The sequence below is a fragment of the Bacillus seohaeanensis genome, assembly GCF_042684945.1.
Classification (GTDB): Bacteria; Bacillota; Bacilli; order Bacillales; family Bacillaceae_B; genus Rossellomorea; species Rossellomorea seohaeanensis.
In genome coordinates, this window is the sequence record NZ_JBHUMF010000031.1 from 576,717 (window position 1) to 692,059 (window position 115,343).

105 protein-coding genes, 1 pseudogene and 1 other annotated feature (2 of these 107 cut by a window edge) are annotated in these 115,343 nt (G+C 36.7%); of the genes and pseudogenes, 38 read left to right on the forward strand and 68 right to left on the reverse strand.

Annotation, left to right across the window (positions count from 1 at the left end):
- The 3 genes from gltB to ACFSUL_RS16190 form a co-directional block, all read left to right on the forward strand.
- Positions 1-1,236, forward strand: the 3' portion of a protein-coding gene (gltB, locus tag ACFSUL_RS16180; RefSeq protein ID WP_377936974.1) for a glutamate synthase large subunit. The gene continues 3,324 nt to the left of window position 1, outside the view; the window shows 1,236 of its 4,560 coding nt (coding positions 3,325-4,560); its start codon lies beyond the left edge, outside the window; the stop codon is at positions 1,234-1,236.
- Positions 1,237-1,252: 16 nt separating this feature from the next.
- On the forward strand, positions 1,253-2,737 hold the full coding sequence (gene gltD / locus ACFSUL_RS16185) for a glutamate synthase small subunit (protein ID WP_377936975.1): 1,485 nt from the start codon (positions 1,253-1,255) through the stop codon (positions 2,735-2,737).
- Between the two features lie 253 nt (positions 2,738-2,990).
- On the forward strand, positions 2,991-3,785 hold the full coding sequence (locus ACFSUL_RS16190; RefSeq protein WP_377936976.1) for a putative hydro-lyase: 795 nt from the start codon (positions 2,991-2,993) through the stop codon (positions 3,783-3,785).
- A 75-nt stretch (positions 3,786-3,860) separates the two neighbouring features.
- Here ACFSUL_RS16190 and ACFSUL_RS16195 read toward each other — a convergent pair whose 3' ends face one another.
- A complete protein-coding gene (locus ACFSUL_RS16195) occupies positions 3,861-4,223 on the reverse strand; it encodes an FAD-dependent oxidoreductase (RefSeq protein ID WP_377937732.1) in 363 nt (120 codons plus the stop codon).
- Positions 4,224-4,402: 179 nt separating this feature from the next.
- On the opposite strand from ACFSUL_RS16195, the gene ACFSUL_RS16200 reads away from it, so the two are divergent.
- From ACFSUL_RS16200 to ACFSUL_RS16225, 6 genes are all read left to right on the forward strand, one after another.
- Positions 4,403-5,569 carry a M24 family metallopeptidase gene (locus ACFSUL_RS16200; protein WP_377936977.1) on the forward strand — a complete coding sequence of 389 codons (1,167 nt, stop codon included), beginning with the start codon at positions 4,403-4,405 and terminating at the stop codon, positions 5,567-5,569.
- 590 nt (positions 5,570-6,159) lie between these two features.
- On the forward strand, positions 6,160-7,764 hold the full coding sequence (locus ACFSUL_RS16205) for an ABC transporter substrate-binding protein (protein ID WP_377936978.1): 1,605 nt from the start codon (positions 6,160-6,162) through the stop codon (positions 7,762-7,764).
- 98 nt (positions 7,765-7,862) lie between these two features.
- Positions 7,863-9,029, forward strand: a complete 1,167-nt coding sequence (locus tag ACFSUL_RS16210; RefSeq protein WP_377936979.1) for a M20 family metallopeptidase — start codon at positions 7,863-7,865, stop codon at positions 9,027-9,029.
- A gap of 114 nt (positions 9,030-9,143) precedes the next feature.
- Positions 9,144-9,704: a GbsR/MarR family transcriptional regulator gene (locus ACFSUL_RS16215; protein WP_377936980.1), complete on the forward strand. Its 561-nt coding sequence runs from the start codon at positions 9,144-9,146 to the stop codon at positions 9,702-9,704.
- Positions 9,705-9,857: 153 nt separating this feature from the next.
- Positions 9,858-10,757, forward strand: coding sequence for a D-2-hydroxyacid dehydrogenase (locus ACFSUL_RS16220; RefSeq protein ID WP_377936981.1), 900 nt, complete (start codon positions 9,858-9,860; stop codon positions 10,755-10,757).
- Positions 10,758-11,110: 353 nt separating this feature from the next.
- Positions 11,111-11,917 carry a helix-turn-helix transcriptional regulator gene (locus tag ACFSUL_RS16225; RefSeq protein WP_377936982.1) on the forward strand — a complete coding sequence of 269 codons (807 nt, stop codon included), beginning with the start codon at positions 11,111-11,113 and terminating at the stop codon, positions 11,915-11,917.
- 282 nt (positions 11,918-12,199) lie between these two features.
- Here the strand turns inward: ACFSUL_RS16225 and ACFSUL_RS16230 are convergent, their stop codons facing one another.
- The 3 genes from ACFSUL_RS16230 to ACFSUL_RS16240 form a co-directional block, all read right to left on the reverse strand.
- Entirely contained in the window at positions 12,200-13,009 is an 810-nt protein-coding gene (locus ACFSUL_RS16230; RefSeq protein WP_377936983.1) for an alpha/beta fold hydrolase, read from the reverse strand.
- Positions 13,010-13,061: 52 nt separating this feature from the next.
- Positions 13,062-14,180 (reverse strand): tyrosine-type recombinase/integrase, encoded by a 1,119-nt coding sequence (locus tag ACFSUL_RS16235; RefSeq protein ID WP_377936984.1) that lies wholly within the window; start codon positions 14,178-14,180, stop codon positions 13,062-13,064.
- A gap of 487 nt (positions 14,181-14,667) precedes the next feature.
- Positions 14,668-14,889, reverse strand: a complete 222-nt coding sequence (locus ACFSUL_RS16240) for a hypothetical protein (protein WP_377936985.1) — start codon at positions 14,887-14,889, stop codon at positions 14,668-14,670.
- Positions 14,890-15,456: 567 nt separating this feature from the next.
- Between ACFSUL_RS16240 and ACFSUL_RS16245 the strand changes: the two genes are divergently transcribed.
- The 6 genes from ACFSUL_RS16245 to ACFSUL_RS16270 all read left to right on the forward strand — a co-directional run bounded on the left by ACFSUL_RS16245 (position 15,457) and on the right by ACFSUL_RS16270 (position 20,122).
- On the forward strand, positions 15,457-15,987 hold the full coding sequence (locus ACFSUL_RS16245) for a GNAT family N-acetyltransferase (RefSeq protein ID WP_377936986.1): 531 nt from the start codon (positions 15,457-15,459) through the stop codon (positions 15,985-15,987).
- Positions 15,988-16,050: 63 nt separating this feature from the next.
- Positions 16,051-16,734 (forward strand): HAD family hydrolase, encoded by a 684-nt coding sequence (locus ACFSUL_RS16250; protein WP_377937734.1) that lies wholly within the window; start codon positions 16,051-16,053, stop codon positions 16,732-16,734.
- A 120-nt stretch (positions 16,735-16,854) separates the two neighbouring features.
- On the forward strand, positions 16,855-17,340 hold the full coding sequence (locus ACFSUL_RS16255; RefSeq protein ID WP_377936987.1) for a GNAT family N-acetyltransferase: 486 nt from the start codon (positions 16,855-16,857) through the stop codon (positions 17,338-17,340).
- A 178-nt stretch (positions 17,341-17,518) separates the two neighbouring features.
- Positions 17,519-18,310 carry a nucleotidyltransferase domain-containing protein gene (locus tag ACFSUL_RS16260; protein ID WP_377936988.1) on the forward strand — a complete coding sequence of 264 codons (792 nt, stop codon included), beginning with the start codon at positions 17,519-17,521 and terminating at the stop codon, positions 18,308-18,310.
- Positions 18,311-18,934: 624 nt separating this feature from the next.
- Positions 18,935-19,723 (forward strand): LAGLIDADG family homing endonuclease, encoded by a 789-nt coding sequence (locus ACFSUL_RS16265; RefSeq protein ID WP_377936989.1) that lies wholly within the window; start codon positions 18,935-18,937, stop codon positions 19,721-19,723.
- Positions 19,724-19,750: 27 nt separating this feature from the next.
- Positions 19,751-20,122 carry an rRNA methyltransferase gene (locus tag ACFSUL_RS16270; RefSeq protein WP_071412377.1) on the forward strand — a complete coding sequence of 124 codons (372 nt, stop codon included), beginning with the start codon at positions 19,751-19,753 and terminating at the stop codon, positions 20,120-20,122.
- Positions 20,123-20,494: 372 nt separating this feature from the next.
- On the opposite strand, the gene ACFSUL_RS16275 is transcribed toward ACFSUL_RS16270, so the two are convergent.
- From ACFSUL_RS16275 to ACFSUL_RS16320, 10 genes are all read right to left on the reverse strand, one after another.
- Positions 20,495-21,001 carry a PH domain-containing protein gene (locus ACFSUL_RS16275; protein WP_377936990.1) on the reverse strand — a complete coding sequence of 169 codons (507 nt, stop codon included), beginning with the start codon at positions 20,999-21,001 and terminating at the stop codon, positions 20,495-20,497.
- A 292-nt stretch (positions 21,002-21,293) separates the two neighbouring features.
- Positions 21,294-22,088, reverse strand: a complete 795-nt coding sequence (locus ACFSUL_RS16280) for a hypothetical protein (RefSeq protein WP_377936991.1) — start codon at positions 22,086-22,088, stop codon at positions 21,294-21,296.
- Positions 22,089-22,160: 72 nt separating this feature from the next.
- Positions 22,161-22,598, reverse strand: coding sequence for an SWIM zinc finger family protein (locus tag ACFSUL_RS16285; protein ID WP_377936992.1), 438 nt, complete (start codon positions 22,596-22,598; stop codon positions 22,161-22,163).
- A 128-nt stretch (positions 22,599-22,726) separates the two neighbouring features.
- Positions 22,727-24,151: an alanine/glycine:cation symporter family protein gene (locus tag ACFSUL_RS16290; RefSeq protein ID WP_377937736.1), complete on the reverse strand. Its 1,425-nt coding sequence runs from the start codon at positions 24,149-24,151 to the stop codon at positions 22,727-22,729.
- A gap of 251 nt (positions 24,152-24,402) precedes the next feature.
- Entirely contained in the window at positions 24,403-25,011 is a 609-nt protein-coding gene (locus ACFSUL_RS16295; RefSeq protein ID WP_377936993.1) for a protein kinase family protein, read from the reverse strand.
- Positions 25,012-25,470: 459 nt separating this feature from the next.
- Complete coding sequence (locus ACFSUL_RS16300; RefSeq protein ID WP_071412382.1) at positions 25,471-25,629, reverse strand: DUF1540 domain-containing protein; 159 nt, start codon at positions 25,627-25,629, stop codon at positions 25,471-25,473.
- A 150-nt stretch (positions 25,630-25,779) separates the two neighbouring features.
- The gene (gene parC / locus ACFSUL_RS16305) at positions 25,780-28,215 is read right to left on the reverse strand and encodes a DNA topoisomerase IV subunit A (RefSeq protein WP_377936994.1); all 2,436 of its coding nucleotides are present in this window, start codon (positions 28,213-28,215) and stop codon (positions 25,780-25,782) included.
- 3 nt (positions 28,216-28,218) lie between these two features.
- Positions 28,219-30,189 (reverse strand): DNA topoisomerase IV subunit B, encoded by a 1,971-nt coding sequence (parE, locus tag ACFSUL_RS16310; protein ID WP_377936995.1) that lies wholly within the window; start codon positions 30,187-30,189, stop codon positions 28,219-28,221.
- A 343-nt stretch (positions 30,190-30,532) separates the two neighbouring features.
- Positions 30,533-30,940, reverse strand: coding sequence for a CoA-binding protein (locus ACFSUL_RS16315; protein WP_377936996.1), 408 nt, complete (start codon positions 30,938-30,940; stop codon positions 30,533-30,535).
- 147 nt (positions 30,941-31,087) lie between these two features.
- Entirely contained in the window at positions 31,088-32,383 is a 1,296-nt protein-coding gene (locus ACFSUL_RS16320; protein WP_377936997.1) for a purine/pyrimidine permease, read from the reverse strand.
- A 421-nt stretch (positions 32,384-32,804) separates the two neighbouring features.
- Here ACFSUL_RS16320 and plsY point away from each other — a divergent pair, with 421 nt between their 5' ends.
- From plsY to ACFSUL_RS16335, 3 genes are all read left to right on the forward strand, one after another.
- Positions 32,805-33,386 carry a glycerol-3-phosphate 1-O-acyltransferase PlsY gene (gene plsY / locus ACFSUL_RS16325; RefSeq protein WP_071412387.1) on the forward strand — a complete coding sequence of 194 codons (582 nt, stop codon included), beginning with the start codon at positions 32,805-32,807 and terminating at the stop codon, positions 33,384-33,386.
- A gap of 424 nt (positions 33,387-33,810) precedes the next feature.
- Positions 33,811-34,974, forward strand: a complete 1,164-nt coding sequence (locus ACFSUL_RS16330) for a CapA family protein (protein ID WP_377936998.1) — start codon at positions 33,811-33,813, stop codon at positions 34,972-34,974.
- Between the two features lie 180 nt (positions 34,975-35,154).
- Positions 35,155-35,445, forward strand: coding sequence for a HesB/YadR/YfhF family protein (locus ACFSUL_RS16335; RefSeq protein ID WP_377936999.1), 291 nt, complete (start codon positions 35,155-35,157; stop codon positions 35,443-35,445).
- Between the two features lie 64 nt (positions 35,446-35,509).
- Here the strand turns inward: ACFSUL_RS16335 and ACFSUL_RS16340 are convergent, their stop codons facing one another.
- The 7 genes from ACFSUL_RS16340 to acnA form a co-directional block, all read right to left on the reverse strand.
- Positions 35,510-35,812, reverse strand: coding sequence for a hypothetical protein (locus ACFSUL_RS16340; RefSeq protein ID WP_071412390.1), 303 nt, complete (start codon positions 35,810-35,812; stop codon positions 35,510-35,512).
- A 57-nt stretch (positions 35,813-35,869) separates the two neighbouring features.
- Positions 35,870-36,286, reverse strand: coding sequence for an acyl-CoA thioesterase (locus ACFSUL_RS16345; protein WP_377937000.1), 417 nt, complete (start codon positions 36,284-36,286; stop codon positions 35,870-35,872).
- Positions 36,287-36,419: 133 nt separating this feature from the next.
- Positions 36,420-36,647 carry a small acid-soluble spore protein Tlp gene (gene tlp, locus ACFSUL_RS16350; RefSeq protein WP_071412392.1) on the reverse strand — a complete coding sequence of 76 codons (228 nt, stop codon included), beginning with the start codon at positions 36,645-36,647 and terminating at the stop codon, positions 36,420-36,422.
- Positions 36,648-36,726: 79 nt separating this feature from the next.
- Positions 36,727-36,870, reverse strand: a complete 144-nt coding sequence (locus ACFSUL_RS16355) for an acid-soluble spore protein N (RefSeq protein ID WP_071412393.1) — start codon at positions 36,868-36,870, stop codon at positions 36,727-36,729.
- A 240-nt stretch (positions 36,871-37,110) separates the two neighbouring features.
- On the reverse strand, positions 37,111-37,254 hold the full coding sequence (locus ACFSUL_RS16360) for an FbpB family small basic protein (RefSeq protein ID WP_084778361.1): 144 nt from the start codon (positions 37,252-37,254) through the stop codon (positions 37,111-37,113).
- A gap of 115 nt (positions 37,255-37,369) precedes the next feature.
- The gene (locus ACFSUL_RS16365) at positions 37,370-37,966 is read right to left on the reverse strand and encodes a peroxiredoxin family protein (RefSeq protein ID WP_377937001.1); all 597 of its coding nucleotides are present in this window, start codon (positions 37,964-37,966) and stop codon (positions 37,370-37,372) included.
- A gap of 208 nt (positions 37,967-38,174) precedes the next feature.
- The gene (gene acnA, locus ACFSUL_RS16370) at positions 38,175-40,886 is read right to left on the reverse strand and encodes an aconitate hydratase AcnA (RefSeq protein WP_377937002.1); all 2,712 of its coding nucleotides are present in this window, start codon (positions 40,884-40,886) and stop codon (positions 38,175-38,177) included.
- Positions 40,887-41,277: 391 nt separating this feature from the next.
- Here acnA and sspO point away from each other — a divergent pair, with 391 nt between their 5' ends.
- The gene (gene sspO / locus ACFSUL_RS16375; protein ID WP_071412396.1) at positions 41,278-41,427 is read left to right on the forward strand and encodes a small acid-soluble spore protein O; all 150 of its coding nucleotides are present in this window, start codon (positions 41,278-41,280) and stop codon (positions 41,425-41,427) included.
- Between the two features lie 57 nt (positions 41,428-41,484).
- Here sspO and ACFSUL_RS16380 read toward each other — a convergent pair whose 3' ends face one another.
- The gene (locus ACFSUL_RS16380; protein ID WP_377937003.1) at positions 41,485-42,882 is read right to left on the reverse strand and encodes a vWA domain-containing protein; all 1,398 of its coding nucleotides are present in this window, start codon (positions 42,880-42,882) and stop codon (positions 41,485-41,487) included.
- Positions 42,883-43,046: 164 nt separating this feature from the next.
- On the reverse strand, positions 43,047-43,307 hold the full coding sequence (locus ACFSUL_RS16385; protein WP_377937004.1) for a hypothetical protein: 261 nt from the start codon (positions 43,305-43,307) through the stop codon (positions 43,047-43,049).
- 192 nt (positions 43,308-43,499) lie between these two features.
- Here ACFSUL_RS16385 and ACFSUL_RS16390 point away from each other — a divergent pair, with 192 nt between their 5' ends.
- Both ACFSUL_RS16390 and ACFSUL_RS16395 read left to right on the forward strand, forming a co-directional pair.
- Positions 43,500-43,640: a small acid-soluble spore protein P gene (locus tag ACFSUL_RS16390; RefSeq protein ID WP_071412398.1), complete on the forward strand. Its 141-nt coding sequence runs from the start codon at positions 43,500-43,502 to the stop codon at positions 43,638-43,640.
- Between the two features lie 138 nt (positions 43,641-43,778).
- Positions 43,779-44,183 (forward strand): Hsp20/alpha crystallin family protein, encoded by a 405-nt coding sequence (locus ACFSUL_RS16395; protein WP_377937005.1) that lies wholly within the window; start codon positions 43,779-43,781, stop codon positions 44,181-44,183.
- Between the two features lie 345 nt (positions 44,184-44,528).
- Here the strand turns inward: ACFSUL_RS16395 and ACFSUL_RS16400 are convergent, their stop codons facing one another.
- Entirely contained in the window at positions 44,529-46,775 is a 2,247-nt protein-coding gene (locus ACFSUL_RS16400) for an AAA domain-containing protein (protein ID WP_377937006.1), read from the reverse strand.
- Positions 46,776-47,033: 258 nt separating this feature from the next.
- On the opposite strand from ACFSUL_RS16400, the gene ACFSUL_RS16405 reads away from it, so the two are divergent.
- Positions 47,034-47,993, forward strand: a complete 960-nt coding sequence (locus tag ACFSUL_RS16405) for an alpha/beta hydrolase (protein ID WP_377937007.1) — start codon at positions 47,034-47,036, stop codon at positions 47,991-47,993.
- A gap of 68 nt (positions 47,994-48,061) precedes the next feature.
- On the opposite strand, the gene ACFSUL_RS16410 is transcribed toward ACFSUL_RS16405, so the two are convergent.
- The 5 genes and pseudogenes from ACFSUL_RS16410 to ACFSUL_RS16430 form a co-directional block, all read right to left on the reverse strand.
- On the reverse strand, positions 48,062-48,697 hold the full coding sequence (locus ACFSUL_RS16410; protein WP_377937738.1) for a methyl-accepting chemotaxis protein: 636 nt from the start codon (positions 48,695-48,697) through the stop codon (positions 48,062-48,064).
- A gap of 123 nt (positions 48,698-48,820) precedes the next feature.
- Positions 48,821-49,351: pseudogene (locus ACFSUL_RS16415) on the reverse strand (protoglobin domain-containing protein); the annotation flags it as partial.
- A 30-nt stretch (positions 49,352-49,381) separates the two neighbouring features.
- Positions 49,382-50,029: a lytic transglycosylase domain-containing protein gene (locus tag ACFSUL_RS16420; protein ID WP_377937008.1), complete on the reverse strand. Its 648-nt coding sequence runs from the start codon at positions 50,027-50,029 to the stop codon at positions 49,382-49,384.
- 300 nt (positions 50,030-50,329) lie between these two features.
- Positions 50,330-50,452 (reverse strand): YjcZ family sporulation protein, encoded by a 123-nt coding sequence (locus ACFSUL_RS16425; protein ID WP_377937009.1) that lies wholly within the window; start codon positions 50,450-50,452, stop codon positions 50,330-50,332.
- A 122-nt stretch (positions 50,453-50,574) separates the two neighbouring features.
- Positions 50,575-52,116: a glycine betaine uptake BCCT transporter gene (locus ACFSUL_RS16430; protein WP_377937010.1), complete on the reverse strand. Its 1,542-nt coding sequence runs from the start codon at positions 52,114-52,116 to the stop codon at positions 50,575-50,577.
- 799 nt (positions 52,117-52,915) lie between these two features.
- On the opposite strand from ACFSUL_RS16430, the gene ACFSUL_RS16435 reads away from it, so the two are divergent.
- Positions 52,916-53,044: a hypothetical protein gene (locus ACFSUL_RS16435; protein WP_377937011.1), complete on the forward strand. Its 129-nt coding sequence runs from the start codon at positions 52,916-52,918 to the stop codon at positions 53,042-53,044.
- Between the two features lie 80 nt (positions 53,045-53,124).
- On the opposite strand, the gene ACFSUL_RS16440 is transcribed toward ACFSUL_RS16435, so the two are convergent.
- From ACFSUL_RS16440 to ACFSUL_RS16465, 6 genes are all read right to left on the reverse strand, one after another.
- Entirely contained in the window at positions 53,125-53,703 is a 579-nt protein-coding gene (locus ACFSUL_RS16440; protein ID WP_377937012.1) for a 3D domain-containing protein, read from the reverse strand.
- Positions 53,704-54,734: 1,031 nt separating this feature from the next.
- Positions 54,735-55,541, reverse strand: coding sequence for a 3D domain-containing protein (locus tag ACFSUL_RS16445; protein ID WP_377937013.1), 807 nt, complete (start codon positions 55,539-55,541; stop codon positions 54,735-54,737).
- Positions 55,542-55,798: 257 nt separating this feature from the next.
- Positions 55,799-56,542, reverse strand: coding sequence for a type I methionyl aminopeptidase (gene map, locus ACFSUL_RS16450; protein ID WP_377937014.1), 744 nt, complete (start codon positions 56,540-56,542; stop codon positions 55,799-55,801).
- A 192-nt stretch (positions 56,543-56,734) separates the two neighbouring features.
- Complete coding sequence (locus ACFSUL_RS16455) at positions 56,735-57,421, reverse strand: LrgB family protein (RefSeq protein WP_377937015.1); 687 nt, start codon at positions 57,419-57,421, stop codon at positions 56,735-56,737.
- The gene (locus tag ACFSUL_RS16460) at positions 57,405-57,788 is read right to left on the reverse strand and encodes a CidA/LrgA family protein (RefSeq protein ID WP_377937016.1); all 384 of its coding nucleotides are present in this window, start codon (positions 57,786-57,788) and stop codon (positions 57,405-57,407) included. The genes ACFSUL_RS16455 and ACFSUL_RS16460 overlap by 17 nt, the downstream gene beginning before the upstream one ends.
- Before the next feature lie 283 nt (positions 57,789-58,071).
- A complete protein-coding gene (locus ACFSUL_RS16465) occupies positions 58,072-60,234 on the reverse strand; it encodes a type IA DNA topoisomerase (RefSeq protein ID WP_377937017.1) in 2,163 nt (720 codons plus the stop codon).
- Positions 60,235-60,799: 565 nt separating this feature from the next.
- Here ACFSUL_RS16465 and ACFSUL_RS16470 point away from each other — a divergent pair.
- Positions 60,800-61,147, forward strand: coding sequence for a DUF4260 domain-containing protein (locus tag ACFSUL_RS16470; RefSeq protein WP_377937018.1), 348 nt, complete (start codon positions 60,800-60,802; stop codon positions 61,145-61,147).
- Positions 61,148-61,371: 224 nt separating this feature from the next.
- Here the strand turns inward: ACFSUL_RS16470 and ACFSUL_RS16475 are convergent, their stop codons facing one another.
- The 3 genes from ACFSUL_RS16475 to ACFSUL_RS16485 all read right to left on the reverse strand — a co-directional run bounded on the left by ACFSUL_RS16475 (position 61,372) and on the right by ACFSUL_RS16485 (position 63,329).
- The gene (locus ACFSUL_RS16475; protein ID WP_377937019.1) at positions 61,372-61,809 is read right to left on the reverse strand and encodes a DUF6376 family protein; all 438 of its coding nucleotides are present in this window, start codon (positions 61,807-61,809) and stop codon (positions 61,372-61,374) included.
- A 128-nt stretch (positions 61,810-61,937) separates the two neighbouring features.
- A complete protein-coding gene (locus tag ACFSUL_RS16480) occupies positions 61,938-62,126 on the reverse strand; it encodes an H-type small acid-soluble spore protein (RefSeq protein WP_377937020.1) in 189 nt (62 codons plus the stop codon).
- Positions 62,127-62,228: 102 nt separating this feature from the next.
- Complete coding sequence (locus ACFSUL_RS16485; RefSeq protein ID WP_377937740.1) at positions 62,229-63,329, reverse strand: M24 family metallopeptidase; 1,101 nt, start codon at positions 63,327-63,329, stop codon at positions 62,229-62,231.
- Between the two features lie 253 nt (positions 63,330-63,582).
- Here ACFSUL_RS16485 and ACFSUL_RS16490 point away from each other — a divergent pair, with 253 nt between their 5' ends.
- Positions 63,583-64,599 carry a TIGR00341 family protein gene (locus ACFSUL_RS16490; protein WP_377937021.1) on the forward strand — a complete coding sequence of 339 codons (1,017 nt, stop codon included), beginning with the start codon at positions 63,583-63,585 and terminating at the stop codon, positions 64,597-64,599.
- A 636-nt stretch (positions 64,600-65,235) separates the two neighbouring features.
- Here the strand turns inward: ACFSUL_RS16490 and ACFSUL_RS16495 are convergent.
- The gene (locus ACFSUL_RS16495; protein ID WP_377937022.1) at positions 65,236-65,655 is read right to left on the reverse strand and encodes a DUF4064 domain-containing protein; all 420 of its coding nucleotides are present in this window, start codon (positions 65,653-65,655) and stop codon (positions 65,236-65,238) included.
- 561 nt (positions 65,656-66,216) lie between these two features.
- Here ACFSUL_RS16495 and ACFSUL_RS16500 point away from each other — a divergent pair.
- Complete coding sequence (locus ACFSUL_RS16500; protein ID WP_377937023.1) at positions 66,217-66,870, forward strand: GTP pyrophosphokinase; 654 nt, start codon at positions 66,217-66,219, stop codon at positions 66,868-66,870.
- A 186-nt stretch (positions 66,871-67,056) separates the two neighbouring features.
- Here ACFSUL_RS16500 and ACFSUL_RS16505 read toward each other — a convergent pair whose 3' ends face one another.
- The 7 genes from ACFSUL_RS16505 to ACFSUL_RS16535 all read right to left on the reverse strand — a co-directional run bounded on the left by ACFSUL_RS16505 (position 67,057) and on the right by ACFSUL_RS16535 (position 72,089).
- Entirely contained in the window at positions 67,057-67,236 is a 180-nt protein-coding gene (locus tag ACFSUL_RS16505; protein WP_377937024.1) for a hypothetical protein, read from the reverse strand.
- 97 nt (positions 67,237-67,333) lie between these two features.
- Complete coding sequence (cls, locus tag ACFSUL_RS16510; RefSeq protein WP_377937025.1) at positions 67,334-68,554, reverse strand: cardiolipin synthase; 1,221 nt, start codon at positions 68,552-68,554, stop codon at positions 67,334-67,336.
- Positions 68,555-68,673: 119 nt separating this feature from the next.
- The gene (locus ACFSUL_RS16515; RefSeq protein ID WP_377937026.1) at positions 68,674-69,237 is read right to left on the reverse strand and encodes a VanZ family protein; all 564 of its coding nucleotides are present in this window, start codon (positions 69,235-69,237) and stop codon (positions 68,674-68,676) included.
- 188 nt (positions 69,238-69,425) lie between these two features.
- Positions 69,426-69,605: a hypothetical protein gene (locus ACFSUL_RS16520; RefSeq protein ID WP_377937027.1), complete on the reverse strand. Its 180-nt coding sequence runs from the start codon at positions 69,603-69,605 to the stop codon at positions 69,426-69,428.
- A gap of 318 nt (positions 69,606-69,923) precedes the next feature.
- Positions 69,924-70,520 carry an SCO family protein gene (locus ACFSUL_RS16525; protein WP_377937028.1) on the reverse strand — a complete coding sequence of 199 codons (597 nt, stop codon included), beginning with the start codon at positions 70,518-70,520 and terminating at the stop codon, positions 69,924-69,926.
- Between the two features lie 464 nt (positions 70,521-70,984).
- Positions 70,985-71,794, reverse strand: a complete 810-nt coding sequence (locus ACFSUL_RS16530; protein ID WP_377937029.1) for a type II pantothenate kinase — start codon at positions 71,792-71,794, stop codon at positions 70,985-70,987.
- A 1-nt stretch (position 71,795) separates the two neighbouring features.
- Complete coding sequence (locus tag ACFSUL_RS16535) at positions 71,796-72,089, reverse strand: hypothetical protein (RefSeq protein ID WP_377937030.1); 294 nt, start codon at positions 72,087-72,089, stop codon at positions 71,796-71,798.
- Positions 72,090-72,291: 202 nt separating this feature from the next.
- Between ACFSUL_RS16535 and ACFSUL_RS16540 the strand changes: the two genes are divergently transcribed.
- On the forward strand, positions 72,292-73,158 hold the full coding sequence (locus ACFSUL_RS16540; RefSeq protein WP_377937031.1) for a YitT family protein: 867 nt from the start codon (positions 72,292-72,294) through the stop codon (positions 73,156-73,158).
- Positions 73,159-73,269: 111 nt separating this feature from the next.
- Here ACFSUL_RS16540 and ACFSUL_RS16545 read toward each other — a convergent pair whose 3' ends face one another.
- The 7 genes from ACFSUL_RS16545 to ACFSUL_RS16575 all read right to left on the reverse strand — a co-directional run bounded on the left by ACFSUL_RS16545 (position 73,270) and on the right by ACFSUL_RS16575 (position 84,589).
- The gene (locus ACFSUL_RS16545) at positions 73,270-74,727 is read right to left on the reverse strand and encodes a CoA-acylating methylmalonate-semialdehyde dehydrogenase (protein WP_377937032.1); all 1,458 of its coding nucleotides are present in this window, start codon (positions 74,725-74,727) and stop codon (positions 73,270-73,272) included.
- Between the two features lie 36 nt (positions 74,728-74,763).
- Entirely contained in the window at positions 74,764-76,116 is a 1,353-nt protein-coding gene (locus ACFSUL_RS16550) for a GntP family permease (RefSeq protein WP_377937033.1), read from the reverse strand.
- A 25-nt stretch (positions 76,117-76,141) separates the two neighbouring features.
- Positions 76,142-77,338 carry an iron-containing alcohol dehydrogenase gene (locus tag ACFSUL_RS16555; protein WP_377937034.1) on the reverse strand — a complete coding sequence of 399 codons (1,197 nt, stop codon included), beginning with the start codon at positions 77,336-77,338 and terminating at the stop codon, positions 76,142-76,144.
- A gap of 152 nt (positions 77,339-77,490) precedes the next feature.
- Positions 77,491-79,305 carry a sigma 54-interacting transcriptional regulator gene (locus tag ACFSUL_RS16560; RefSeq protein WP_377937035.1) on the reverse strand — a complete coding sequence of 605 codons (1,815 nt, stop codon included), beginning with the start codon at positions 79,303-79,305 and terminating at the stop codon, positions 77,491-77,493.
- A 282-nt stretch (positions 79,306-79,587) separates the two neighbouring features.
- The gene (locus ACFSUL_RS16565; RefSeq protein ID WP_377937036.1) at positions 79,588-82,722 is read right to left on the reverse strand and encodes an AAA family ATPase; all 3,135 of its coding nucleotides are present in this window, start codon (positions 82,720-82,722) and stop codon (positions 79,588-79,590) included.
- Entirely contained in the window at positions 82,719-83,864 is a 1,146-nt protein-coding gene (locus ACFSUL_RS16570; protein ID WP_377937037.1) for an exonuclease SbcCD subunit D, read from the reverse strand. Before ACFSUL_RS16570 ends, ACFSUL_RS16565 begins: the two co-directional genes overlap by 4 nt.
- Positions 83,865-84,055: 191 nt before the next feature.
- On the reverse strand, positions 84,056-84,589 hold the full coding sequence (locus ACFSUL_RS16575; protein ID WP_377937038.1) for a hypothetical protein: 534 nt from the start codon (positions 84,587-84,589) through the stop codon (positions 84,056-84,058).
- Positions 84,590-85,333: 744 nt separating this feature from the next.
- Here ACFSUL_RS16575 and qoxA point away from each other — a divergent pair.
- The 4 genes from qoxA to qoxD are packed head-to-tail and all read left to right on the forward strand — an operon-like array spanning position 85,334 to position 89,145.
- Positions 85,334-86,272: a cytochrome aa3 quinol oxidase subunit II gene (gene qoxA, locus ACFSUL_RS16580; RefSeq protein ID WP_377937039.1), complete on the forward strand. Its 939-nt coding sequence runs from the start codon at positions 85,334-85,336 to the stop codon at positions 86,270-86,272.
- 43 nt (positions 86,273-86,315) lie between these two features.
- The gene (gene qoxB / locus ACFSUL_RS16585) at positions 86,316-88,265 is read left to right on the forward strand and encodes a cytochrome aa3 quinol oxidase subunit I (protein WP_377937040.1); all 1,950 of its coding nucleotides are present in this window, start codon (positions 86,316-86,318) and stop codon (positions 88,263-88,265) included.
- Entirely contained in the window at positions 88,262-88,858 is a 597-nt protein-coding gene (gene qoxC, locus ACFSUL_RS16590) for a cytochrome aa3 quinol oxidase subunit III (protein ID WP_377937041.1), read from the forward strand. Before qoxB ends, qoxC begins: the two co-directional genes overlap by 4 nt.
- A 2-nt stretch (positions 88,859-88,860) precedes the next feature.
- Positions 88,861-89,145, forward strand: a complete 285-nt coding sequence (gene qoxD / locus ACFSUL_RS16595) for a cytochrome aa3 quinol oxidase subunit IV (protein ID WP_071412433.1) — start codon at positions 88,861-88,863, stop codon at positions 89,143-89,145.
- Positions 89,146-89,182: 37 nt separating this feature from the next.
- On the opposite strand, the gene ACFSUL_RS16600 is transcribed toward qoxD, so the two are convergent.
- From ACFSUL_RS16600 to ACFSUL_RS16610, 3 genes are all read right to left on the reverse strand, one after another.
- Positions 89,183-89,428: a hypothetical protein gene (locus tag ACFSUL_RS16600; protein ID WP_071412434.1), complete on the reverse strand. Its 246-nt coding sequence runs from the start codon at positions 89,426-89,428 to the stop codon at positions 89,183-89,185.
- Between the two features lie 212 nt (positions 89,429-89,640).
- Complete coding sequence (locus ACFSUL_RS16605) at positions 89,641-90,192, reverse strand: histidine phosphatase family protein (protein ID WP_377937042.1); 552 nt, start codon at positions 90,190-90,192, stop codon at positions 89,641-89,643.
- Between the two features lie 25 nt (positions 90,193-90,217).
- Positions 90,218-90,655 (reverse strand): NUDIX hydrolase, encoded by a 438-nt coding sequence (locus ACFSUL_RS16610; protein ID WP_377937043.1) that lies wholly within the window; start codon positions 90,653-90,655, stop codon positions 90,218-90,220.
- Between the two features lie 531 nt (positions 90,656-91,186).
- On the opposite strand from ACFSUL_RS16610, the gene ACFSUL_RS16615 reads away from it, so the two are divergent.
- A complete protein-coding gene (locus tag ACFSUL_RS16615) occupies positions 91,187-91,345 on the forward strand; it encodes a hypothetical protein (RefSeq protein ID WP_377937044.1) in 159 nt (52 codons plus the stop codon).
- A gap of 323 nt (positions 91,346-91,668) precedes the next feature.
- Here the strand turns inward: ACFSUL_RS16615 and ACFSUL_RS16620 are convergent, their stop codons facing one another.
- Positions 91,669-93,384, reverse strand: coding sequence for an NAD-dependent malic enzyme (locus ACFSUL_RS16620; protein ID WP_377937045.1), 1,716 nt, complete (start codon positions 93,382-93,384; stop codon positions 91,669-91,671).
- Between the two features lie 663 nt (positions 93,385-94,047).
- Between ACFSUL_RS16620 and xylE the strand changes: the two genes are divergently transcribed.
- Positions 94,048-95,463 carry a D-xylose transporter XylE gene (xylE, locus tag ACFSUL_RS16625; protein WP_071412438.1) on the forward strand — a complete coding sequence of 472 codons (1,416 nt, stop codon included), beginning with the start codon at positions 94,048-94,050 and terminating at the stop codon, positions 95,461-95,463.
- Positions 95,464-95,609: 146 nt separating this feature from the next.
- Positions 95,610-96,647 carry an aldose epimerase family protein gene (locus ACFSUL_RS16630; RefSeq protein WP_377937046.1) on the forward strand — a complete coding sequence of 346 codons (1,038 nt, stop codon included), beginning with the start codon at positions 95,610-95,612 and terminating at the stop codon, positions 96,645-96,647.
- A gap of 199 nt (positions 96,648-96,846) precedes the next feature.
- On the opposite strand, the gene ACFSUL_RS16635 is transcribed toward ACFSUL_RS16630, so the two are convergent.
- From ACFSUL_RS16635 to xylA, 3 genes are all read right to left on the reverse strand, one after another.
- Positions 96,847-97,830 carry an aldo/keto reductase gene (locus tag ACFSUL_RS16635; RefSeq protein WP_377937047.1) on the reverse strand — a complete coding sequence of 328 codons (984 nt, stop codon included), beginning with the start codon at positions 97,828-97,830 and terminating at the stop codon, positions 96,847-96,849.
- 97 nt (positions 97,831-97,927) lie between these two features.
- Complete coding sequence (gene xylB, locus ACFSUL_RS16640; RefSeq protein WP_377937048.1) at positions 97,928-99,427, reverse strand: xylulokinase; 1,500 nt, start codon at positions 99,425-99,427, stop codon at positions 97,928-97,930.
- Between the two features lie 27 nt (positions 99,428-99,454).
- A complete protein-coding gene (xylA, locus tag ACFSUL_RS16645) occupies positions 99,455-100,780 on the reverse strand; it encodes a xylose isomerase (protein ID WP_071412442.1) in 1,326 nt (441 codons plus the stop codon).
- A gap of 352 nt (positions 100,781-101,132) precedes the next feature.
- Here xylA and ACFSUL_RS16650 point away from each other — a divergent pair, with 352 nt between their 5' ends.
- Positions 101,133-101,750 carry a YesL family protein gene (locus tag ACFSUL_RS16650; RefSeq protein WP_377937049.1) on the forward strand — a complete coding sequence of 206 codons (618 nt, stop codon included), beginning with the start codon at positions 101,133-101,135 and terminating at the stop codon, positions 101,748-101,750.
- A gap of 161 nt (positions 101,751-101,911) precedes the next feature.
- Here ACFSUL_RS16650 and ACFSUL_RS16655 read toward each other — a convergent pair whose 3' ends face one another.
- The 3 genes from ACFSUL_RS16655 to ACFSUL_RS16665 all read right to left on the reverse strand — a co-directional run bounded on the left by ACFSUL_RS16655 (position 101,912) and on the right by ACFSUL_RS16665 (position 105,023).
- Positions 101,912-102,733: a carbohydrate ABC transporter permease gene (locus ACFSUL_RS16655; RefSeq protein WP_071412444.1), complete on the reverse strand. Its 822-nt coding sequence runs from the start codon at positions 102,731-102,733 to the stop codon at positions 101,912-101,914.
- A gap of 15 nt (positions 102,734-102,748) precedes the next feature.
- On the reverse strand, positions 102,749-103,627 hold the full coding sequence (locus ACFSUL_RS16660) for a carbohydrate ABC transporter permease (protein ID WP_377937050.1): 879 nt from the start codon (positions 103,625-103,627) through the stop codon (positions 102,749-102,751).
- Between the two features lie 97 nt (positions 103,628-103,724).
- Entirely contained in the window at positions 103,725-105,023 is a 1,299-nt protein-coding gene (locus ACFSUL_RS16665) for an extracellular solute-binding protein (protein WP_377937051.1), read from the reverse strand.
- Between the two features lie 149 nt (positions 105,024-105,172).
- Between ACFSUL_RS16665 and ACFSUL_RS16670 the strand changes: the two genes are divergently transcribed.
- Both ACFSUL_RS16670 and ACFSUL_RS16675 read left to right on the forward strand, forming a co-directional pair.
- Positions 105,173-106,357 carry an ROK family transcriptional regulator gene (locus ACFSUL_RS16670; RefSeq protein WP_377937052.1) on the forward strand — a complete coding sequence of 395 codons (1,185 nt, stop codon included), beginning with the start codon at positions 105,173-105,175 and terminating at the stop codon, positions 106,355-106,357.
- A 79-nt stretch (positions 106,358-106,436) separates the two neighbouring features.
- Positions 106,437-108,047 (forward strand): glycoside hydrolase family 43 protein, encoded by a 1,611-nt coding sequence (locus ACFSUL_RS16675; RefSeq protein ID WP_377937053.1) that lies wholly within the window; start codon positions 106,437-106,439, stop codon positions 108,045-108,047.
- 147 nt (positions 108,048-108,194) lie between these two features.
- Here ACFSUL_RS16675 and ACFSUL_RS16680 read toward each other — a convergent pair whose 3' ends face one another.
- The 3 genes from ACFSUL_RS16680 to ACFSUL_RS16690 all read right to left on the reverse strand — a co-directional run bounded on the left by ACFSUL_RS16680 (position 108,195) and on the right by ACFSUL_RS16690 (position 112,253).
- Positions 108,195-109,586, reverse strand: a complete 1,392-nt coding sequence (locus tag ACFSUL_RS16680; protein WP_377937054.1) for a VWA domain-containing protein — start codon at positions 109,584-109,586, stop codon at positions 108,195-108,197.
- A 241-nt stretch (positions 109,587-109,827) separates the two neighbouring features.
- Positions 109,828-110,853 carry a serine hydrolase domain-containing protein gene (locus ACFSUL_RS16685; RefSeq protein ID WP_377937055.1) on the reverse strand — a complete coding sequence of 342 codons (1,026 nt, stop codon included), beginning with the start codon at positions 110,851-110,853 and terminating at the stop codon, positions 109,828-109,830.
- 149 nt (positions 110,854-111,002) lie between these two features.
- A complete protein-coding gene (locus ACFSUL_RS16690) occupies positions 111,003-112,253 on the reverse strand; it encodes an MFS transporter (protein WP_377937056.1) in 1,251 nt (416 codons plus the stop codon).
- Between the two features lie 88 nt (positions 112,254-112,341).
- Positions 112,342-112,598 (reverse strand) — a binding site (T-box leader).
- Positions 112,599-112,938: 340 nt separating this feature from the next.
- On the opposite strand from ACFSUL_RS16690, the gene ACFSUL_RS16695 reads away from it, so the two are divergent.
- Complete coding sequence (locus ACFSUL_RS16695) at positions 112,939-113,322, forward strand: SLAP domain-containing protein (protein ID WP_377937057.1); 384 nt, start codon at positions 112,939-112,941, stop codon at positions 113,320-113,322.
- 592 nt (positions 113,323-113,914) lie between these two features.
- On the opposite strand, the gene ACFSUL_RS16700 is transcribed toward ACFSUL_RS16695, so the two are convergent.
- Positions 113,915-115,258, reverse strand: a complete 1,344-nt coding sequence (locus tag ACFSUL_RS16700) for a sodium-dependent transporter (protein WP_377937058.1) — start codon at positions 115,256-115,258, stop codon at positions 113,915-113,917.
- A 21-nt stretch (positions 115,259-115,279) separates the two neighbouring features.
- Positions 115,280-115,343: the final stretch of a tryptophan 2,3-dioxygenase gene (gene kynA, locus ACFSUL_RS16705; protein ID WP_377937059.1), read on the reverse strand. 782 nt of this gene lie beyond the right edge of the window; only the last 64 of its 846 coding nucleotides appear in the window; the start codon falls outside the window, past its right edge; the stop codon is at positions 115,280-115,282.

Sequence of the window (115,343 nt, forward strand, 5' to 3'; positions counted from 1 at the left end):
GTTGTTTTAGGTTGTGTGATGATGCGTGCGTGTCATTTAGATACTTGTCCAGTTGGAATCGCAACGCAAAACCCTGAGCTGCGTGAAAAATTCATGGGTAACCCTGATCATATTGTTAACTATATGCGCTTTGTTGCACAAGAAGTACGTGAATTAATGGCAGAGCTTGGGTTTAAAACGTTGGATGAAATGGTTGGTCGTACCGATGTTCTGAAAGTGAGCGAGCGTGCGAAAGCGCATTGGAAAGCAAAACAGTTAGATTTATCAACATTACTCTATCAACCTGAAGGGGCTCGCACATTCCAAAGACCGCAAAACCATAAACTTGATCAATCACTTGATATGCTTGAGATACTACCAGCAGTGCAAACGGCTTTAACCAATCAAACCCCGGTAGATGCTACATTCCCAATAAAGAATATCAATCGTGTCGTTGGAACGATTGTTGGAAGTGAAGTATCCAAACGTTTCGGAGAAGAAGGATTACCAGAAGATACGATTACGCTTCGTTTTACAGGTTCCGCTGGACAAAGTTTTGGTGCATTTGTACCGAAGGGAATGACGATGATAGTCACGGGTGACGTGAACGACTACATCGGAAAAGGTTTATCTGGTGGAAAGTTGATTGTAAAAGCACCTATTGGTTCAAAACTTGAGGCAGGAGAAAATGTCATTGCCGGTAATGTTTCATTCTATGGTGCTACTAGTGGGGAAGCATATATTAACGGGCAAGCAGGAGAACGCTTTGCTGTCCGTAATAGTGGTGCACATGTAGTTGTTGAAGGAATTGGCGACCATGGCTGTGAATACATGACTGGTGGACGCGTCGTTATTCTTGGAGATGTCGGAAAAAACTTTGCAGCAGGAATGTCAGGCGGGATTGTATACGCCCTAGTTGAAAATCGTAAAGAGTTTGAGGAATATTGTAATAAAGAAATGATTGAAATGGAAACCCTCGTCGATAACGATGATATTAACGAATTAAAACAACTAATTCTAAACCATTTTCATTACACGGATAGTATTAAAGCAGCTCGTGTACTTGAGAATTGGGAGACGATGTTAAGGAAATTTGTAAAAATTATACCAAAAGACTATAAACGTATGATGGAAAGTATCCAGGAACAAAAAGAAGCGGGATTAAAGGAAGATCACGCTGTTATGAATGCATTCCAGATTAATGCAAAGAAACAAAAACCATCATTAAAACCACCATTAGCTAAAGTAATACAGTAAGAAAGGAGAGAGGTAGATGGGAAAAGCAACAGGATTTATGGAATATAAACGGGAGAAGGCAAAGGAACGGGACCCTCTCACACGTTTAAATGACTGGAAAGAATATTCAACTCCTTTCTCCGATAAAACATTAAGCAAACAAGGGGCACGCTGCATGGACTGCGGCACCCCTTTCTGCCATATGGGGATGGAGATTGACAGGGTGACAACAGGTTGCCCTATTAATAACTTAATACCAGAGTGGAATGATTTGGTATATCAAGGGAAATGGAAAGAGGCACTTGACCGTTTATTAAAAACAAACAATTTCCCTGAATTCACAGGTCGAGTTTGTCCAGCTCCTTGTGAAGGGGCTTGTACATTAGCTATATCAGACCCTGCTGTTACGATTAAAAATATTGAACGAACTATTATCGATAAAGGATTTGAAAATGGTTGGATTACTCCTCGCATTCCAGAAAAGCGTACAGGCAAAAAGGTTGCAATTATCGGTTCTGGTCCTGCAGGTTTAGCGAGTGCTGACCAATTAAACCAAGCCGGGCACTCTGTAACAGTATATGAGAAATCAGATCGCCCTGGTGGCTTACTTATGTATGGAATCCCAAATATGAAGCTTGAAAAAAACGTAGTGGAACGTCGCATTAAACTATTAAACCAAGAAGGTATTGATTTTATAACTAACGTAGAGGTTGGAAAAGATATAACAGCCAAAGAACTGCAATCTCAATATGATGGAGTAATACTTTGTACAGGTGCTCAAAAACAACGTGATTTAATAATGGAAGGTCGGGACTCCAAAGGGGTTCACTTTGCAATGGATTATTTGACTACAACGACAAAGAGCTTGCTTGATTCCAACTTTAAGGATCGTCAGTTCATCAATACCAAAGGAAAAAATGTCATCGTTATTGGTGGAGGAGATACAGGTGCTGACTGTGTAGCAACAGCCCTTAGACAAAAAGCTAATAGTGTTGTTCAATTTGGTAAACATCCTAAGTTACCAACTACTCGTTCTTCCGAAAATATGTGGCCGGCATATCCTAATGTTTTCACATTAGATTACGCCTATGAAGAAGCAGAGGCAAAGTATGGAAAAGACCCGCGCCAGTATTCCATTCAAACGAAAAAAATTGTTGCTGATGAAAAGGGAAAAGTAAAAGAACTTCATACAATCCAAATGGAAAAAGTAAGAGATAAGAATGGAAATTATACTTTTACTGAAATACCAGGAACGGAAAAAGTATGGCCAGCAGATTATGTGTTTATTGCTATCGGCTTCGAAGGAACTGAACAACCACTATTACAACAATTTGGTGTAGAATCTACTAACCAAAAAATAAATGCAACCTATGGCGAATATACAACAAATGTTGAAGGTGTCTTCGCTGCAGGAGATGCACGAAGAGGGCAAAGTTTAATTGTTTGGGCAATCAATGAAGGACGTGAAGTGGCATACGAAGTGGATCGTTACCTAATGGGAAGCTCTGTATTGCCAAAATAAACAGAACAAAAAGTTAAAAACTTGCGAACTATCTACCTAGTATAATAGGTATTGTAGAAAATGTTAAATAGGTATATAGAAAAGAAGGCTGTAGTGCTGCAGCCTTCTTTCATTATGAATAAAACAATGCTTTACACCTATGATCGGTTTTGAGATGATAGTTTTAACGTTTACATGTTCGTTTACTACTCGCCTTTATTATCAAAGTAATTGTAAAATTTAATGGAAATTATGCAAATAAATTTGGAGGTAGATGCATTTGTCTTATTCAACAATACACCCATCTGAAGCCCGAGAAATGATCCGTAGAAACGAATGGATCAAACCTACTTCAGGCGTTTCGAACGGTTTTATCCAAGCAAATTTGGCTGTATTACCGAAAGAATTAGCTTTCGACTTTCTTCTCTTTTGTCAGCGTAATCCAAAGCCATGTCCAATTATTGACGTAACGGAGGCGGGGTCTGGAACCCCTGCTTTAGCAGCACCAAGCGGGGATATAAAAACGGACATACCCAAATATCGCATATACCGAAATGGTGAATTCGTGGAAGAAAGAACGGATGTTACGGATCTTTGGGATGAAAACATGGTTGGTTTTCTAATTGGCTGCAGCTTCACTTTTGAAGAAGCTCTTTTAACCAATGGAGTGCCAATCAGACATATTGAGGAAAAGTGTAATGTTCCTATGTATAAAACGAATATGCCATGTGTAAAGGCTGGCGTATTCGAAGGACCCATGGTCGTTAGCATGCGTCCAATGTCGGAAAAAGATGCGATTAGAGCGGTTCAAGTAACAAGCCGTTTTCCTTCCGTCCATGGAGCACCTGTTCATATTGGAAATCCAAGTGCAATTGGGATCAAAGATATTACCAAACCAGACTTCGGTGATAACGTCACGATTAAAGATGGAGAAGTTCCTGTATTCTGGGCCTGTGGTGTTACACCTCAAGCCGTCGCAATGCAAGTGAAACCTGAAATCATGATTACCCATGCACCAGGACATATGTTTATTACGGATTTAAAAAATGAGGAGTTTGCCATTTTATAAGAGGAAAAGAATTGTAAAGGAGTTCCCTCTTATTAGGGGAACTCCTTTACTGTAACTATTAAAAGTAAATTTTTTCTATACTTTTAACCTATCGTGATCAACATAACGTTCACCGTTGATTTCACTAATTATATTCATAACAGCAGCACTATTTCCAGCTGTAACGATAGTGTGTACACTTCCACCTGCCACTGTACCAGTAGCCCAGATTCCATTTTTATTTGTACGCCCTTCTTTATCTACTTCAATACTATTTTTTATCCTAGACCCCGTCCCTTGAGTTAACGTTAGCCTGATTTTTTCAGCAAGATTAGTTAATGCCCCTGTTGCAAATAAGGTATGACTCGCCTGAAATTCTTGATTATTCGTTTTAATTTTAAATCCATCACCTTCAAAAGCAATGTTCTCTACCTCATCTTCTACAAATCCAGCGCCAATTTACTTGCCTGCTTTAAAATAGATATTAGTGTCAAATTATTAATACCGCTATTTTGGAAATGGAAAAACAATCATTTACACCGGATAATGACTCTCTTATAATCTACTTAAATATATTAAATAATTTAAAAATTCAAATGCCTTATCTGAATTTTTATAGTTAAGCGGGAGGGGTTCATATGGTGGTTGAAAAGACTGAATACCGAGATCGTGTAAACAAAACGAAAGTAGAGATGCAAAACAGGGGCATGGATATTCTTATTAGTACGAACCCCGCAAACATGAATTATCTTTCGGGTTATGATGGTTACTCGTTTTATGTCATTCAAGGATTGATTATTTTGCTAGACGCAGATGAACCTATTTGGATTGGCAGAGAAATGGACACTCCCGGAGCAAAGTTTACTACTTGGTTAACTAATGAAAATATAATAGGATATGGTGACGATTACGTTCAGTCTGAAACGAAACATCCCATGCATTTTTTTGCTGATACTCTCAAAGAAAAAGGAATAACAAACAAGAAAATTGGCCTTGAATGGGGGCAGGACTCCTTCAATGCAACTTCATATTTTGAAATTAAAAAGAAACTCCCCAACTGTGAATGGATAGATGGATCATTTTTAGTAAATAAAGTGAGAATGATTAAATCGGAAACAGAAGTTCATTATTTGAAACTTGCAGGAGAGCTAACGGTCAATGCAATGAAGGTTGCAAAGGATTCTGTAGCAGAGGGAGTAAAGGAATCAGATGTAGCCGCTGATATATATAAGACCTTAATTGAGGGAACAAATGAATATGCTGGAGATTATCCTGCTATTATCCCTCTTATCTCTTCTGGAGAGAAAATAGCAGCTCCTCATTTGTCATGGACAAACCGTTCCTATAAAAAAGAGGAAATTGTTTCGCTCGAGTTATCGGGTTGTTTCCATCGCTACCATACACCTTTAGCAAGAACGATATATATAGGTACTCCTTCACAAGAATATATAGACACCGTCAATATTGTTCTAGAGGGTTTAAATGAAATGCTGAATTTTATTAGAGTGGGGGTCACTTGCAATGAGGTTGCCCAAAAGTGGAATAACGTATTATCGAAGTCTAGTATCACAAAGGATTCACGTGTTGGTTATCCGATTGGGATAGGGTATCCTCCAGATTGGGGTGAACAGACGCTAAGTATTCGACCTGGAGATCATCATATTTTGCAAAAAAACATGACTTTTCATATTTTACCTGCTCTTTTTCAAGAGGACAAAGGGTTTGTTATCAGTGAATCTATAAGAGTGACAGAAAATGGGTGTGAACGACTTGCTAAATTCCCACATGAGTTAGTTCTAAAATAAGTAACATGCACACCGTTGCTCGTATAGAAACAAGCTATCTGTCATAGAGGTCGGGCTACTAACAAAATATGCTCTGTGTTTTTAAGGGAGATTTCCTATGTGAAATCTCCTTTTTCAAATTATTATTTTCAACAGTATAACAAAAATTCAGAAAATTCATTTACAAATCAAAATGCGTGTTTTATAATGGGATTACGTTTTAAACGTTTAAAATATATTAAACAAAGTAAATCCAAATAGCAAAAAGAAATAGACCACTTTTTTATAAGATTACAACATAAAGATAGCTCCTATTACATCGTAACAACAACTACTCCTTCAAAGTGAATAAAACTTCCAGAAATGAGGATAAACAAAATAAGTACATAATAAAAGTTCTAGTAATCAGGTGTACGTACCTGTTGCGAATGAAGATATGAATAAAGTGGTTCAAAAAACACGATCAAGAATCCTTTTCATATAAGATAACCCTCACTTATGAAATTACACCCTATGTTTCAAGTAATTAAACTAGTTTATTAAGTTGTTTGTCATCTATACAAAGGTGACAAACAGTTATAATAAAAAAAATTAGGGAGTTGATTTATTAGATGAGAAAAGGCCGTTTTCTTTTAACACTTTTCACCCTGTTACTTTCGTTTGTATTAATAGCATGTTCTAATAACGAAACGGATGGAATCGCTGAACAATCTGGTTCAAAAAAGCAAGACGTTTTCGTTTTTGCTCGTGGTGGCGATGCCGTTTCATTAGATCCATCCGAAGTTACAGATAGTGAGTCAGAAAATGTTTCTCAAAGTATTCTCGAAACATTAGTTGCTTTCACAGAAGGGAAAACAACAGTTGAACCTCTACTAGCAACAGAGTGGAATATATCAGATGATGGTTTGACTTACACATTTACACTTCGTGAAGGTGTTAAGTTCCACGATGGAACTGATTTTAACGCAGAAGCTGTTGTATACAACTTTGACCGTTGGATGAATGCAAAAGATCAAGAAAGATTCTACATGTATGGGTCTGTTTTTGGTGGATTCAAGGGAGATGAAAATCATGTCCTTCAATCAGTAGAAGCTGTCGATGAATATATGGTTCAATTTACATTTACAAATCCAAAACCTACCTTTTTAAAAGACTTGGCGCTGACACCTTTCTCCATTTCAAGTCCTGCCGCGATAGAAAAATATGGCGAAGAATATGGAGATCATCCTGTAGGTACTGGTCCATTCACTTTTGAAGAATGGAGACGTAATGATCGTGTTACTTTAAGCAAGAATGAAAATTACTGGTTAGATGGTTATCCGAAGGTAAATCAAGTCATTTTCCGTACAATTCCAGAAAACTCTGCTCGCTTAAATGCTTTATTAAGCGGGGAAGTCGATATGATTGATGGACTCGACCCCAGAAATATTCCACAAATAGAAGAAAGTGAAGACTTCAAAATTCTATCAAGACCTCCTCTGAATATAGGGTATTTAGGATTAAATGTCACTAGAGAACCGCTAAACAATAAATTGGTCCGTCAAGCGTTAAATCACGCTGTAGATAAAGAAGCAATGATTGAGGCATTTTTCGCTGGACAAGGTACACCTGCTAAAAATCCAATTCCACCGACTGTAGATGGTTATAATGATGAAATCGAAGCTTATCCATATAATCCAGAAAAAGCAAAAACATTACTAGCAGAAGCTGGATTTGAAGATGGTTTCGAAATGGAATTATGGGCAATGCCGGTCCCTCGCCCCTATATGCCTGATGGACAAAAAGTGGCAGAATTCCTTCAGTCAAGCTTTGCAGAAATTGGTGTTAAAGCAGAGATTGTCACATATGAATGGGCTACGTATTTAGAAAAAACCAAAAAAGGAGAAGCAGATTCATTTCTGCTTGGTTGGACAGGTACAAATGGAGATGCTGATGACTTCATTAATACGTTATGGCATGGAGACAATATTGGGAGTATGAATTCCACTTACTATTCAAATGAAGAGCTAAATAAAATTTTAACGGAAGCAAGAACGATTTCAGATCAAGAAAAGCGTAAGGAACTTTACAAACATGCACAAGAAATTATGCATGAGGATGCTCCAATTATCCCTTTGGCTCACTCAACACCTATATTAGCTGCAAGAGCCGATATTACAGGATTTGATCCACATCCTACTGGAAGAGTTATCACTACTAAACTATCATTTGAGTAATAACCATTTCCCTAGGCGACTAATCACTCGCCTAGTTTTATCAATAGAAATTGGAAGAAAATCACCTATTTATTCAAATAAAGAAAGGGGTTTTTATTTTGTTACAAAAAGCTTTTGATCACCTAGAAAGTATTTATTCTGAAATGGTTGATATTAGGAGAGATTTACACATGAATCCGGAACTTTCTTTTCAAGAGAAAAGAACTCCTAAGTTCATCGCGAATTACTTAAAGGATTTAGGGTTAGAGGTAAAAACAAATGTTGGTGGCAATGGGGTGGTTGGATATTTAAAGGGAGGGAAGCCTGGTAAGACGATTGCTCTTCGTGCTGATTTCGATGCACTACCAATTGAGGACGAAAAAGATGTTCCATATAAATCGCAAGTTCCAGGTGTCATGCATGCATGTGGGCATGATATTCATACTGCTGCACTACTCGGAGTAGCGAAAGTTTTGAGTCCATTAAAAGAGGAACTTGCAGGAACGATTGTCTTTATACATCAACATGCGGAAGAACTGGCTCCCGGTGGTGCTATAGGAATGATTGAAGATGGATGTTTAGAAGGGGTGGATTTCGTTTACGGTGCTCATGTGGAAGTGAATTTTCCGATAGGTCAAGTAGCGGTTAATGACGGCTATGTTCAGGCAGCATCTGATTCATTTGATATTACGATAAATGGAAAAGGTGGGCATGGTGCAGAACCGCATCGTTCGATTGATCCTCTTGTTATTGGAAGTCACCTCGTTATCGATTTACAAAACATTGTAAGTAGACGGATTGATCCACTTCAGCCAGCAGTTGTGACAGTAGGCGCATTTAATAGTGGAGATGCTCATAATGTCATTCCTGATAAAGCTTATATAAAAGGAACGGTAAGGACGTATGATGCTAATGTAAGAGATCAGGTGGAAGAAGAACTAAATGTAATTGCGAAAAAAACAGCAGAAAAACACGGTGCTAGCATTGATGTTGACTATTCAAGAGGGTATATATCATTATATAACCACCCGAAAGAAACAGAATTTATTAAGAAACTTTCTACTGAGATTGTCGGAGACGAAAATGTAGCAATTAAACCAGCGGATATGGGTGGAGAAGATTTTGCCTATTATGTAGACAGAGTGCCAGGTACATTTTTCTGGGTAGGAGGAGGAAATCCTGAACTCAATGCGGTATACCCGCACCACCATCCAAAATTTGATGTAGACGAAAATTCGATGATTCTTATAGGTAAAGTCTTTATTTCGGCCGTTTTTAATAGCTAATATTCTATCATTAAAATAATGGAAACTTATTCCTCTCCACCCCTAAATATATTACAATTAAGAGCAGATAAGAGTGTCGCAAAAGACTTGAACTTCAACAAAGGGGGGATTCGCTTGAATGATACATTTAAAAAAATAAGGGATCAAATCATTGAATATAATTCAGAGAATCAAACATTATTTGCGATGCAGCCTACCGTTATGCGATTAATGTCTGTCATGTATTATTATGAAAAGCCCATGACATTAGATGATATGAAAGAACTCCTAGGGATGAGTAAAGCAAGCATGAGTAATGCTGTCAGAGAACTAGCTGAAATTGGTTTGGTGAAAAAGGTTTGGCGAAAAGGGGAACGAAAAGATGTATACAAAGTGGAAGAGGACAATTATGAAAGTTTCATCAAATACTTTTCTCATCACTGGAGCAAACGCTTAACCCCAAAGTCAACCTCGATGAAAAAAACAATTGATGAATTAATGGAGTTAAAGGATGAGGAAGACATTGATAAAGAAACCTTACTCCTAATAGAGAAAGACTTAGATAAGTTATATGCAGGGTTGGAATATATTGATTGGCTCAGTCGCGTTGTTGAATTATTTGCATCACATGAGATATTTGATTATGTTCCAATTAAAGAGATTAAAAGAGAGTATAAAAAAGAGAGTATAAACTAAATTTGACGTTGTATACTAGCAAAGCAAATAGCTCTTGAATCCAATACGATTTCAAGGGCTATTTTTTGCTAATGAATGATCGACGTGATTAAATACATATAAAATACGAGGTGAGAAAAAATGAACATAGAAAATATAGTGGTGGTAAGCCCCATGTACAAAGAAATACAAACGATTATCGAAACGAAAGTAATACAGAAGAATTTTCGTTACTTACCTGAAGAAGATGTGAAGCAAGCTGATTTAGTATGGGCTGATGCTTTTGTTTCTTTTAATACGAAAGCACATTATGATTATAGTCATGTAAAATGGGTCCATTCTCTTGGTGCAGGCGTCGATAGTTTTTTATTTAAGAAAGACTGGAATGAAGATGTATTGTTAACAAGAACCATCTGTTCCTTTGGACAAAGAATTGCGGAGTATTGCTTGAGTTATATACTAAAAGATTTACAGTTTCATGACCAATTCCAAACGTCCAAGTTACAAAAAAGGTGGCATCCCATAACCCCAGGATTATTGAATGAAAAAAAAGTAATGATCTATGGAACAGGCGAGATTGGACAAAAAACTGCGGAAATATTCTCTTCCTTAGGTGTCGACGTGTATGGCGTGTCACTGAGCGGGAAAGAGAAAGAATTTTTTAAAGCGGTATTTCCAGTTGATTCTCATTTTTCCCAATTGAGTAAGATGGATTACATTATTAATACCTTGCCGTTAACAGAGAAAACAGAGAATCTATTTGATGACAATATCTTTCAACAATTATCCCATGTAGGGTTTATTAATGTAGGGAGAGGCGCATCACTAGATGAAAAAGCTTTATTACATGCATTAAATACAAACCACGTAAGATTTGCTGTACTCGATGTATTTTCAAAAGAGCCCCTGCCGGAAGATAACCAATTATGGGACCATCCAAATGTATGGATCACACCGCATATATCAGCTGTAACCACACCAGACGAGGGAGTAGACCGTTTTATTGAAACACTAAAAAACATCGAAAATAAGAATCCACTTCATAATAAAGTAGATGTGAAAAGAGGCTTTTAAAGACTATTACCTAAAGCAATAGAAGGAGAGGACAAGGATTGGGTGAGAGCTAGTGGGTTAAATCAGATTTTATTTTCGTTAACGATAGTTTTATTATGTTAACAATCGGTAAGTTAAGTTGTAAAGAAACGTTTCTTGTGGAGTTTCTATTATTTATTATGTAGAAATAGTGCAGCTGAAAAAGAATTTTGAGAAAGAGGCAATTCGAGAAACAATGAAGAGGGCTTCTACCGGGATACGTACTATAGTTCAAAGATTCCACAAATTCAGATACCTATTTGTTATAATGGAAAAAAAGAATCCGTTTCAAACTGGAGTAACTGATTCCTAATAAAGAGAGGAGGAGTTATTAAATGAGTGATAAAACGAACGAGTCCTACGGATTATCACAAAAAGACTTTTTTACCTTTATCGTACTTAATAGTCTAGAGCATAAAGAATTACATGGTGCCGACCTTTATCGATTGGTTTTGGAATATGTTCCAAACAAACAACCAAGTCGCTCTAATTTTTACAACACACTTAAAAAATTAGAACGAGAAGGTTTGCTATCAACAAGAGTCGATGGCAAGAAAATTTATTATGCCATCACAGCAAAAGGAAAAGAAACTAAAAGTAACTTCTATGAGGAACATTACAGCAAGTTTAAAGCGATTAAACGCGTACTGGATATCTTTTATGCAGATGTAAAAGGAGAAAAAAAAGGCCCTATTAAACCTTTGAAGGACGAATATCGTGTCTTTTTCTCCAAATTAGTAAGTGTCCGTGATCTTATTAAATACGCCATTTTAAAAGAATTACTAAGCGGTTCATACGGAACGAAAAAACCTCGTTTCTACGTAAAAGACATGAGAGATACTATCAAACAAAAATACGGGTGGGATTCGTCGGTTAGCTACATATATGACATTGCTCATTTAATAGAAGAAGAGGATGGGTATCTAGTTGGAAAATGGGTGGATAAGGATGGCTTTGAAAGTAGCCGTCGGTTTAAACGTATCTACCAACTAACAGATGAAGGGGCAAAAGAGGCGGTTTTTAGGAGGATTTCGTCAGATGTAGCCAGTCGTATCGAGGAAGTTCGTAAAGTTATTACCTCTATTTTGGAAGTGTTTGATTCTCTGGAAAAAGCGTCCGCTAATAAAGAAAAGTTTCAATAGGAATATTACAACGTGTATTTAGTTCTCCTGCTTTACGCTAAAGAAAAGTAGCTGTAATGTTGTGCAAATTTCCGTCTACTCTACGCACTTTCATTCCAACTACTTTTCTTTTTTCATCCTGTATGTTCGATGGAATACTTGGCTGATTGCTACCATTTATTACTCGGGATAGAACTAACACTTCATTACTATTCTAAAATAGTAATCAAAAAGTATTAACCCGTTATTTTTTTCATTTTACCTGAAATAAGTTATTCTAAAATAATAAAAGCCTTCCTCCGTCTATGAACCAACCGTTTTTATAGAATCTACCTGAATGGGGTGTTTTTGTAAAAATGAAAGAATAGCTTGATTAAACGCTTCCCGTTTTTCTATTTTCCCTACATGACCTGCCTTTTTAATAAGTACATAATTAGAATTCGGTATTTTCTTATACATTTGCTTTTGGTTAAACACTCTACAAATTTTGTCTTTTTGATTAGCGATAATCAATGTTGGCGTATCTATTTCTGGTAATAGTTTTCGATAATCTATATTAGCGCATGCTTGCCATGCTGGGAGAAGCCCTTCGTGACTGTTTGACCAGATTTGCATTGTTTCATTAATAATGGCTTCGTCTTTAGAGTAAAGGCATGCCTTAGTAGCACGCAGTTTATACTCTTGATAACTTAAGTTTTCCATATCTTTTTTACGTTGCTTAAGAATCCAATTCCCTAACCATTTAGGTACATAAGAAAGCGAGTTAGCCAATACTAAAGATTGCACCTTATCCCGATTTATCCTATACAATTCCTGAGCAATAATCCCACCCATGGACAAACCACATATATGAGCCTTTTGAATATTTAGATGATCTAATAAGGCTAAAATATCACGAGCGTAAATTTCTATAGAAGGATTTTTATCATCACCTAATTCTGTCTTCCCAAACCCACGTAAATCTGGAATGATTAGATCATACTGGTCAGCAAGGTCATATTGACACCTCCAACCTTCCTTATGTTCGCCTATGCCATGAATAAGCACAAGCGGTTCACCACTACCAAACTTGTCGTAAAAAAGATTTACCCCATTAACAATTACATTTTTCACATTATTTCCCCTTTCTAGTAAAATACCATGTTTTGTATAAAAAAAGGAACGATTAACTAAATAAATTCACTTTATGTAAATGAACATGCATGTTATCTTGATTGACGCGTTCTAAGTAGAGATTCGTAGTCGAGATATCCGAATGACCGGCCCAATCCTTTACTACCGCGAGCGGGACATCATTTTCTAGCAGCATAGTAACAAAGGTGTGTCGAAACCAGTGCGGAGAAACTTTCCAATGCTTTCCAGCCAAATGAACAGCTTCCTTCACAATCTTATAAAGACTTGGATAGGTTAACCGCTTTTTATGTTCACACGGTTCTTTTTTATTGTATAGGGCGAAGAAAAGTGGACTAGTATCTTCAGGATTTATGTCAACGGACTCCCTAAGACTCCTGCGATAATCAAATAGCAGCTTTACCGTCTCTTCTTTGATAGGAATGGTTCGTGGCTTTTTCCCTTTACCAATTACATCCGCGTATAAATGACCTTGGCGATTATAACGAAAACTTCCCCAATTTAAACTTAAAAGCTCACTAGCACGAAGACCGGTCGTATAGAGAAGGTAGGCTATCAATAAATTACGTTTTTCCAACTGTTCACGATTTTGGTTTGCCTTTACAATCTTAGGAAAGAAGGAGATCAAATATTCCGCGTCCTTTTGATTTAATTCTCGGACTTGGACACGAGTTTGTGCCTCTTCTGGACGAGTTCCTTCCATTATATAGTGTCCTTTTTTCGACGTTGGTTTCGAAATCCAAGTAGAAAGGTGAGTTTTGTAAAATTGCGTTTCATATCCAAAGTCTAGTAACCTTCGAAAAAACTCTAATTTCCTTATCGCAGATTTAGCAGCATATTTTTCTTTAATATATTTATTGTAGGCTTTTACTTCTGGAAAACCGATGTCCTGGAAAGAAAGAGAATGATCCGTTAAAAAGATAAGCAGCGTTTTGGCATCTGAACGATACGCTTTGATCGTGTGAGGAGAAAGCCGCTTATCTGGAGTAAAGATTTTTTCTAGAAAAAACAATTCCAAAAAATCTTGCTCCGAACTATCCGCGAGGGAGAGGTTTCTATGTTCATCGAGCAAATGGTGCTGTTCTAATCTATTTTGCAATTGGGTTAAATATTGTTCACTTGTCAAATGACTCAGAAAGGTTAACTCATTCATTACTTAGTCTCCTAGATTTAATTTATTATAATCTTATTATGTATAGTAAAGATAATACTTACTTATCTTTACTTACATCTTATCATAGAATATAAGTTCTATATAAGGAATTCCCTCATAAAAATAGCTATTTTTCTAATGTCTGAGATTCGCTCTCAGACGAAATTAGTTTTGTTTTCTAATACCATTGGTCATTCGTTTCGCTACAGAGCTCATCAGAAGAATTAGGGGTTTTTGTTGAACTATTGTTGTATTAAAAACAGGAAATGAATTATTAAAAGGAACCAATACTCTTACTAGGAACTAATTTGGCAAGAACAAACAACTAAAAGAAGAGATAATGGTGGGTGTATAAATGCGTTATCACTGTTCCTATAAAAATGATAAGGTGATTGTTTAATACTTAGTTAACATGGAACTACCTCGATATAGTTCCATGCAAGAAGAAGAGCTGTTTAGCAAAACTTACATGAGGTAAAATGAAAAGTTACCTCTTTTTCTTTTTACTATCTTCTTGTGCAAGTAATTTCTTTTTAGTAGCTTGCTCCAACAGTACATGTACATGAAATTTATTTTCTCCCATTTGCTCCACACTTACAACTTTTCCTTTTCGACCTTTAATTTTTATATTCTCATCTACAGAAGGAATATGATTTAGCAGCTGACTTAATACAATGAATTTATTTTCAAAAAAATGAATGGTGACCATTTCAATCTCTCCTTATGATTCCAATTTATTCACAAAAAAGAGATGGGGTATTTATGTAGAAGGGTTTTTACCATCTCTTTATAAAATATTGCATATAACGTGGATTTAGACCAAAGTCTATACGGAATTCTTTCAAACTACTTCTAAAACAAGTACATGTAATCGTTCTTACTGCAGCACGAGCACAAACAGCAAAACATAATAAATACAGTACGTTAAACTTTCAATGAAAAAGGGACCACTTCTTACATTCATCTTTTAAGTAAGAAACCTTTCGGCGTGAAAAATTGGACAGATTTTTAACTTCGTAGAGACTTCCTAAACTGAGTTAAATTCAGCATAGTTGTATTACACTGCCCTTGTACAACATTATAAAGTTAAGCGAAAAAAAGGGTTATAAAACAAAAGAAAGAAATAATAGAATTAAAAGCAAAAGGAAACGTGTTAGGATTACTAGTCAAAATCACAAGAACAAACGGCAGGAGGAAATGATTCACTACTGTAAAATAGCGGCGTAAAAATAAAAAACAATAAACGTACGCTTTAAAACGGGGAGGAAGGATTATTATGTTGTTTCAAAATGGAAATCTAAAGGTTCGAAAATTAGAAGAAAAGGATCGTTACTTGTTAGCAAAATGGCTTTCGAACCCATTGGTTCTTGCGTTTTATGAAGGGAGGGATAACGCTTTTGACTTAGACAAAGTAAAGAAAGTTTTTTATTCTTCCAAAGATGATGAAGGTAAATGTATGGTAGAATTTGGTGGTAACGAAATAGGATATATTCAATTCTATCCATTAGATGATGCTAGGAAAAGAGAATATGGATATTTCAACGAAAACATTTATGGTATAGACCAATTTATAGGTGAAGTAGAGTATTGGAATAAAGGGATTGGAACATTACTTGTTACATCTATGGTTAAATATTTGATGGATCATAAAAAAGCAGTCAGAGTAGTGATGGATCCTCAAACAAGAAATACGAGAGCGATAAAATGTTACGAGAAATGTGGGTTTAAAAAGGTTCGAATACTTCCGAATCATGAACTTCACGAAGGAAAATATCACGATTGTTGGTTGATTGAATATCACAAATGAAATACCTCTTCAACAGGAGTAGTCACTTTGTTATTACACTTTAAATGGGGGCTGGAACTACCAATGATCAAAGCAGTTATATTTGATTTAGATGGAACATTATTGAATAGAGATGAGTCTGTAAAACTGTTTATTGAAAGACAATATAATAGATTCAATAAGATAATAGGCCACATTCCAAAAGAGAAGTATGTGACAAGATTTATAGAATTGGATAAGCGTGGGTATGTTTGGAAAGATAAAGTCTATCAACAATTAGTCGATGCGTTTGCTATTACTGAAATAACTTGGGAAGAACTGCTTCAAGATTATATTAGAGAATTTAAGGATAGTTGCATCCCTTTTCCAAATCTTACTAAAATGTTACAAGAACTAAAAAGGAAGGATTTGCTTTTAGGAATCATTACAAACGGTTACGGACAGTTTCAGATGGAGAATATTAAGGGATTAGGCATAGAAAAGTATTTTGATGTTATTTTAGTATCCGAATGGGAAGGAATGAAAAAGCCGGACCCTCGGATATTTAACAAAGCATTAACAAAACTTAATGTCTCGCCTGATGAAAGTATATTTATGGGTGACCACCCAGAAAAGGATGTTCATGGTGCAAAGAAAGTTGGGATTAAAGGGGTTTGGAAGAAAGACTCTCAATGGAAGCATGTCAAAGCAGACTATATAGTTGATGATTTATTAGAATTACCTTTGATGATCGGAAAGTTAAACAGACAGTACAGTGAACCTTGTTAAACTAAGAGGAGAAGCATTCAAGAGCTGGAGTTGTTATTTAGCATATTGCTTATTTCGTTAAAGCGGTTAGGATTATTACATAAGGGAAGTTGAATTTTTCATAGAGATAGGGGGATATAAATGGAGTTCACTATTCGTAAGATGCAGAAAAATGATATACAACAGGTTCAACAGGTAGCTAAAAAGAGTTGGAATACCACTTACAAAGGAATCATTCCGCTTGCAATTCAAGAAAATTTTCTATCATCGGCTTACAATGATGACATGATGCAAAAGCGATTAAAAGTTTCTTTTTTATATGTTTCAGAAGTTGAAGGGAAAATTATTGGGTTTGCTAACTTCTCTCCTGTAAAAGAAGGGGGAGAGGCGGAACTTGGAGCTATCTATTTATATCCAGAGTATCAAAGGAAGGGGATTGGAACAGCTTTATTACAAGAAGGGATAAATAACTTAAAAGATGTAAAGAAAGTTTTTATAAACGTAGAAAAAGATAATACAATTGGAACAAAGTTTTATGAGGCCAAAGGATTTGGCATTGTTTCGGAATTTGATGATAATCTTAACGGACATATCACGAAAATGTTAAGAATGGTCTTAGAAGTGTAATTTAGTCTTTTTGCTTTTATTTCATTAAAGTAGATGCAGCGCATTAGTACAACCAGTGGTCTTCTTTTACTATAGGGGTAGAAAAACATTAATAAAGTAATAGGAACGATGGATTGATTGATGCAAGTGAATGGAATATAATGGCGTAATATTTATTTTTAGGACGGGAGGATACATGATGAAGCAAAAAGATGCTGTTAGAGCCATTTCACAGAGTTTGATGAAGGATAAGCGGGTGAAGGCAATCTTTTTAAAAGGTTCCATGGGCAGAGGAGAATATGATGAATATTCAGATGTAGACCTTTACTGTCTTGTAGAGGAAAAAGATGAAGAGACATTTTTGACTCAACGAATACAACATTTAGAGTCTTATAGAAAAATATTGTTTTATGAAGACTTCTTTATCATCGCGCCGCAAATAATAGCAGTTTATGATAATCTTCTTCATGTTGATTTATTTACTGTCACGGAAAAGAGCTTCAAAGAAAAGGATTTTTTTCATGTGTTGTATGATCCAGAAGAGCGGCTATCTAAATTTCAACCCTCTCAAAATTTGCTCCTTTCCTCAGAAGAGTTTAGTGGTTGCGCCTATGATGTAGCTTGGTATCTATTTCAATATAATAAGGCAAATCAAAGAGGCAATGACTTATGGGCTGTGGAAATGTTGCAACATGTTATGGTCAACCTGTCTAAAGTGTTGCTACATAGATATAAACCAGAAAGAGCTCAATTGGGATTAAAAAGTCTTGAATCGCTTTTGCCGTCTATTCAACTTGATAAAGTAAAAACAATTTTCACGTATATAACACCTAATTCTCATCAAAAGTCGGTGCATTACGTAATTAACTTATTGAGTGATGAAATCGATTGGATAGAATCCAATGTGGAAAAGGATGCCCAAGCTGGCCCGTTTATAAGGATGATGATAAACCTGCTAAATCAGTCAAAAGAGGCAATCAACAAGGGATAAAAATCACCTAGCTGTTTGTCGGCACCTTGATAAATTGGTGAATATAATTCCTTTTGTTCTGAATAAAATCATTACTACAAATTATCATTTACGATAGGAACACCATTTTATTATCCTAAAATAATATTTTGGAAGTATTACCCCGTTATTTTTTTCATTTTATCTATAATAAACTATTCTAAAATAATATTAATCCTTAAAATCTATTTTCACTAAATAGAGAGGACGTCACTTTTATTTGTGGCGTCTTATTTTAATAGGAATACTTCCATTCACTCATTCATGAGCATTTTTTCTTATAATAATTCACTTTCTCCGCCACAAAGAACATACGTTTGGTATAATAGGAGTAATAAGGGAAAGGAGATGAAGCCTATGAGTACAAAACGAAGAGACCCTTAGTTCTTATAAGTCAGGAGTATGTACAGAGCGGATTGCGAAAAAAGCCAATAGTGCAGACAGGATATAAGTTCTATATTATAAGGGGCTACTTTCATAAAGATAGCTATTTTTACAATGTCTGAGATTTGCGCTCAGTTAAAATTAGTTTTTTTTACTATCCACTCTATCATTCATTTTAACAGGTGTAGAACAGTTTAAAGTATAAGAATAGGAGAGATGTATATGCCAAGAAATCCTGGCATGGATGACGAAGCGATTATTAAAATGTATAAAAGCGGGATGCCCTTTAAAGAGATGGTACCAATCATTGGAATTTCTGAACGTGCAATTCGGAATATAATGTACAAGCATGGAGTAGAAATGAACCGCAAGCAATTTTCAGGTCAGCCTCGTAAGCACAAAGTGAATGAAGATTTCTTTAAAATATGGACAAATGAGATGGCGTGGGTATTAGGGATTTTTGTGACAGATGGACATGTTAATAATACTATTCATAGCATTGCATTCTCTCAAAAAGATGAAACTATTCTTCGTTTAATAGCAAATCTTATGGAAGCAGATTATGTGTTAGCACCCACCGGTCCTACAAAGACCACTCCAACATTACTTATTAACTCGAAAGAAATTAAAAAAGATCTTGCAAATTTAGGGATATTAGCAAATAAATCATTAACAGTTCCATTTCCAGATGTACCTGAAGAGTTTTTGCCGTCATTTGTGAGAGGTGTTATTGATGGAGATGGGTGGGTCCAAAAAACAGGATATGTTATGAATGTCACTTCAGGTAGCAGAATTTTTGCTGAAGGTCTTTTATCTGTATTTCAATCATGGAAGTTGCGCTCTGAAATTACTTCTGTAATCAGTCAAACAGGAAATTCCATTTATCGTATTTGGGTTAAAGGAAAATATGACCTTCCTAAGCTTGCAAAGATTATATATAATGATGCTACTGATAATTATATTTCATATAAAAAAGATTACATGACGCAACGTGCACAGAAGAATAATTAGGATTATAGCGAAAAGGAGAAGTTTATTATGTGGAAATTAGTTAATGGAAGATTAATTCAAACAACAGATGTTTCAAGGGTCAAATTTAGAACTAATATTAGTAAATCCTTACTTGATCAATTAAATACTATCGCAGTTGAAAATGACACTCACGTTAACTATCTGCTTGAAAGTGGATTACAGACTGTTTTGTCCCAAGGAGTTATTACTTTTAACAAAGATTCCAGACCAAAGGATAGAATTCAATATAAAACAACGTATGATAAAGAATTGTTAAATGAAGTTAAGGCGTTTGCAAAAAATCATCATTTATATATAAATGATGTGATTGAATATAGTGTTCAATTTATTGATTTTGATAATATCAAAAATATTAGTTACAAACACAGGGTAGAGTAATGTAGACTTTATTACTTTATCCAACATTATCAAAACGCCCCGACCATAATATATATTACAGGAAGATAATAAAATCATTTTAATTCTGTCTCATACCAAAAGTATACTACTTATATTGAGACAGAATTAAAAAATCAACTTTTATACATTAATCACTTTTGTAGATTAACTTTAGACTTTCCCGTCGATGATTTTCCAGTGATCATGAACTATTAATAACTTTCATCGGAAAATCTTAAGCAAATAAATTTGATGATTTAATTCACTTATATTTTTATTAATAAACCCTTCTTTTTTCACTCAGCTAGTTCGTCTAGCAGGCAAATTCCCTTTAATCTCCCACTAATCCACCAATTAGTTAACATAATAAGGTTATATTATACTTTTCTCCATTACATCAATATCGGGGTTGACTTTTAATAATTCTTCAATGAACTTTTGTTTATCTTTTGGTGAGATTAATGCCATTCCGGAAGACCATACAGATTTATTACTTTGGAGTCCTCCTTTTTTATTAGTTTTGTTGTATTGGATTTCTAAGCGGTCTATAGAAAGCGCTGGGCTAGATAATGGATTATTTGTTGGCTTAACGGATTGAATAGAATGAATATTTATAGTGTATCGTATCGGCCCTGAAACAATTTTTAAATATTCCCCTTGTATTTCATAATAAGTTGCAAATACTACCCAAATAATAAATATCGTTAATGGGATTGTGATAACTGCTGTTGGCCAAGGAGATTCTTCTACATTAAAGTCAACAAACCGCTGTGCAATCTCTACATCAACAAATAGCATAATGGTCGTAAAAATCATCAATATACATACCGCTAGTAGAATTGGAAATAAAATAACCCCTTTTTTTGAGTGAAATTTCATTTGAGTTCCTCCCTTTTTTCATTATTTAATTACAACACCCTTTGATTCAAGATTGCACCTTATCATGAAAACTCCCCTTGATTACTTTGTTTTATTTCCTTTTTTCTATGTTCTCTATCGTATTCTATTCTGATGTACATGGAGGATCTGAAGAATAAAAGAAGGTGCATCATTTATTGTGAGGCTAGGTGAAATGGATTGCCTATAAGGAGACTACATCAATTTTACCCTATATAAAAAAGTTTGAGGAGTATAGTTACTCCTCAAACTCAAATACATTGTGCAAAGTAGGCTAGTTGTTGTTTTTATTTCCTCCATTTTGCTCTTTTAATTCTTTCCATTCAATCTTCATTAGGTTCCATTTGTTATTTTCGTAATACCAATAAGAAAAAACATCTCCAATGGCATCTGCATGATAAGCACCGCTAATTCTTTGAGTCGCTTTAAGTCCCTTCCCTTTCTTATCCGCTATTTTAACAGGTTCAAAAAAGGCGTAAGGGAGAACCATTAATTCTGTAGGTTCATTTAACTTTCCATCAATGTATAAGCCTAAGCGGTCATAATCCTTTTTTCTATCTTTTAAGTCTACTGTGTAGGATTGATTCGTATCCGTAAACTTGATGACCGCTTTATAATCGTCTTGAAATTGAGCTTGTATCGTTAATTCATCTGGTAGCCCGATATCTACTAGTTTATCGTCAACAAGTGTATGTAGTGATGTATTGTAAAGCCCTCCACTTCCACCTGTTGCAGATGATTCAAGAAGATCCTTCACACCATCGTGATTCAAATCGACAAATTGAATTTTTGGTTCGTATCCTCCTTCATAATCTATCCGAAACTGTTTTCCTTCCGATGTTTTAATTTCTGCCCAAATCTCTTTTAGAAATTTTGTATCACTCGAGTAAGGGATTCCTTTTAGTTCAATGACATCTTTTTTGCCGTCTCCGGTTACATCCACATTATAGGTATGAATGACCATTTCCTTTCCTTCTTCGATTTTCTGTTCCTCTGCAAAACTTCCCGCTATCGCATGCAAAGACATATAGAAGAAAGCTGCAAAAGCAAAGAGCATTTCTTTCCGCATATACTTTCTCTCCTTTAGTATGGTGATTATTCATATGTTCACCAAAGAAGGAAATATTATGTAGAAAGTGAATCATTTGTTATTTCTATGTAATTTCTGCAGTAATTGTAGCTTTTGGTCATCATTTTTCACTAACTCATAAATAAGTTGAATTAAATATTCTTTGTCTTGAGTTAAAAGTAATTCTTCTAACTCTACTTGCTCTATACTTGCTTCGCTATCCATTTCTTTTTCTACTTGCGGATAGTTTTGGACAGTATAAATAACAGCAATTATATGTTTGCAATAATCGTCATAGGGACAGCTACAAATACTGTTAGTAAAATCCTCGACATCGATAACTACCTTATAATCGGATGCATAACTGCCACTAACGTTAGCATGAATATAATGACCTGAAAACTCCACTTTTCTAACAGTTTGTTTATTAAAATACTCTATTCCTCTTCCAATGATATGTTCTTTACAGTAAATTTCTACATCGATAAGCAAACTACTATAATCATTCACGGTCTAACATCCTCCTTTTTTTATAAATTGAACAGTGGCAGCCTGTCCATTGGCTTCTATCTGATTTTTTCTCTTAGCTGCAAAATCAAGCTAAAAGGACCAGTTTCCACTGATCCTTTTTTGAAATGTTACTTATTTGACTTTTCCAATCCAGGATTTTCATCCCAGCATTCAATTCCTTCTAACCCTTCAATAGAATTAGAGTAGAACACAGGGTTTTTTCCTTGTTTTTTCTGTTTACGATAATCTTTTAATGTAGCGAGTGCTATTTTTGCTAGTAACGTAATCGCTATCAAGTTTATAATCGCCATGATACCCATAAATAAGTCCGCAAGACTCCAAACGACGGATAACTCAACTGTTGCACCGAAAATAACCATGCCGACCACTGCTACACGGTAAATAAAGAGAGCCGTTGGACTATATTTGATAAACTCGATGTTCGTTTCCCCGTAATAGTAGTTTCCAATAATAGAACTGAAAGCAAATAAGAAAATCGCTACGGCAACGAACATATTTGCCCATTCTCCAACGTGAAAGCTAAGTGCTGCTTGTGTCAATTGAATTCCGTTCAGGCCACCTGTGTATTGATCAGAAAGAATAATCATAAATGCTGTACAAGTACAGATAATTAATGTGTCTACAAATACACCTAATGTTTGAATAAACCCTTGTTTAGCTGGGTGGGAGACAGATGCTGTCGCAGCAGCATTAGGTGCACTACCCATACCTGCTTCATTGGAAAACAGCCCACGTTTAATTCCCATCATAATTGCGGCACCGACACCACCACTAACTACTTCCCTAATTCCGAAAGCACTTTCAAAAATCAATACAAACATATCTGGTAATAGACCGATGTTTGTGATTAGGATAAATAACGATAGGAGAATATAAAGTATTGCCATAATTGGCACAACAAGTTGTGTGAAATTTGCAATTCGCTTTATACCACCGAAAATAATAACCGCTGTTAATATCGCTAACACAATTCCAATCGTTAAGCGATCCACTTCATACGATTCTGCAATAGCTAAAGAAATCGTGTTCGACTGAACAGAATTAAACACTAACCCAAAACAGAAAGTAATAATAATGGCAAACAAAATTCCCATCCATCTAGCATTTAACCCTTTTTCCATGTAATAGGCAGGTCCCCCGCGGAAACCATCTTTATCTTTTACCTTGTAAATTTGTGCAAGTGTACTTTCGATAAAGCTTGTCGCTCCTCCAAGTAAAGCAATTAGCCACATCCAAAAAACCGCTCCTGGTCCTCCAGATGCAATAGCAGTGGCTACCCCTGCAAGATTACCAGTACCTACACGAGATGCTGCACTAATAGTAAATGCTTGGAATGACGATATTCCACGCTTCCCATCTGCCGAAACGGTAGACTTGTCTGTTAGTACTCGAAGCATCTCTCCTAAGTATCGAAATTGAGCAAACCTAGTTCGAAAAGTAAAGTACAAGCCAAGCCCGATTAAAGCAACAATTAATATGTAAGACCACATATAATCATTTAAAACTCCGATAAGCCAGGTAAAATAATCCATAAATGTTTTTTCCTTTTCCATGTACGCGCCTCCCTGATGCAAAAATAACTATTACTTTGTTCTAGTATTTACTGTGTACACAAATGTCCACTTTACTAATCTATCAAAAATAAAAATTCCTATCAACATAAAGCGGAACTTTCCACAGTGAGAATTCTTCCGCTAGCTGTTAATTTTGTACATGTAAAAGAGAAGGCAGCTATTGAAAAATGCAGAATAACTATTAAATGGATGATAATTTTAAGCACTAGCTATAGTATATTTGTAGGTAAAAGTTGTTTTTTATATAAATAGGCAACCCCATTTATGATGGCTGAAGGTATTTTTTTAGGAAACCATTTTTTTGAATAAACTTTTTCATGTGCTTTTTTTAAGTCATCCCATTGTTTGCATTGCTTTGTTTGCCGGAAGCGTGCTACATCAATCAATTTAATTAATCCGTCCACCGTTATAATAATATTACGCAAATGGATATCGGATGGATTAAGCCCCTTGCTTCTTGCAAACGTTAACGCTCTTTCTACTTCTTCTATGTGATAAGTAGAGATCTCCACTCCGCTTTCAAGACATTCATAGAAAGTGCGCCCTTCCAATAAATCAATCAAAATATAGCCAGGTCCATTCTCATGTAATTTCGGGAAGTACGGATTGTCCCCTAATACCTTGTATATTTCTGCTTCTATATCAGCAGTAGGCAACTGCAACGGATAAAACACCTTTAAAGCCAAATTTGTATTGCGTGGTTGAAATACAGCTGCACTCCTACCAATTCCTATCAACTGTAGTTCTGGCGAGAAAGACTCTATTTCATTTTTCGATGTGAATTTAACACTTTTGACTAATTCATTTACAGTTTTCAAAGGAATGTTCCTTTCTGAAAGGGTCTTTTATGCCTGTTACTTCATAATTCAGAAAACAAAGTAGTTTATAAAAAAAGACCATACCGCTTATTTGGCAAGGATCTTATATAGTCGTTTAGTTTTGTATATATTAATCTGTTACAGCTTTATCGTCAAATACTTTGCTTTCTTCTAGAATGTATTTGTCACTATTCATTACGTTCATTATTTACACACAACAGTGACAATTAACTGAAGCAATAGTCATGTTTAAACACTTTATACCTTGTCCGTTTTTTCTTAGTAAAAGATGCATTTATAAGATTTTATTAAAAAAAGAAAAATTTAGAATATCCCTGAATAATAACGATAATTATTTTCAATAATAATAACAAAGAAGGGTTCAAAGAAATCCATCTACGCTCTTGATAGAGATCTTTTGAACCCTTCGAAAAAAGAATGTTATCTATGTTTGTTTAGTTAAAAGTCGGATGGTTCGAATGTTTTACAGTCTGTTTCCTTACTATTATGAGCTTCGTCTCCTTTATGGCTGACAACATATATTTCTGAGGCACCACATTTGTTTCCTTTTTTATAATATACGCAGTTGCTTACTTCGCATAATACATCTTGAGCCAATGTTAAACACCTCCTCGTACTTGTTAGATTTCTCATCTCGTCCCCTATTCATACACATATAAAATAAGCTTATTTAGGAATAATAGGAAGCTTATTTATATTTTTACAATAAAAAGCGATTACTATGGGTACCCACAGTAATCGCTTTTTTTACTTCGTATCTTCTTCGACTTCTTCCTTCCACGAACTTATAACAGTACCGCTATCGGCTTCGTCGATTACAAACGAACCATTTGAATAACGGTCATTAGGCCGTAGGTTAGAAGATGGAATCGTTTCAATAATTCCTTTTTTCGTTAGTATGGATACACGTTCCTCATTATGGACAATTTCCATTCCGGCTAATCGATGCGGGTTTGATTTTAATTCACGAAGCATCACGACACCTCGTTTTGCTCTTGAAGTAATCTCAAACTCGGAAAACTTCATTTTCTTTACCGCCCCCCGCTGTGTAACAACGAAAATCGATTGCTTATTGGAATCACTGACAACTTTCCCACCAATAACAAAGTCTCCATCTTTTAGGTTAATCCCTTTCACACCTGCTGCTCTTGGCCCAACAATATTTACTTCTTCTTCTGGGAACCATAACCCATAACTTAAATGAGTAGCAATAAACAGTTGTTTTGAACCGTCTGTTAAGTGGACGTCTACTAACTCGTCATCCCCTTTTAAATTAATAGCAACAAGTGGACGTGAATGGCGTTGCGCCTTGTATTGACTTAGCTCTGACTTTTTCGCCATTCCATTTTTCGTGATGAATAGTAAATAGTTCGATGAAGAAAATTCTTTAACTGGTATTGCTTTTAAAATTTCTTCATCGCGATCAATTGGAACGATATTACCTATATGCTGACCAAGGTCTTTCCAGCGAATATCTGGTAATTCGTGAACAGGGCAGTATAAATAATTTCCTTTTGTTGTGAAGAGTAGCAGCACATCGGTCGTATTCATTTCAAATTGACTTAATAATCTGTCTGTCTCTTTCATCGCCAGATCTTTCCCATTTGATGCAGCAAACGATCGTAGGCTTGTACGTTTAATGTAACCATCACGAGTAACTGTCACCATTACATCCTCACTTGCAATAAGGACTTCTAAATTAATTTTGATTTCCTCTATTTTCTCTTCAATTTTTGTTCTCCGTGGTTCATGAAACCGCTTTTTGATTTGCTTTAATTCTTTTTTAATAACACTTACTAGCTTTTTTTCGCTTTCTAAAATAGCAGATAGTTCTGCAACCTTTTCTGCAAGCTCTTTTGCCTCTGCTTGAAGAGCGGTTATATCTGTATTCGTTAATCGATACAGCTGTAAAGAGACAATTGCTTCTGCTTGAGCTTCAGTGAACGCAAATTTGGTTATTAAATTATCCTTTGCATTACGTTTATCCTTTGATGCACGGATTGTTGCAATAACTTCATCGAGAATGGAGAGTGCTTTTATTAGCCCTTCAACAATATGCTGCCTTTCCTGCGCTTTATTTAATTCATATTTTGTTCTATTTGTAACAACTTCCTTTTGATGTTCAATATAAGCATCAAGCAGCTGTCGTAAGCCCATTAGCTTTGGCCTACGATTATGAATGGCAACCATATTGAAGTTATAGGTTACTTGCAGATCACTATTTTTATATAAATAATTTAGGACACCTGTTGCATCCGCATCCTTTTTTAATTCAATAACAATTCGGAGGCCTTCACGATCTGTTTCATCTCGAACTTCTGAAATGCCCTCTACTTTTCGATCTACACGAAATTCATCCATTTTCTTTACGAGGTTTGCTTTATTTACTTCAAACGGAATCTCTGTAATGACAATTTGTTGTTTGCCTCCGCGTATGTCTTCAATTTCCGCGTTACCTCTAATGACAATTTTTCCTTTTCCTGTCTCGTACGCTTTTTTTATTCCTTCTACGCCTTGAATAATTCCGCCTGTAGGAAAGTCAGGACCTTTCATGACTGTCATCAGTTCATCAACAGTCGTTTCTGGATTGTCCATTCTCATAATCGCTGCATCAATTACTTCTCCTAAATGGTGAGGCGGAATATCTGTAGCATAACCAGCAGAAATTCCTGTCGAACCATTAACTAACAGATTCGGGAACCTAGCAGGTAAAACGGTAGGCTCTTCCGATGTGTCATCAAAGTTTGGTACAAAGTCGACCGTCTTTTTGTCGATATCACGAAGAAGTTCCATCGAAATCGCAGACAGTCTTGCTTCTGTATAACGCATCGCAGCAGGAGGGTCTCCATCAATACTTCCGTTATTCCCATGCATCTCTACAAGCATATTTCGAACTTTCCACGTTTGGCTCATACGAACCATTGCTTCATATACGGAACTGTCCCCATGCGGGTGATAATTACCAATAACATTACCAACCGTTTTAGCTGATTTACGAAACCCTTTTTCTTGCGTATTACCGTCCACATACATCGCATATAAAATGCGTCGTTGCACCGGCTTTAGTCCATCTCGTGCATCAGGTAATGCACGTTCTTGAATAATATATTTACTATAACGTCCAAATCGGTCGCCTAATACCTCTTCTAAAGGCAAATCTTGATAGCGTTCAACAGTTGTCATGTATTATACCTCCTCTGCGACCGTAATATTTTCATTTTCTAAAATGCTTCCATCTTCTTCAAGACCGAAGGCAACATTGCTTTCAATCCATTTTCGGCGTGGCTCTACCTTGTCCCCCATTAACGTTGTAACGCGTCGTTCTGCCCTTGCAGCATCATCTATACGTACACGAATAAGAGCTCTTGTAGAAGGATCCATCGTTGTCTCCCATAACTGATCAGCATTCATTTCCCCAAGACCTTTATAGCGCTGAATCATATAGCCTTTACCGACTTTCTTTATAACATCTTGAAGTTCGTCATCTGTCCAAGCATATTCTACAACCGCTTTCTTTCCGCTTCCTTTACTCACTTTATATAACGGAGGAAGAGCGATATATACTTTGCCCGCTTCTATTAATGGCTTCATATAGCGATAAAAGAAGGTTAACAGAAGTACTTGTATATGAGCACCGTCTGTATCGGCATCTGTCATAATCACGATTTTATCATAATTAATATCTTCCACATTAAATTCAGGTCCAACCCCAGCACCAATGGCATGGATAATCGTATTGATTTCTTCATTTTTAAAAATATCCTGCAACTTCGCTTTCTCGGTATTTATTACTTTTCCTCGTAAAGGGAGAATGGCCTGGAATTTTCGGTCTCGCCCTTGTTTTGCAGACCCGCCTGCAGAGTCACCCTCTACAAGATATAATTCATTTCTTTGTGGATTCCGAGATTGCGCAGGAGTTAATTTTCCTGATAGCACGGTTTCAGCACGTTTACGCTTTTTGCCACTCCGTGCGTCTTCCCTTGCTTTCCTAGCAGCTTCCCTAGCTTGAGCCGCTTTGATTGCTTTCTTAATTAATAAGGAAGATGTATCGGGATTTTCCTCTAAAAAGTATAAAAGATGCTCAGAAACGACAGCATCAACACCAGAACGTGCTTCACTTGTTCCAAGCTTCCCTTTCGTCTGTCCTTCAAACTGCAGAAGCGCTTCCGGAATGCGAACAGACACAATCGCTGCTAATCCCTCGCGAATATCTGTTCCTTCCAGGTTTTTATCTCGCTCTTTTAAAATACCTACTTTTCGAGCATATTCATTAAACACTCGGGTCATGGCAGATTTAGCACCTGCTTCATGTGTACCGCCATCTTTCGTCCGAACATTGTTAACAAAAGACAAGATGTTTTCAGAAAATCCGTCATTAAATTGAAATGCGAATTCTACTTCAATACTGTTTTGCTCTCCTTCAAAAAAAGCAACAGGATGAAGCGCATCTTTCTCTTCGTTTATATATTGAACGAATGCTTCAATTCCGCTTTCATAATAAAAAACCTCTTTCTGGTCATGGCGTTCATCTCTAATAGTGATTTTTAGACCTTTTAGAAGAAATGCGGATTCCCGTAATCTTTCACATAGCGTATCGTAGTTATACGTAGTTGTATTAAAGATAGTATTATCTGGTTTAAATTGAATAGTTGTTCCAGACTTTTTCGTTTTTCCAATTCTTTCTAACGTTGTTTTAGGCTTACCACCGTTTTCAAATCGCTGCTCATAAATCATACCGTCACGGTGAATCGTTACAACGAGCCATTCAGACAAAGCATTAACTACAGAAGCCCCAACACCATGCAAGCCTCCACTTGTTTTATATCCACCTTGACCGAACTTACCACCAGCATGAAGAACAGTTAAAATGACTTCTGGCGTCGGTTTGCCAAGCTTATGCATTCCCGTAGGCATCCCGCGACCGTTATCTTGAACACTAATACTATTATCTTTATGTATTGTGACGGTAATTTCGTCTCCAAATCCTGCTAATGCTTCATCAACAGAGTTATCTACAATTTCATATACAAGATGATGTAACCCTTTTGTGTCGGTTGATCCAATATACATACCAGGTCTTTTTCTAACTGCCTCAAGACCTTCGAGTACTTGAATCGCATCATCGTTATAATCCATGGACTTTTTTTGTTTGGCCACGAACATTCCCCTTTCAAAACTACTTTCTCATCCAATAGTGTCTGATGAGTATTATTGATTATATGTATTAAATATAACACAAGAACATTTGTTCGTTCACCTTTTTTGAAAAAATCGTGGTAAACGTCTATTGCTTATTTTACTGCTTTATTTTATTTTCGCAAAGGTAAATTCCATAAAGAACAGGAAAATCTCCTTATCTACACCTGATTTGTTCGCCTATCTAGTATACATCTAACGGGAAATTTAGAGGGAGATTATAATCATTAAAAGCAAGTTAGTTAAGACAGTGCTTGTAGAAAATAAAAAAACAAGCGGGCATGTTCCCGCTTATTCCAATAAATTATTTGGTGAGAGCGTGTTCTACTTTAATGCAGCGATCCATAATAACTGTATATCCACGTTCTTTTAAAAAGCGATATGCCTCTTCATTTGTAAGTCCTAACTGTGCCCAAAAAACCTTACCGTCCATTTCATCAAACTCTTTTGCCACTTGTAATAAATGTTCCGACCTTCTGAATACATTCACAATATCAACAGGTCCTTCAATATCCTTTAATGACGAAACTGCTTTTACACCAAGAGCTGAGTCAATGGTAGGATTCACTGGAATAATTTCATATCCATTGTCCTGCATTGCTTTTGACACCATATAAGAAGTACGGTTTTCATTATCGCTAAGTCCAACAACCGCTATTCGTTTTGACTCTTTTAGGATTTTTCCCATTTCTTCCCGTGATGGGTTCTCCATAATTGTTTCACTCCTTAAAATTAATCACTGTCAACTAGCTAGTCTTGTTTGTTATTTACCTATTATACAGAAGATAGAATGTGTATCCAACGTTGATAACTTTTAAAAATTATCTATTTAATCAATAAAAAAACGGACAGCAAGGATTTATCCATTGCTGCCAGTAAATTTAGCTTCTTTTCTAATAAGGTACTGCTCTGCAACAATTGCTACAATCGTACCTAGTATAAGTCCATTGTTTAATATCGATGCCACTACAACTGGAACACCTGTAAAAGCGGAGGCTGGAACAAACATCGCTCCCACACCTGCAATAAAAGAAATCCCTGCTACAAAGTGGCTTCTTTCTTTATTTTGTTCTTTTCTATACTCCCCTAAAGCCATTCCGACCATATTAATGAAAATAACAAATGTGACCGCATACCCGACTGGTGCCGGGAGAGTTGCTAGCAAATTCATTAAAAATGGGACTAAACTAACGAGAAGTACCATTGAAGAACCGATAATAAACGGAATAATCGATAATATGCCCGTCGCAGATACAAATCCTGCCGAACCAGAAATCGGTACCGAACCAATCGCAGAAAATATCCCACCAAATAGCTGGTTTATTCCTGAGGCGAACCCGCTCTTTGTATACCTGCTATAAACAGGTTGATTAGTTGATTTCATGACTTCCTCCATTACCCGAATAGAAGCAATCATGTTCGTTGTTAACAGAAATGTAATAAAGATAGACGTGACAACAATACCTGTGTCAAAAACAGGTGCTCCAAAGGCAAAAACTTCTGGAAGAGAAATAAGTTCGTTGGAAGTAGCACCTTCTTCTGTAAGTCCCATAAGAATAAAAAGCAACCATCCACTAATTAATGCAAGGATTATGGAATATTGTTTTATCCATTTCTTTTTATGACTAGAGAAATATAAAGCTAATAAGAAAGTAACAAGACTTCCTACCAAAACCCAAACATCTAATTCTTTATGCTCTCCACTAATTCCTAACATGCCGGTAATGAAAGATCCGCTTAGTTGAAGGATGAGAAGCATTAAGTAAATGAATGTAATAGTTGGAGTAAAAAGTGCGGTCAATCTCTTCAGAATTCCTGTAGCAGCTAGAATAAAAAAGATAATACCGCTTACAATCATCCCACCTTGTAGCACTTGTAAAACTTCTTCACTAGAATCATATAAAGTACCACTAAACCCCGCATAGATGGCAAATACTCCCCACCATAAACCCGCTGGACCTTCGTTTATAGGAAGTTTATGACCAAAAAAAGCCTGAATAAGACTTGCCGCTCCCAAAACAAAAATCGTCCTTTGGATAAAATCTGCTGTTTCAACGGGAGATAACTGAAATAAATCAGCTATTGCAATCGGTGCAGCAATAGATCCTGCAACCATGAATGCAACCCATTGTAAAGCAGCAAAAAACAATTGCATAGTAACACCTTCATTTCTTCTATGTATCTCTTACTCAATTATTCTAACATATGGAAAAAGAAGTCACACTATAATTTGACACGCCATGATTATGGAAAACCCATGTTTATTTTCTCTACGACCTATTCATAAAACGCTATATTTTTAGCTAATCATGAACGATAACTAACTAAAGTGGATAACATCCAGAAGGGAAAAAAGTCTGTGTTTTTAAGGTTTATCTATTCTCTATTCTCGTTGATTACCTTTAACAAATAGCTTTGTTTTCAAGCACTAACAAAGTAATAGATAGTTAGCTCTTTTTCACTTGTATTATCAACCTTTATGAACAGGTAATAATTTTTTCTGCATAAACTCCCTTCTCATCTCAAAACATGGTAAAATAAAAGTTACTAGGTATTTTTACAAAGGAGCAGTGTCTATGATTTATGCTATTATTATACTTCTCGCTTATCTTTTAGGCTCCATTCCTTCCGGGTTAATCATCGGAAAGTCTTTTTATGGAATCGATATTCGTGAACATGGGAGCGGAAATTTAGGCGGAACCAATACATTTCGAACGCTTGGGATTAAAGCAGGCTTAATTGTAACCATTATGGATATTTTAAAAGGAACCTTAGCTACTTTACTTCCGTTATTGTTTGCTAGCGATATACATATGTTGTTGGCAGGGATTATTGCAGTTGTTGGTCATATGTTTCCTATTTTTGCAGGCTTTCGGGGCGGGAAAGCTGTTGCAACGTCTGGTGGTGTGTTGTTAGGGTATGCACCGCTTCTTTTTATCCTCCTTTTGATCGTCTTTTTTATTGGGTTATATATAAGCAAATATGTCTCTCTTTCGTCTATGTTGGCGGGTCTTTTCGCTTTCATCTATACCCTTTTTACAGGAGATATTCCTTTAATTATTGTAGTAGGACTTCTTACTAGTTTTGTGATATACAGACACCGAACAAACATTGGGCGGATTAAAAACAAAACAGAACCAAAAATTAAATGGTTGTAACAAAAGCGGATGCGGTTTAATTAGCTCGCGAAAAAAAGATAAATTCTCCCATAAAAGTTCTTTTGGCCTCTTTCGGAGAATTTATCTTTTTCACAGTGGGCTAGTCGCTTTCGCTCGATGAGAACCAAAACATAAGCTGCTTTATCAGAGAGGACAAGCAAATGGCATCTTTACTAGTGGACTCTTTTAACCTTCTAGTGCGAACTCTCTCCGATAGCCGATAGAACTAGAAAAAACAGAATCTTCTATAGGGTTCTGTTTTTTCTTCGTTTGCCAACAAATTACTGCTTGTTAAATGAAATTAGCATAAACCCTTTTATAACAGTAAATCCTATACCCAAAAGATATTCCATCATTTTTCCCCAAAAACCTACTTATTTTGTGTACAATAGTTCTAAAAGCACTTATTAAAGGATGGTTACTAGTGAAAAAGAAGTCTTTATACGTAGGTATTATCACCTCCACTATATTTATTTTATCAATTGTTGTGCTCTTATCGATTCAATACAGTGAATGGAATGCAACAGAACAAAGTCCTGATCCAAAAACGATGGAGACTCATGCAACGAGAGAAATCAATACGCTTAGTAAAAATACGAAAACAAGGGCCACAATTGGAGCAATTGGGGATATTCTTCTGCACCATACGGTTTATAATGATGCCAAAACAAATGGTACATATGACTTTTCAGCAATGTTTAGTCCAATCAAAAGTATGCTAGAAACACCTAATTTTCTCATCGCCAACCAAGAATCAATGCCAGGTGGTACCCAACTAGGATTATCAAGTTACCCGCTATTTAACAGTCCACATGAAATTGTAAAGACTCTCCAAAACGTTGGAGTTGATGCGGTTACAAATGCCAATAACCACTCCCTTGACCAAGGGGAAGAAGGAATCTTAAGCTCAATTGCTTACTATGAAAAAATAAACATGCCCTATACGGGAGCTTTTAAAAATAAACAGGACCAACAAACTATCCGTACATTTAATGTGAATGGAATCTCCTTTGCTTTACTTTCCTACACGTATGGTACAAATGGCATACCTGTACCAACTGGGAAAGAACATTTAGTGAACCTTCTTGATGAACAAAAGATTAGTACGGATATAAAAGAAGCAAGAAAACAAGGGGTTGACTTAGTCGTCTTAAGTTTACATTGGGGGAACGAATATCAACGGTTTCCTACAGACGAACAAGTGAGATTAGCAAAGAGTTTAACAAATAGTGGTGCAGATATTATATTTGGTCACCACCCTCATGTACTGCAGCCGATGGAAACCTATAAGACGAAGGATGGGCGTGAAGCAGTTGTTATTTATTCTTTAGGGAATTTCCTTTCTGGACAGAAGGACGATTACAAAGATATTGGCGGAATGGTCACCGTCGAAATAGAAAAATCAATAAGTAGTGATGGAGTCAAAATTAGCTACCCATCTGTTCAATTTAACCCCACTTTTGTAGCCGAAGCTAACTATCAAAACTATCGAATATACCCACTAGCAGATGCGCATCAAAAAGGGTTAATCGCAAATTCGGAAGAAGAACTTGTCTCACATATGTCGGATGGAATTCATAAGGAATAAAAAGTGAAGCGAGAAAAACAGGGGCTGACCAAAAATACACAAATTCTTTCATTCAATCAAAAGCTGAATATTAGATGATAAGGATATTATGTGTGTATAATAAGAAAATGAATCAATGCTTGCCTAGGACACCCTATTCAAGAAAAAACTGTCCGCCACAGTGTGGAAAGGAGACGAACCATGAAAATACACCTATCTGATCGTGCAAAACAATGGTTTAAAGAGGAAATGGACGTTGAAAAAGGAGATTATATTAAGTTTTACGTTCGCTATGGAGGCTCTAGTCCTCTTCACGATAGCTTTTCTTTAGGGGTCACTAAAGAAGAACCTATTACTGTAGGAGAAGAAGTAGAAGTCGATGGCATCACCTACTTTGTTGAGGAAAAAGACCTCTGGTTTTTTGATGGCCATGATTTGCACGTAGAATTTGATGAAACATTAGACGAACCAAAATATGAGTATAAAAAGTAATGTGTAGAGTAAAAGCAGGCCTCCTTTTGAGACCTGCTTTTGCCTATTATAAAAAATTTTTCTTTTACTCCCTTTTAAAACGTTCAAGTTGAGCGGAAAGTCCTTCTTTACTTAGTATCTCTTTTTGTGTGTCACCTAATAAGTCAAAATGCGGATAACCTTTCCGATGATGAATCCATTCTTTTTTCAAACCGTATTTTTGTCCCCATAAGGATAGCTTGTCTATATTGTTGCAACCTACTTTAGTAACCGTCGTACAGCCCGGAAATCGATCATCTAACCAATAATGCGTTAAAAACGAAATATTTCCTTCTTCTATGTTCTTTTTCCACTGTAGTAATTCTGTTTTTTTTATACCAAAAGCCATTATTATTAGTCTTTCCTTTCATCTAGGCATAAATCGATTCCTTACGTGGCGTAATTATCACTTTTTCGCCTGTTCATATGCATGATGCCAATCAGGAAATGTTCTTCGAAGCGAAATAGGTCGAAAGCTTCCTTTCTTTACACAAACATGCTGCGAATTGGCTGTGACAGATAAATCTCCATTTTCATTATAAATTTCGTAACCATACGTGACACGCAATCCATCGTATAACTCAATCCATGTTTTTACCATTGCTTTTTCTCCGTATCTTACTGGGCTTTTATAGCTTATGTTTAAATCAATTACAGGAGAAATAATCCCATCCGCTTCCATTTCGGCATATCGAAATCCTAAATCCTCCAGTAACTTTGTTCTTCCTAACTCTAGCCAAACTAAGTAATTTGCATGGTATACTACACCCATTTGATCCGTTTCCGCATAACGTACTTCAATTGTTTTTTCAGCTATGTGCACGATACTCACCCTTTGTTAGATTATGTATATTAATTCATTTTAACATATTAAGATAAAAAGTACTTTTCATACGCTCGTAGAAGTCATCTTAAAAAGGACTGCCTGAGATAGGCAGCCCTTTTCTTTCGTCCAATTATTGCTTGTGTTGTGCTTCGTCTTTTATCTCACTACGGAAAGAATCGATACTTTCTCGACGGCGTTCGTTTTTCGCTTGAATAGACTGAAGCTGTTCTTCGCTATCCGTATACGCCATCGACTCTTCCGCTCTCTCCATGTTCTCTATTGTATGGTGAACCATACTCTGAAGCTTTTCTACATTATCACTACGATCATCTGGATTTGGAGTATTATTTTTTGCCATTGTAAAAAACCCCCTTCAAAATATAAGTTAAAACCATACTTTTTCATTCTTTACTATGCCAAAGACAAAGGTAAATGATTTACTCACCTTTTGTTTGAATTACTTGTGCATGCTTACCTGATTTGTCTTGCATTTGTTTTCCTTTATTTCCCCCAGCTGCACGCGGCTGAGTTCCAATGTGGTTAGGTGTATAAGGTTTACTATGTCTTTTTGGATTACCCATTGATATCCCTCCCCTACTAAGTATCATTTCCAAAATCGAGGGAAGTTTAAGGCGTAATAATTGGCAAATAAAAAGAAAAAATTACAAGTTATCCTATAAGTACTGACATCTGTTTTAGCTTTTTTGCACACTAGGATTCATTTTCTTATTTAGTACATTCCTAAGTGCCTGGAGGAACTCTCTCCTGCATGCAAAATGACGCCCATTTTCTAACGAGAACGACCAAAGCCGAGTAGCAATCTACTCGGCTTTGTCAATTCGTTTTATTTCTAATCGTGCATCAATTCTTTCCTCAATAGCATCTAATGCCTCTTTATCCATCATTAACTGGCGTTTATTTTCCTTCACTAAGTCAGAAAAGGACTTTTTTCTTGGTCTGCGCATAATACATTCCTCTCTTTCTGTAATAGCCTTGTGGTATGTATTATGGACAAATTTCTGACTTTTTATAACATTTAGGAATATTTTGTGTGGTCCCACTTTTTTATAGGTCCGTCCCTCAGTCTATTAGTGTGGTAAAGGATTCTTCAGTGAGGGCCCCGATGTGTTTTTTGGTTATTTTTCCGTTTTCATCAATAACGATGGTGGTTGGGATTGCAATAATTCCATATTGGTTGTTTACCTTTTCATTGCTGTCTAAAAGTATCGGGAATGTTAATCCCATTTCTTGTTTGTATTTTTTTACATTATTTTCAGGATCAATATTGATAGCTAGTATTTCTACCTTTCCTTGATTTTTATCGTAAAACTTTTGCATCGCAGGTAGTTCCTCTTTACATGGTGGACACCAAGTCGCCCAGAAGTTCAATATAACGGTTTTTCCTTCATATTGTGATAAGGTAACGGTTTCTCCTGATAATGTTTTTAATGTGAAGTCAGGTGCTTTGTCGCCTTCTTCTATAAAAGGGTAGTCATTCGACGCAGCAGCACTGCTCACGTATCCTTCATCCACATCAATAAGCTGGTCAAATTCCGCTTCTGCTTGTTCATTATGTTGAAAAGGAGCTAGCGGATTTAAGGTAGGGTCAGATTTGTTTTCTACATAAACAATAACGATCATTCCAACGATTAATAAAACTCCAAAAATTTTTTTCAAAACAAGGCCTCTCCTTTTTGTTTCTTATTCTTAAATGTATATGAGAGGTTGTCTATATTTAGAATAGCCGGAAAGTATGTCTCCGTATGCTAAAAAACTTTAATCGCTGGAGCTCACCGTAGATAATCCCAACGGAGAATCCATTTTATCATATGCAAAAAAACCCCCAGCTGATAGTAATCAGCTGAGGGTTTTCAATTAGTTATTATTATGCTTTCAATTTGTCGCGAAGTACCATTTGTAGGATACCGCCATGACGATAATAATCTACTTCTACATCAGAGTCGAAACGAACAAGTGCTTCGAATTCTGTAGTCGTACCATCTTCAGCAACTGCAGTTACTTTAACGATGTCACGTGGTTTTACGCCTTCACTAATTTCTACAGAAATGCTTTCTTTACCGGATAGCCCTAGTGTTTCAGCGCTTTCGCCTTGTTTGAATTGAAGTGGAAGTACACCCATCATAACAAGGTTAGAACGGTGAATACGCTCATAACTTTCCGCGATAACTGTTTTAATGCCAAGTAGGTTCGTACCTTTTGCAGCCCAGTCACGAGAAGAGCCCATACCGTAATCTTTACCAGCAAGAACAGCTAAGCCTGTTCCTTCTTCTTGATACTTCATACAAGCATCGTACATTGCCATAACATCGTCTTCAGGCCAGAATGTTGTAAATCCACCTTCTGTACCAGGAGCAACTTGGTTACGGATACGAATGTTTGCAAATGTACCACGCATCATTACTTCATGGTTACCACGACGAGAACCATAAGAGTTAAAGTCACGAGGCTCTACTCCGTTAGCACGCAAGTATTTACCAGCTGGTGTATCTTTACCGATCGCACCAGCAGGAGAAATATGGTCTGTTGTTACAGAATCGCCGAACTTCCCAACTACACGTAAGCCGTCAAGCGGTTTAATATCCTCTGGAGTTGGTGCTAATCCAACAAAGAATGGAGGATTTTGAATGTACGTGGATTTATCATCAAAGCTGTAAAGTGGTTCATTACTTGTTTTGATTTCATTCCAACGTTCGTTTTCACTAAATACATTTTCATATTCTCTACGGAACAATTCAGGAGTAACTGTTTTCTTCACAGCATCTTTCACTTCATCTTGTGAAGGCCAAATGTCCTTGAAGAATACATCTTTTCCATCCTTATCTTTTCCGATTGGATCCACTTGTAAGTCGATATCCACCGTACCAGCTAATGCATATGCGACAACTAATGGAGGTGAAGCAAGATAGTTCGCTTTTACTAACGGATGGATACGTCCTTCAAAGTTACGGTTACCAGATAAGACAGAAGTTAATAGAAGATCTGCTTCCGATACAGCCGTTTCGATTTCTGGACGAAGAGGACCAGAGTTACCGATACATGTTGTACAACCATAACCAACTAGGTTGAAACCAATTTTTTCAAGATAAGAAAGAAGTCCAGAATCTTTTAGGTAACCTGTAACAACTTTTGAACCAGGTGCTAAAGATGTTTTTACATAATCCGGAACATCCATTCCTAATTCTACCGCTTTCTTCGCAACCAAACCTGCTCCTAACATTACATAAGGGTTAGAAGTATTTGTACAAGATGTAATCGCCGCAATACCGATTGCACCTGTAGGCATTGTTACTTCTTTTCCATCTTCTGTAACATATTTAGCTGTTTTATCGATTTCTGTTTTATCAAGGCCAAAACCTTGAACGCCTTCTTTAGCTGTGATGGCATTGTGGAATGATTCTTTCATATTAGAAAGTGGAATTAAATCTTGCGGACGTTTTGGTCCAGAAAGATTTGGTTCTACTACTGAAAGATCAATTTCTACAACATCTGTATAAACAGGCTCTTCTTTTTCAGGTGTAAAGAACATATCATTTGCTGTTAAGTATTCTTCAACAACGCGGATTTGTTCTTCAGAACGACCTGTTAAACGCATATAATCAAGAGATTCAGCGTCAACTGGGAAGAATCCACATGTCGCACCATATTCCGGTGCCATGTTTGCGATTGTTGCACGGTCTGCTAGTGGAAGTGTTGCTACTCCAGGTCCAAAGTACTCAACAAATTTTCCAACTACACCTTTTTGACGAAGTACTTGTGTAACTTTTAATGCTAAGTCAGTAGCAGTTGCTCCATTTGGAAGCTCTCCAGTAAACTTAACACCAACTACTTCTGGAATTGGGAAGTATGAAGGCTGACCAAGCATTCCTGCTTCTGCTTCAATTCCACCTACACCCCAACCTAAAACTCCGATACCGTTAATCATTGTAGTATGAGAGTCAGTACCTACTAGTGTATCTGGATATGTTTCAAATTCGCCGTCTTCGTTTTCCACAGCATGAACGACATTTGCTAAATATTCTAAGTTAACTTGGTGAACAATACCTGTTGCAGGTGGCACAGCACGATAGTTTTCAAATGCTTTTTGTGCCCAGCTAAGGAATTGATAACGTTCTGCATTACGTTCAAATTCAAGATCCATATTTGCTTTTAATGCATCATTTGTTCCATATTTATCTACTTGTACAGAGTGGTCGATTACAAGATCAACTGGAATTTCAGGGTTGATTTTGTCTGGGTCTCCACCCATATCAGCCATTGCTTTACGAAGGGATGCCAAATCAACTACTGCTGGCACACCAGTAAAGTCTTGTAAAATAACACGTGAAGGTTTGAAAGGAACTTCTGCGTCCTTAACCTCCTTAGATCCCCATTTTGCTAAATTTTCAACATGATCTTTGTTAATTACACGTCCATCAAATTGACGAAGTACAGATTCAAGCAATACCTTAACGGAATAAGGTAAGCGTGAAACCTTTGCTACGCCTGCTTCTTCAAGAGCTTTTAAACGATAAAAGTTATAGCGTTTTCCTTCCAATTCAAAAGAAGATCGCGCGTTAAAAACATCGTTTTTTGCCATCTCGATTCCCCCTCTAACTTGAGATAATGCAAATATTATTTTTTGTCGAAAAGTTTAAATTATCTGTTAAACTAACTCTTCACACATTCTTATCTTAATACAAGCGATTACATAAGTAAATAACAATAAAGTTATTGTTTTTGATAAGTTTTTCTTATGAAAAATAATGAACAACTTCAACTTTACAACAAAACCCTATTATAACAACGTTTTCCTAATTGTCGCATCCTGTCATATACATATCTTTATTATTGTAAAAAAGCAAAAAAATAAAATTTCTCCCTGTTTCTTTATTTCGACATCTCTTCTATTTACAAGATAGTATTTATCACTTTTTCCCATTAATAGTCTGTTTTTAATGTGGGATTCTAGTAATACGGAGGTGTTAGGAATGGGTAAGCGTAAAGCAAATCATGTTCGTTTAGGGATGAATGCAGCGAAGGCACAAGGACAGGGTGCAGGATATAACGAAGAATTCTCGAATGAACCGTTAACAGAAGCACAAAAACAAAACAATAAAAAACGAAAAACAAACCAATAACCTTCATTAAAGGTCCGTCCCCCATTGCTTTAACGTAATGAGGGACGGACCTTTCCTCTATTCGTATTTTGCTTTCCATTCTTCTACTTCTTGTTTGATTTCGTCTCCACGCATTTTTATATGATCGATGACTTTTTGTCGTTGCTCGGAAGTAGCATCCATTTTCATACTGTAAGCGTCCGATTGTATATTTTCCAATTCAGTTAGTATTTCATCTTTAACTAGTTCTTCTTGACGCAGATAGCGAATAGCTGTGTTTACACGATTTGACTCTCGTTTGACCGCTGTTTTAAATTTATTTCCTATTTCAGCATCATACCGGTCATATTCTCTGATAAAATCCCAACCAATTGGTGCTTCCATATGAATCCATGCTAATGTTCCTAAACTTGGTTTCCACTCTTTTTCTATCGTATTATACAGTTCTTCTTTGGTTTTTACTGTCGTATAGGTGCCTTCTCCTGCTTCTGATACTGCTTTCAATTGTTTTTGCCCTTTGTCATCTACATCAAACCCAATAATATTTACCTCCGCTTTAATATTACTATCAGAAAGTCTTTTTGCGGCTGCAACAGGATCGCCATCACAGGTTTCGATTCCATCACTGACGATATAAACTGTATTTTGATTATTTTCGCTTGAATAATTTTTTAACATTTCGTTCGCTTTGTCTATTCCAGCAGCTAAAGGTGTCCATCCACTTGCCTCAAAGGACTGAAGTGCTTGTTGAAAATCACCCTCTTTATAATCGCCTAGTGTATACATTGTTTCAATCTCACGGCATGACTTCACTTTATCAACGTCGCTACCAGTTCCAATATGTCCATAAACGATTAGTGCTGTTTTTGCTTTCTCTCCTAATTGGCTTGCAAATTTCTTTACCGCATCTTTTGCTAATTCCATTTTCACACCACCTGGAACTTTCGCCTTCATACTTCCGCTAGCATCGATAAGAATGACTGCATTTTGTTCCCTTGGTCCCCCGTTACTATTTGCAGAGTCCCCACTAGGACCACTTGGCAAATTTGGCTCTTCAAAGTTTGGCTCAAAATTACTTCCTTCTTCTATTACTGTTGAATATTTTCCGCTTCCTACTTGTGAAATAATAAAATTATATATTTCTTGTGGATCGTCCTGCTTTGTCTTTTTTATGTATTGTGTCAAGTTAGACTGAAGCTCTTTTGTAAAATCCCCCTCTAGTTTCGTCTGATATGTATCTTTCTCCGCTAGTTCTGCATCTTTTAAATATTCCTCCACCAGTTGACCTATCTTTTGTTTTGGGAGATCTTCTTTTTTACTAGGTGCAATGGGAATTTCACTAAAAGCTTCTGCAGATTCCTTTTCCTTGTCTTGCGCTGTTTTTTGAGTTTCTGTTTCCTCCGTTTTTGTTTCCTGCCCGCAGCCGCTTAACAAAAGTAGAAAAACAAGAAATAAACCCCCGTATATTTTTTTCAATGTAAGCATCCTTTCCCGATAATCGTTCTTTTTCTGTGCTGTTTCCTAGAATAAAAAAGAAACTCTGCTCAATAGATACGGGCAGAGTTTCCATTATGTTTCATGAATAGATTTATTTAAGTAAAAGTACCTAGGTACTTATTCTAAAAGTCCTAGAATAAAAACTATGGTTGTTGATTAACTTCAGAAACAATCGAAGATAAATCGTCTCTGAATCGTTCAAGTTGCTGTCGTTGATGTTCAGATGCCACTTCTAAAGCATTTTCAATTTGTTGATACGCTTCATTTACTTCATTTTTTAAATGAGCCAACTGCGACCCGTAGCTTCCACCATCAAGAACAAGTTCATTATAACTATCTCTCACCTCTTCAAACCCTTGCTGTGCAGCTTGAAAAGCTTGTTGCTTATTTTTATGATAAGGCATACTTGTCATCTCTCCTTCTAAAATAAAACTGTTAGGAAATTATTGATGAGATACATGGGAATTAGTCTACATTCCCCAATCCCTTTTCAAACAGAACAATGTGCATTTTTATTTTAGGCAAAAGTTTTTCATTTTATACCTGTGTATATTCAGGCTACAACGAAACATTCTAATGATAAGGAGGGATGGAAATTGACAAATAAAAATAACGGAAAAGATATGCGAAAAAATGCGCCAAAACAATCAGGGCAACCAGAACCATTAAGCGGTTCACACAAAGTTAAAAACCGAAACCACACTCGCCAAAAACATAATCAAGGTCATGACATGTAACGAATACGTCACGTAAAGGTCCGTCCCTCCTCACTGTAAAGCGGCAAAGCAGTGAGGGACGGACCTTTGGTTTTAGAGTACCCACACGTTTACAAATAGAAAGAATATAATGAGAAAAAGAAAGCGTGGGGGCTCGTCATGTCAAAGTCAAGCGAGGACTTTCAGCTTGAACGTTGGGAGGAATGGATGAAAGAGTGGCTTTTAGATCCTTCGATATCCATTTTGGACGAATCAGAATTTCATATGGATTTATATGATACAACCGAATCACTCATTGTTGAGGTTGATACAGAACTGTTTTTACCAGAAGAAATGATATTAAAAAGAGAAGAAAACGAGCTGACGATTGAACTAAATGGGAAAGATGAGGAGAGAATGAGAAAGCGAAAAATTAAATTTCCTTTTTCCCTTCTCGAACGTCCAATTACCTTTAAATTCCTTCATCATTCCATTGAAATATCCATTCCTAAAAAAACGTCACCTTGTACAACTCCAGCTGTCATGAGAGTACAGGGGCAATGTCAAGAGGATCGTTATAAATAAAAAGATAGAAGGCTTCCCTTAAGATAGCCTTCTCTTTTACGTAAGCAGTCCTTCTTGAGCAATCCTTCCTGTTACCTACCTTTTTTATTTTGCCACTTAAATTATGTCCTCTATCGAATTATATCTTAATGGATATAAAACAAAAGGCATGGTTCATTATCTAGAAGCAGACTACATCAATTTTACTTTCTGTAAAAAGGCAGGAAAGTTAGAGAAGTACACTTACTCCTTAAAGGTTAGTTCGGGAGGAACTATGCTGAAGTTGCTTGTTTCACTGCTAGCTTCACAATGGCAGTTATCAATAAAAACTATTTATTACTAAAAAACAAGTCAATAGAAAAATCACTATCGACTTGCTTCTTTTTCTAGTATCATTTTATAAAATTGATTGTACAATTTTTTTGAAAATAGCCTAATTAAGAAAGGGAATTTTTCTTGTAACACAGCCTCGCCGAAGCCAAACCATAGTACTTTTTCATCAAGTCCAATAAAAGGGACACTAGAAGATGTTAACTGGACTTTTATTCCTAAAAATTCTCTCGTCTTTACTTGTTTACATAATATTATTATATTAACCTTGTTTTTCACTTCTTCCAATACAGCAATAATCGAATCTGGAATATCTTCTATGCTGTTAACAGCTACTACTATCTTTTCCTTACTTGCATGTAGGTCTTTGCTTAATCTTGAATAGTCATTTTCTCGATACCATCGTAATCGCTTATTTATCAATACTGGTAAGTGGCTCCCTGCGGTTTCATTATGTCCGTTTTCCTTTAAATAGTGCAGTAGGTGATTAATTGGTTTGGATGGAGATAGACGTTTTTGAAAAAAGCGTTCCTCTCCAACACAAATGAATTTCCCTCGTGCCCTTGTCACTGCAACATTTATTAATCTATCGCTTTCCCTCTTCGTAAAAAGTGTCCCAGGTTTATCCGCAAACGCTCCATCAACTAGATCGAAAAGGACAATATCTTTTTCCGAACCTTGAAAGCGATGAACAGTTGATGCATAAATGTCTACTTTTTTCCCTATCTCTTTTTCATGGAAAAACACCTCGATTAGTGCTGTTATCCAGGAAGCCTGCTCCCGGTATGGCGTAACAATACCTAAAGAGGTAGATCCAGCTGCTACCGCTTCTAATGCCAGCTGAATAGTTAATAGGCTTGAAAGCAGGTTCCATTTAGAACCATGAATACGTCCTCCCCAATTTTTTGTTGATTGGATGTTAAGAAGTACGGCTGCTTTGTTTGGAAACGGCGGATTATTGCTGATATTTTCTCGATGACCCCATACATCTGGATGATCCGTAACATAGTTATGATAAATAAACCTGTTTGTAAAGCCAGAAATAACTGGGTGCATTCTTCTTTGTTCAGGCAGAAGCATTAATTGTGGATGATATCGTTTTTGTTCAACTGCTGACACAACTTGTGAAATATGAAAAATATCTTCCTTCAACCATTTTTTTGCTAAATGATGATAAGAAAGACTAATGGGTGGAAGTTGTTTGAAATCACCACAAACGACAACTCTTTTCGCAAGTGATGCTGCAAATGCTACTTGAGGAACATACGCCATGCTTGCTTCATCAATAACAACTAAATCAAAGTCTTCTTCATAAATCGAAGCATCTATTGCCGCTTTTGATAAAGTCGTTGCTATTACTCGTGCATTTTTCACAACAGCAGACTCTTCTCTTTTTAACTTGTCTTTCATTTTGTGATAATGAAGCTCTGACTTTGTTAAGCGCCTTGAATCCTCATTGGAGAAGTTTTTTTGCAATCTATTTTTTAAAATTCTTCTGTACTTTTCTAACTTCTGCATTTTTTCTGCATCATCAGGATTTTCTGACTGAATAATTTGCATAACATTAATATCAGCAATTTCTGCCATCGAAGGTTTCGCACTGTTCCCGTACCGTACGACCTCCCCCTTTTTCCACTTGCCGTTTTCTTGTAAAAAGTGATGCATCTCTTCTACTAATACATCTACCGCAGCATTGCTATGGGAAAGCAGCAATATTTTTTTCCCTTCTGTGTAATGATACGCTGTCACTCTTGCTAATGTATAGGTCTTTCCAGTGCCAGGTGGTCCCCAAATAAATGTTGTATCATTATATTTACTTCGAAGATACGCTTCATGCAGTAAGTTTTTCACAAGATGCTCGGGGTGCTTTATTTTATTGGATGGCTTTACCAACTGTTTGATTCTGTTAACTTTCTTCTCTTCTTCTATCAATTCTTCTAGTCTTTTAGACAACTGTTCTAAAAGGTCCCACGGCTCATTGACGAGTAGCCCTTTTGAAAATTCACTCCCTAAAAAGGTATCCAGTTTCACAATACAATCTCTTTGGTCAGAACTAAGCACAATACCAGCTATTTGTTCTTTCCCTTTATGAATGGACACCGAACCGCCTTCCATTAATGCTAACGGATACTTCGTCGTCACCCAATAGACAAACATATTTTCTTCTTTTCTTAAACAGCGTGCATGTTCAATCGTTACGCCTCTATTGTCATTGTTCTGTAATTCTTTAATTTCTGACCATAACGCTTTTTTCCATTGATCTATTCCATCGATAATATCCATTTTCTCACCTTATCTTTTTGATGCTCGATAACTATTTTCTTCCGCTTTTATTTTTTGGACAAAACCACTCTTCAAGTTTAAGAAACCGCGAGAATTATTCACAAAATTTTATCATAGCAGTAATTTCTAAAGTTGTGAAGAAACATGTCACCTTTACTATTTTCTCTTTTCCGGTAAAAAGGACTTTATTTCGGCTTATTATACTCGTTTTTGAACAAAATACATATAAGTAATTGGATTGGATAAGGAGATTTCACAATGAGCAAAATAAAAGAAATACATGACGTTTTAGAGCGTCTGTCACACTGGGAAAAACCATTGCGTTTCCATACACCAGTAGAAAAAACCTCTGACATTAAAGCATACCTTGATTACTATGGCTTTACCCTAGAAGATATTGATTTTCATTTTGGAAAAGTAGACATCGACGGCATCAAAATAATCGTACAAATTTTTTCGCCAAAAGAAAGTATTGGAACGGTGTTTTTATTGCATGGTTATTTGGATCATGTCGGCAGTTTACAAAACATGATTCACTACTTAACAAAACACAACTATAGTGTGATTAGTTATGATTTACAGGGACATGGACTTTCCGGTGGGAAAGCTGCTTCAGTAGATGACTTTTCCGATTATGTTTTAACGCTAGAAAAATTGATGCAACGAGCAAGGAACGAGAGGTCTGATCCATTTTATGTTATCGGCCACAGTACAGGAGGAGCCATAGCAATTAATTATGTACTAAAACACCGTGACCATCATTTCCGAAAATTAGTATTGGTTGCACCACTTATAAGATCAAATTATTGGTATTTGACGAAATTAGGCTATTATCTTGCGAAGCCATTTCCGTTTATTGATGATATCGCTAGAAAATTTCGGAAGAACTCTTCTGACCAAAAATATCTCGCTTTTACAAAAAAAGATCCTTTACAACCAAAAGTGCTCCCACTAAATTGGGTCGGCGCCCTGTTAAATTGGAACAAAGAAATTCATGCATACAATCCGACGAACACCGATACTTGTATCATTCAAGGAAACAAAGATAAAACGGTAGATTGGGAATATAATCTTACATTTGTCCAAAAAAAGTTTCGCTCTTTACAAGTATTTCATATTAGCAACGGAAGGCATGCATTATTTAATGAGAAAGAACAAATACACGAAGAAGTCTTTGCTAGTATTCATCAATTTCTAAAAGAGGGTGAATCTCACTGAAAAAATTTTTGATTGTATTTTTCACCTAAATTAAAAGACTACTCCACCGGGGAATAGTCTTTTAATTCTTATATTTCGTTTGTTAAATGGCTTAAATCATCTGCGGACACAGCTAGTTGTGACACAGCAGCAGAGATTTCTTTAATAACACCAGAGATTTCATTCATTTCAATTTCTACTTTTTCACTTTGTTGTTTTGAATGTAAGATCGATTGTACAATTCCTTCGAAAACTTCATTTGCTTCATTTGTTGATGTCATACCATTTTCTGCAAGTTTTTCAACGGATTCAATGTAAGTAGAAATTTTATCTACTTGATCCTTTGTTCCTTCGATTAATTGCGAAACATTACTAACAGAATTCTTCGTCTCATCGGATAGCTTTCTTACTTCCTCGGCAACGATGGCGAAACCTTTTCCATGCTCTCCTGCACGCGCAGCTTCAATACTTGCATTCAAGGACAGAAGATTCGTTTGTTCCGCAATTGTTTGAACGATTGTAACAATCTCGTTGATTTGATTAGAAATCTGCTGCAATAGATGAATTTCGGAAAGCATTTCTTTTAAGTCCGCTAATATTTTTCCCATATGTTCTTTTTGAGAAATCATTTTCTGACTGCCTTCACTAGAAAGATTGCTAACAATTTCAATTGTTTTCGTTCCTTTTTGACTTAATTGACTAACTTGAATCATTCTGTTCGTCATTTCCTCAATTGATGCGTCTGATTCCTCTGAAATCGACGCTAAATTACTAGATGCATCTTTTACCTTATGTACTACCTTTTCTTTTAATTGTGCTGCTTCTTCTCTTTCCTTTTCGATTTCTTGTTCATACGCCTCTAAAACGAGTTGTTGTTCTAAGTTTAATATTTTGGTGACTGCCATGACAATCTTCATAAAGTCTTCTGAATCTTTATAATAAGTTTGAAGTATTTGTAAAATAGACATTTGCATTTGTTGGAAAGAAGCGATATACCATTTGGTCGGAAGCCCGATTTTCACATGGACATATGCAATTCGGTTTCTTTTTTCAATAAATTGATCGTTTATTTTTCCATCCATCATTTCGCTGATATGTATAGTTAGTGTCTTTTTTAAACGTTCAATTGAACTATTAGATTTTATTATGTTGATTAGAGTAGGTTCTTGTATAATAGGCTCATAAAACGCATCGACAACTTCCGAAATATGTGTTTGAACATGATGTTGAATGGAATGAAGCACTGCCAAATCTTCTCGAGATAATCCAATCATATCAATTTGACGTTTAATATCCCCGCTAACATTCAACTCAACATACTGTTTAGAATCGACAAAATTAATTCGTTCTACTTTAGACTCTTTCTTCTTTTTAAACATTATATCCCCCTATTATTCTCTCTTTTTATTTTACATTGGTGTTTTACGTTTTTCAGGTTCTTCTTTATACTTATCGGCATAATAGAGCACATCTTTAACATACTTATCACTATGATTATAAGCGAATACTGCCTTTTCCACTTCTCCATCTGCTGCTCCATTATTCGAAAGATAGTTAGCTGCACTGAAAATCGCATCTTCAAGCTGAAATGGGTCCGCAATGCCATCACCATTCCCGTCCACTCCATATCCTCCATATTCTTCAATTACTGAAGGGTCTGTTTTTTCTTTTTCCGGTATCGCACCTTCCCCCAAACCTTCACATGAAGGATGACTCCAGCCAACAAATGTACACGGCATAAACTGCATATGCCCTTCTGCGCCAACGGGAGAAACAAGCGGGTCCATAGTAGAAAATTTTGTTTCTACACGATGATGAGCAGCAAGCAGATTCCATGGCACTCCGTATTTTTCTTCAGCCGCTTTGTAAATGGGAATGTACTGGGATGGAATTTCTTCCATACCTTCTTTGGAAAATTCGTTATAGCCAATGAATCCACCATAAACGATAAAATAAACAAGCAAAATTCCAACTGGAATAAGTAAAATTTTAATAGGTGAGGTATTTCTTTTTTTATAAGCTAATTTTTTTCTGTTTTTGTGCTCCTGATTCTTCATTCATGTCGTCCTTTTTCATTATTTTGATTGGAAATATAGCATTTCGCTTTTTCAATTTTAAAATAGATTAATAGGTTAAAAAGCAAACTACTTAGTATTCTACTCATGTTTTAGTAGAAATTTCAAGAGGAAGTACTGTTTTTACCAATTCAAAAGAACAACAGTAGAAGTTAGTTGATTAGCGTCAACGCCCATTTCTCGAAATAGAAGAGGCTCTTAACAGTCTAAAGCTCTTATTAGAAATAACCTCATATGAAAAAGACCACCCATGAAATCTGGATGGCCTTACAAAATTGTTTATTAATACACAAACGCTGCTCCAACGATAATTAATAAAATAAACAGTACGACGATTAACGCAAAACCTCCGCCGTATCCACCTCCATAACCACAACCATAGCCGTATCCATAACCGTATGGCATGATAGGTCACCTCCAATAATATTTCTACGATAACAATGTATGTAAAGGTAAAAGTAATGGTTAACATTATTTCTATAAATGAAAAAAGCGCCTAGAAATTCTAGACGCTTTGCTTTTGGTGCTTACTTTTCACGTTTTGGTTCTTTTCGAGGCTTTGGTTCTTTTCGAGGCTTCGGTTTTATATAAAGACCGAGTTCTCTTTTTTCTTTATTAAGCGATTTATACAGTGATAACATCATTAACGCCATTATAATCGAGAATGGCAATGCTGCAACGATCAGTGCGTTTTGTAATGCTTGCAACCCACCACTATACAGAAGGATTAACGCAACTGCTGATTGTGCAATACCCCAAGTCAATTTAACAGAGTTTGGAGGTGTTAAAGAGCCATAAGTTGTTTGCATTCCAAGAACGAATGTTGCAGAGTCAGCTGATGTGATAAAGAATGTACTAATCAGTGTAATGGCAATAATGGCTAGAAGACCTGACCATGGGAAGTCGTTAAATACCGCAAATAGTACTTCTTCCGTTGCAAGTTGTGATAAATCGATACCTGATTTTTGGACTTCAATTGCAGAAGTACCAAATACAGCAAACCAGAAGAAACTCACCAATGCAGGAAGTAAAAGCACACCAATTAGGAATTCTCTAATCGTTCTTCCTCGTGATACACGAGCAATAAAGATACCAACGAATGGAGACCAAGAAATCCACCATGCCCAGTAGAATATTGTCCAGCCGTTAATCCATGAACGGTGATCTTCATTTAACGGTGCAATACGAAAACTCATTTGCGCGATATTTTGGATATAACTACCGATTGTATCAGTGAAGATATTCAAAATTAACAATGTTGGTCCAATAAAAAATACAAGAAGTAATATAGCGATTGCTAACACCATATTGGTATTCGATAAATACTTGATTCCCTTGCTTAAACCAGACCAAGCTGAAATCATAAATAATACGGTTACAATCGCAACAATAATGAATTGAACAGTGAAGTTTTTAGGAATACCAAAAAGGTACGTTAAACCTCCATTAATTTGTGCTGCACCAAACCCAAGCGTTGTTGCAACACCGACAACTGTTGCGAAAACAGCAATAACGTCGATAATCGTTCCCCAAATTCCTTCCATCTTTTTCCCGAAAATTGGTTTTAATGTGGCGGAAATTAAACCAGGTTCTCCTTTACGGAATTGGAAGTACGCCAATGCAAGTGCTACTATCGCGTAGATTGCCCATGCATGTATACCCCAGTGGAAGAATGTATACCTCATTGCTTCTTTATTTGCAGCATTTGTTCCACCTTCAGCTAAAGGCGGAGTCATAAAGTGTGACAGCGGTTCTGCTGCCCCCCAGAATACTAAACCTATTCCCATACCTGCACTAAATAACATGGCAAACCAAGTAGTTTTTGAATACTCGGGTTTCTCATCAGGTTTTCCTAACCGGATTGTCCCCATCGGACTGAAAATAAGGAAAACACAAAAAATGACGATAACTGTTACTAAAATTAAATAATACCAACCAAAAGTTGAAGTGATAAACGTTTGGATATTTGCTGTTACATCTTCAAAACTTGTTGGTGCTGCTACACCATACACAACAGCAGCTAATACAATTGCTACTGTAATCCAAAATACATTTGAAATTCTCTTCATAGAATTCTCCCTTCTATATAAATATTTTTTCTTTTTAGAGGTTGTTCAAAAAGTCTGGAAAAAGGAAATATTAAGATTCTACACCAGCGTAACTCTCAACTATTTCAACTAAATAGGAAACGCTCCAAAAAGCACTTCTCTTGTATACGACGCTAATTCGTAAGAAGTTTCTCTTTGCCCTTAGTCTTTGCTTCCTTAAACTTTTCATTCTTTTTATCTGCTTTTTTGAACACTCATTTTAATGCAGCCGGGAACCTGTGCATTCATAGGGAAAGAGGTTTCAGAAATAGTCCTATGTACCTATACCCAAAATATCTTTTCATTAACCAACTTTTTAACCCTACCAGAAAAAATATTATATTTGCAAGCATTAATATTCTATTTTCACTTATTATTTGTGAAGTTAGCGTTTTCATTCCTAAAGTTTGTAAATATTTACGCTTTACATGAAAACATATACTATTTGGAAGTTTTAATAATAGAAAAAGGAATAGAGGTTATTAGCGTATTTTTGAGAGAAAATATCGTGATAATTAAATCATTGTCGTATAGGAAAAAGCGTAATTTTGTAGCTAGGGATTAGAAATTATTTTAGGGAAAGTATCAAAAGTGTTCTGCTCTCAACTGCGCTCCCTAAAAAACTGGGATCCTTTGACCGATTCACTTTCAAAAATTTTAGTACACTATTATTGAAAAAATCGGTAAAAACCAAAAGAGTTTTGAAGATTAGAGTATTTTTTCTCGTATACCGTTTTTATTCCTGCGCATTCTAAGAGTAACCGTTATCAAGGAGGAAAAAATGATGAAAGATAAAAAGCGTTTATCACAACATGAAGCAGCAAAAGAGTTAGCAGAAAATCAAATGAGTGATCGTAAAGAAATGAAAGTATTTGGACAAAAAGCGGATAAAGTAAAGCATAATAGATAATTTTTTAAGAATCGGCAGTGTATAGAAGTAAGTAATCCAAAAAGGACCGACAAGAATTGTCCGTCCTTTTTGCCACTATTTTATTCTTCAAGAATTTTTACTGTAACGTCTTGTACTCCCCACTCAAGAGCCCCTTCTTCTGACGGCATAAAAATATCAATTCTATTCCCGTTAATCGCACTCCCAGTGTCTTCTGCACGGGCATAACCAAATCCTTCGACATACACTTTTGAGCCTAGTGGAATAACACTAGGATCGACAGCTATTACTTTAGCTTCAGGATTTTCACGAAGGTCAACACCTGTTTTTGTAATACCTATGCAACCATCACAATAGGCAGTGTATGCTGTTGCTTTCACATTCACTTTCTTCACGACTTTATCATTTTCCTTTGATTCTTCTTTTGATTCTTCTTTCTCTTGTTGTCCAGGCTTAATTCCTTCTTTTAATAGTTGTTCGCGGGTAGACACCCCGTCAATAGATTCATGATGACGACTCGCTATCTCCCATAGCATGTCACCTTCTTCAATATTATGATAATCGTTCATTTCATTTACGTTTTCAGATACAGAAGTATTATTTTCTTCAGCATTTGCTTTTTCGATCGTTACAGAAGTAAGAATTGCAAAGGAGAAAAAGAAATATAATGCTTTTTTCATGGTAGTCGTCCTCCTTGTAAAAAAATCAACTAGGAGAAATAGTAACATAGGCTTATCTCACTTTGATAACAAATCGTTATTAAAACCATTACAAAACAGTGACACGTTTGTAATGCGGGTTATTTTTCCTATTCTCCCCTTACTAAAATGGAGCAAACCATTGCGATTAGTGGGTTCTGTATTGTCATATGAATTTTCTTTAGTGAAATATTACCAGGGTTAAATCTAGGATAATTTTATTATATCTCGATAATCTTTTTATACTATATGGTTTTACTGGAAAAGTCCCCCTTTTCTCTATGGAAAACTAAAGACTTCCTTTATATTTCTTTCAGAAACAAAAGCAGAAACGGCTTGGTCAGCCCGCGAAGAAAATAGGAACGTCCCTTTAAGTCTGCTTTTTTCCATTAGAGGGAAATCCCTATTTTCACAGCACGAGCTAGACAAGCCGCTTCTGCTTTTCTGGGAGGCTCAACTTCCCTCCAGTGGCCAATAGACAACAAACTTTATCATCTTCCGACGAATACCCCTTCCTCAAGGAATGTGGAGGGCGGTAGCCCAATGAGTAGGGAGGGGATGAATGTCAGTTGACGTTAGCTAAAGTTGTTGAACAACAAAAACATACGTTCTATAATTTTCTTGTGCAGGTTGTTCTTTAAAAACTGAAGATAACTGAAGATATAGGATTGTTGCAGGAAAAACGTCTGCAACGTAAAATCTTCAACGTTCCGTCGTCCCACACTCACCGAAGTAGCGAAAACCAAGCAAAAGTAGGGAGTGTGGAGAATTCAACGTACAAGATAGTGAGTAATAACCGCAGGAGCTGCGGGGGTAGCCTGCTAAAAAACTAGTGGATACACTAGTGTTCGCAGGAATCCCCCACTTCAAGCGTTAGCTAAGTGGGGGTAGTTCAAAAAAACACCTTTAACGATTGAGTTATCTACATGCGAATAGTTAGAAACTTCTAATGAACAACAAAAAAGCACTAGGAGTCAAATAGTACTCCTAGTGCTTTTATTTTCATCCAAAAATTAGTGAAGAACTTTCACATTTACCGATCTTCTTCCCCAATCATTTGCTTGCTCTTTTGATGGAATGAAAACATCAATTTTGTTTCCTTTAATGGCACCGCCTGTGTCAGCAGCAGTTGCATATCCGTACCCCTCTACATGTACTTTTGAGCCTAATGGAATAACATTTGGGTCAACGGAGATAACTTTTTTATCTGGGTTATCTTTTAAATTTATTCCTGTTGCTGTTACACCAGAACATCCCTCACAGCTTGCTGTATACGCTGTTGCTTCGACAGTTAATTCTTTCTCTACTTCTTCTTGTTGCTCTGTATCCTTAACTGTTTTCTCTTCAGAAGTTATTTTTTCTTCTGCTTGAACAGGTGCTGCTTTTGTTTGTACTGGCTCTGATTTCGGTTCTACTTTCGATTTTGTAACCTCAGCTGTTTCGGTTTGTTTTGTTTTTTCATCTAAGTTAATTATAAGTTCTTGACCTGGTTGAATAATGTCAGTATCCAACGCGTTCCATGCTTTTAAACTATCTATCGTTATGCCGTAACGAGAAGAAACCTCCCAAAGCGTATCACCCTTTTTCACTGTATAAAATTCCTTAGACGAGACGGTTAATTCTTGATCTGGATAGATTAGATGAGACGACAGATTATTCCACGTCTTTAATTCGTCAACTGTTGTCCCAAACTCCTGTGAAATTCCCCAAAGGGTATCGCCTTTTTCTACCTCATATTCTTGAGCAGAGGCACTAGCACCTGCACTTACTGCTAACGTTGCAAATGCAACAGCAGAAATAATTGATTTTTTAAATTTCATATGTAAACTCCTCCTTCAGGTTAGCTCTATTATTTTGCTAACAATTCAGATGGTATCATACGAAGTTATCAGGAGCGTGACAAAATAATAATAAAGAGAAGACAAGTTTATTTCAGATGCAAAACCAATTGTAATTGGGAGAGTTTTCTATTTCCTCATAAATTTTTTTAAGGTGTTCACATGGAAATATCTAATTAATAGAAAAAACACTGTAAATAGCAAAGGGACGGACCTTTAAAGGTCCGTCCCTCCTTGCTTTACAGTGTTAAAATGATTGGTTCGTTTTTGGTGATAACGATGGTATGTTCTATTTGGGCTACAAAGCTATTATCTGGTGTAATATAAGTCCAGTCGTCGCCTTTTTCAATAACTTGCTGTGCGCTTGTTGATACGAACGGCTCATAGGCAATTACTGCTCCTTCTTTTAATAAATCGTTATCCCATGGATCAAAATAATTTAGAATGTGGTCTGGTTTTTCGTGAAGTGCACGACCCACACCATGACCAGTTAAATTCATAATAACGGTGAAACCTTGTTTTTTTGCTTCATTATGGACAGCTTTTCCGATTCCATTTTGTTTCGATCCTGCCTTTGCTTTTTTCAAGCCGGCATCAAAAACCTTTTGAACAGCTTCACAAAGTTCATTTAGTTTCGGATCCCCATTCCCTACAACAAAGGAAATACCAGTATCCGCATAGTAACCATTCTTTGATCCAGAGACATCAATATTGACTAAATCTCCTTCTTGTATCACTCGGTCACTAGGAATACCATGTGCGACCTCCTCATTGACGCTAATACAAGTGTATCCTGGGAAATCGTATTCACCTTTTGGTCCCGAAATGGCTCCATGTTCTTCAAAACGTTTTCCGGCAATATCGTCCAATTCTTTCGTTGTAATACCTGGTTTTGTTAACCCTTTTAATTCATCGCGTATACCCGCAACGACTTTACCAATTTCTTTTAATGCTTGTAGTTCTTCATCTGTTTTAACTATCATACTATCTTCCTTCTTCTCTAAAAAATGTGTGTACCTGTTACATAATAAAATAAAAATTCAATCAGTGAGGTTTTACTGCCCATTAATGTGAGATAAAAAATTCATTTCCTTCTATTACTATACAAAACATTTCATCCTTTTCAAAATATCTAGCCTGCACTTAATAGGTAGCATCGCTCAGAACGGTTTGATTCACTTTATCACAAAATAGACTAGTGGGATTAAAAAAGACAAAATAGCCGCAGTCAACGCCATCGCCACACCGCTGATAGCCCCTTCTTCTTCTCCTTCTTTAATTGCTTGAGCGGTACCTATTCCATGGGACATAACCCCAAAGGTAAGTCCCTTTGTTACTGGATGCGTAATATTTAGATACTTTAATATACTGCCTAAAAACATTGCCCCTACTATGCCGGTGACGATAACAACGATAGCAATCAGTTTTATATTGGCATCAATGACCCGACCGATTTCTACTGCGACAGGGGTAGTAATTGTTTTTAATAAGAAGGACTTATTAACGGCCCCAGGAATATGGAAAAGTATAGCTAAATAATAGGAGACGCTAATGGATGCAAAACTTCCAGATACTATTCCAAGTAGTAAGGCAGCGAAATGTTTTTTTATCAGTTTTCTTTGATGATATAAAGGAAAAGCAAGTGCTACCGTAGCAGGGCCGAGAAAATAAGTAAACACTTCGGTTGCTTTCTCATAATCACTATAGGATATGCGAAACAGCAGCAAAAATAGACAAATAAATACGACTGCGAGAAAGATTGGAGTAGTTAATGGTGTTGGTTTTTTCTCATTTATTTTTCTTGCGATGAAGTAAAATAATAATGTAATAGCAATACTGACAAAACTAATGATTGGAGACATGCTTTGCTCTTTTCTCCTTGTGTTTCAATAATTTCTCCGTCGGAAGTGCTGTAAAAATAACTCCAACCATAATACTTACAGCCATAATAAGCACTAACTTCCATCCACTATGTAAAAGCGAACCTATTGCTATTACTCCTACTCCAAGAGGAATAAAGAAAAACGATAAATGTTTCAGTAAAAAACCAACCCCACCAGACAGCCATTTTTCCTTTACTATTCCCGAAAATAATAGACCAAGCAACACAAACATCCCTACAATACTTCCGGGAATCGGTAACTTAAAAAAGTTAGAAAGTACCTTACCGAATTCATATAACAAACAGACCCCTACTATTTGCAAAATGATTGTAATAAAATTCTTCATCTGCCTTCATCTCCCTATAATAATTTTAGCATAGGGAAAGTGACCATGAACCACTTTTTCTACTATTAATTATGGTTCTACAAAATGTCTGCTTTAACCTACTAACGTTATGAATTGCCTCAAATTTTTCCGTAAATTCTCCACTCTTTTAATCGGTCATTGTTCTCCATTTCTATAAAAAATGAATGCAAAAAAGAACACGAAACAAAACCGTGCTCTTTTTTGCTAAGTCAGCAAGATATACTTGAGTAACTCCCACTCATCCGTTCGCAACTAATAAAACTTATTTTCTTTTATCAGCAAACTCCATTTTCCAACTGAAGTACTCATTATCTGGATTTTTTATATACTGCAGGTTAGCATCAAATTTATTTCCTTTTTTGCTTGTTAACCCTTTAACTTTTACTGTTCCGTTCTTCAATAAGTTTTTCACCATTGTTTTCGTAACTCTTTTTTTCATTGCAGCGAGGTATTTATCATTTTTCCAAACGACAAATTTACAACCATTTTTCCAGTTACTGCATCCAAAGCCTTTTTTTCCTTCAATGATGGAGTGGCCACACATTGGACATTTTCCTAGTACTTCACGAGATGGTTTAGTAGAAGATACTTGATGTAAAATGATTTCCTTGTCTTGCTTAATTTTTTCAACAGACTTAGTGGTGAAATCGAATACCATAGAGAGAAATGCCTCTTTTTTCACTTTGCGTTTCTCAATATCAGCCAACGTTTTCTCTAAACGTCCTGTGAATTCTAAATCCAACAGCTCCTCAACGGGGAAGGTTTCAACAAGTTTTTTTCCTAATTCTGTACAAAGCAGACTTTTGCTTTGATTCGTAATATACCCAACATCTTTTAACTTTTTAATCGTCTCCGCCCTTGTTGCTGCAGTTCCAATGCTGAATCCTTTTAAAATACTACCGAGCATCTCTTCGCTGTCCTCTTGCTTATAGCTTTTCCCGCATGTTTCCATCACTCGTAATAATGTCTTTTCTGTATGCTGTTTTGGTGGCTTCGTTACATGGGACGATACCTCTACCGAATCCGTTGTTACCGAATCATGTTGCTCTACTAATGGAAGCAACGTATCTTTGGACTGGATTTTCTCAACCTTTTTCCAACCTTCTACAAGTTGAACTTTTCCTTTCGTTTGAAAATGTCCAGGAATCGTATTATCATCTATTTTTGTCGTAATTTTTGTTTCCTCGTACTGTGCAACGGGCATAAACTGCATAACAAAACGGTTTTTAATAGCTTGATAGACGATTTCTTCCTCTTTTGTCAAACGTTTTGGGATCATATAAGTCGGTGTTATCGCGCTATGGCTTTCTACTTTGTTATTGTTAAACACTCTTTTCGACTTAACAAATTTGATTTCATCTTTATACGGTAAACCTTCTGAATGTGTCGTTAACACTTTTGCTGTTTTTCCGACAAGGCTCTCCTCTAATGCGATACTAGCTGTTCGCGGATATGTTATATACTTTTTCTCATACAACGATTGTGCCACCTTTAGAACCTTATCGGATGTCCAACCATTGTATTTATTTGTAATGTGCCCTTGTAGATTGGATAGATTAAATAAGAAAGGGGGAAATTCCTTTTTTCTTTCTACTTGTTTATCACTAACCGTTCCATTGGAGTTTTTTATTGCTTCTTTCATCTCTTCAAGCTTCTTTTTATCCTTGAATTTTTCCTTTTCATCTTCGGAATAAGTACCTTCATACAGCTGATTATCTTTTGTTTTAAATGTAGCCGTCAGTTTAAAATAATCTTCCGGGACAAAGTTTTTTATTTCTTCATCACGGTCATAAATAATTTTTAATGTAGGCAACAGAACTCTACCGATATTCAATGCTTTTCCGCTACCTTTTTGGTATTTTAATGTTGCTACTGATGTCAAATTAATTCCGATTACCCAATCTGCCCACTGTCTACTTACCCCAGCATCACGTAATGGTATCATTTCGTCATTTGATTTCATGTTTTGAAGCCCATTTAGCACTTCATCCGCTGTCCATTCATTTATTAATAATCGATACACTTTTTTTGTCGGTTTCATTTTGTAAATAATACTGTCGCCGATTAATTGCCCTTCTCTGTCAAAGTCACAGGCAGAGATAATGCATTCAACATCTTGTCTTTTCATTAAAAAATAAATGGTATTTAATTGTTTTTTTGCACCTGGATCTGGTTTTTCTCTATTTCTTGGACTTCCTTTCACTTTATATTTAAAAGAGGGCGGAATGAAGGGGAAGTTATCCATGTGCCAGCGGGTCATTTTACTGTCATAATCCTTCGCATCAAAAAGTTGCAATAAATGACCAAAAGCCCACGTAATAATATAACCATTTCCTTCAAAATAGCCGTCTTTCTTGCCCCTGATTTTTAACGCATCGGCAATATTCTTTGCTACAGACGGTTTTTCCGCAATAATTAATTTCATTAGTTTTAATCACCTTTTTTGAATTTTTTTAACTTATTTGCTTTTTCGGAGATAAAAAAAGATTGGGAGGTTGAGTCACAATATAAAGAAGACTTGCAGGTGAATTTCTTTTAATAGTGTACCAAAAACAAAAATTTTTGACTAGAAATTCCTTACTACATGCACCTGAAAGTAAAAAACGAACTAGAATAACCTTAATGGGGGCGGTTGACGGAGAGAAAACATTAAATAACAAAGTAATTGGAGTATGAATTAGCAAATAATTTCGTACTCCACATTTTATTGGTATAACAACAATTCATTTGTTTTAACAAGCAAAATAACATTTAAATTAACTTTATTACAATAAATATTGTAACCATTCCAATATCACTGTTAATAAGGTTGTTAAATATACCGCTGATTTTGATATACCGATTTATCAACTGAATGTTTAGATCTTTGCGTTAAAACGAAAGTGAGACACTATAGATATTCGACGAACGGTGCAGGTTAGTGTAACAGGAGATTTTAATGGAACGAAGAATACAATATATTGATTAAATAATATTTTGGGGGGATCTAATTGAATAAAATTCTTTTGCATATAGAAGGTCTTGCGGTCTTTGTGTTAAGCCTTTATTTTTACGGATACAGTCAATTTAGTTGGCTATTATTTTTTGTCTTATTGTTAGTACCAGATATTTCAATGCTTGGTTATACAATTAATAATAAGGTTGGTGCAAGGCTTTATAATTTTTTTCATACCTATACAATAGTGATCATTGTTATTTTCTGGGGGCTATTATTAGAGAATCAAGCAGCTTTAGCAGTCGGTTTGATATGGTCAGCCCATATTGGAATGGATAGAATGATTGGATATGGATTAAAATACCCAACGGAATTTAAAGACAATCATATAAATCGTGTTTAGTCTGAAATTCAAAATTAATAAACAAGATATTCGGGAGCTTTAGTTAAACAATCAGACAAATCTAAAAAACAACAAAAAGACTAGGAAAATCTAATATCCTAGTCCTTTTGTTTTTGCTAAATTTATTGTTAATTCTCTTACTAAATATTATGCTAATTGGAGTGTTTTTAACAATTTTCTCTCCCTGAACCGAACCCGTTAGAATAACCTCGTTCATTCTTATTTTAATTACCTAAACTTTCCAAGTTGCTTTTAATTTCTCTTATTTCATCAATCGTTGTTAACAACTCACTATTTTCCAAGAAAGAAGGATCAATAGTCCCATTTTCTATTTGATTAAGAGCAAGATTAATTCCTTCTAATGCTTGCTCATTATACCCTAGCACTTTGTTATGAAGATCTTCTGCAACACCCGGTGGCTCTAGTTCATTTACTTCTTCAATTTCTGTTTTCATGGAAAGCAGTCTATCTTCTAAAGCTTGCACGTTCTCCGGATTCTGCGTGGCTTCATCCACTAACTGTGGGATGTCATTCGCGAACTTGTCTGCTTCGTTAATATAGTCTGTCATCTCGTTCACGTATTGCAAAGTGGAATTCGCTTTATCAAGTAAACCACATCCACTAAGAAAAACGATAGCCAGTAAAATAATTAGTTTCTTCATCCTTTTTCCTCCTCAGAGTCTAAAATTACGATTCGAGTTATCCTACTTACTATACGACTCAACATTATATAAAGTTTCAAAAACGAAGTAAAAATCCGGCAGAGCCATAATCGGTCTGCCGGATTTTCTTAATGTCTATAGTCTTCGCGCAAATCATTTACATTTACAGCTTGTTCCTGCTCGGGGTTATCGAGTGGATAAATTCTGACTGTATCATTGTCTTCGGCGACATGTTGTATATAAACAGGAGTTCCATTATATGATACATTCGCCATTTCAGCCGAAAGGGAAATTTCTTGTGCCCTTTGTTTATTCATGCTCTTTGTCCTCCTTGGAAGAATTATTTTCATTTTATCTTTCCTAAAAGACAGATGGATATTCATCCTTTATAGAGCATGATAACAACCAAGCCTGCGAAATTATTCAATAATTTGAAGCTCTTTTGGATAGTTCGTTAATGTTTCATATCCGTCTTTTGTAATCAGTACATCATCTTCAATGCGCACTCCACCAATTTCCGGTACATAAATTCCTGGTTCAATGGTGTAAGTCATCCCTTCTTGCAAAATTCCATCATTTAAATGGCTCATGGAAGGAAATTCATGAACATTTATTCCTAGTCCATGGCCAATACGGTGTGGGAAGTGATCACCGTAGCCCGCATCAGTAATAATATCGCGAGCGATTTGGTCAAGATCACCTATTCGATTCCCTGGTTTACTTGCTTCAAGTGAAGCCATTTCTGCTTTTAATACGGTATTGTATATTTCTTTTTGTTGATCTGTAAGCGATTTGTAACCGACAGTACGTGTTATATCGGAAGTATAGCCTTCTAACACAACGCCAAGATCAAATAGAACAAAGTCTCCTGCTTTCAATTTACGATCGCCTGGATTTCCATGGGGATCGCCAGCTTTTTCGCCGAATAGGACCATTGTAGAAAAGGACATTTCTCTTATTCCTTTTTTCTTTAATTCATATTCTATTTTCGCAAGCACTTCCATTTCCGTAATTCCTTCTTGCAATGCTTCTACTCCTACTTGGACACCAAAATCAGCCATTTCCGCTGCGCGACGCATAATTTCCATTTCTTTTTCATCTTTTACCACGCGCATTTCATTTAATACATCTTCTGCGTTTACTACCTTCGCACCTTCCAAAATAGTAAGTAGGGATTCGCCACGACCATATGATAATACCTCTTTTTCAAGTGCAACTGTGCTTGCTTTTTCTATTTCTCTTGACCTAATAGCTTTTTCGATAAATACCCAAGGATCTTCATGATCAGCATAGCCAATCACTTCATATTCCCAACCTGCTGCCTTCACTTGACGAGCTTCCATTCCTGGGACCACCACAAATGGCTCTCGGTCTTGAAATACAACTAATCCCATAAGACGTTCGTGGGGATCTGTATAAAAATTTGTTAAGTAAAAAACATTTTCCGTTGAATTAATAAATGCAACATCTACTTTTTCTTCTTTTAACCAATTTTGCAGTCTTTCTAAGCGCTGTTTCATCACTTGAATCTTCTCCTTCATCTGTTATTAAAAATATATGTAGGATGATTATTGAATCCTCTATCATGCTAACACATTCCTTTCCACCTTGGAAATATGTGCACTTGTATACTTACGTTTACCAACGTGAATTTTTTTAATAGTAGGCTGTTTTTTGTAAAGTTTGGGCGTGACTATATTTTTATTTTACAAACAACGTTTATTGTAAAAGCTATAGAGGAAGTTTTTTATTTTACTTTGGGAGATGAAACTTATGGATTTACAGCTTATCGAAGCGTATATCCCAAATAAATATTTTGAAAAAGTTGATGAGTCTTTGCAAAATCATCCTCATGTTTCCTATTGGGTTTCTACAGAATCAAAAGACCGAATACTTGTCCGCATCCTTGTAAAAACAAATGATACAGAAAAAATCTTAAACTATTTAGAGAATATAACGAATGTCGTAGAGGGATTTGAAGTTCTACTATTCCCTGTTCAAACCTATATAAGAAGATTAACGGAGGAGGAAAAAGAACAAGAAGAGAAAGAAAAGGAAGAAGATTCGAATGAATTACAAAGAGCTAGTCGCCATGAACTACTCGGCTCTATCGAGAAGTCTAGTCATATTACGCTTACATATACTCTGCTTATCATTTTATCTGCCATTGTGGTGACAATAGGTTTTATCAAAAATAGTGAAGCTGTTATCATTGGCGCTATGGTAATTGCACCGATGCTTGGGCCGGTTATATCAATTGGTTTTTCCTCCATTTTAGGTAACTTTCAACTGGTTCGCAGTTCATCCTTTACATTATTTTATGCCATTATGATTGTGTTAGGTATTTCCATCTTATTTACGTTGTTTTTTCCTGTCCCGACTGATAGCACCGAGTTTACTTCCAGAACACATGTCAATCTATCTGATATTGTTTTAGCATTAGCTTCAGGAACAGCTGGAGCTTTGTCCATTCTTAATCAATTACCTGGGTCGTTTGTAGGGGTGATGGTTGCTGTCGCTCTTTTGCCACCCACAGTTGTTTTAGGGATGACAATTGGTTCAGCTATGTGGCAAGAGGCTTACGGTTCTATGTTGTTATTAATGGGAAATATCAATTCTGTTATACTGGCTGCGATTATTGTTTTCTCATTAAGCGGTATTCGTCCAGTTAAATGGGATGAGGTTCATAAAGCAAAAACATCCCGAAAGCTGTCTATCCTTTTTGTCAGTTTAACTATTATCCTTTTGATTATTGCGATTATCTTTAGCCAGCGCGTTGATTTAGTTTGAACTACGTTTGTTTTTTATTTAGGCTATTTACGTAAAAATTGTTGTTTGTGGGCAATGGACCATTCTTTTCCGCTGCAGGCACCTATTATTACTTTCAACACATTCGTCACTCTATCAGCTTTCCTTCATAAAAATGAGGCTGGGACAAATGTGCTCTAGGTGAATAAAAAAACGAACTAATTCTTTCATTTGAAGGCGAATTAGTTCGTTTTTTTTATAAGTCTTCATAAAACTTGTTGTTCTTTTTAACTTGTTCTAGCTGTTGATTGGAGTGCAAGACGAAGACTCCTGCGGGAAAAGCGGAACAGGTGAGACCCCGCAAGAGCGCAGCGCATGTCTAGCTCCAGCGGCTAACTCGCTATGAAAAAGATGAAATACCCTAAAGGCAAAAAGCGCCTTTTGGGTATTTCCCTATTTTCTTCGCGAGCAAAACGAGCCGCTTCCGCTTTTCTCGGAGGCTCACCGACCGCCCGCGGAAAGCGAAGTCTTGACACGGAAATCAACAGCGGTGTGTAACAGTGATTACTAAACAATTTAACCTGACATTGTTCGTCTTTAGGGGATAGTACTTTAGTTATGTCCCAGCCTCATTTCTTCTTTTCATATGAACTACTATACTTTACTCTTTACGTATTTCTAATACACCGGCTCTTTTGGTTTTCTAACCAAACTCATAATACCAGCAATCAAGAACAAGATCGCAGGTATAAAGCCCACGCCGACAGACCCTAGACCAACAACAACTGCAGCAATAATGAACATTATCCCAGCTAGTTTAGGCTTTTTATTCCCTACAATGGCAATAACTCCAATAACACCTAATATAAGTGCAAGTATACCTAAAATAATCAAATACCATCCCATTGAATCAAACGCAGAAAGAATCATATTTGTATCTTCCGCTGTTAGTGCCGGGTCATTTTCCATCTCATTAAAAACTTCTTCAAACTCCGGTGTATTCATCCCCGCCATAAAAATAAAGCCAAACACCGAGAATAAAGCAGAAAGAACCACACCTATTATCCCCATTACTACTTCTCCTGTACGTTTCACCACGTCGCTTCCTCCTTTTTCATATGTATGTTTTTCTCCGACACCTAATTATACGTGACAACTCCATAAATGGTTTCACATTTTGGTTTATTTTCTGACTTAAAATATTTCTGTAAGTACTTCAATACTATTCTTTCTTGGAAGGAAAAATTCTTTTCTTTCGGCTATGTTTTCAAATTTATTGCGATTGGACAGAACGAAGGTACTTTTATATTAGCCATTGAAACACAATGAAGTATTTTGTTCCCAACACTTACTCCTATACACTCTCTAACTCCTTGGATAAACCAATAAAAAAGATTAAGTTAGTTAACAAAGTTATTGACTGACCGGTCACACTCATATAGAATTAAAACTGAATAGTCAGTCGTGAAATAAAATTTCACTCCATGAAGGTTTCACTGCTCGCTAATGCGAGACAAATTCTAATAAGTCAGGTGTTTCTTTTGAAAAACTTGGATCAATTAATTAACAACCTTAAGAAATTCGGAATTAAATGTGAAAAAATTGTTATCTCACAACAAAAAAGAGATTATTTAAACATAGTAAAGAGGAGCATAAAGAGTGAATCTTGTTGAAAAAGACATAATAGAATGGAAAAATAATTTAATTATTTACAAATTTGCGCTCGAAGAAATTAATACAAAGCTAAAAATACTGAACGAAGAATTTCAATTTATTCATAAACACAACCCAATTGAACATTTAAAATCAAGAATAAAAGAACCATCAAGTATTCTTAAAAAGATAAAAAGAAAAAATCTAGAATTAACATTAGAAAATGTAAAAGAGCATGTTCATGATATTGCCGGCGTCCGTATCACTTGCTCCTTTGTTTCTGACATATATGATATATACACTATGCTAGAAAAACAAGACGACATACGCATTATCAAAGTAAAGGATTATATCCAGCACCCTAAGCCTAATGGGTATAAAAGTTTGCATCTCATTATTGAAATACCCGTTTTCTTAACAAGCCATACAGAATATGTGAAAATCGAAATCCAAATTAGAACAATTGCAATGGACTTTTGGGCAAGTTTAGAGCATAAAATATACTACAAATTTGAACAAGACATCCCTTTACATTTGCAACAGGAATTAACAGAAGCCGCAGAAATGGTAAATTTTCTTGACAATAAAATGAAAAACATTCAGGAAAAAGTCGAGGAATTTAAAGTGAATCGTATAGAAAAGCAGCTCGTAAATGGATAAATTCACATAAAAAAATTCTCTAGATTTTACTTCTAGAGAATTTTTTGTTTCTAAAGATGGTTGAAAGACGAGAACAACTTAACTGGAAAGAAAATCTATAAGGAAGAATGGTTTCAAAAAACAAAAAAATGCCCCCATTAAATTAGAGACATTCACATCATTTAATATCGCCCAAACATATTGGGGTTACGAAGCATTAGGTAAATAAAATAGAACAGTCAATGTAATGCCAATAACGGAAAAAACGACAATTCCGACCGCTACGGATTTATTCGCTCTTGATATTTTCCTGTTTTTCATGATGCCGAAAAATTTAAAGCATAGTATGGTAAGAACAAACAACGATACAAATATCAGTTCGCTCATTGACAATCCCTTTCCTTTAATAATTTTTATGATTTTTCTTACAATTTTATTTAAATTTACTTTACCACAAACAACGTAGTAAACAAAATTTTCTTACTCAAAAATAATAATAAATCCATTCTGGTGTATGTTTAAAGAGTTTCTTCCAAAATGGAATATCGGTCACTTCTTTCTTTGTTACTCTTTTACTATCTTCCATATCTTGTTTTAGTTTTTCTTCCATTTCACCAGCAAACTCGACATCATAAACAATGCAGTTACTTTCATCATTTAGGTAAAAGCTTCTTGGATCCCAATTGGCGGTGCCGATATCCGTCCACTTATGGTCAATAACCATTACTTTACCATGGAAGAAACCTTTCTTATAGGAATAGAACGCTACTCCATATTTTATTAACTCTTCTTTCATTTTATAACTTGGTGGTTTGGTATACCAGTGATCTGGTTTGCCTGGCACAAGTATTTTTATTTCTCCCCCTCTGTCTACTGCTCGCTTTAAAGCGTTTATAAGTTTCCTATCAGGAAGAAAATAGGGGGTTGCCATCACTATCGTCTGTTCTGCTTCATCTATCCATTGAACCATTTTGGTCACAATACTTTCGCCTGTTGTAAACAAAAATTGAAACGTTGCCCCCGATGACTCCTCTCTTTTCTTAGTACCTTCAGGTTGTAATGACAATGTTTCCTTCGTATCTTCTTGCCAATCTTTTGCAAATTGACGTGCCATATCTTTGGCACCGTCACTTTTTATTCTTATATGGTAATCTCTCCAATACCCAAGATCTGGGTCTTTGCCCAAATACTCTTCGCCCATATTAAAACCACCTATATAAGCGATCTCTTGGTCTATCGTTATAAGCCGTCGATGGTTTCGATGATGCAAAGAATAAAATGGGTGTGTGAGAGAAAGCGGCCTGCTTTTTGCCACATGTACGCCACTTTTTTTCAATTGATCCATTGTTTTTTCTTTTACAACATAAGAACCTACAGTATCCATCGACAACCGAACATCCACCCCTGCGCGTGCTTTTTCTTCAAGCAATTGAAAAAAACGATTAGAAATTCCATCCTCTCTTACAATAAAGAAATGTACCCACACAGAATGCCTAGCATCTTTTATATCCCGAAAGAGTGAACGATATAAAGACTCCCCCTCTGTAACTATCGTAAAATCCCCCGCCCATTTCCGTGTTTCTATAGCAGGATGTGCATCCGTATAACTACTAGCCCCCGTTCGAACATCTACGTGCATTACTACAAATAATAAAACAAGGAATAAAACACAAACGGCTGTTCTCCAAAACCATTTTTTAACCATAGCAACTCCTTACTAGCAAGCGTCACAGCTTTTATAAAATAAACCATTTCTCTACTAGCATTTCTTCATAAGAAAAGACTATTCCAAAACGAAATAAAAGCTGACCTAAAAAACCAAGGTCAGCTTTTATACCTAATTACATTTAAATAAATAATTCGGTACATTCTTTTTAAAACGACAAATAATATACCTCCGCAAAGTGCACCCAACGTATTCATCATCCAATCGTCAACATCTGTTGCTCGTCCCAAAGGAAGCCAATATTGAAAAAGTTCGATGAGGAAAGAAAGCAATGCACCTAAAAAGGTCACTTTAACGATAATCCATTTATGTTTGCGCATCCACCAACCAATTGCAAACGCAAACGGAATAAATAAAACAATGTTTGCAAGTAAATTTCGGATTGGAACATCTAGATGATTGCGGTAAATTAGGTTTAATTTCAAATTCGAAAACGGCTCAAAATTAGTCGTCCCTTCCATAGCAGTACCAGGTATAGGCGGAGACAACGTAATGAGAAAGATTGCCGCAATCGATAAAATCACAAAAAGAATAGGAAGGATATCTAACCATCTTCCACCACCTTTTTGTTGTTTCCAAAAATGAATGACAATGACAAGTGTACTAGCTGCTAGGGTGAGAATTGGAATTACCCAGCTAAAACTTCTCCACAGCTCTATCATGAACGGGCCCACTTTCTAAAAACAAATTACTATTACCTATTTGGCACTTTCCATTGTCGGTGAAATGGACAAATCATGCAAGAAGTATCTATTAAATTATATATGTATTTAGGCACTAGCATATTACAACTCTGTCTTTATTTTCTTTTCGAATACTGCATTGGTACCAAATACACCTATTTTCCCTATCATTTCTTTTTTCGATAACTCAAAAACAAAAAACTTGCCATTACAACAAATAGTAAGGTAAAGATAAGGCCTTTTACTGTGTCTCCCTCTGTAAAAGTTTTAATAACCCATAGAAAGATAATGATTGTGATTATAATATCAAAAATAAATAATCCTTTTGGACGGTGGTTCTTATTCATCTTAAAAAATCTCCTTCAAGTTTGAAACATAATAAATGTAATTCATGCCCTTCATTAGAGCACCATTCTCTTACTTTATCATAATCTACTAGAATTCTTCCATTTGTAATCAGTCGGATTTATCGTCCGTTAAAACGGGATAAAAAAACTCTAAAGGAAGTTCCTTCCTTTAGAGTTTTTTCCTTAGGATCTTTTCTCATAGATTGTTGTTTTTACTCATAAACTCAGCCCGTTGATTTCCGCTACGGGCACTTGACTCAGTAGGTTCAACTTAGTTTTTCGTTAAAAAGGAACAAACTTTACGAAATCAGCCTTTCCTTATTTATTTCCTTCTTTAATAAGCGTCTTCATATCTTCTACGATTAAATCAAAAGGAACATCACTATTACCGCTGTAACTCTTGACCACTTCGCCTTTTTGGTTGACTAAATAAAAGCTAGTTCCGTGAATCATTTGATCTGACTTTGGGTCGTCTGCCACAATTGTTTTAAAAGAATGTTCTGCAAGGTCTGCGATTTCGTCGAGTTTATATCCCGTTAGTAAATCCCATTTACTTTCATCCGCTTCATATCCGCCGATAAATTCTTTTAGAACTTCGGGTTTGTCTGTTTCAGGGTCTACACTAAAGGATACAAATTGATAATCTTTCACACCTTCTTCTTTCAACTTTTCCTGAAGCTGCGTTAAATTATATGTCATCGGTGGACACACAGTTTCACACTTTGTAAAGACGAAATCAGCAATCCATACTTTTCCTTTTAAATCATTTAAGCTTACCTTTTCATTGTCTTGGTTCGTGTACGTAAAGTCTTTCACCTCATAATGATGGTCTGCTTGAAAATCGCTATTACTACAACCTACTAAAATAACCGAAAGTATCGTTATAAGTACAAAAAAGGCTTTGAATTTTTTCAAATAAATCTCCTCCATATCCTACCTAACCTATCCTAATCCAATATTAGTAGAATACAGAATGAAAAACAATTGTTCTCACTATTTATCCATGACTATTTTGTGAAGACTCTTTTCTCACAGATTGTTGTTTTCAGTTATGAATTTTGCCCGTTGATTTCCGCTACGGGCACAAGACTCCTCGGGGAGGAATGGGAGCCTCTTAGAAAAGCGGAAGCGGCTTGGTCAGCTCGTGAAGAAAATAGGAAAATTCCCTAAAGGCTTCCTTTGCCTTTTGGGGATTTTATCTTTTTCACAGCGAGCTAGCCGCTGGAGCTAGACACTCGGCTTCGCCTGCGGGGGCTCCCACTTCCCTCTCTTCCCGCAGGAGGAATCAAGTGCCCGCAGCGAGAATCAACTCAGTAAATCTAACTTAGTGTTCAGTTAAAAAGCAACAATCTTTATGAAAACAACCTTTGTGAAAGACACTAGTTTTGTATATCGCTTCCAATTACCCAGGCTCCAATGCTTCCTGCAAAGCTGCCGTGTTCTAAAAATATAGGATCATATCCAAGTAAATCGTTAAATTGGGCAAGATCTTGTTTAAAAGGTTTATTACCGTTTAACATGCTTCCCACGAAGAGATACGTATTTATAGAAGTAGTTTTAACTGCTTGTGATGCTAGCAAAATAATCGTTTCTGCAATCATATTACTTAATGCTCTCAGTTTATCTTCTTTATTTGCTTCTTTATATACCGACTTTGCAAAGTTTGCCGCTGTTAAATAGTCTAACACCGGAGACGGGTCACGCTCATATATATCTTTTACAAGCAGGTCTACTCTTTTTCTATTTCCCTTCCCGGCCAATTCCACAAGCTCATAAAAATTTGATTCCCCTGTCAACAACGCTCCCAACCCTAAAAAAGCACCTCCACCAATCCCACTTCCAAGCAACCTTTCGCATTGTTCATTTTCCACTTTAAAAAAAGATGTACCTGTTCCAATATTTATTAGTAGATACGAATCACACTGCATTTTTTCCTTGTTCATTAAAAACTGAACACCTTTATGGATTGCATCGAATTCAGGAATTACGTTTATATCGGGAAAATAATTTTTCCACTTTTCTGCTTTGCCTCCAGTTACATTCAGTGTAGCCATTGGCGATAGTAATTTTATCCACTGAACACATTTTTCTAATTCATCACTTCGAAATGTTTTGTAATGAAAATGACCTTTTTCCTCATAAAAAAGTTTCGTTAATGTCCCGCCACTATCCACACCAATGTTCCTCATGTTATGCCTCTCCTCTTTTCTTGTTTTTCGAGAAAAGGTACGCAAGTGTAAATCCTTCCATAATCATGATTAAAAGAAAAGCGAGTAAGTAATAAAACGCCCCCATAATACCGCTCATTTTGTCTTCTGTACCTATCCACCATACAGAAGCAATAAAAAGCACAAGGAAATTGACGACCGTTCCTTCCGCAAAAGGCTTCTTATAACTATTAAAGTCTAATAATCTTTTCCAGCTCCAGCTAAACGAAATAACCGCTGCTAATACAATAAATAAAATATAAAAGCTTACCTTCATATGAATCCCCTCCTGCCTATACATCCTTCTCTACATATCTTATTCAAAATCCATCAAATTTAAAAGCGGTATAAGGAATCTTTCAACTATTTAGATAACATTCGGTTTTGATATCTGTTATACTAACTCAAAATTTCAATTCCCAAGAAAAAGTAGTATAATAAGGAAAAGATTACTTTAACTAGAGAGAGGATTTAGGATAGTGGTTAAGACAAAGAAAAAGCGTGTTTTAAAAGAAGTCCAACAAATGATTATGATTACCATTGGTGCTATTATTGCGGCTGTTGGTCTTGAACTATTTTTAGTTCCTAATAATATTTTAGACGGCGGAGTTATCGGTCTTTCGATCATCACATCGGAATTAACGGGTATTTCCATGAGTATATTTCTCGTTGTATTAAACTTACCTTTTCTTTATATCGGGTATCGGAGAATAGGAACAAAATTTACACTCCACACGTTATATGGAGTAGTTGTTTTATCTGCATTCACCTCTTATTTGCATCATTTTGAGCCGGTGACAAATGATTTATTTTTAGCAACTATTATTGGTGCAGTAATTCTAGGAACAGGTGTTGGTTTAGTTATTAGAACAGGTGGCGCTTTAGACGGTACAGAAATTATCGCCATTCTTGTTAGTAAGAAACGCCTTGTTTCCGTTGGACAAATTGTTATGATTATCAATTTATTCATTTTCACTCTTGCTGCCTTATTAGTATTTAGTTGGGAAACGGCAATGTACTCCATTATTACATATTATATTGCTTTTAAAATGATTGATATTGTGGTCGAAGGTATGGAAGAACTAAAATCAGTTACGATTATTTCAGATGTTCCAGAGGAAATTGCAGATGCGTTAGTAAAAGATTTAGGACGTGGGGTCACGTTCATTCATGGTGAGGGTGTTTATACAAATAAGCCTAAAAAGATAATCTATACAATTGTAACCCGTATCGAATTATCGACAGTACGCTCTATTACACATGACATAGATCCAAAAGCATTAGTAGCAATCGAGAACATTAGTGACGTTTCCGGTAGTAACTTTGAGAGTGGTGGAGCGCACTAACTTCCCACAATACTATGCATGTACAATAAAAAATGACAGGCGGGGTAGTCCCACCTGTCATTTTTTATTGTACTGGTTCCTAGTAAAACTTATTACACTTAGAACTCTAAACTACCATCTAGCCGTCAACATTTTTCGTCTTGTGTAAAATTCGACCCCGTCGCTACCATTTGCATGTAAGTCACCATAGAAAGAATTCTTCCATCCAGAGAACGGGAAGAAAGCCATTGGAGCAGGAACACCGATATTTACTCCAAGCATACCCACTTGAATTTTTTCACGGAAGTAGCGAACGTTGCTGCCATTTTGTGTAAATAGGCATGCACCATTTCCAAAGTCAGATTCGTTCGTCAGTTCAATTGCTTCTTCAATACTTTTCACCCGAACAATCGATAGTACTGGAGCAAAGATTTCTTCTTTCCATATTTTCATTGAAGTCGTTACTTTATCAAAGATTGTTGGGCCAATAAAGTAGCCATCTTTGTGATAGAATTCATCTTTGCGACCGTCTCGGACTAGGATTGCTCCTTCTTCCTCTCCGTTTTCAATGTAGTTAGCTGTTCGCTCTTTATGTTCTGGACGGATAACAGGCCCTAAAAAGACATCTTCTTCTAAGCCATTTCCTATTTTAATTTCATCTGCTTTTTCCACTAGTTTCTTAATCAGTGGCTCTACCACATCATCTACTGCAACGACAACAGAGCATGCCATACATCTTTCTCCAGCAGAACCGTATGCAGCACTAATAATTTCTTTTACAGCACTATCTAGATCTGCATCTGGCATGACAATCGAGTGATTCTTTGCCCCTGCCAATGCTTGAACACGTTTTCCGTTTCCTGCCGCTGTTTTATAAATATACTCTGCCACCGGTTGGGAACCGACAAAGGAAATTGCCGGAACATCTTTATGATCAAGGAGACCGTTTACAACATCATGTGCTCCGTGAACAATATTGAATACCCCCTCTGGCAAACCTGCTTCTTCAAAAAGTTCTGCCAGGCGATTTGCTAACAACGGAGTTCGCTCAGATGGTTTCAACACAAACGTGTTTCCAACTGCAATGGCAAGTGGGAACATCCAGCATGGGACCATCATTGGGAAATTAAATGGCGTGATCCCACCAATGACTCCAACTGGATAGCGATACATGCCCGATTCAATATTTGTAGCAATGTCTGGCAATTGTTTTCCCATCATTAATGATGGGGCACCACAAGCGAACTCAACACACTCAATCCCACGTTGCACTTCACCGTATGCTTCTTTAAAACTTTTCCCATTTTCTTCGGTAATTAATTTAGCTAATTCATCCCAATGTTCGACTAATAACTGTTGATATTTAAATAGAATACGAGCTCGTTTCGGAACCGGTGTCGCGCTCCATGTATCAAATGCCACTTTGGCAGCTTGTACAGCTGTATCAACATCTTCCTTCGTAGAAATTGGTACTTCTGCTAATGTTTCACCTGTCGCTGGGTTTGGCACCGCTTGAAACTTGTCTGTTTTCGCTTCTACCCATTTCCCGTTAATGTAATTTTTCAATACCTTTGTTGTCGTTGTTGTCATAAAAAAATTCCCCTCTCTTTTTCCTAAAATAGTAGATTAAAAGATTGAATATAGTATGACTGCAAGGATTAGAACAAGCGTCGGTAATAAGACACTTAGCATAAATATCGGCTTGTAAGATCGTTTATGTGTCTCACCGCAAATTGCTCGAATAGTCGTTACCACATATCCATTATGCGGCAAGGAGTCCAATCCACCAGAGGCTAATGCAGAAATTCTGTGCATCGCACCTGGATCTAATCCTTGGGCAAGATACATCGGTGACAGGATTGGAAGTGCAATTCCGAGTCCTCCTGATGCAGATCCCGTTATTCCACAAATTAACGTGACCGCAATCGCTAGTCCCATTAACGGTGGACCGGGAATATTTACTAATGCATCCACAACACTGTCAAAGGCAGCCACCTGCGCGGCGACACTTCCGAAACCGACGACAGCACATGTATTTGCCGCTGCAATTAAGGCGTCTTGTGCACCTTTCGCCAACGCCCCCCAGAATTCCTTCAAAAATTTAAACATTAATATACATGCCAAGAAAATCCCACTTGTTAATGAAAGCAATGCAGCCGCAGTAGAAGAAGTAAAATTGGCGGTGGTATTCAACATCGCAATAACGATAACTAAAGGCAATATTGCAAAAATAATATGTGGATAATCCTTCTTCTCTGGTTCTTGCCCTGGTTCTTTTTCCGAATCAACTGCAAGTCCTGCTGCTAACTCCTGGTTTGCTTTAGAAGTAGGACCATTCGGTAATGAAAAACTTTCTCCGTTTTCCACAGCCTTCCTTACAATTCTCCCCAGGTAAAGTCCTCCCACTACCATAATGAGTAATGCCATAAGCACACCAATAATACCACCGGCCGTTGGTTTTGTTCCAAAAAATTCAGTTGGGATTAAATTTTGTATTTCTGGTGAACCTGGAGCCGTCATCGTAAAGGAAATTGACCCAAATACCAATGCTGCTGGAATAAAGCGATGCGGTAAGTTCGCTACTCTAAATAATGAAACGGCAATTGGATAAACGGCAAATCCAACAACAAACAAGCTTACGCCGCCATACGTCATAATCGCAGCCGCTGCTACTACCGCAAATACTGCCCGAGACGGACCAAGGGTATCCTTTACCCAGTTCGCAATACTATCTGCCGCTTTCGTTTCCTGCATAATTTTCCCGAAAATAGCACCCAGTAAAAAAATCAAAAACCATGAGGCAAAGTAACCAGTAAAACCAGTCATATAATGCTCTGTCATCGCTGTCTCTAAGTTCAATCCGCCTGTTACTGCGACTATGACAGAACTAATGATAGCGGCAATAATAATATTAATCCCCTTCATTGTTAAGTAGATTAATAGGGCAAGCGAAGCGATCAACCCTAGTATTCCGAGCATAGTTTCTCCCCCTATCCCCTCGTGTTTAGTTTACTTTCTCTTCTGTAACATATTGATACTCGTAACAAACATGATAGAGTTTTTCGATTTCTAGTTGCGTCGGAACTTTTGGATTATTCCCTGGACTTCCACTTGCAAGGGCATCTCCTGCCATTTTACTGACAACGCTTTCAAATAATTGCTTATCAATTCCCCAACCCTTTAGATTAGGTATTTTTAATGTTAAACAAAGATTTTTCACAGAAGCCACCGCTAACTCAGCTGCTTCCTCATTCGAAAGGCTTGCAGCTTCAGGGGAAAAAATCCGTCCTAGATCTGCTAATCTATCAATGGAAGCTTCCTTGCTAAACTCTAAAACCGCCGGCAACAACATTGCATTGGAGTAACCGTGTGGAACATGGAACAAGGCACCAATTGGCCGTGACATTCCGTGGACAAGACAAACAGATGCGTTTGTGAATGCCATCCCTGCTTGTAGTGACCCCAACGCCATCTGTTCACGAGCATTTACATCTTCCCCATTTTTATAAGTGGTTACTAGATTCCCTACAATTAGCTTCATCGCAGACAGGGCAATCGTATCGGTCATCGGATGCGAAAGTCTAGAAAGATACGCTTCGATGGCATGACTTAGAGCATCAACCCCGGTTGCCGCTGTTACATGTGGAGGAGAAGAGATTGTTAACAACGGATCGACAATTGCCACTGCTGGCATAAACGCTGGTTGTTTGATCATCATTTTGACATCATTTGTCGTATTCGTGATGATTGTTGCATCTGTCGCTTCGGACCCTGTTCCTGCTGTTGTTGGAATCGCAATATGTGGAATAGGTGTAGCCGAAGCCATCCTCTTCCCTTTCATGTACTCTCCAATATAACCACCATTCGTTGCTAACACGACAATTGCTTTCGCCGTATCAATACAACTCCCTCCACCAAGAGAAATGACCAGGTCACAGCCTTCTTTTTGAAAAACTTCCAACGATTCTGCTACATATTGATCTGTTGGTTCTGAAGCTACTCCTAAGTAAACAGCACTTTCCACCCCAACCTTTTGCAAGCTCGCACAACATGTGCTCACATATCCAAGACTGTCCATTACCTTATCACTGACAATAAGTGCTTTTTTTCCTCTAAGAGCCGCCTCACTCCCAACGTTCTCAAAAGCATTACGTCCATAAGAAATAGTTTGCGGTGTTCGAAATACAGCATAGTTTTCCACTCGGATTTCACTCCTTTATTTACTTTTCATAAAAGTATTTGCAAGAAGTATGCCAAGTATAAAATGGGGAGAACTCCACACTTTAGAAAAGCAACAGTGTCGCAACTACACTACAGTTGTAGATTTTGTGTAGTGATTCCCCTACATAACCCTTATTGAATGTGGTATTTTTTTAACTTTTGATATAAAGTGGTTCGATGGATTCCTAGTTGCTCTGCTGCTTTCGACTTGTTCCCATGTGTTTTTTGTAAAATGTCGATAATCAACTGTTTCTCCTGTTCTTTCCCAAGATTTTTTGCCTTTTCAATAAGTGGAATAGCTTCCTCTTGCACCTCCTTTTTATTTACTAGATAAGATTCCTTCATATAGTCCGGCAAATGATAAACATCAATTACTTTCCCATCAACAAGCGTAACAAGTCTCTCGATTGTATTCACCAGTTCACGAATATTTCCATCCCAATGATAACTCATTAAATGCGAAACAGCTTCCGAAGTAATAGACTTCTCTTCGATTTGATATTTCTCACAAATCTCTTTTACATAATGTGAAAGTAAAATGGGGATATCCTCTTTTCTATCTCGCAAAGGGGGAATCAGAAGCTGAATAATATTCAACCGATAAAATAAATCTTCTCGAAACGCCCCTTCCTCTACCATCTTTTTCAAATTTCGATTAGTGGCAGCAATGATCCTAACATTAATAGTATACTTTTTTACACCGCCTACACGTTCTGCTTCTTTCTCTTGCAAAACCCGCAGCAACTTTGTCTGCATGATAAGTGGCATTTCACCGATCTCATCTAAAAACAATGTTCCATTATGGGCAAGCTCAAACTTCCCTGGTTTCCCACCTTTTTTCGCCCCTGTAAAAGCACCTTCCTCATACCCGAACAATTCCGATTCAAACAAATGATCTGGTATTGCCCCGCAGTTCACACTAATAAAAGGGCCCGAAGAAAAGGGACTTAAATGATGGATGCTTTTTGCATACATCTCCTTTCCTGTTCCGCTTTCCCCTGTGATCAATACAGTGGCAGCTGTTCGTGCCGCCCTTCTAGCGAGACGCTTCACCGCTGAAGCATTTTCACTGACGCCAATAATCTGATCAAGCGTGATCCGACTATCCTGTTGTTTTTGTATTGTGAAGGACTGTGGCTTTATTTGCTCCCGCATCGCATCTTTCTGCAACCTTTCATAAATGCGATATACCTCTGTCACCCCTTCAAAAATAAGCATTCCAATCGCACCGACCACCTTTTCTTCCTTCCAAATTGGAATCCGATGAACAATCATCTGCTGTCCTTGAATGGTTTGTAAAACACCTCGTTCCGGTATCGCTGTCTTCACCGTAATATGCAAATTAGTGTTATCAATTACCTCTGTAACATGACGACCAATTGCTTGTTCACGAGCAATTCCTGTAAAACGGCTATACGCCTCATTAAATTCCCGTATAATTCCGTGACGATCCACAACCGCAATCCCTTCGTACGCACTCTCTAAAATAACCTGCAGAACTTCTGCCATATTTTCCGTTTTATTCAACCTCTGTATGTACTTAAAAAAGCCATCTAAAATATCCCTCCTCGACAAAATACCAATTAACCGTCCTTCCTCGTCGACGACAGGAAACTGTTCATATGGCAAAGAAAAAATATTTAAGAGGCTTTCATTTGACTGCACAGGGGCAAAATTACGCTGAGGAATACAGTTCAATACCAACTCTCCCTGTTTCCCATGTAAAAAATCGTGAAGTACTTTTCTCATCGTAACCATCCCAACCAATTGACCTTCCTCATCTATGATAGGCAAACAATCTACACGAAGCTCATCAATCATTTCAGCCGCTTCCCTCACCGTCTGCCCTGCTTGAATATAAAAAGGACTTGGTGTCATCCACTTCCCAACTTTTAAAAACTCAGCGTCTTCCACCTTTAGATCACCACTATGTAGTAAATCTCTCATTAATATAGCTAACCTCCATCATTTTTAAATATTCCCATTTTTCCGACTTATTAATAGAATACCGTTTCCTTTCACTTTAGGAAAGGGAAAGTAGTCATCTTTTATAGCCTCTCTATTTTCCTATTTTCTTTTCTGAGAATAATAAAAATTAAAGCTAGGGGACTTTTTACAATCTATACTTTGGACTAGGGCATAGATTACCGCTTTTGTACCTGACAAAAAATATAAAAAACCACGTTCTATTCAAGCCTTTCACTTTGAATAGAACGTGGTTTTATTACGTTAAGCTAAAAACTGAAATTCTGTTGTACTTCCTTGTTGAGTCGATATTACTTCTAAACGTGCATCAATCCGCTCTTTTAATTCTGGAACATGAGAAATGATACCGACTAACCTACCACTGCTTTGGATATCCATTAGTGCTTCGATAGCATGATCCAATGATTCAGGGTCAAGTGTTCCAAATCCTTCATCAATGAACATTGTTTCAAGCGAAACGCCTCCTGCATACTGTTGGACAACATCTGCAAGACCCAATGCAAGGGCTAATGATGCTTTGAAGCTTTCCCCACCGGAAAGTGTTTTGACATGGCGCTCTTGCCCTGTATATTGATCAAACACTAATAGTTCCAATCCACTTTGGACATTCCCTTTACTTCTCTCTTTTTTGCGTATTAATTGGTAACGTCCAGAAGTCATTTTGATTAACCGTTCATTTGCTACTTGTAAAATATCTTCAAGGAAGGAGGCTAATACGTATCGTTCAAAAGTGATTCGGTTCACATTTTGTCCTCTCGCCACTTCCGCCAAATGACCAACAATTTGATATTTCTGTTCTAATTCTGCCATACTTTCATTCAATTGTTGTACTTTATCAAATACTTGATTATTTTCATTTATTTTATTGCGACATTGATTTACTTCATCATTTAATGTAACTAATGATTCGCTAATCTGAGTAAATGCCTCATTAATTTTGTTTATATCCGGTTTCTCCTTATCTCGTAAGTTTTTCTCGACATCCGTTAACCGATCTGTAACAGAACGAAGCTCTTCACCGAATCGTTGCACCATTTCCTCTTTTTGCTGTATTTCATTGTCAGATAGTTTCGCTTCCTGAAAAGCACGGTAATGTTCGAAACCTTGTTCGGAAAGAAGGGCAATAAATCCTTCTCGTTCCTTCTTCATCTCTTCTTCTGTCTTTACGACTTGTTCATGTTTCCATTTTTTCTGCGATTCTTTTACTGCATACTGGTTTTGAATGTCATGAAAGTGCTGCTGTGCTGCTTCAAAATGACGTTTTAATTGGGTTTCTTTTTCTCGTGCATTCGAAAGTAATAAATCAAATTGTTGCTTTGTACGCATGTTTTCAGGAATTGTTTCTTGTAATCGTTGAAGAGTTGATTGTTTTTCAATAAAACCTTCGCGAATTTGCTGATATTCTTGTTGTAAAACATGACTGCTGTTTTCTAGTTTTTCTTTTGCTACTTTCTCCAGCTTTAGTTCTTCTTTTAGTTTATTGTGTTTCTGTACTTCTTTTTGTTTATCCTCCATACTTCCTTCTAGTTTTTTAATCGCGTCCTTTTGAGAAAAAATGACTGATTCTATTTGATTTAAATCAATGTTTTCCGGAAGACCATTTGTTTTCATCACCAATTGATTGAGTTGGTCATTATAGGTTTGTAATTTCGCTTGAACTTCTACCATTTTTTGATGAATTTCTATTTCATGCAGTTCATATTCTGATAGTTTTGCTTTTGCCACCTTAAGATCTTCTTCCGACGGAATCGAATCTGTTTCTTCTGCTGGATGTGGATGATGTGTCGATCCGCAAACAGGGCATGACTTTTGATCTGTTAATTGCTTCGCTAGTATCGCTGCCTGCCCTTTACTTCTTTTAGACTCAAGAAACGCTAATGTTTCTTTCGCATCAATTTTTATTTTTGATGATTGATCATACTTCGTAGTGATTTCCATTAACTTTTTAGTCGTATTATTTCTATTTGTTACTGTCTGTTGAATGTCTTGTAAAATACTTAATTGGTCTTTCTCTGCACTTATGTTTTTTTCTAACGTAAATAATTCATTTTGTGCATTTTCGTATTTTTCAAGTTCCGCTTCTTTATGTGTGAGTGTTGCTTTTACTTGTTGCAATTTAGTTGTTGCTTGTTCAAACTCTGATTGCTTTTTAAGATTCTTTTGTTCTAAGGCTGTTACTTCTTTCCGAAAATCTGAATAGGAATACACGTCTTGTTGAATCGACTCTAGTTGGTTGACCTTCTTTGTAGCTGCAGTTCTTTGTGCTTCCTTCGCTTTTTCCGTTTCCAACTTTTTTTTCGCATTGTCTAATTGCTTGGCAAGTGTTGTCATATTATTCGTTAGTTCCGCTAAATCGGACTCTAATCCTTTTAATTCTTTATTTAATTTATGGCAGTACTCATCTTGCTGGACAAGACGCAATGCTTTATGTGCAAGCTCGATTTTTTTCTTCTCTTCAGCAATTTGGTCTTTTTGATTATCTAGTTTGCTTTTTTCCAGTGCTAACGTTTCTTTTAGTTTAAATTGTTCGAGTAAGTTTTCTGCCTCCACTTTTTGTTTTTGGATTTCATCTCTTTTTTGCTGTTGAAGCATATAGTTAGTTTCTAGCTCTTTTAACTTCCCTGTCATTTGTTCCATATGCCGCGGTACTATTTCCATAATGGCCCTGTCTCGCAGCGGATTCTCTAATAACAGTTCTTTTAACTCTTCGTTATCTTCATAATTTATTTTTAGCAATTCCCTCGTCCGCCGTTCAATTGCATCCTCGACAGACTTTTTTAATTCATCTGCTTCTTTTTTAAAATGTTCTTGAATCACTTGATAGAGTTTCGTGTGAAAAAGCTTTTGTAAAATTTGTTCCTTATCTTTACTGTCCGATGTTAAAAGCTTGCGAAACTCTCCTTGTGGTATCATTAATATTTGCCGGAATTGATTGGCATCTAGTTGAATTAATTGATTCACCTTTTCGTCTACATCCCGAACATTCGCAGCAAGCAAATTCTTTTCCCCGTCTTCTGCTACTTCGTACAGTTCCGCTCTAGCATTGATGGTTGTATACCCATCTCCTCTTGCTTTTTTCTTTTCTTGCTGCGGCGAACGCCAAATATAATAATTTTTGCTTCGCAAACGAAAGAGAAGCTCTACTTCCGTTACTAATTCCTCCTTCGCAAACTGACTACGAAGTTCCGCCGGGTTCCGGTCCTCGCCACTCGCCTTCCCATAAATAGCATAGGAAATACCGTCAAATATCGTTGTTTTCCCAGCACCTGTCTTACCGGAAATAACAAACATCGTACGACTTTCTAAAGTTCGAAAATCGATTACTTCTGTTCCGGCATATGGTCCAAACGCTTGCATTGTTAATTGTAGTGGCTTCATTTCCCTTCCATCTCCTGTCTTGCTTTTTCGATCACCGATACAATAATTTCTTTTTTCTCATTTGAAATAGTTTCTGTTGTCATGTTCGAATAAAAATCAGTAAATAATTCAAGCTCCGACCGTTTTTTGTCCTTTAATCCATCAAACTGTTGCTTTTTCTTTGCATCTGTTACATCTAATTTTTTTTCCAGGTGAAGCACATTCGGATACACTTGGCGAAGTTTATTAATTGGATCAATAAGCGCTCCCTTATCGTGCAGCGTTATTTTCAAATAATCGTTCACCTGTTGATTTTGGTAAAACTGAGGATCCAATAGTTCTTCGATAAATCCTTCCATTTCTCTCATATCTTGCTTAGGTGTAAGAATTTCTTCCCTAAGCGTAAACGAACCATCTTCACTCATTTCCACAATCGAAACTGATTTTCTTTGTTTCGCCTCTGAAAAAGAATATTTTAATAATGACCCTGAGTAGCGGATCGTATCATGTTTCAATGCATCGGGGCTATGCAAATGACCCATCGCTGTATAGTGAAAGGGTGCGAATAATTCTGCGCCTACACAACCGGACCCACCAACCGAGAGTACTCTCTCAGAATCCGTTGTAGAACCACCAAGAACGAATGCATGTCCAACAAAAACATGCGGTTCATTTGGATTCATCTCTTTTTCTATTTCACTGACAATGGCTTTCATTGCATCATGATGAGAGTGAATGGAATCGTCCTCCAAAATCTGCCGAACAATCCCTGGATCCGCGTACGGGATAAGGTGAAAATTCACTCCATTTAAATGGACAGGCCGAAAATCCTTTGTCAACTTCCCTTTTAAATAAAATTTACTGTGCTTGTACCAAGAAGAACCAAACGACAATCTTTCCGCACTGTCATGATTACCTGAAATTGCAATAATTGGTGTGTTAAGTTCCACATTTATTTTAAATAAAATTTCATCTAATAATTCAACGGCTTCTGTTGGTGGAACGGAGCGATCATACAAATCTCCTGCAATAACTACCGCATCGGGTTTTTCTCTTTCTACTAAATCAAGAAATTGGTATAATACATGTCTTTGCTCTTCTGTCATATAAACACCATGGACCAATTTTCCTAAATGCCAATCGGCTGTATGAATAAATTTCATTTCAACGTCACCTTTCATCTAGTTCCTTGCCATTATTATAACAAACTCAGGAATGGTAGTGGGAATATGCTATCTAGTAATTTAGTGAAAAAGTGTTAGGTAGCGTTATCCTATATAATAGGAAACAATTAAAAAAAGCTGACCCAAAACAAAGTGTCATCCACTTATCTAGGTCAGCCTTTTCCTATTTATTATCCGTTAATATTTCCTGTTAAGCTAGAGCTTACAAGACCTTCATCTTCAAGAATTTTTGTGATTTGTGCTTCTGCTTCGGTTAATTTTTCATTGGCAGCATCAAGGTTTGCATCCCCTTCTGCTTTTAATGCCTCTGCCTTCATAGTATAGGATTCTACTAAATTAGCTTTAAACGTTTCTAAATCTTCTTTTTGCTCCGATAACGCTTCACTAATTTCAATCCCTTCTACTGTTTCCGCAGTTTCCGTTGCGGATGCAGCAGCTGCTTCTTTTAATGCTGTAAGTTCTTCCCCAGTAGGTGGTTCTTCAGAAGCCGTTGCCGCTTCATAGTCATTTAACTCTATATCTGTACCATTAATAGAAGTTGTTAAATTTAAATAAAAGTCCATTAACTCACCTGAAACATCCGCATTAGTTTCTGCTGCTTCACCTGAATCTTTCTTTTCTTCTGCTTTCTCATCGTTTCCGCTATCAGAGCATCCAGCTAATGCAAGTGATAGAACTACTCCTAATAACCACACCTTTTTCATTTCAACCATCCTTCCTTTTTATATTGATCATGAAACCAATAAAATCCCTCCAAAGAATCCGCTTACTTTTTGAATATTTTGTAAGACTTTTGTATAGTATCATGACTGAATACGACGGTAAAGAAGAATCTACCAATTTCTTTAAAGTAAAAATGTTAGTAATATTAAGAATATAATGCGTTATTTAGTTCAGAAAGCCAATGGAAACTAAAACACAGGGAAGAATACCTTTCATTATATAATTGGTAAAAAATCCTATTTACTGCCCTAAAATAGGCTAAATCAAGATTTTCCCTCCTTCCATAAACCTACCTTGGTGACTTTGTTTTTATTTTTTAAAATTTGTCCTCTATCGGAATATATTATGGCGGACAGATTTTGAATGATACTTTATTATCTCCTTCTTCCCTTTTAAGCACCTCTTCACTGATTTATACATTAATGTGTTCACAGTAGGTACTTACTTTTTATGACTAGGTAGATCTAAAAAATAAGCTATTATCCTATTCCATTCCTATATAAAATACCAGTTATTAATATGGGATATCTTTCCTTGACGGATACTTCATGAAGATTCTGTGACACAAATCACTACTTTTCAATGAACATTTTGTGAATTATATCACATTTGATTGTCTAATTTTAATTATGGTAATAAGATAAAAGCATTAATGATGATTATGCATCACATTAATCTAATGTTTTTACTATTAAACTTCTAAATCACAAGAAAGGGGTGCCCCTATGAAAATGAAATGGGCTTTCTTATCAATAATATTTACTATATTTCTAGTATTAACAGGGTGTGAACCGTTGCTAGTTTTGGATCCGAAAGGGCCTCAAGCCGAGACGCAAGCCGATGATATCATGCTATCTATTTGGCTAATGTCAGCTATTGTTATTGTCGTTTTCGCACTTCTCGCCTATATGCTAATAAAATATCGTGCTTCAAAACAAAGGGAAGATTATGAACCTCCTCATATTGAAGGAAACTGGTTGGTCGAAGCAATTTGTGTTGGAATTCCGGTTCTAATTGTCGCTTTCCTTTCATTTGTTTCCGTTCAAAGTAACTATGAAGTAGAGGCAACACCGAAGGGATATGAAGGGAAAGAACCGTTAGTTATTTACGCTTCATCTTCTAACTGGAAGTGGCATTTCAGTTATCCAGAAGAAAATATTGAAACAGTTAACTACCTATATGTACCAACAAATCGACCGCTTGAATTTAGACTTTATTCATATGGTCCAATCACAAGTTTCTGGATTCCACAACTTGGTGGACAAAAATATGCGATGAGTGACATGATTACCACATTACACTTAGCTGCTGATGTTCCAGGTGAATATATGGGACGAAATGCAAACTTTAGTGGTAAAGGGTTTGCCAAAAATACGTTCAACGTCAATGCCGTGTCGGAAACTGAATTTGATGAATGGGTAGAAGAGGTAAAAGAAACCGCTAAACCTCTTACAGAAAAAAAATTCGATGAATTATTGGAACCAGGTCACCTTGGACAGTCCACTTATACCGGAACTCATTTAGAATTTATGCCACCTCCAGAAGGGGAAAATGGTGGACATCACCATGGGGCAAGCGATTCTGATAAAGATTCAGATGGTGAGCACGATGAACATCATGAATTAAACGATTCTAGCAGGGAAACAGAACATCATCATGAATAATTTACAGGACAGAAATAACTTCCTTGAAAGGAGATAAAAAAGTATGGATTTCTTTGATCGATTTGCCGTACCTCATCCAAGTCCAGCAATTTATGCATCGATGGTTGCCATTGGGTTAACCACGATTGCAGTTCTTGTTGGCTTAACATATTTTAAAAAATGGGGCTACCTATGGCGGGAATGGTTAACAACCGTTGACCATAAACGTATTGGTATTATGTATTTAATATCTGCTCTCCTCATGCTATTCCGTGGTGGGGTAGATGCAATTATGATGCGTGCTCAACTTGCTGCACCAGATAATACATTGTTAGATGCACAACATTATAATGAAATTTTCACAACACATGGGGTCGTTATGATCTTATTTATGGCTATGCCATTCATTATGGCCTTAATGAACTTTGTTGTTCCATTACAAATTGGAGCTCGTGACGTAGCATTCCCACGTTTGAATGCACTAAGTTTCTGGTTATTCTTCATGGGCGCAATGCTATTTAATATCTCGTTCATCATTGGTGGTTCTCCTGATGCAGGTTGGACTTCTTATTTCCCACTTGCAGGTAACGATTTTAGTGAATCTGTAGGAACGAACTATTATATGATCGCGATTCAAATAGCTGGTATTGGTACATTAATGACTGGTATTAATTTTATGACGACTATATTCAAAATGAGAGCACCTGGTATGACATTAATGAAAATGCCAATGTTTACTTGGTCTTCCCTAATCGCTAACGTTATTATCGTTTTCGCTTTTCCTGTATTAACAGTGGCACTTGCGATGGGAACAATGGACCGACTTTTTGGAACAAATTTCTTTACAATAGATAATGGTGGTATGGATATGCTTTGGGCTAACCTTTTCTGGGTATGGGGACATCCTGAAGTTTACATCTTAATATTGCCTGCATTTGGTATTTATAGTGAAGTAATCTCAACCTTTGCTCGTCGTAATCTATACGGCTATAAATCAATGGTTGCTTCAATGGTTTTAATCTCCCTACTTTCCTTTTTAGTATGGGCCCACCATTTCTTTACTATGGGTCAGGGAGCACTAACTAACAGTATATTCTCAATTTCAACAATGGTAATCGCTGTTCCGACGGGAGTTAAGATTTTTAACTGGCTGCTTACGCTTAGGAAAGGGAAAATTACTTTTACCACTCCTATGCTGTATTCGATACTCTTCATTCCGCTTTTCACACTTGGCGGGGTTACCGGGGTTATGCTTGCAATGTCGGCTGCTGACTACCAATACCATAATACAATGTTCTTAGTGGCTCATTTCCATAATGTAATTATTCCTGGTGTAGTATTCGCTATGCTTGCCGGTCTCACTTACTATTGGCCAAAAATGTTTGGATTTATGTTGAATGAAAAAATAGGAAAATGGACAGCATGGCTGCTCTCCATTGGCTTTATCTTAGCATTTATGCCTATGTATATTACCGGTTTAGATGGGCAAGCACGTCGTATGTACACATACTCTGAGTCAACTGGATTTGGACCATTGAATATGGTTTCGTTTATCGGGGCTGCTATTATGGCAGTAGGTTTCGCTTTAATCGTCTACAACATCTATTACAGCACCCGTTACGCTTCAAGAGATATTAGTTCCGATCCTTGGGATGCACGTACTCTCGAATGGGCTACGCATAGTCCAGTACCAGAATATAACTTTGCGGTTGTACCACAAGTTAATTCATCGGAGGCATTCTGGGATGCTAAGAAAAACGGTCATACATTATTTAAAGGTGATTATGAAAAAATTCATATGCCAAATAACAGCGGTGTACCGTTTATCATGAGTTGTATTTTCTTTGTTTGGGGATTTTCACTCGTATTCAGCCTGTGGATTCCTGCAATCATTACAACAATTGGAATCCTTGCTTGTTTGGCTTATCGTTCATTTGAGAAAGATCACGGACGCTATATTTCCGTTGAAGAAGTTGAGGAAACAGAAAAAGAATTGGGAGGTACTAAAATATGAAAATAGATCACTCGCTCCCTCTTGAATATAGTACAGAAGAAAACCGTTTAAAAATCCTTGGTTTTTGGATTTTCATTGGTGCCGAAATTATGCTTTTCGCAACGCTATTCGCTTCCTATTTCACATTAGTAGATCGGACAGGAAGCGGACCTACCGGTGCAGAGATTTTCGAACTCCCACCGGTTTTAATCGAAACACTCTTACTTTTAACAAGTAGCTTTACGATTGGTCTTGGAATTCACGCCATGCGCATCGGCAACAAAAAAGCTATGCTTTCATTCTTTGGGATTACCCTCCTTCTTGGAGCAGGCTTCCTAGGATTTGAAATTTATGAGTTTGTTCATTATGTTCATGAAGGAGCAGGCCTACAAACTAGTGCGTTTACGTCAATTTTATTAACTACACTGGGCACACATGGAGCACACGTTACACTTGGTTTATTCTGGGGATTATTTATTATCCTGCAAGTTAAAAAACGAGGGTTAACACCTGAAACAGCTAATAAATCATTCATTTTCTCTTTATACTGGCATTTCCTAGACGTTGTTTGGATCTTCATCTTTAGCTTCGTCTACTTGAAAGGAATGATGTAAATATGAAAGAATTATTCCCACGTAAACAGGTAATGGGCTTTGTATCCTCGTTAATCTTAACGGCCGTTGCTCTTGCGGTATATTTCTTTGATATGTCATTTGCTGCCGGCATGACGGTGCTGCTTGTAACAGCATTTATCCAAGCAGCCCTTCAACTAGTTTTGTTTATGCACGCAGGTGAAACAGAGGATAGAGGGGCAATTTATGCAAATATATATTACGGATTAATCATAGCTTTAGTTACCATCTTCGGTACATTACTATGCATGATCTGGGGCTACGTTTAATAGGATGCAGCAAATAGGAACGTCTACACAGACGTTCCTATTTTATTTTGATTATAGCTTCCTTCATCGCATTACGTCTCTTCTCTAACATCTCTTCCGTTACAACAAAAAACACGCCCATTAAAAAGATAAAAATGGCACCCATCACTGTTCCTATTCCGATTGGAGTTAACAAGCTGGAACCGCTTTCAAACAAACCAAGTAAAAAAAGTAACATTCCAATGGTAAGAGTAGTGCCTCCCATATACTTCACAGCGTTTAATATTTTCGATTTAGATTCCACGTTACTCACCCCTTCTTTAACTATATTATTCATCTAGTTCACAAAATTGTCAAACCTTTTTCACTAATTTTTCATTTTTCTTTCCCTCTACTTTCTTGACAATAATTTTACCGTTATTCGAATGACAAATAAAAAGATGCCCGTCCTCCGGCACGTAGTACATTAATCTGCCGAAGAACAAGCATCGAAAATTAAATTTATAGTTCCTCCCCTTAGAATGTTCTTTTCCATAAATGTTCGATAGAGAAACCGTTATGGATGAATTGCAAAAGAAACACATCAGGGTTACTTAAACCTTTCCACTGTTCGAAGCCAAAACTCTTATCGTAGTAATTCAATAATAAGGACATAATATTTCCATGTGTAACAATAATTGTATTGTCAGCACCGCTCGCTACAATATCTTCTACAACTTTTACGATTCGATACATAGCTTCTTTACTGGATTCTCCACCCTCATACTTTAACTCCACATCGTTGAACGTTGCATGAAGTTTTTCTAACCAATCTGGATAGGATCTTGAACTAAGTACACGCTCTGATAATCGGCTATCAATCTCGACTTCTATATTTGCACTCTTTGCAAACGGCTCTATAGATTGAATAGCTCGTAAAAAAGGACTTGAAATAATCCTCTCAACCTTTTTATTGGTGAGGAAATCAGCTAGCTCATTTGCTTGCATAAATCCTCTTTCTGTAAGTTGTGACTCAGATGGTTGTCCCTCTGCTTTACAATGTCTAATAATATAGATGTTTTTTCTCATAATTCCTCCTTAATTTTTGCTAAAATTACCAAAACCTATTTGCTCCCTTCAAGTTCTCGGCGCGTTTAATACTCTCTTTTAAATAATCAGGAGCATTAGGGTGACTATATATCTGTTGGACTGTCATCCAGTTCACAGACTCCACTTCATCGGGACTTTTAGCAATTGCTTCACCAGATTCATATTCACATAGAAATACAATATCAATAACATTTTCTCCCAAATCTGTTACAAAAGATGTACTATGTACATAGTTTAAATGTTCTTTCACTTTGACATCTACTTCTTCATAAATTTCACGTTTCACTGTTCTTTCTAATATATCTAATGTATTTCCTTCTACTTCTGTCTTACCGCCAACAAGAGAAAGCATCCCACCTGCATGCTCCTCCTTTTTACTTCGTTCAATTATAAGCCATGTATCATTTTTAAAAATTGCACCTTCCACATTTACAATAAACATTATTGTCCCTCCATAAAATGTAATGTTAAATACTATTTGAGCGCCTATTATCTATCCCCTGTAATCTTGACAGTATCGAAATGTTGATTAGTGGATATCAATAATTTCCCGCCATTTTTCCTGAGTTGCCCCATAATGATAATCTTCTTGAAAATTATTACTGATTAATTCCGACATTTCCCTCTACTTTTTATTATAACGCGCTAAAATTCAACATGTACACTTTTTTGGAATGGAGTAGCAAAATAGTTAAATAATTCCGACAGCCATGATTATTGAAACAGATAACAAACAATTATCTTACAAAGAAGACCTGTCGAAAGATGCAGAATAGTAATCGTTGAATCTGTAAGCGTTTACACTTATACTTAAAATAGGTAGATGACAAATGTGGCCATCATGGTATTTTGTGTAGGTGGTGCTAATACTTCTTAATTAGGTAATGACAAAGTAAGTAGATAACTATTTTAAAAGACAAAAAGGTCCTCGTGGTGGAATGCTTAGGAATAAAAGGAGATAAGGAGGGAGTAAATGATGGAAAATAAAAATCAATTGGCGAAATTTGTTCAGGAAGATCGATTTGAACTTGACTCGTACCTTACCTACCTATTTAATCAAATTACTATATTTGATTCACCTCGATTGAAAGATTATAAAGCAAAGCGATCATGCAAAAGAGCAAAAGCATAACGAATATAGAACTACTTATAAGACAAAATATCAGATTATTCATAATACTATAACCCCCTTTGCTTTTCACGAAAAAATTATTTGCCATAAAAAGAACAAGAAAGATCCGATCAATTTTGTTATCAGTAGTTTATATAGCGATAACAAACGCCAAAAGAAACTTAAAATCCCTTCCAAGGGTGGGTGTTTTTGATAAAATTTCAAGAAAAAATCAACAAAGTACTACAATCCCTGCTCCTATTAAGCAGGGATTGTAATACTTTAACGGGCCCCTTCTATTCATAAGGGAGAAATACTCTTCCACACCTCAGTCCTCGTAGATGCTAGTCATACGACTCTACAGCTTGAATTGTACGGTAAATAGGATGCCACATTGCATCTATAACAGCTTTGTTAATATCGTCTATTTTAGTCGTCTGAGCAACACCTTCCGCTATCGCAGCCTTCGCGACCTCAATAGCCACGGTTATAGAGACCTCACGCAAATCTTCCACTTGCGGAAGAAGAGGGGCACCTGGCTGTTTCGCATCTACAGTGCTTGCTACTGCCTGTGCGGCTGCAGCAAACATGCCATCAGTGATAATCTGTGCTTTGGATACAATGGTACCAAGCCCAAGTCCCGGGAAGATGAGTGCATTATTGGCTTGCCCAATTACATAAGTTATCTTATTATATGTAACTGGCATAAACGGGCTACCTGTCGCGACCAACGCCCTCCCCTTCGTCCATGTAATTAAGTCAGCTGGTTTTGCCTCGGCCAGATGAGTCGGATTTGACATTGGAAGAATAATTGGTCTTTCAACATTGGCTGCCATTTCTTCTACTATCTCTTTGGTAAACGCACCACCTACTGTTGAAGTTCCAATTAAAATCGTAGGATGTACCTGCCTTACCACTTCTAGCAAGCTGATTCCGTCATTAGAATCATTATCTTTCCATTCTTTCACTTCATGGAAGGAGCGAGCAAACGGTTTTTGAAAGTCACGGATATCTTCCATATCATCGGTAAGAAGTCCCGGCTTGTCCACACACCAAAACCTGTCATTCGCCTCTCCCTTTGATAAACCGCTTCTTACCATCGCATCTCGAATATGTTCAGCGATTCCAATTCCTGCTGTGCCAGCACCGAATACGACGATTCGATGCTCGATTAGTGGAGTACCTGATGCCTTAACGCCGGATAGTACAGCAGCAAGTGAAACTGCCCCCGTTCCTTGTATATCATCATTGAATGTGCAGATTTCATTTTTATAACGATCGAGAATACGCCTAGCATTATTTGGACCAAAGTCCTCCCAATGAAGCAATGCGTTCGGAAACATCTTTAATGCGGTGTTCACGTACCGATTGATAAATGCATCATACTGTTCCCCATCAATTCGTGGGTGAGAATTACCAACATAGAGCGGATCCTGGAGAAGACTTTCGCGGTTCGTACCGACATCGAGCATTACAGGAATAACACGGTTTGGGTCGATACCAGCGGCAGCTGTATAAACGGCAAGTTTGCCAATCGCAATATTGATACCGCCAACACCCCAGTCACCAATCCCAAGAATTCCTTCTGCATCAGTAGCAACAATTAAATCGATATCTTCTGGATTGGCTCCGATGTTGGCGAATGCTTCCTCCATACCATCAGGATCATTAATCGAAAGGTAGATTCCATGGGAACCTCGATATTCTTGACTAAACCGTTCAATTGCTCGACCGACAGTGGGAGTATAGACAATTGGCATCATCTCGATTAAATGATCTGACAGTAATCGATAAAATAGGACTTCATTACGGTCATGTAATAAAGACAAATACACGTTTTTACTTAAATCATTAGGCTGTGCTAAATACTGTTCGTATGCACGGCGAGCCTGTTCTTCTAGTGATAATACTGCAGGCGGAAGTAGTCCCATTAACTTTAGTTCTTTTCTTTCTTCTTCTGTAAAAGCGACTCCCTTATTTAAAAAGGGCTTTTTTAGCACCTCAGAACCTCGTAAGGTAGTTTCTATACTTCCATCTTGTGAAAAACGGAAACTGGGCATGCATCTCTTCCTCTCTAATTACTCTTTCTTTTATTATTCCTTTATTGTTCGAAAACAAAACGATAGCTTTCATTTTGTTCGCTAATTTAGGCAAGTGCACTCTTCTTCTGCTATTTTAAATTTTGTCATTTAATATTCCCAAAGAATAATCTGCTAACAAAATTGAACAAAGTATTATTTTCAGTTATACAAAAACCCGAATCTAGACGTAGTATTTACATTTGAATTTACAGACGTATTATCTTCCCTACCATTCCACCATTTCTTTATTCCATACATTATTTGGATCAACCAAATTCGCAAAGGACCACATTGCTCCCTCGCCAATAGAGATAAATCTTGCTAGTATATTACCACCGTAAAAATCTCTTTATACTCTTTAGGAATTGATATATCAAGCTTAGTCCAATTCTTTCCTCCATCGATCGCGCAATGCAATAAAACATCTTAGTTTATCGATTAGACAAACTAAGATGTTTTTGGTACAATTCAATCAAATACTTTACTATGTTAATAGCAAATTTAATAGAAAAGGAGGAAGAGGGTCGTTTTCTATCCTAATAAATTATGCTATTAATTGAAAACGCTTTAAATAATAGACTGCTAAAATGAAAGCGTTATAATTAATAGAGTGAGATTAGGAAGATATGCCTTCAACAAATCATGACACAACAAAAAAGTTCACTTTACATTTTTTCCATTACGTTAGTTGCAACTCTTGGTGGTTTACTCTTTGGTTATGATACTGCTGTAATTTCTGGCGCAGAAAAATCCATAGAAGCTTATTTAGTTGATGGGTTAGATTTAAGTTCCTTTGTACATGGTGCAACCATTTCCAGTGCTTTAATTGGTTGTATTATTGGAGGTCTAATATCAGGCTATTTTTCGTCTGCATTCGGACGTAAAAAATCACTAATTGTAGCTGCTATACTTTTTTTATTATCCGCTCTAGGTTCTGCATATCCAGAGTTTCTCTTTTTCACACCGGGAGAGCCAACTATTGCATTACTACTTACCTTTAACTTTTACCGGATTATTGGTGGAATCGGTGTTGGTTTAGCTTCGGCTATTGTTCCTATGTATATAGGGGAAATTGCCCCTGCAAAAATTCGAGGTCGCCTAGTATCGTTTAACCAGTTCGCAATCATCTTTGGTATGCTTGTTGTTTATTTCGTTAACTGGGGAATAGCCAATGGACAGTCAGTAGAATGGATTGACGAAGTTGGATGGAGATATATGTTTGCTTCGGAAGCTATTCCAGCATTGCTGTTTTGTACATTTTTATTTTTTGTTCCCGAAACACCTCGCTATTTAGCTTTAAAAAATAAAGATGACGGTGCATTAGCTATTTTAACTAAAATTAATGGTGCTGCATCAGCAAAATCTATCCTAAGCGAGATAAAACAATCGGTTAGTACTTCTTCGGAAAAGCTATCTACCTTTGCTTATGGTAAAACAGTTATTGTGATAGGAATACTGCTTTCTGTATTTCAACAATTTGTCGGCATCAACGTTGCCCTCTATTATGCTCCACGCATTTTTGAAAGTATGGGTGCTGCAAAAGATGCTTCCATGTTACAGACAATTGTTATGGGATTAGTAAATGTACTCTTTACTGTTATTGCTATTATGACTGTAGATAGATGGGGACGTAAGCCATTATTAATAATCGGCTCTATTGGTATGGCTGTTGGTATGTTTGGTGTATCTGGTCTAGCCTTTGCTAATATTATAAGTATTAGTACACTACTATTTATTATCGTGTACACCGCTTCCTTTATGATGTCATGGGGTCCAATATGTTGGGTATTAATTTCAGAAATTTTCCCTAACAAGATTCGGGGTCAGGCAGTAGCTATTGCTGTAGCAGCACAATGGGCGGCTAACTATTTAGTTTCATCTACTTATCCAATGATGATGGAGTATAGCGGCGGGTTAACTTATGGTCTCTATGGTGTTATGAGTGTTCTCTCTGCTATATTTGTTTGGAAATTCGTTCCCGAAACGAAGGGGAAATCTCTTGAACAAATGGAAAGTTTTTGGAAAACACCTACAACAAAAAACTCTAAAATATCTTAATATCTTGTGTAAAAGGCATCTGTTGACAGACAGATGCCTACTTTTCGAATAAAGTGAAACTCCATCAGGGGGAGCTTTAGTTTATCCCCCACTAATACTTCTTTTATGCCTTCGGGTTAGTAAATAGTTTATTTTGAGGTGATACTATGAAAATAGAAACAACCAAACTACAAAACGATTGGAAGCAATTTAATTTAATAAACGATAACGGAATGTCTATACGTCTCTTAAACTATGGTGGAATTATTACACAAATTATTACACCTGATAAAGATGGGACATTTGAAAACATTGTTCTAGGTTATAAAAACTATAAAGATTATGAAACAGATCCTAACTTCTTTGGTGCGTTAATTGGAAGAGTAGCTGGCAGAATTCAGGAAGCAAACTTTGAGATTGATGGAAAAAAACATGAATTGGAAGCAAATGACGGAGCTAATCATTTACACGGAGGATCAAACGGACTTCATCGAGTTATATGGGACACGGAGCCGTTTCAAGAGAATGATACAATAGGTGTAAAGCTCTCTCACTCAAGTAGTGATGGGGAAGGTGGATATCCCGGCAATATTAAAGTATCTGTCACTTATATGTTAAACAATAAGAATGAACTTATTCTCCAATATTCGGGTACCACAGACAAAACAACCCCACTTACAATGACAAATCATTCTTATTTTAATCTAAGTGGGAATGTAAAAGATACGATAAACAATCACCATGTAATAATAGATAGTAAACAATTTGTGGAACTAGATGATAAGCTCATTCCAACTGGTACGATAACAAATGCTGTGAATACACCCTTCGACTTTCGCCAAGGACGCAAATTGAATGACGGTATAACAACAAAAGCAAAACAAAATAAAATTGCTGGCAATGGGTACGATCACTATTTTCTCTTTGATCATGATAGGAGAGAAAGCGTAGTAGTAAAAGATACTGGCAACGGACGAGTTCTTACAATTGAGACGGATCAACCTGGCATGGTTATGTATACTGCAAATAATTTAGGTAGCGGTCTAGAATTAGCAGAAGGACCTTCCAAAAAACATTTAGGGGTTTGCTTTGAGACACAAGGCTCACCAGCATCCTTGCATCATAAGGGTTTTCCGAGTGTGATAGTACAACCAGGTGAAATCTATCATCAGCGGACTACTTTTAGGTTTTCTGTAGAATATTAGAGTGTGTTTAATCGGCCGACCCTCTGAATAAATAACACGAAAGAACTCCAGATCCTACTGGAGTTCTTTTGTATCATATAAAATATCTTCTCTCCATTAAATAACCTTCCCCCTGCTTAGAGAAGAGGTTTAAGGTCACATCTCTTGTTTAGGAACAATTTTTATTCTCCTCCACGGCACTTACTTGGGGCGAATTCTATTAATAAGCGCCCCGAATATGAGCGTGAACCTCTTTCTCATAAAAGTCTTTCAATCGCTGTAGTTCATCTTTACTAAAACCTTTAACATGTAAAGCCTGTAAGTTATCCTCTACCTGTTCAACATTTCTGAATCCTGGAATAACACTTGTCACTTCTTCTTGTTCTAAGATCCACTTAAGTGCAGCTCTTGTCCTATTACCTCGTTCATTTTCAACCCATTTTAGCTGTCTGCTTAATTCTACCCCCTTTTGAAAATCTAAACCAGCGAATGTTTCCCCAACATTAAAGGCTTCCCCATTCTGATTAAAATGACGATGATCGTCACGCTCAAATGTGGAATTTTTAGTGAATTTCCCGGTTAAAAGTCCACTGGCTAATGGAACACGTGCAAGAATCCCGACATTTCTCTCCGCTGCCATCGGAAATAATGTATCCAATGGCTTTTGCCTTAACATATTAAAAATTACTTGCAATGAGCTTACATTTGTATTCTTAAGACAGAACATACCTTCTTCCACTGTTTCAACACTAACACCATAATAACGAATTTTTCCTTCCTCTTTTAACTTTTCGAGTACTTCAAATACACCGCCATCTTCTAAAATCTTCATAGGCGGACAATGAATCTGGTATAAATCGATTGTTTCTCTATTCAATCGTTTCAAGCTATTTTCGCAAAATGCTCGTACACTTTCCATAGAGTATGTTTCAGGAGAATGTATGTCTGCACTACGACAAAATTTAGTTGCTATATGTACAGATGATTCCTTCCCTTTTGTCGCTCTAGCAAGCAACTCTTCGCTATGTCCATCTCCATAAACATCTGCAGTATCAAAGAAATTTACTCCTTGTTCCATCGCGTAATCCAAAGCTTTCAACGCTTCCTTATCATTCAATTTCCCCCATGCGCCACCAATTGCCCATGTACCAAAACTTAATTCACTTATATTCAAGTCCGTGTTTCCAAGTTGGTTATACTTCAATTACTTCATCTCCTCATTTTGATGTGTAAAGAGGCTACCTCAAGAAGCGTTTCTATTCCTCTGCGCACTTCTGAGATAGCCTTTTTATATGGATATTTTATTTTCGATAGTCTGCTAGTTTTTTATTTAATCCTTGTGTTTGAGCGTATACCTCTTGATAAATATCAAACAACTTCTTATATTTTTCTACATTGTCTTTATTTGGTACAAATTCCTTATCCACATCCAAAAATTCGTCTGCACATTCTTTCAACGAATTAAACCAGCCACAGCCATAAGCCGCCAGCATTGCCGCTCCCATGCCTGGCCCTTGCTCGCTTGAAAGTTTCACAATTTTAGCATCGAAAATATCAGCTTGCATTTGAAGCCATTCCTCATTTTTCGTGCCACCACCTGTAGAAACAATTGTATCGATCTTTTTACCATTTTCACGAAAAATAGCTAGTGATTCATTTAATGAAAAGGTGATTCCTTCCATAACAGCTCGAACAAAATCCTTTCTTTCATGTGAGCTGTCCATTCCAATAAAGCTTGCACGAATAACAGCATCCGCATGTGGCGTTCTTTCTCCTACTACATATGGCGTAAACAACAGGCCATTTGAACCAGCAGGGACAGTCCCCACTTCACTTACCAATTCTTCAAAAGTTTCATCTTTGGCAAAAACATCTTTGAACCAACTTAGGCTGTAGCCTGCCGCAAGTGTAACCCCCATTGTATAATAGGCATTTGGCGCACCATGATTAAAGTAATGGACCTTGCCTTGGAATTCCTTATTATTACTAGATTCATAGGAAAGAACGACACCAGAAGTTCCAATACTGCAAAGTGTTTTTCCATCCTCCAGAATTCCAGAACCAATTGCTCCGCATGCGTTATCTGCTCCACCAGCTAATACACGAGTTGAAGTCATTAGACCAGTAGATTCAGCAATTTCAGGAGTGATTTTCCCTACCTCTTCATGGGAGTCTACTAATTCCGGGCAAAGATTTTCATCAATTTCTAGTAAATCACAAATTTCTTTGCTCCACGTTTTTTCACTAATATTTAATAATAATGTTCCAGCTGCATCCGAGTATTCCATATGCAATCTGCCTGTAAGCTTATAACGTAAATAGTCCTTAGGTAGTACAAATGTTTTAGCCTTCCTATAAATCTCTGGCTCATGCTTCTTCACCCAAAGTAATTTTGGTAAGGTAAACCCTTCCAACGCGGGGTTTTTCGTAACGGCTAGTAAACGCTCTTTGCCAATAACATCATAAATTTGCTTGCACTCAGCAGTTGTTCTTGTGTCATTCCAAAGAATGGCATTACGCAAAACATCATTTTTTTCATCAAGCAGTACAAGTCCATGCATTTGTCCGGAAAAACTAATTCCTTCAATACTTTCTGGATGCCCATTAAAATCTCTGAGAAGATCAGACAGTCCTGCAACTGTCTGATCTACCCAAACTTTAGGGTCCTGTTCACTATATCCTGTTTTCTCCTGGATCAAAGGATAATCTTTAGAGACCTCTTGAACAACATCCCCATTTTGATTAACAAGCAAAATTTTTACCGCACTTGTTCCTAAATCAACACCAATTACGTATTTCATAGCAACACCTCTTCTATAAGTAAGGCCTTATTCGCCAGCGTAAGCTTTCAGTAAATATTGATTAATTGTTGCTTTAATTTTTTCCAAACGACCAGATTGCTGCTTCACTTCTGATAAGCCTAACGCATGTTCCTCAAGCTTGTGGAAGTCCGTTTTTCCTTCAACAATATCGAGTCCAATTCCTTCTGTATAGCTCTTATAACGATTTTCCACTACATCATCAAGGATTTTATCATCAATTAGTTTTTGAGCGACTTTTAGTCCAACAGCGAAGCTATCCATTCCAGCGATGTGAGCATGGAATAAATCTTCTGGCTCAAAGGAACCTCTTCTAACTTTTGCGTCGAAGTTTAATCCACCGCGGCCTAGCCCACCATTTTTTAAAATTTCATACATTGCTAATGTTGTAGAATGCAGATCTGTTGGGAATTCGTCTGTATCCCATCCTAATAATGGATCACCTTGGTTCGCGTCAACGGAACCTAGCATATTGTTTACACGTGCATAGCGAAGTTCATGCTCAAATGTATGTCCCGCCAGTGTTGCGTGGTTTGCCTCAATATTGAATTTAAAGTGATCTTGTAGACCATAGTTTTGCAAAAATGCAAAGCCTGTAGCTACATCAAAATCATATTGGTGTGTCGTAGGCTCTTTCGGTTTAGGTTCGATTAGGAATTGTGCATCAAAGCCGATTTCTTTTGCATAATCAACAGCCATATGGAAGAAGCGGCCTAAATTATCCATTTCAAGCTTCATATCTGTATTCAATAATGTTTCGTAACCTTCACGTCCACCCCAGAACACATAGTTTTCTGCTCCTAATTCTTTACCAATTTCTAACCCTTTTTTCACTTTCGCTGCAGAGTACGCGAAAATATCCGCATTATTAGAAGATGCAGCACCATGTACAAATCGGGGATGTGTGAAATTGTTCGCTGTATTCCAAAGTAGTTTTGTCTTACTATCTTTCATGTAATCTTTTATCATGCTAACGATTGTATCAAGGTTTTGATTCGTTTCTCTTAAATTACTTCCCTCTGGTGCAATATCTACATCATGGAAGCAGAAGAATGGTACATCTAGTTTTTCAAAAAATTCAAAAGCAGCTTCCACTCGTGCCTTGGCTAAATCCATTCCAGTGTATTTATCCCACGGACGAATCATGGTACCAGCTCCAAATGGATCAGAACCGTCCATTGTGAAAGTATGCCAGTAGGCTACACCAAAACGCAGGAGTTCTTCCATTGTTTTGCCACCAATTTTTTCTTCAGGATTATAGAATTTAAATGCATATGGGTTTGTTGAAGTTGAACCTTCATATTTAATTTTGTTGATGTTAGTAAAATAAGCCACAGATTGTTCCTCCTAAAATTTTTATAATAAGGTTTCTCTTTTTTAGCGGGGATTCTCCCCCTACTTACATGTAATTAAACAGCCCTAACATTTACTAGCAGTTGGTCCACTTGCATGCCTTACATTACTTTAAAATAGTTTGATGGCGGAAGTACTGCCGGTTCAATGCAGGAGAATTATGATACATCAATGTAAATGCTTACATTGATAGTATAACAAGATTAAGTTAGTTTGTCTATTAGATAAACAAAGTTTCATAAATTAATATTTTATTAATGCTAAATAGCGATGGATACCGTATAATAGGGCATGATTAGGAAAGTTGACTTCATAACTAGAGGAGGTTATGCCTATGAACAATACAAGGAATGCCCTTTATAGCATAATGGAATGGATCACACGCTTTGCATACATAAATGTATTGTGGATTTTATTTTCATTAGTTGGCGGAATTATTCTTGGCTTTTTCCCCTCTACCATTGCAATGTTTGCCATCGTGCGAGATTGGTTAAGGGGAAATACGGATTTACCAGTTTTCAAGACTTTTTGGGGATATTTTAAAAAAGAATTCTGGAAAAGTAATCGGTTAGGACTAGTTATTATGGCAATTGTACTCCTTATCGGAATCGATATCTGGTACATCCAAATTAACTTGAATAATCTTTTCACATGGATCTCTATCCCATTATTCGCATTCATGTTACTATTCCTTATATTTTTATTCTATATATTTCCATCATTTGTGCATTATGACCTAAAAATAGTGCAATTGATTAAAAATGCTCTTCTCATTATGCTGATAAATCCCCTTCATACATTTTTAATCATTCTGTGTCTCGGTTTGCTTTATTTTGTCATGAACTTTCTCCCTGCTTTGGCATTTATTTTCGGCGGAAGTTCTTATGCCTTTATTACGATGTGGGCTTGCTTACATGCCTTTAATAAAGTGCAACACAAACAGGAAAACTAAAGTGAAACTTCAATCAGCGGTTAGAGACTTTTCCATCCTCCATCTATGTTTCTCTGATTTCTCCATCTTTGAGATGGGGTTTTACTGTCTATTAATGCAAAATAAAAAATCACTTTCTCTTTTATTCATTCTAAAAGAGAAAGTGATTTTTTATTGATAGATTATCCTTTAACAGCACTTGAAGAAATACCTTCGACAACCTTATTGCTAAAGAATAAAAAGGCAAGTAATATTGGCAATACACTAATGATTAGCGTCGCTCCAATCGCTCCCCAATCTGTCATATATTGTCCAATAAAGTTTTGGATCCCAACTGTAAGTGTTTTATATTCATCTGAACTAATAAATGTGTTTACAAAAACAAATTCATTCCAGTTATAAATCATGTTAATAATAACCGTTGTAGACATAATTGGTATTGTCATTGGTAGTATAATTTTGAAAAACATCCGATGAACCGAACAACCATCAATGATAGCTGCCTCCTCTATTTCACGAGGTAACGTATAATAGAAGCCAAGTAGAATCATCATCGTAATCGGTAAATTATAGGCCGTATATGTGATTACAATCGACCATGGATTATCAATTAAATTAACATTTAAAAACATACTGAAGAGCGGTATTATAGAAGAATGAATTGGAATCATTAACCCCACCATAAATAACCCTAATACTAATTTGCTAAGTTTCCATTTCATCCTTGTAATGGCAAAGGTAGCCATACTTGCTAATAGTACAGTTAGAATAATTGCTACACCTGTAATCCAAATACTGTTCCAGAAGTAAACACCAATTCCACCTTCCCAGACTTTTGCATAATTTTCCCACCGAAATTCAGATGGCAATGCAAATGGAGATTTCGAGAAGATTTCCTGATTATCTTTTAAAGAAAACATAAACAGCCAAATAATCGGGAAAACCTGAAACACAGCTACTATTGCTAAACAAAGGTAGAGGAAAAAATAACCTACACGCCCCATTGTACAAACCTCCCTTTAATATTGAATTTCTTCTTTAGTAGCAGTGGCCTTACGAACGATTACGGTCACGATTAAAGTAATGATTAATAACAGGAAGCCGATTGCACTACCATAACCAAAGTCATTACTTGAAAAGGCCAGTTTATACATATAGGACGCCATAACTTCACTAGCACCATTTGGCCCTCCACCAGTCATAACATAGATTAAGTCAAAGTATTTCAGTGAACCGACAACAGCTAGTACAATTGTTACTTTCACTACTCCCATAATCAAAGGCAACTTTATTTTATAGGCAATTTGAAGCGGAGTTGCTCCATCCATTTTCGCAGCCTCTACTAATGACTCAGGGATATTTTTCAACGCTGCATAATATATCAGAATATAAAAACCCGCGTATTGCCATAAAATAGGAATAAATATTGCGTATAATACAACAGAAGGTTCAGCCAACCATGCAGGGGGATTTTCAATTCCAATTGCCATCAGAATACTGTTTAACATTCCGTTTGTCGGATTAAAGACTTTAATCCACAGTTGGGCAATTGCTACAGAAGACAAAAGCATCGGAATTAAGTAGATTTTCCGTAATAGGTTAGCTCCTTTTATTTTTGATGCCAGTATAAGTGAGATTGCTAGATAAATAATTAAACTAAGTGTAGAAAACACAGCAAGTAGGAACGAATGACCTGCACTCTCCCAAAACTTTTCATCCTGGATTGCATTGATATAGTTTTCTAGTCCTATAAACTCCATAGCGCCAATACCATCCCAGTCCATTAAACCATAATACCCTGTCAGGATTAGTGGGATGAATATAAGAACACCAATTAATAGGAGTGCCGGAAGAACGTATAATGCTATAATCCATTTATTGGACATTACTTTATTCATGACATTCAACCCCCTATCTTAAAAATAGAAAAGGACAATCCACCATTAGGGTATGTCCTTTTCTTCAGTTACTTCCTTTCGTTACATCCAGATTCTACTATTCTTCTGAAAGTGCCTTTTCATGCTCTTTCGCAAAATCCTTCGGTGACACTTCTTTACCGAAGAGTGATTGAATCATATCCAAATGAACCTGTGCTACATCTGCACTCATTTGAACATCTGCAAATAAAGTAATGTTACTTGCATTGTTTAAATCTTCTAGAACATCAACATACATTTGAGGCAGATCCAAGGTTTTAGCATCCACTTTCGTAGCAGGGATAACACCAGCTTCTGTCACAGACTTTTCTCCCCATTGCTGTACGAAGAATGATGCAAATTCTTTTGCCTCTTCTTTTACATCTGAATTTTCCGCTACAAACAATCCAACACCAGGGCCACCAACAAAGCTGTTCATATCTCCCTTTCCATCTACTGTCGGGAAGTTAAAATAACCTACAGAGTCTCTGAACTCCTGAGGGACATCTTCATTTGTTGTGTAGTTTGGCAAATCCCATGTAGCAATTAAGTACATTGCAGCTTGCTCGTTCATAAACATGCTCTTCGCTTCTTCATCTGAAAGACCATTAAAACCTTTAACGAATGCATCCATATCTACTAAGTTTTGTACTTCTTCAGCTGCTGAAACTAGTGCTGGGTCTTCAAAGGAACCGGATCTATTAATGGCATTCGTTAATACATCTCCCCCACCGATTCTGTCAGCAAGATACATATACCATAGCGAACCAGTCCAACGATCTTTATTTCCTAGGGCAATTGGAGCTACTCCGTTATCACTTAGCGTTTTAACTACTTCTTGAAATTCTTTATATGTTTTAGGTGCTTCTAGATCATACTTTTCAAAAATTTCTTTATTGTAAAATACAGTCGCAATATTCAACTCAAGTGGCAAACCATACGTACTTCCATCAATAGCATAAGCTTCTGAAGTTCCAGATACGAAGCTGTCTTTTAAATCCCCTTCAAGTAAATCATCTAAAGGCGCAAACTTATCGCCATCAACATAAGGCTCTAAAAAACCTGCAGCCCAAGTCATTCCGACATCTGGTAATTCATTAGAAGTTGATAATACTTTTAATTTATCTTTGTATTGCTCATTGCTTAAAACTTCGAGATCAACTGTTACATCCGGATGTTGACTTTCAAAATCCTCAATGATATCGCTTACAATTTCATTATGCTGTTTAGAGCTCCCCTCAGGCCATAAATGCATAAACTCTATTGTTTTACCATCCCCGGACCCCGAAGCTTCCTCATCTGATCCTGAACAACCTGTTATTAATAACAGGGAGGAAAAAATGGCAAAAAAAGTTGTAATCGCTTTCTTTCTTTTCATACTAAAACCCCCAATGTTCTTTTTTTGAAATATTGCCACATTTTCAGATTACCACGTGAAACAATGTTTGTCTAGTGGATAAACTAAGTTTATAATATAATTATAAAATGGTACACTAAGGAAAATAAATGAGAGAGTTGAGGGTACATATGAAAATAAACCAAACATTTAATCAGCATGTTGTCAAAAAAGGCAATAAATCATTAGTTTTACAAACAATTAAAGAATTCACCCCTATTTCAAGGGCCGATATTGCCAATAAAACAGGTCTGAATAAGGGAACAGTATCTTCTCAAGTAAATGAATTGCTCAGAGAAAAATTAATTCTTGAATCTGGGCCTGGAGTTTCTAGTGGAGGAAGAAGACCAGTGATGTTGTTATTCAATCAATTAGCTGGTTATTCCATTGGTATTGACATAGGTGTTAATTATATTCTCGGGATATTGACCGATCTTCAAGGCAATATTTGCAATGAAAAACTTATTAAATTTAATGACCTAACCTATGAGGAAATAACAAAAGAATTATTTATTATTGTGGATACGTTAATCTCCTCCATGCCTCCAAGTCACTATGGATTAGTTGGCATAGGTATTGGTGTACCCGGAACGGTGAGTACAGACGGAGAAATACTTTTGGCTCCCAATTTAAATTGGAAAAATATTAATCTAAAAAAAGTAATGGAAGAAAAGTATAACGTACTCGTTCAAATTGAAAATGAAGCAAATGCAGGTGCTTACGGAGAAAAAAAATTCGGCGTAGGGAAAGACTCTAATAATATTATTTATGTAAGTGTTGGAATAGGGATAGGCGTTGGACTCATTTTAAATGGGCAGCTTTATAAAGGAAATAACGGGTTTTCTGGAGAATTTGGGCACATGACAATTGAACAAAATGGTGCTAAATGTCGATGTGGAAATCAAGGTTGTTGGGAGTTGTATGCTTCAGAAAAAGCATTAGTTAGCCGCGCGATTCGAAATGGAATTGAGACGGAACCTGGGCAGGAGCCTTCTCTTGAAAGTTTAAATAAACTTGCTGATAACGGGCATGAAGAGGTAATGAAAGTTTTTGAGGAAATTGGCGATTATTTAGGAACTGGCATTAATAACATTATAAATATCTTTAACCCTGAACAAGTCATTATCGGTAACCGTTTAGCTTCCTCTCATAAATGGTTGGAAGAACCACTTAGAAAAAGAAGGAATCGTACGCTCTGGACTCACCAAAAAGACTTAAGTATTGATTTTTCAAAGTTATCTACTCATTCAACCGCATTAGGAGTTGCTGCTTATGCTAGTGAAAACTTTTTAACGATTGATTTGCAAGAAATGTAAAGGGGGGATGTACTCATTTAGAAAATTTCATCTGTGATTTCGTACTGTTTTATATTTTTATAGGAGAGGTGTATTCACAATGACAACTATTCAAAACCCAATTTTAACAGGATTCAACCCAGATCCAAGCATTTGTCGAGCAGGAGAAGATTATTATATTGCCGTATCTACTTTTGAATGGTTTCCGGGTGTAGGAATCTATCACTCAAAGGATTTAAAAAATTGGCGATTAGTCTCAAGACCACTGAACCGTTTAAGTCAATTAAATATGATGGGAAACCCAGATTCGGGCGGTATTTGGGCACCTGCATTATCCTATAGTGACGGTCAGTTTTGGCTGATTTATACCGATGTAAAAGTAGTAAATGGGCAATGGAAGGACAGTCATAATTATCTTGTTACTTGTGACACTATTGATGGTGAATGGTCTGAACCAATCCATTTAAATAGTTCAGGTTTCGATCCCTCTTTATTCCATGATGACAACGGGAAAAAATATCTTGTAAACATGCTTTGGGATCACCGTGTCGGTAACCACAATTTTTATGGGATAATACTCCAAGAATACAGTGTCAATGAGAAAAAACTTATTGGAAAAAAAGAAATTATTTTTAAAGGAACAGATATTAAGTTAACTGAAGCACCTCATCTATATAAGATGAATGGCTATTACTACCTTTTAACAGCTGAAGGAGGAACTAAATACGATCACCAGGCTACTATAGCCCGCTCAAAGGATCTCTGGGGACCATATGAAGTGCATCCTGAAAATCCATTGATTACTTCATTTCCTTACCCAAGAAACCCACTCCAAAAAGCTGGACATGCTTCTATCGTTCAGACTCATACCGATGAGTGGTTTTTAGTACATTTAACAGGAAGGCCATTACCGCAAGAAGATCAACCATTGCTAGACCCACGTGGTTACTGCCCATTAGGAAGGGAAACTGCAATCCAGCGCTTGGAATGGAAAAATGATTGGCCTTATGTTGTTGGTGGTAACCAACCATCATTAGAAATTCAAGGACCTAATATAGAAGAAGTAAAATGGGAAAAGGATTTTGATGAGAAAGATGATTTTAACAGCGATGTATTAAACCACCATTTCCAGTCGTTACGTATTCCATTGGGTGAAGAGATCATATCATTAAAAGATAATCTTGGGCACTTACGGCTTTATGGAAAAGAATCATTAACATCCAAATTCACTCAATCTTTTGTAGCGAGACGTTGGCAGCATTTTAATTTTATTGCTGAGACAAAGGTTTCCTTTAATCCAGAATCATTCCAACAAGCGGCCGGACTAGTAAACTATTATAATACACAAAACTGGACAGCATTACAGATTACATGGAATGAAGAAAAAGGAAGAATTCTTGAATTAACAACTTGTGACAACTTCACCTTCGACCAACCGCTTAAAGACAACCAAATTATCATCCCAAAAGATGTGGAATATGTCCATCTACGCGTTAATGTAAACACAACTATCTACAAGTATTCCTACTCTTTCGATGGGGAGAACTGGACAGAAATTCCTATTAAACTTTATTCCTATAAACTTTCAGATGATTATATTCATGGCGGTGGATTCTTTACAGGTGCATTCGTAGGAATGCAGTGTCAGGATACTTCTGGTCAGAATCTACATGCTGACTTTGATTATTTTATTTATAAGGAAGAGAGTTAAAGTTATATGCACAAAAACACATGAAACTTTTATTGAAGGAGTTTCATGTGTTTTCGTTGTTTTTATTCTAATACAACTTCAGTGAATCTCTTGCAGATTTGATCATTCCTATTACTAAATCAAACCAACTTTCATTATTACGACGTCTCATCTACCATATTTATCTTTCATTTCATCGCCTTTTTCTTTAATCGCGTCTTTTAGGTTGTCTCCACCTTCATCAACTGTCTCAATTAACGCATTGTATTCCTCTTTCAACTTTGCTAGTATATCTTGACGCTGTTCAATCATACTTCTGACTTCACTTTTTACTTCATCACTGATTTGTTCATTGTTATTCAAATACGTTACCGCTTCTTTTAGGCGACTCTCCTCGTCATACGTTAAATTCATGAAATCTGTCCGTTTTCCATATAGTTCATTCTTTTTATCTGTCTGTTCCCGGGACACATCATTAAAATTCCGTGCTCGCCACGAACTCCATTCATTATAGAGTCGGACGCGTTCCTTTTCCCACACCCTTTTAAAATCATCTGCTGAATTGACTGTCTCGAAATTGCCTCCGCCAGCTTTAGCCACTTCCAGCAATTGTTTTTGCCCCTCACTATTCACGTCAAAACCGATAATATTTACAACCGCTTTTATGTTAGAATCATGCAGTTTTTTTGCCTCTTGCACGGGATCACCATCGCAGGTTTCTACTCCGTCACTTACTATATAAATGATATTTTGGCTGTTACTATCCATGTTTTCAAAGTCCTTTTTCGTTTCAGCAATCGATTTCGCAATTGGCGTCCAACCAGTTGGCTGGAACTGATTTAAAGACTCCTCAAACTCTGCTTTCTTGTAAGGTTTCAAATCATACACCATTTCTGTACTTTTGCAGGAAAGTTCCTTGTCACTGTCTGCATTACTGCCTTCGTGTCCATACACCCGTAAGGAGATATTGGCTTCTTCTGGCATCGAAGCGACAAATTGATTAATGGCTTCTTTGGCCTGCTCCATTTTTGATTTGCTCCCGACCTTTTGAGCCATACTCCCACTGGAATCCAGCAAAATGGCAATATTTGCTGTGCCACTAACTTGCTGACCATCATCTAGTGTCATTCCACCTGGTGTTTCAGAAAGAACTGTTTCTATTTCGGGATTGAAATTTTTGGTAAAATCATAGTATTCCTTGAATTGATCCGCTTCACTCATCAAGCTCAACAGATGTGAATAAACTTGAAAACTGTCCTTGTCTTGAAAGCTATTTTCATCCAATGCCCGATGGACAACTGCTTTGTTATACGCAGTGCCTGCATATTCCCCTGCTCCCTGTTCGATGATTTCCTCTATGCTTGTCGCAACTTCAAATGCATTTTCTGAGTCTTGTTTTTCTGATTCACCTTGATCTTCTATCTTTGTTTCCTCCGTTTTTTCAGGTTCTTTACTACCTGATTTTTCAGCCTCAGATGACGGTTTACCTCCAGAACCACAGGCAGTTAGCACGATACATAAAATCAATGTTAAAAACACGAAATATACATACTTCCTCATTACAAACCCTCCAAAAAATGTGCTTACTGATTTTCCTCATGAATAACAATATATTTCTGGCAAATAATTGGTCTTCTTTTTCATATGATTTCTAACCAGAAATGATTCGTAAAAATTTAAAAAACGCCATCCTATAGGAAAGCGTCCAAGATAAAAACTTTTACTGCTGTTCTTTTAAAAATTCCGTTACTACTTGTTTGAAATGATTTACTAGTTTTAATGGCTTATAAAAAACACCGAGCTAACTAGTAAAATACTCTTCCATCGCTTTCATCACTTTACTCGGACCCGAATCTTTATTGGATGGAATAGCAATTTTTATACCAGAATCAGGATAATAAGCAGAATGAAAACTTACTCCCGGGTCATAGCCCATTACATGATACTTCACTATCGAGTCGTCATCCCGCTTGTTAATCCAGAGTCCGTATCCATAGGCGACTCCCTCTTTCACGTGGATGTGAGGAGTCGAAAGTAATTCTGTATACTTTTCACTCAAAAGTTGGCTATCGAACAACGCTTCCCACAATCTACCCATGTCTGGTGCCGTAATATAAGCTCCTCCATCTGCCCCTCCTTTGACAGGAATGGAATACATATTCGTTCTCCATGTTCCATCTTCATTGTTAATATAGCCATAAGCAGTATTTTGAGGTAATTGATCCAATGAGAAATAGCCTGAATCATTCATTCCACAGCGCTTAAAAATATTAGCTTCAACATAATCGGTAAAAGAAAGACCCGATAGCTTCTCCACTACCAACCCTAGAACAATGAAAGCCGCATTATTATAATGAAATTTCTCGCCTGGTTCGAACATCATTTTCCTATTTTGGAACAATGGCAGAAAATCGTGGGAATTTCTTAACAGATACATTGGTGTTTGCTTCCAAAGATCTTCAAAATCATCCATTTCCTCTTCATCAAAATAGTCTGGAATTCCAGAACTGTGGGTTAAAAGGTGATGAATGGTTACCTTTTCATTAAAATGTGGAAATGCCACATCCAAACAATCTTTCAGTTTAGTAGAAAAAGAGAGTAGACCTTTTTCTACCAACTGACAAATTGCAATTGCTGTGAACAACTTACAGCCAGAAGCAATTCCAAAGCGTGTATGCACAGTATTCAATTGTTTTTCTGCACGATTAGCAAAACCAAATGCCGATTCAAATAAAACTTCAGTGTCATCCTTCACGAAAACAGCGCCAGAAAAATCATTGCTGCTAATGACGGTTTCAATTGATTTCTTTAATTCTTTCTCACTCAAATTTCTCACCCATTCTAAAATAAAATCTACTAATCACATGATTCATCTTTTTAACTTCGATAGCCCTTCTGCTATTTCCTTCTACTATTTTAAAGTATGACCAACGTTCCTAAATCTTTATCGAATCATAAGTGAAACAATATGAGCTATCACATCCCTTCCGTATCCACTGGTGATACAGTATAAAACTTCGCCTTTGATGGCTGTATGTTAAAAATAAATAGTATGATGGATAATAAAAGCATGATTAATGCTCCTGATATAACAACGAATTGAATTGATAGTAGTTCTGCCATAATTCCACAGACAGACATGATGATAATAATAAAAAAGGCTTCTAACAAACCGTACACACTTCCAATCCTCCCCATAACATCGACAGGTATGTTGTTTTGATAAAATGTATAGAATCCCGTATTGGCAAACGCCAACGAAAAAGAGAGAATAAAACATCCTATAGCTGCCATTAAGAAGCCGTTTGAGAAGGAAAAGGTGATATAACCGAGCGATAAAATGATAGATCCGATACCTATGAGCCACGAAATAGCTAACTTTTTAACGAATAGTGTGTTTACTATGGAACCAATCAAAATCCCTGCTCCTGCAATACTTACTAGGAACCCATAGTCTCTATCTGAGAGATAAAGCACTTCCTTGGCGAATGCTGCCTCAAGTGAGTCCACCCCCCAAGTCATCACGGTTACTGCACTAAATAAAAAATAAATGAACATAATATAGACGGACTGGCGACTAAAATCTAAGACTAATTTCCAGTCTTTTCTCATTAGATTAAAAGATAACTTTTCTTGTGCTGCTTTTGTAAATCCCTCCTTTTCAACATCGGGCATAATAGAAATAAGTAGCCCTGATAAGAATAAAGCAATGGCATTGATGTAAATCGCATAAGTTGGTGTCCCAATCATGAACAGCAGACCTGCTATGGCTGGTCCAATAAGAAAAGCTCCCGAATCAATCAAACTGCGAAGGGAATTAAATTTTTTTCTTTGGTCTTTAGGAATCAACTTTGTCATATACGTCATCGATGTTGGGGCAAACATGGAACTAGCCATATTAATGACGAACACAAAACAGTAGACGCCCCAAAGAGAAGAAAGTAATGGCAGAAAAGCAATAAAAATTACTTGGAATATATTTAATCCGACCATTAAGTGCTTTTTATTTAATCGATCTATCAAGCTTCCTGACCATCCATTAGTGAATAACGTCGCTAATGGTTTGAGAATATAAAGACCTGTAACAGCAAGAGGCGAGCCTGTCATATCAAGTACAATTAAATTCAATGCAATATGATAAACCCAAGCACCAACATTGGAAACGCCGATGCCAAATAATAAGATAAAATGATACTTCCAAGATTCCATTACTTTTTTTATACTCATTCCACAATTCCTCCCGATAGAAATTAAATCTTAATTACGTTCATCAAGTATTTTTCCAATAAAAAAATCTCACCCCCAAGACCTAAGCCTTGGGGGCGAGATTATATATCGCGGTGCCACCCCAGTTTATTAATATGTTGCCATATTAATCTTATCAGGTACGACAAATAAAGAAATTTGTTTATACCTTAGCCCTATAACGGGAGCTCCCGCCATACCATCCCCTAAAAGGTTCCGATATGATGCTCAGAGGCTTGATTCGATAAATAATTCTTGCTCCTTCTCAGCTAACGGAGCTCTCTTTAAAGAATTGATTTTATCTACTCTTCTCATCATTGCAGGTGAATTTTATTTATAGTATCATGCATGAACGAAAAAAGTAAATATGATTTTATACTATTCTGAAATTAAATTGTACATGGTCTTGATTGTGGAACAAACGCCCCATTTTTAAAAACTTTGATTAACATGGCCAATATGAATTGAGTTTCAATGAATAGCACAACCAATAGTAATGAAATCGATTTTATATCTCTAGGCGCCATAATTGAAAGGCTTCTTCATGTTTATGAAACTCCTGATTATTAACCAAAGCAATACCTATATAGTTGGACCACCACCAACACTGCTTTTTTACGGACACTATGCTAAACTATGATTAATTTATAAAATGAGGTGTTACTAGATGCAAAAACTTCGGTTTGAATCTTCCTGGGATAAAACACTGTCTGCTAAAGACCGCGAACGAATTAAGCAAGTTTTTCTTGAAACAAGCACAACAACAAATACAAGCAGTCATTTTCTTGCACCATTGTGGCAAGCGATTAACCATAAGGGAGACTTATTAATGACCGTGTTAGTACATAATTTTGATAATCAAGCTCTCTCATTTCATAACAAAAAACTGCGTTATATAGAGAACAACAAAGTGATGGCAGAGCATATATTCACCCTCCCCTCACTAACAATTGAATACGAAACTAGTATGCCATGGACATTTATTTTCCCTGCTAAAAAATGGAATAGCCACACAGTATTAGAAAATGGCCACTTAGAAGTAGTCAACTAACATAACAGACTTACAGGTTGTTCACTAGCTCCTATCTTTCCACTAGGCTGTTTGTATGAAAAAAAGTATTTTTAAGCATCATAAAATCGTTTAGGATAACCAAAATGAATCGATCCTATACCACTTTGGCATTAAATTTACTTTTTTATAGTAGATGGTGGCGGCTTGGTTTCAGCCGCCATGGGAGTTTTTCGTAAAGGTTGTTGTTTTTTTACAGAAAACTAAGTTTGACCCACTGAATTGATTCTCGCTGCGGGAACTTGACTCCTGCGGGAAGAGAGGGAAGGGAGAGACCCCACAGGCGAAGCCGATGTCTGGCTCCAGCAGCTAGCTCGCTATGAAAAAGATGAAATACCCTAAAGGCAAAAAGCGCCTTTTGGGTATTTCCCTATTTTCTTCGCGAGCTGGGCAAGCCGATTCCGCTTTTCCTGGAGGCTCTCATTCCTCCCCGAGGAGTCTTGTGCCCGTAGCAGAAATCAACGGGCTGAATGTATAAGTAAAAACAACAATCTATGAAAAAAGAGGCAACTTCCTCAAATTTAGGTTAGTTGCCTCTTTCACTAGTTTCTTTTATAAACTTTGTAGCTTTAATTTAAATAATCCCAACTGTCCCAAGAAAAACAACAACGATTGTAATTGGTACGACCCATTTCATAAGAAACTTCCAGGTTGAGAACAAGATAGGTGATGAAGTGTTACTTAATGTGAATTCCTGCTCTACTAGTTGTTTATTCATTTTGTTCGAGATAAATAGAGCAATAAGGAGACAGCCTAGTGGTAACAGGATATTACTAACTAGGAAGTCCGTCGCATCGAACACGGTCTTTCCGAAAATTTGAAAGTCCTTTAAAAGACTAAAGGATAATACAGCTGGAATCCCAGCAAAAAACACAACAATACCGGAAATCCACGAAGCTTTTTTCCTCGAATGTTTTCCACTTTCCGTGAAGGCAGATACAATAATTTCTAATAAACTAAACGAAGAAGTCAATGTCGCAAATAAAAATAGGATTAAAAATATTGCTAAAAAGAACTCCCCTAATGGAATTTGTGAAAATACGGCAGGCAGTACCATGAACAATAAACCTGGTCCTTCTGCTGGTTCAAAACCAAAAGCAAATACAACTGGAAAAATGGCAAGTCCTGCAAGGATCGAGACAAAAATGTTCATTAAAACAACCGATCCCGCTGAAGATGGGATGCTCACCTTTTTCTCCAAATAAGAACTATAAGTTACCATACAAGAGAAACCAACGGCAAGAGCAAAAAATGATTGCCCAAGTGCATATAGGACAGACTCCCCTGTTATTTTAGAAAAGTCCGGGTTTAAAAAATACGAAATTCCCTCCATCGCACCATCTAACGTTACTGACCGCAAAACAAGAACGATAAAGAAAATAAACAAAAGCGGCATCATATATTTGCTTGCTTTTTCAATTCCATTTTTAATTCCAAATGAGATAACAATGATATTAATAAGTAAGAATGCAGCTAATCCAAGAAGTGTCACAGTTGGTGTCGCTGTCACGCTACCAAATAACTCGGGGTAGTTCGCATTAGGCTGAATCACTTTTCCACCAACTGCCATTAGACTGTAAATTAATACCCACCCTCCAACAACTGCGTAAAAAGATAACAACAAGAAGCAACCGATAACTCCCAATGGACCTGTAATTGTCCACAAACTATTCGGTGCTAATTTTTTATAAGCGGTAACAGCCTCTTTCTGTGCACCTCGTCCAATAATAAACTCGGAAATTAGCATTGGAAGACCGATAAGAATTGTGAAGGCAATAAACATTAATAAAAAAGCCCCTCCACCGCTCATCCCTGTGACATAAGGAAATTTCCAAATAGCTCCAAGACCAATCGCTGCACCAGCTGAAGACATAATAAAACCAAACTTAGACGACCACTGCTCTCTATTTTTACTCATAGGTTTCCCCCTTTTACTAGATTACAACTCTGTTCTGATAGCCCATAACTCTGGGAAGAATTGCTGATCTAGCACCCTTTTTAAA

Coding starts and splice junctions, on each gene's coding strand:
- ACFSUL_RS16700 (WP_377937058.1), bottom strand. CDS start 115,258: ATGAGTAAAAATAGAGAGCAGTGGTCGTCTAAGTTTGGTTTTATTATG.
- ACFSUL_RS16190 (WP_377936976.1), top strand. CDS start 2,991: ATGCATTTGTCTTATTCAACAATACACCCATCTGAAGCCCGAGAAATG.
- ACFSUL_RS16680 (WP_377937054.1), bottom strand. CDS start 109,586: ATGAGGAAGTATGTATATTTCGTGTTTTTAACATTGATTTTATGTATC.
- ACFSUL_RS16675 (WP_377937053.1), top strand. CDS start 106,437: ATGACAACTATTCAAAACCCAATTTTAACAGGATTCAACCCAGATCCA.
- ACFSUL_RS16315 (WP_377936996.1), bottom strand. CDS start 30,940: ATGGAGAACCCATCACGGGAAGAAATGGGAAAAATCCTAAAAGAGTCA.
- xylB (WP_377937048.1), bottom strand. CDS start 99,427: ATGAAATACGTAATTGGTGTTGATTTAGGAACAAGTGCGGTAAAAATT.
- qoxD (WP_071412433.1), top strand. CDS start 88,861: ATGAAAGAATTATTCCCACGTAAACAGGTAATGGGCTTTGTATCCTCG.
- ACFSUL_RS16225 (WP_377936982.1), top strand. CDS start 11,111: ATGAGTGATAAAACGAACGAGTCCTACGGATTATCACAAAAAGACTTT.
- ACFSUL_RS16200 (WP_377936977.1), top strand. CDS start 4,403: ATGGTGGTTGAAAAGACTGAATACCGAGATCGTGTAAACAAAACGAAA.
- map (WP_377937014.1), bottom strand. CDS start 56,542: ATGATAGTTAAAACAGATGAAGAACTACAAGCATTAAAAGAAATTGGT.
- ACFSUL_RS16270 (WP_071412377.1), top strand. CDS start 19,751: ATGTGGAAATTAGTTAATGGAAGATTAATTCAAACAACAGATGTTTCA.
- ACFSUL_RS16650 (WP_377937049.1), top strand. CDS start 101,133: ATGAACAATACAAGGAATGCCCTTTATAGCATAATGGAATGGATCACA.
- parC (WP_377936994.1), bottom strand. CDS start 28,215: ATGACAACTGTTGAACGCTATCAAGATTTGCCTTTAGAAGAGGTATTA.
- qoxA (WP_377937039.1), top strand. CDS start 85,334: ATGAAAATGAAATGGGCTTTCTTATCAATAATATTTACTATATTTCTA.
- ACFSUL_RS16615 (WP_377937044.1), top strand. CDS start 91,187: ATGATGGAAAATAAAAATCAATTGGCGAAATTTGTTCAGGAAGATCGA.
- ACFSUL_RS16515 (WP_377937026.1), bottom strand. CDS start 69,237: ATGATAGAGCTGTGGAGAAGTTTTAGCTGGGTAATTCCAATTCTCACC.
- ACFSUL_RS16560 (WP_377937035.1), bottom strand. CDS start 79,305: ATGAGAGATTTACTACATAGTGGTGATCTAAAGGTGGAAGACGCTGAG.
- ACFSUL_RS16435 (WP_377937011.1), top strand. CDS start 52,916: ATGATGAAAGATAAAAAGCGTTTATCACAACATGAAGCAGCAAAAGAG.
- ACFSUL_RS16255 (WP_377936987.1), top strand. CDS start 16,855: ATGGAGTTCACTATTCGTAAGATGCAGAAAAATGATATACAACAGGTT.
- ACFSUL_RS16245 (WP_377936986.1), top strand. CDS start 15,457: ATGTTGTTTCAAAATGGAAATCTAAAGGTTCGAAAATTAGAAGAAAAG.
- ACFSUL_RS16425 (WP_377937009.1), bottom strand. CDS start 50,452: ATGCCATACGGTTATGGATACGGCTATGGTTGTGGTTATGGAGGTGGA.
- ACFSUL_RS16620 (WP_377937045.1), bottom strand. CDS start 93,384: ATGCCCAGTTTCCGTTTTTCACAAGATGGAAGTATAGAAACTACCTTA.
- ACFSUL_RS16550 (WP_377937033.1), bottom strand. CDS start 76,116: ATGCTCGGAATACTAGGGTTGATCGCTTCGCTTGCCCTATTAATCTAC.
- ACFSUL_RS16290 (WP_377937736.1), bottom strand. CDS start 24,151: ATGGATTATTTTACCTGGCTTATCGGAGTTTTAAATGATTATATGTGG.
- ACFSUL_RS16530 (WP_377937029.1), bottom strand. CDS start 71,794: ATGAGGAACATTGGTGTGGATAGTGGCGGGACATTAACGAAACTTTTT.
- ACFSUL_RS16565 (WP_377937036.1), bottom strand. CDS start 82,722: ATGAAGCCACTACAATTAACAATGCAAGCGTTTGGACCATATGCCGGA.
- ACFSUL_RS16475 (WP_377937019.1), bottom strand. CDS start 61,809: ATGAAGAAACTAATTATTTTACTGGCTATCGTTTTTCTTAGTGGATGT.
- ACFSUL_RS16320 (WP_377936997.1), bottom strand. CDS start 32,383: ATGCAATTGTTTTTTGCTGCTTTACAATGGGTTGCATTCATGGTTGCA.
- ACFSUL_RS16460 (WP_377937016.1), bottom strand. CDS start 57,788: ATGAAGAATTTTATTACAATCATTTTGCAAATAGTAGGGGTCTGTTTG.
- ACFSUL_RS16265 (WP_377936989.1), top strand. CDS start 18,935: ATGCCAAGAAATCCTGGCATGGATGACGAAGCGATTATTAAAATGTAT.
- ACFSUL_RS16445 (WP_377937013.1), bottom strand. CDS start 55,541: ATGAAATTTAAAAAATCAATTATTTCTGCTGTTGCATTTGCAACGTTA.
- qoxC (WP_377937041.1), top strand. CDS start 88,262: ATGAAAATAGATCACTCGCTCCCTCTTGAATATAGTACAGAAGAAAAC.
- ACFSUL_RS16665 (WP_377937051.1), bottom strand. CDS start 105,023: ATGAAAAGAAAGAAAGCGATTACAACTTTTTTTGCCATTTTTTCCTCC.
- ACFSUL_RS16360 (WP_084778361.1), bottom strand. CDS start 37,254: ATGCGCAGACCAAGAAAAAAGTCCTTTTCTGACTTAGTGAAGGAAAAT.
- ACFSUL_RS16465 (WP_377937017.1), bottom strand. CDS start 60,234: ATGAAATTAATTATTGCGGAAAAACCGTCTGTAGCAAAGAATATTGCC.
- xylE (WP_071412438.1), top strand. CDS start 94,048: ATGACACAACAAAAAAGTTCACTTTACATTTTTTCCATTACGTTAGTT.
- plsY (WP_071412387.1), top strand. CDS start 32,805: ATGATTTATGCTATTATTATACTTCTCGCTTATCTTTTAGGCTCCATT.
- ACFSUL_RS16420 (WP_377937008.1), bottom strand. CDS start 50,029: ATGAAGAATCAGGAGCACAAAAACAGAAAAAAATTAGCTTATAAAAAA.
- ACFSUL_RS16480 (WP_377937020.1), bottom strand. CDS start 62,126: ATGAATAAACAAAGGGCACAAGAAATTTCCCTTTCGGCTGAAATGGCG.
- tlp (WP_071412392.1), bottom strand. CDS start 36,647: ATGGCAAAAAATAATACTCCAAATCCAGATGATCGTAGTGATAATGTA.
- ACFSUL_RS16250 (WP_377937734.1), top strand. CDS start 16,051: ATGATCAAAGCAGTTATATTTGATTTAGATGGAACATTATTGAATAGA.
- ACFSUL_RS16410 (WP_377937738.1), bottom strand. CDS start 48,697: ATGACGAACAGAATGATTCAAGTTAGTCAATTAAGTCAAAAAGGAACG.
- ACFSUL_RS16240 (WP_377936985.1), bottom strand. CDS start 14,889: ATGGTCACCATTCATTTTTTTGAAAATAAATTCATTGTATTAAGTCAG.
- sspO (WP_071412396.1), top strand. CDS start 41,278: ATGGGTAAGCGTAAAGCAAATCATGTTCGTTTAGGGATGAATGCAGCG.
- ACFSUL_RS16335 (WP_377936999.1), top strand. CDS start 35,155: ATGAAAATACACCTATCTGATCGTGCAAAACAATGGTTTAAAGAGGAA.
- ACFSUL_RS16610 (WP_377937043.1), bottom strand. CDS start 90,655: ATGTTTATTGTAAATGTGGAAGGTGCAATTTTTAAAAATGATACATGG.
- ACFSUL_RS16520 (WP_377937027.1), bottom strand. CDS start 69,605: ATGAATAAGAACCACCGTCCAAAAGGATTATTTATTTTTGATATTATA.
- ACFSUL_RS16490 (WP_377937021.1), top strand. CDS start 63,583: ATGGATTTACAGCTTATCGAAGCGTATATCCCAAATAAATATTTTGAA.
- ACFSUL_RS16545 (WP_377937032.1), bottom strand. CDS start 74,727: ATGACAACAACGACAACAAAGGTATTGAAAAATTACATTAACGGGAAA.
- ACFSUL_RS16395 (WP_377937005.1), top strand. CDS start 43,779: ATGTCAAAGTCAAGCGAGGACTTTCAGCTTGAACGTTGGGAGGAATGG.
- acnA (WP_377937002.1), bottom strand. CDS start 40,886: ATGGCAAAAAACGATGTTTTTAACGCGCGATCTTCTTTTGAATTGGAA.
- ACFSUL_RS16605 (WP_377937042.1), bottom strand. CDS start 90,192: ATGAGAAAAAACATCTATATTATTAGACATTGTAAAGCAGAGGGACAA.
- gltD (WP_377936975.1), top strand. CDS start 1,253: ATGGGAAAAGCAACAGGATTTATGGAATATAAACGGGAGAAGGCAAAG.
- ACFSUL_RS16695 (WP_377937057.1), top strand. CDS start 112,939: ATGCAAAAACTTCGGTTTGAATCTTCCTGGGATAAAACACTGTCTGCT.
- ACFSUL_RS16220 (WP_377936981.1), top strand. CDS start 9,858: ATGTACAAAGAAATACAAACGATTATCGAAACGAAAGTAATACAGAAG.
- ACFSUL_RS16670 (WP_377937052.1), top strand. CDS start 105,173: ATGAAAATAAACCAAACATTTAATCAGCATGTTGTCAAAAAAGGCAAT.
- ACFSUL_RS16455 (WP_377937015.1), bottom strand. CDS start 57,421: ATGTCTCCAATCATTAGTTTTGTCAGTATTGCTATTACATTATTATTT.
- ACFSUL_RS16205 (WP_377936978.1), top strand. CDS start 6,160: ATGAGAAAAGGCCGTTTTCTTTTAACACTTTTCACCCTGTTACTTTCG.
- ACFSUL_RS16340 (WP_071412390.1), bottom strand. CDS start 35,812: ATGGCTTTTGGTATAAAAAAAACAGAATTACTACAGTGGAAAAAGAAC.
- ACFSUL_RS16235 (WP_377936984.1), bottom strand. CDS start 14,180: ATGAATGAGTTAACCTTTCTGAGTCATTTGACAAGTGAACAATATTTA.
- ACFSUL_RS16505 (WP_377937024.1), bottom strand. CDS start 67,236: ATGAGCGAACTGATATTTGTATCGTTGTTTGTTCTTACCATACTATGC.
- qoxB (WP_377937040.1), top strand. CDS start 86,316: ATGGATTTCTTTGATCGATTTGCCGTACCTCATCCAAGTCCAGCAATT.
- ACFSUL_RS16355 (WP_071412393.1), bottom strand. CDS start 36,870: ATGGGTAATCCAAAAAGACATAGTAAACCTTATACACCTAACCACATT.
- ACFSUL_RS16440 (WP_377937012.1), bottom strand. CDS start 53,703: ATGAAAAAAGCATTATATTTCTTTTTCTCCTTTGCAATTCTTACTTCT.
- ACFSUL_RS16690 (WP_377937056.1), bottom strand. CDS start 112,253: ATGAGTATAAAAAAAGTAATGGAATCTTGGAAGTATCATTTTATCTTA.
- ACFSUL_RS16275 (WP_377936990.1), bottom strand. CDS start 21,001: ATGAAATTTCACTCAAAAAAAGGGGTTATTTTATTTCCAATTCTACTA.
- ACFSUL_RS16660 (WP_377937050.1), bottom strand. CDS start 103,627: ATGAATAAAGTAATGTCCAATAAATGGATTATAGCATTATACGTTCTT.
- ACFSUL_RS16575 (WP_377937038.1), bottom strand. CDS start 84,589: ATGAAAAAGGTGTGGTTATTAGGAGTAGTTCTATCACTTGCATTAGCT.
- ACFSUL_RS16280 (WP_377936991.1), bottom strand. CDS start 22,088: ATGCGGAAAGAAATGCTCTTTGCTTTTGCAGCTTTCTTCTATATGTCT.
- ACFSUL_RS16260 (WP_377936988.1), top strand. CDS start 17,519: ATGAAGCAAAAAGATGCTGTTAGAGCCATTTCACAGAGTTTGATGAAG.
- ACFSUL_RS16400 (WP_377937006.1), bottom strand. CDS start 46,775: ATGGATATTATCGATGGAATAGATCAATGGAAAAAAGCGTTATGGTCA.
- ACFSUL_RS16630 (WP_377937046.1), top strand. CDS start 95,610: ATGAAAATAGAAACAACCAAACTACAAAACGATTGGAAGCAATTTAAT.
- ACFSUL_RS16570 (WP_377937037.1), bottom strand. CDS start 83,864: ATGAAATTTATTCATACAGCCGATTGGCATTTAGGAAAATTGGTCCAT.
- ACFSUL_RS16485 (WP_377937740.1), bottom strand. CDS start 63,329: ATGAAACAGCGCTTAGAAAGACTGCAAAATTGGTTAAAAGAAGAAAAA.
- ACFSUL_RS16430 (WP_377937010.1), bottom strand. CDS start 52,116: ATGAAGAGAATTTCAAATGTATTTTGGATTACAGTAGCAATTGTATTA.
- ACFSUL_RS16385 (WP_377937004.1), bottom strand. CDS start 43,307: ATGCCTTATCATAAAAATAAGCAACAAGCTTTTCAAGCTGCACAGCAA.
- ACFSUL_RS16405 (WP_377937007.1), top strand. CDS start 47,034: ATGAGCAAAATAAAAGAAATACATGACGTTTTAGAGCGTCTGTCACAC.
- ACFSUL_RS16655 (WP_071412444.1), bottom strand. CDS start 102,733: ATGGGGCGTGTAGGTTATTTTTTCCTCTACCTTTGTTTAGCAATAGTA.
- ACFSUL_RS16535 (WP_377937030.1), bottom strand. CDS start 72,089: ATGAAGGTAAGCTTTTATATTTTATTTATTGTATTAGCAGCGGTTATT.
- cls (WP_377937025.1), bottom strand. CDS start 68,554: ATGGTTAAAAAATGGTTTTGGAGAACAGCCGTTTGTGTTTTATTCCTT.